This is a genomic window from Lentzea sp. NPDC054927 (assembly GCF_053610285.1).
The window spans coordinates 399,017-502,956 of record NZ_JBSGXZ010000002.1 but is presented as its reverse complement, the minus strand read 5'-3'; the positions used below and the strand labels follow the sequence as shown (position 1 = coordinate 502,956).

Sequence of the window (103,940 nt, the reverse complement as noted above, 5' to 3'; positions counted from 1 at the left end):
CTCTGGGGGGGGCCCCCCCCTCCGCCTTGTTGGGGGTGGTGGGGGGGGGGGGGGGCGGCGCCGCGAGGTGCCCTGCTGAACGTGGATTCCCTCGCCAACGTTCCGCGTCACGCCACTAGATACGCTGGAAGCCATGGAGCACAGCGTTGTCGAACCGTTGGAACACGGCATGCTCGACGTCGGCGACGGCAACCAGGTCTACTGGGAGGTCGTCGGGAATCCGGACGGCAAGCCTGCCGTGTTCCTGCACGGCGGGCCGGGCGGTCCGGCCAACGGCGCGCGCAGGTCGCTCGACGCCGAGAAGTACCGGGTGGTGATCTTCCACCAGCGCGGCTGCGGCAAGAGCACGCCGCACGCCAGCGACCCGGCCGCGGACATGAGCGTCAACACGACCGACCACCTGATCGCCGACATGGAGCTGCTCCGCGAGCACCTCGGCATCGAGAAGTGGCTGGTGCACGGCGGATCCTGGGGCACCACGCTCGGTGTCGCCTACGCGCTCCGTCATCCCCACCGCGTCTCCGAGATGATCCTGATCGCCGTCACCCTCTCGTCCGCCCGTGAGCTGGATTGGCTCTACAAGGGCGTTTCCCGGTTCTTCCCGGAGGCCTGGGAGCGGTTCAGCGCACACGTCGGCAACGCGCCGGACGTCGTGCGCGCGTACGCCGAGGTGATGGAGAGCGCGGATCGCGCGGTGCGGGAGCAGGCCGCGATCGAGTGGTGCCGGTGGGAGGACACCGTGCTGTCACTGGAGAACTTCGGCAAGGCGAACGTGTTCGGCGACCGGGCGTCGGACGACGTGATCGCGCTCGTGCGGATCATCGCGCACTACTACGCGAACCTCGGCTTCGTCGACGACCTGCTGCGCGACGCCGGCAAGCTCGCGGGCATTCCGGCCGCGTTGATCCACGGCCGCCGGGACTTGAGCTGTCCCGCGGACACCGCCTACGCGCTGGCGAAGGCGTGGCCGGACGCCGAACTGACCCTCGTGGACGACAGTGGCCACAAGGGCAGCCCCGCGTTCGCGGAGGCGATGCAGTCCGCGGTCAGGAGGTTTGCCCCATGACACAACGGAAGCCGCCGGGCATGGGCTTCGAGTCGTGGATCGACAAGCAGATCCGCGAAGCCCAGGAACGCGGTGAGTTCGACGACCTGCCCAGCGCCGGGAAACCGTTGCCCGGCGCGGGTGAGCCTCTCGAAGAGGACTGGTGGATCAGGAGGAAGGTGCGGGAGGAAGAGGGCACGACAGGGTTGCCCCCTTCCCTGGTCCTGCGCAGGCAGGCCGAGACCGCCAAGGCCCGTGCCCTGGCGGCCCTGACCGACGACGAGGCGCGCGCGATCATCGGGGAGATGAACGCGAAGATCCTCGACGCCTTGCGGAAACCGTTGTCCGGTCCGCCGTTGAACCTCATGCCGTTCGACGTCGAGCAGGTGGTGCTTGAGCGGAAGGGGAACTCAAGCGCCGGTTAGAGCTCAGCTCGCGTTGACGTCGATGCAGGAGTAGAACGCGTTCGAGGTGTCGCCGATGTTCCAGATGGCGAGCACCTTGTGACGTCCGGCCGACCCCAGGTTGACGCTGTGCTGCACGGTCGCCGGCGGCTGCTGGTTGTTGCCGCTGAACGTCGCGACCTTGCGGCCGTCGACGAAGTACTCGTAGTCACGAGTGCGGTGCCGCGCGGTGAACGTCCAGTTGAACGTGGCCGTGCGGCCCACGTTCGAGACCTTCCAGCCCTTGTTGTCGTTGCTGAGCACGGAGAACTGCGACAGGTTGGCGTGGCAGCTGCGCAGGTTCTTCGGGCCCTCCACCGACTGCGGCTCCCACTGGATGGCCCCGCACTCCTTCACCGTGCCGTTGGCACATTGCGCCTGACGGCTGGCCGGTGACGAGATGTAGCCGTGGGCGAACGCCGTGCCGGTCGGGAGAGCCACGACGAGCAACGGTGCAGCGAGAACGCCGGCCATGGCAGCCGCAACCCTGCGTCCAATTTTCATGTGACTTCCTTTGCCTTGATGTGCTTGTGCGTGCTGGACATCGCGGCGGCGGTTGAAGGTCTAGACCATACCGCGCGTAATCGTGAGGCCACAAGACGTGTCTGACAGATCAGTCAGGTAAGCGACGTTCGCTCAGCTTTGTACAGCACCGAAATTCGGCTCTCCGTTGAGCGAAGACGGTGGGTTCTGGGAGGTTTTGGGCGGCTTCGAGCCTTCTTGGGATCACCGAGCGTGGTCGATCATGGGTGTGCCGCAGGCGGCGGCGTACCGAGACGCGGACCGGAACCTGATGAACGCAGAGTGACCGCCGACGGCCACCACCTGTTGACACTCGTCTCAACCCGCGGCCGAATTTGCTCCGGTCAGACGTCTCAAAACGCTCATTCGTGCTGTTCGAACCGGTTTCGTGAGCAGTGCTGCGGTTGTGAAAGCGCGCTGTCAATCGCGATTGAATGACATTTCATCGCGGTGCATTCGCTCATAGAATCGCGACCATGTGGTCGTCGGTGAGCGCGCGGACTCGTCTGGTGGGACGGGAACGCGAGCTGACCGCCGTGCGACGACTGTTGCGCAAGCACCGGCTGGTGGCGCTGGTCGGCCCTGGCGGGTCCGGGAAGTCGCGGCTGGCGGCCGAACTCTGCCCGGTGGAGCCTGGCACCGCCGTCGTCGAGCTGGAGTCCGTGCACCGGCCGGACCTGCTGTGGCACGTGGTCGCGTTCTCACTGAACGTCTGGGAGGAGCCGGGTTCGCCGCTGCACGCCACCGTCGTCCGCGCGCTGTCGCACCATCGTGTGCTGGTGCTGGACAACTGCGAACACCTGATCCGCGAGGCCGCCGCCGCCGTCACCGAACTGCTGGCGCACTGCCCGCGGCTGCGCGTGCTGGTGACGAGCCGCGAACCCCTCGACCTGGCCGGCGAGATGTGCGTCGACGTCGGCCCGCTCCCTCCCGCCGACGCCCGCGCGCTGTTCGTGGAATGCGGTGGTTCCCCGGAATTGGCCGACTCGGTGGCCGACCACCTGCCGCTGGCGATCGAGCTCGCGGCGGCCAGGACGGACGTGCCCGCGCGCCACCGCGACCTGGACGCGGTGATCAGGTGGAGCTACGACCTGCTCGGCCCGGCGGAGCAGGCCGCGTTGCGCCGGCTGTCCGTGCTGATCGGCGATTTCGACCTCGACCTGGCCACCGCGGTCTGCGCCGGTTCCGACGACGTGGTGCAGCTGATGGCAACGTTGCGCGCCAAGTCGTTGGTGGTCCGGTCGCAGTCGTCCTCGCCGAGCGCGCGGTTCCGCCTGCTCGAGTCGATCCGCCTGTTCGGTCTGGCGCGGCTCGCGGAGTGTGGCGAGACGGACGCGACCCTCGACCGGCTCGCCACCGCGCTGACCCGCATGATCCGCACGGTCGCCGCGGCCCCGTCGATCACCGACGAGACGAACACCTGGCTGGGCGGGCACGAACACCAGCTGCTGCACGTGATCGCCCGCCTCCCGCACACCGACCCGCGGCACACCTGGCTGGTCGCGGCCGTCGTGCACGTCTGGCACCTGCGCGGGTCCTACGTCGAGGCCATGCGCCTGGCCTCGGCCACGCTGGCGTCCGGCCCGCTGTCAGCGCACTCGGAGGTCCTGCTGTTCCGCGCGTCCTGGCTCGCGGGCATGACCGGCGACGGCGCGGAGGCGGTCCGGCTGGCCGAGGCACTGGTGGCGCACCCGTCGACCCGGCACCCCATCTGGGAGGCGCGGGCGTGGAACACCCTGGGCCACGCCCGCTCCAAGATCGGCGACCTCGACGGCGCCCGCTCGGCCACCGAACGCGCTGTCGTGGCCGCACGCGCACAGGGCGACGAACGGTTGTTGATGACGTTCCTCAACAACTACGCCTGGTTGCTCATGCGGATCGGCGACCTCGACGCCGCGTCGGCGGTCATCGACGAGTCGCTGCTGTGGGGCGCGCTGGACGGTCACCGCTGGATGTTCGCCAAGCACACGGCGGGCGCGATCGCCTTGCGGCGCGGCGCACTCGACCTGGCGGAGCAGCACTTCGTGGTCGCGCTGCTGGAGGGATCGTCCTCGTGCGGGGCGCTGTCCGGTGTGCTGGAAGGCCTCGGCATCGTCGCCGCGCACCGGCAGCAGCCGGAGCGAGCAGTTGTCCTGATGGCCGCGGCGGCCGCCACCCGCCGTTCGCGCGGCGCGCACTCAGAACCTCCGTGGACGCGTTTGGTCGCGTCGGCCCGCGAAGTGGCGGAGCTGGAGGCGGGGGAGCGGCGTGCGGCGCGGGCCCGGCAGCTGGGTGAGCGGCTGGATTTCGCGGGGCTGCAGGAGTACGTGAGCTCCGTGCGGCGCGACGAACCGCTGACGTCCCGGCAGCAGCAGATCGCGGACCTGGTCGTGGACGGGCTGACCAACCAGGAGATCGGGGCGCGACTGGGGATCTCGACCGGGACCGTGCGCTCGCACGTGACGCAGATGCTGACCAGGCTGGGGCTGACCTCGCGCACCCAGCTGGCGGCGCGGACGGCGCGCGTGCGATGACGTGTGAGGACTGCGGCGCCCCACTCACCGCACCCGGCAAGTACTGCTCAGGAGCCTGCCGCCAGCGCGCCTACCGCCGCCGCGCCCGCGAGGTCGTCCACACCTCGCCGCGACTCGACACCTTCGTCGGCCGCCACGCCGAGCTGGCCGACCTCACGAAGCTGCTGGCGCGCCACCGGATCGTCACCGTGATCGGACCGCCCGGCGTCGGCAAGTCGCGGCTCGTGCAGGAAGCCGTCGCCCACCGCCAGCACGTCATGCTGATCGAACTCGCGGACGTCACCAGGGTTCCCGACCTGCTCGTGGCCGCGCCGAAGCCCGGGCTGCTCGTCCTGGACGGCTGCGAGCACGTCCTCGAGGACTGCGCCGACCTCATCGCGCGCCATCCGGGGTTGCGCGTGCTGGCCACGAGCCGGGAGCCGCTCGACGTCCCCGGCGAGCAGGCGTACCGGCTCTCCCCGCTCGGCCCGCACGATGCGAAGCGGCTGTTCCGCGACCGGGCACTGGCGTTCGACAGCGGGTTCGACGAGAGCGCCGGCCTGCTGGACGCCGTGTGCGAGCGGCTCGACCGGTTGCCGCTCGCGCTCGAACTCGCCGCGCGGCTCGTCCGCGTGCTGACGCTGGAGGAGATCGAGGCCAGGCTGGACAACCGGTTCGCCGTCCTCACCGCCGGGCCGCGCGACGCCTCACCGCACCACCGGTCGCTGCACGCGGCGATCGACCGCAGCTACCAGCTGCTCACCGAGGCCGAGCAGACCGCGCTGCAGACGTTCGCGATGTTCCCCGAAGGCATGACCGAGGAGCTCGCCGACGCGCTCGTGCCGGACGGGTGGGCGATCGCGAAGCGTCTGCGGGCACGGTCACTGCTCGAGAACGGCGAGCGGCTCACGATGCTCGAATCGGTGCGGCAGTTCGCTTTGCCGCAGGGCTCGGCGAATCTCGAGGCCAGGCCAGAGGAGCGGGACGAGCCGGAGCCGGAACCGTTGTCGTGGCGCGACGAACGGTTGCTGAAAGTCGCCGCGATGGTCGCGGAAGGCTTGACCAACCGGCAGATCGCCGACGGACTGCACGTGTCGCTGCGAACGGTCGAGGCGGACGTGCGCGACCTCAAGGCCGTGCTGGGAGTGCGGTCGTGCGCGCAGATCGCCGCGTGGACTACGCAGTCCTGACTTCCTCGGCCGGCTCGGCCGGTTCCTCCAGCTTCTCCGCCGCCTTCGCGAGCCGCCGCTTCACGATGAAGACGCCGGCCACGCCCGCCACCACGGCGATCGCCAGGCCCGCGTAGGAGAAGCCCTTCAGCCACTTCTCGGCCACCACGCCGAGGTAGTAGACGGCCGCCGCGGTGCCGCCCGCCCACACCACGCCGCCGAGAGCGTTGGCCACCAGGAACTTGCCGTAGTTCATGTGCAGCGAACCGGCCAGAGGTCCGGCGAGAATGCGCAGCAATGCCACGAAACGGCCGAAGAAGACCGCCCACGCCCCGCGTTTCTGGAACACCGTGCGGGCGTGGTTCAGCTGCGTTTCGCCGAAGTGCTTGGGGAATTTCCGGCCCATCCACGCGAACAGCCGAGGCCCGCCGCGCCTGCCGATGAGGTAGCCGAAGTTGTCGCCGATGATGGCGCCCGCGCTCGCCCACACACCGATCCACAACGGGCTCAGCTCAGCGTGCTGCGACGCCAGCAGCGAGGCCGTGACCAGCACGATCTCGCCAGGCAACGGGATGCCGAGCGACTCGAAGCCGATCACCAGGCCGACGATCACGTACACGAGCAGAGGAGGAATGGCTTCGAGCCACTGTTCGATCGGCACGTCGCAACACTACCGTCGCCTTCGTGAACGAGCTCGCACTCGCGGTCGTCGCGGGAATGGTGGCCACGGTCAACCCGTGTGGATTCGCGATGCTGCCCGCCTATCTGGCTCTGGTGGCCCGCGACAATCTGACACGAGCCTTTATGTCCGGTTTGGTGATGACAGCCGGATTTGTCACGTTCTTCGGGCTGTTCGGACTTCTCGTCACCCCGCTGGCGGGCACGCTCAAGCGCTACCTGCCGTTCGTGACGGTCGTGATCGGCGCGGTGATGATCGTCGTCGGCGTGCTGCTGGTGATCGGCAAGGACCTCTACCTGAGGCTGCCGAAGCTGCAGGCCGCGCCGAACAGCCTCTGGTCCATGTACGGCTACGGCATCGCGTTCGCCATCGCCTCTCTCTCGTGCGCGATCGGGCCGTTCCTCGCCGTGGTCGGTGCATCGCTGCAGACCGGCGGAGTCGCGTTCCTCGCCTACGCACTCGGTATGGGACTTGTGGTCACCGCACTGGCCGTCGCGGGCTCGGTGCTCGCACCGCAGATCCGCAAGCTCCTCCCACACGTCGGTCGCATCGGCGGTGTGGTGCTCGTGATGGTGGGTGCGTACGTGACCTACTACGGCATCTACGAGCTGCGGCTGTTCCTCGCCGGCGGCAGCGCGATCGACCCGGTGGTGCAGGCCGCCGGACGGTTCCAGAACACGCTCGTGCAGATCGTCGCGGCGCTCGGGCCGTGGCCGTTCGTGGTGGTGCTGGCCATCGCGGGGGCGTGGTGGCTGAACCGGAGGAGGCGCAAGGCCGTACGCCAGGGCAGGAGGTGAGGAGCCGATGCGCTTCCTCGGAGTGCTGCTGGGAGTCGTGCTGCTGCTCGCGGGATGTGGCGAGAAAGCGCCGCCCCCGGAGAAGTTCCAGTTCACCGCCAAGACCCTGGAGGGTGCGGAGTTCCGCGGCGACAAGCTCGTCGGCCAGCCGGCGGTGCTGTGGTTCTGGACGCCCTGGTGCCCGTCCTGCAACGCCGAGGCGAAGACCGTCGCCGAGATGGCCAAGCGCCACGACAAGGTCCAGTTCGTCGGCGTCGCGGCCGAGGACCAGCTGGACGCGATGAAGAAGTTCGTGAGCGACCACGAGATGAACGGCTTCCCGCATCTGGCGGACCTCGACGGGTCCGTGTGGAAGAGGTTCGGCGTGACCGCTCAGCCCACGTTCGCGTTCGTCAAAACCGATGGCTCGGTGGAACTTCTCACCGGCGCGCCCACTGAGGAGCAGCTCGACCAGCGAGTATCCGCTTTGATGCCAAAAGCTTGATCCAGTGACATCCCTAGGTTCCCCGGCCGCACCATCTTCTCAGTAGAAAGACCCTGCGCTGTCGGGACCAACGCCTGGTTCGGCGTTGCGATCGAATTCGTATCGTCGAACTGGCCACGTGGCGGTGCCGCGCGGCCTTGAGGAGGCAGGTGTCGATGGACTACATCCAGGTCTCGCTCGCGGACACCATTCCCGAGCAGGCCAGGGACTACGCGTCGGCGAGGATCGGCTCGCTGGACCGGTACGCGCCGGACCGGGTCGACTTCGCCTGGGTCAACCTGACCTCGGACAAGTCCGTGATCCACGCGCACGCCCGGCTCGACCTGAAGTGGGTCGAGGTGCAGGCGTACGCGGAGGCCGACACGGTCACCGAGGTGATCGACCTGTTGCGGGAACGCATGCGGCGTCAGCTCGTCGCGATGCACAGCCGCGTTCCCGTGCACAACTGACCTCGGTGAACTGAACCCACCACTCGGCGGCGGACGGGTGGTGGGTTCACCGCACCCGTTTCACCGTTCCCCTGGCCCCGTCCACCTGGATCCGGTCTCCCGTGGCGATCCGGGTCGTCGCGTTCCCACAGCCCACGACGGCCGGAATCCCGAGCTCCCGCGCCACGATCGCCGCGTGCGACAGGGGCGCGCCGACGTCGGTCACGACCGCGGCGGCACGGGTGAACAGCGGCGTCCATCCGATGTTCATCACCGTGGTCACGAGAATCTCGCCCTGCCGCAACGACTCGCCGTCCTCGACCCGTGCCAGCACGCGGGCGACACCCTCGACGACACCCGCCGAGCCGGGGAAACCGGTGACGTCCGCCGGCATCGGCACGTCGGTGGTCGCGTCGTGGAGATCGGCTCGCCGGTTCGGTGAGGCCGCCCAGGACTCCGGGTCGAACCGTCCGCGAATCACTGCCGGATAGGGCGGAAGTGCGCGATAACGCTCGTACGTGGCCCGTTGCGCGGGCACCCGGTCCAGCAACGTCGTCTCGCCGTCCAGCACGCGCAGCACGTCGTCGATCGGCAGGAAGAACAGGGCGTCACCGGACGACGTCAGCTCGCCGGCCCGCAGCACGAACGCGCGCATCACCCAGAACGCCCGCACCATCTCCGACCGGGCCTGCTCACGTGCCCGCGCGCTGTCGCCGATGCGGTCGAGCTGCTTGCGGATCTTCGGGGCCGCCGAGGGGTGCTTCGCCACCAACCGGTCCCAGGCTTCGGCTCGGGCCTCACGCTGACGGGCCAGCAAAGCCTCCGGATCCGCCAGCGTCTCCAGCTGCCGGGAGATCCACTCCGGATCCTCGGCCGGGCGTGGTGCGTAGACCTCGAAGTCGTTGGCGCACCGATGTCCCCAGCTCTGGGCGAAGGTGCCCCGATCGATCTCGCCCGACCGCAGCCGCGCGAGCCCGACCAGCGGTCCCAGGCTGGCGAGCCCGGCGCCGTCGTGGAACCCGGTCAGCAACGTGGCCGCGTCCTCTTCACCGATCAGCGCGACGAGCCTGCGCCGCAACGCCGCCGGCCCGCCCGCGATCATCCGCGCACCCGCGTCCAGGATCGGGCAGACGAACCGCAGCAGCTGGTCGAGATCGTGCCGCCACAGGCCGAGCAACGCGCCGGGTGTCGTGCAGGCGGCGATGGCCTTGTGTGCGGCGGCGCACCGGCCGGGGTTGTCGCGAACCAGCTGGGGCAGCCGCGTCCGGTAGAGGATCTGCTGCTTGATCGGCCCGCCCGCGCCGCGCAGCACCGCGCGGAGGATCGCGAGCCGCGACATCGGCAGCGGCGGCACCGTCACGCCGTCCGGGATGCGCCCGAACGTCTCCTCGCCGGAGCGCCGCATCTCGTCGGCCTTGCCGATCACCGTGCCCAGCGCGGTGTACGTGCTGATGTTGAGGTAGAAGCGGCCGCCGATGTTGCCGGAGATCCGGTGCGGTCCGATCGCGACACTCGACAGCAGTTCGACCAGCGACCACGTCACCGGCGTCATCACCTCGGGGACGGCCTCGCCGACGTTTCCGTTGGACCACAGGTAGTCGCCGTCGAGCGAGTCGTTCCACTCGACCCGCAGCGACGTGATCGGCCGCGCCTGCAGGATCCAGAACCTCTTGCCCTCCAACGCCCACTCGACGTCCACCGGCATCCCGTAGAGCGCCTCGATCCGCTTGCCGAGCCCGACCAGTTCGCTCTTCTGGGCGTCGTCGAGCAACTCCGCCGAGTCCGCCTCACCGCTCACCAGCGCCTCACCGAGCCCGCGCACCGCGTTGATCACCGGCTCGGCCCGCCCGGTCACCGGATCCGCGGTGAACAGCACGCCGGACACGTCCGCGGGCACCATCCGTTGCACCACAACGGCCATCTCGGCCGACTCGATCCCGTTCCGCGCGCGGTAGGCGACGGCCCGCTCGGACCGCAACGAGTCCCAGCACCGCAGGACCGCGTCGAAAAGCCGGCTCTCATCAACGTTCAGCACGGTGTCGTGCTGGCCCGCGAACGACAGGTCCGGCAGGTCCTCCGCGGTGGCCGACGACCGCACGGCCACCGGCCCGCCCAGCTCCCGGAACGCGTCCAGCACTCCGTCCATCGACCGCTCGCGGTAGGCGCAGGTCGTCAGGTGGAACCCGGCGGGCACCGGCAGCCCGGCCCGCGTGAGCCGGGCGAGTGAGGCGCCCTTGCCTCCGACCGCCGCCAGGTCGGCGGCCGGGTCGTCGAGCGGAAGGATCAACGGGATCATGTCGTCATAGTTGTCGAAACCGGCTGCCCGCGTTCGTACAAAGGGTGAAGGAGACCGCCATGACGCAGCAGTACCTGTTGAGCATCTACCAGCCCGACGGCGAGGCTCCTCCGCCCGAGGTGCTCGGCCCGATCATGGAGAACCTCACCGCGCTGAACGAGGAGATGCAGGCCAAGGGCGCGTGGGTGTTCGCCGTGGGCCTGCACCCGCCGTCGACCGCGACCGTGCTCAACGCGAAAGACGACGACGTGCTGATGACCGACGGGCCGTTCGTCGAGGGCAAGGAGCACATCGGCGGGTTCACCGTCATCCGGGCCGCCGACCTGGACGAGGCGCTGGCGTGGGGACGCCGGCTCGCGACCGTGCTCAGCCCGTTGTCGATCGAGGTCAGGCCGATCCAGTCCTGATGACCGAGGAGACCTTCGAGCAGATCTTCCGGGCGGAGTACGGCCGCGCGGTGTCCGTGCTGACCCGTGTCCTCGGCGACATCGACCTCGCCGAGGAGGCGGTGCAGGACGCCTTCACCACGGCCGCCGAGCAGTGGCCGGTCAAGGGTGTCCCGCCCGCGCCCGCCGGTTGGATCATCACGACCGCGCGCAACCGGGCGATCGACAAGCTGCGCCGCGAGACCAAGGGCCACGAGAAGCACGCGCAGGCCGCGTTGCTCCAGCACGAACCGGAAGCGGAGGAGGTGGGGGACGTGCCCGACGACCGGCTGCGACTGATCTTCACCTGCTGCCACCCGTCGCTGGCGTTGCAGGCCCAGGTCGCGCTCACCCTGAAGCTCCTCGGCGGCCTCACCACGGGGGAGATCGCCAGGGCGTTCCTGGTGCCGGAACCCACGATGGCGCAACGAATCGTGCGCGCGAAGGGCAAGATCCGCGCGGCCCGCATCCCGTACCGGGTGCCGCGCGACGCCGACCTGCCCGAACGCCTCAAAGCCGTGCTCGCCGTCGTCTACCTGATCTTCAACGAGGGCTACCTGGACAAGGCGGAGCTGGCGGACGAGGCGATCCGGCTCGGACGGGTGCTGGCGCAGCTCATGCCGGACGAACCCGAGGTGTGGGGGCTGCTGGCGTTGATGCTGCTCGTCGCGTCACGCAGGGAGGCCCGGCTGCGCGACGGCGAGATCGTCCTGCTCGCCGACCAGGACCTCGAGAAGTGGGACGCGGGCCTCGTCGCGGAGGGCCAGGACATCGTGCGGCGCTGCCTGCGCTGGAACCGGCCCGGTTCGTACCAGGTCCAGGCCGCCATCAACGCCGTGCACAGCGATCCACCGACCGACTGGCATCAGGTCGTGGCGCTCTACGACCAGTTGCTGGCCTTCACCCCAAGCCCGGTCGTGGCGCTGCATCGCGCCGTTGCGGTCGCCGAGACAGAAGGCCCGGAGAAGGCGCTGCGCCAAGTCGAGGCGTTGGACCTCGACCGCTATCACCTGTTCCACGCCGTGCGCGCGGATCTGTTGAAGAGGCTCGGTCAGGACCCGACAGCGGCGCTGGAGGCCGCGCTCGACCGGGCGGAACACCCGGCCGAACGCGACCTCCTGCGGTCACGGCTGGGGTTTGCGGCGGCGGACCAGCAGGATCACGCCGACGAGCACGATCAGCACGACCACGATCCACAACCAGGCCGGGACGCCACCGGACTCTGACGGCGCGGTCGACGGGGGAGCGTTGGACACCGGCGCGCTCATCGTCACCGACGAGGGCGGTGCCTCCGACGACGTCTGCGCGGCGACGTTCATGGTGAAGGTGAACGTGCCCTGGACGACGTCACCGTCCTCGGACTGCGCCTTCCACGCAAGCGTGTGCGCGCCCGCCTTCGCGGCCGCGGTGTCGAACTTCGCCGTGATCGTCTTGTCCACGACGTTCGACTGGGTGATCGGCCACTTGGCACCGTCCGGTCCCGTGATGGTGACCGCGTCGCCGTCGGGCAGGCTGATGACGTCGCTGAACGTCAGCTCGACCTGCTCTGGCAGGGCGTCGAGGGCCGCGCCGGACGCCGGATTGCTGCTTTTGAGCTCGGCGTGGGCCTGCGCGGGGACGGCTACGGCCGTCGCGGCGAACAGTGCCAGCACGAGCGCGCTGAAGAAACGCCTCACCAGCCGCAGCGTAGTGGTACGGGGTTCCTTATCGGATTAGACAGTTTCGTTGTCAGTCAACAGTGCGCTGGTTTCACTGGCCGGCATGCACGACTTCCTCCGCGTGCTCTACCAGGATCATCACCACTGCGTGCTCAACTACGCGACCCGGCTGACCGGAGACCGCGGTATCGCAGAGGACGTCGTGCAGGAGACCTTCCTGCGGGCGTGGCGGCATCCCGAATCGTTTGCCGAAGGGACCTCCGCCCGCGGCTGGCTGATCACGGTGGCGCGCAACGTGGTCATCGACCGGGCGCGGGCGGGGAAGATCCGCCCGCACGAGATCGGCGAGCACGAACCGGAACCGATGCCGGATCACGCGCAGCACGTCGTGGACGCGTTGGTGATGGAGGCCGTGCTCGCATCACTGTCCTATGAACACCGACGCGTGCTCACCGAGCTCTACTACAACGGCCGTACGTACACCGAGGCTGCTGTGTGTCTGGGAGTGCCGGCCGGGACGGTGAAGTCACGCACGCACTACGCGTTGTGCGAGCTACGCCGGGCGTTCCAGCTCGAACCGGGCGAGGTCCTCGAACCGCGGCCTGCCCGGTGAGCTCCGATCGGCCACCAGCGCGATCCGGTCCGCGATCCACGACGCGTCGATCTCCTGACCTGGCAGCCCCGCGGGCACCCGGCCGCGCGCGAGCACCACGAAGGCCTGGAACGGCTGTGGATGGGTTACCGGCACGATCGGCGCCGTCGCCTCGAACACGACGGATCCCAGCTCGTCCAGTCCGGACACCGGCACGCTGATCCATCCCGAGCGCGGCCGCGTCCTGGGCCCGAGGACGCACCGGGTCGCCGGGGCACCGTCCAGCTCCTCGGTCAGCGCCTCGACCAGGTCCGGCACCACCCGCTCGGACACCGTGCCCAGCGGCCGCACCTTGATCAGCCACTGGGCGGGCGCGGACCACTGGATGCCCGGTGCCCGGTCGAGCGCACCGAGCACCTCGACGATCTCCGGCGGTGGCCAGATCGCGATGGACAGCCTCACGCCACCGATTGTGGGACACGCGGCGTGAGTTGGGGCAGCGCCAGCACGCACGCCAGCGCGGCGGCGGCTCCGGCGGTGATCACCGGCGCGACCGGTGTCACGTCGTAGAGCAGGCCGCTCAGCATCGGCCCGACGAGGAACGCCAGCCCGCTCGTGGCGCAGACCAGCCCGGCTATCAGGCCCTGGTGCCGCGGCCCGACGCCGAGCGAGGCCGCCGCGGCGAACCCGGTGACCGCGAGCCCGAGCCCGACCGCCACCACCAGGTACGCCACTGCCACCAGCCACAGCGACTGCACGACCGCCAGCACCGCGTAACCCGCCAGCGCTATCGGCGCACCGGCGCGCATCAACCGGCCGGCAGGCCACTTCAGCAGCGGTACGGCCACGCCCTGCGTCACGACGAGCCCGAGAGCGGAAGCGGCCACCACGGCGCTGACCGCGAGTGAGGAGGTGCTGTACATCAGTTGTTGCTTGGCGAGCAACGTCACGACGACCTGCGAGAGCGCGAACGACAGGTACATGAGGAACCCGACGCCGAATGCGGGCAACATCGCCCACGGCTGGGTCTGGACCACCTGCTGTGGACGTTCGACCGGCTTGACGGCGACCAGAACGAAGATCGTGACCAGCAGCGCGAGCACGGGCGCGATGGTGAGCGGCAGCATCAGCGAGATGGCGGCGAGCACGCCACCGACCGGAGGCCCGATCAGGGCCGACAGTCCTTGTGCCGCACCGACGAGACCGACAGCCCTGGTGCGGTCGCCTTCCTCCGCGGTGAAGGTGCCCGCCACGGCGAGCGCGGCGACGGGCAGCACGGCGAGCCCGGCACCCAGCAGTACGCTGCGGAACACCAGCACGGACGTGAACGCCAGGTCGGGCGTCAGCGTCTCGTCGAGCCCGAACGTGACGGCGGCGGCGAACCCGGCGAACCCGGCCACGGACAGGCCGAGGCCGACCAGCAGTACGCTGCGCAGCCCGATGGCGTCCAGCGCCCACCCCCAGAAGGGGCTCGTGAGCGCGACCGCCACGGAGGCGATCGTGATCACCAGACCCAGCTGGGTCGCGGTGAGGTCCAACTCGAGGGACAACGGAGAAAGGGCCGGAACGAGCAGCTGTTGCGTGAAGGACATCGCCAGCAGTCCGGCAAGTAACGGCAGCAAGGATCTGGGCACGTGGTTCCCCCTGAGGTGCGACGGCGCAGTGAGGGTAATTCACCTACCTGAACGATTGGTTTGGCGACCGATGCAGTCGGGTAACCCGCGCCCGAACTGATCAACTGACCGAGGAGCGGTTTGGCGCACGATCAGGCAGCGACGACGGGTGACGCGGCAGATCTGCCACTGGGCAGGCAGCGGCCCTCTCTCGCGGCGGTCAGGCGCTGGGTGCGGCTGGAGCTGATGAGGGAGGACGCCGACAGCGTGGCCGACGTGCTGTTGGTGGTGAACGAACTCGTCAGCAACGCTTACCGGTACACGTCCGAACCATCTTTCCTGCGCGTGCTCGTGGAGAAGTCCAGGATCCGCGTCGAGATCGTGCACGACTCCCGTGCCCATCCGCCGCTGCGCAAGGTCTCGCGGCCGCAGCGCGGATATGGCCTGGTCCTGGTGGCCCGGCTGTCCGACCGGTGGGGTGTGGACCGGGCGCAGGGCGACACCGTGGTGTGGGCCGACCTTCCGAGGTTCCCTTGATTCCAGTTCGGCGGGTTTCGATCTGCGCGTCACGGGGTACGGATCCCTCTGCCTTGAACCAACAGGGCGCGGAGGAATGCTGATGGGTATTGCAGGACGGTCCAGCGAACGACTGGACCTCGTCCTACCGGAGGGGAACATGCCGCTCGCGACCGTGCGAGCGGAGGTACGACGCCTTCTGCTGGGGATGCACGAGAACGTCGTGGTCGACGTGATGGTGGTGGCCACTGAGCTCGTCAGCAACGCCTACCACCACGGCGCTCCACCTCGTCACGCCCGGATTCTTCGCCTGCCGGAACGCGAGGTGGTGCGGGTGGAGGTCGACGACGGAACACCCGGCCGGTTCCCGCAGCTAGGGCGAATGGGGTTCCTGGGGAGACGGCAGCGTGGGTTGTTGCTGGTGAACGGCTTGGCGCAGGTGTGGGGGCATTATCGGTACCCCGACCTGAAGACGGTGTGGGCGGACGTGTCGTCGGTCCGCTGAGGAGTCAGATGAGGGTCTTCACGACGTAGGCGGCCGCCTCGGCGATGAGCGCCTCGTCGTACTTCGCGCCGGCAGAAGCCTTGCTCGACATGATCGCGATCAGGATCGGCTCGCGACCGGGCGGCCACACGACGGCGATGTCGTTGGCCGTGCCGTAGTCGCCGGTGCCGGTCTTGTTCGCGACCCTGCTGCCCTGCGGCACGCCTGCCCGGATCCGCCTGGCCCCGGTGGTCGAGCGCTCCAGCAGGTCCTTGAGGAAGTCGCGCTTCTCGGGTGCGAGGGCGTCACCGAGCACGAGCCGCTGGTAGTCCGTGCCGAGCGCACGCGGCGTGGCGGTGTCGCGCGGGTCGCCGGGCGTGGCCGAGGTGAGGTCGGGCTCGATCCGGTCCATCCGGGTCTCGTTGTCGCCGAGCTCGCGCAGGTACCTGGTGAGCTCCGCGGGGCCGCCGGCGTCGCGCAGCAGCAGGTTGCCGGCCGTGCCGTCGCTGTGGCGGACCGCGGCGTCGCACAGGTCGCGGAGCTTCATGCCGGTCCGGACGTGATCTTTGGTGATGGTCGAGCTCTTCATCAGGTCGGCTTCGGTGTAGGTGACGACGTCGTCGAGGTGCGTCATCGGGTTGCGGTGCAGGATCGCGGCCGTGGCGAGCCCCTTGAACGTCGAGCAGAAGGCGAACCGCTCGTCCGCCCGGTGCTCGATCGTGTTGACGCCGGCCGCGTAGACGCCCAGCCGTGCGTCGTACTTCTTCTCCAGCTCGAACAGCGCGTCGTGCCTGATCGGCGCCGCGCTCGTCGTGGTTGTCGTCGGAGGTGGTGGGGTGCTCGTCGGTGCGGCGGGTGTGGCCGCGCAGCCGGCGAGGGGGAGCAGGGCGAACGTCTTGAGCACGGTGCGTCGAGCGGTCACGCCCTCACGCTATTTGATCTCGGAAGTCCGCACTGGCCGCATGCATCGTGAGGTGCGTGCGATCGCCCCGCAGGACGACCCACGACCGTTCGACCGGCACGCCGCGGATGTCGTGGGCCATCCACGCGATCGACAGAACCGGGGTGGCGGGACGGACTTCCAGCATCCCGGCGAGGCGCGGGGTGGCGAGAGCGGTGGTGCACCACGGGTGCAGCTCGCCGAACCGGATCCGGTACCTGTCCGACAGGAACTTCCGCAGCGGTGCGCCGCGGTCGTAGAGCTCGGCGAAGCCGGGGAACTGGGAGGCGCGCAGGTACGTCGATCGCACGCCGATCGGTTCGTCCCCGCGGACCAGGACCGACTCGACGTTGATCACGTCCTGCGCGCCGATCGTCCGCACCACGACGGACTCGCGGGTGGCGAGGTCCTGCACGAGGGCGTCGAGGCTCAGCCGGTGGACCTGCTTGCGCGGCGCGACGGCGGTGCCCTGCCGGCCCGCCCGGCGGATGAGCTTGCCTTCCAGCACGAGCTCGTCCAGCGCCTTGCGGATCGTGGTGCGGGACATGCCGAACAGCTCGGCGAGCTCGCGTTCCGGTGGGAACGGGGTGTGGTCGGGCAGCTCGCTCAGCAGGTCGAGCAGCCTGGTCTTGGCCTGGTAGTAGCGCGGGATGGCGGGCACACCCGGACGCTATTTCCGTCCGATAACCAGCGACTCATCGTGCCTCGTCAGCGTCGGGAACCGAACCGATCTCGCGGTAGATCCGGACGGCTTCCTCCCTGTTTCCCGCCAGGTGGGCGGTCGCCGCGTCCCGCCAGCGCGACCACGACACCTCGGCCAGGCATTCCGGTCCGTGCCCGGCGGCCGCGAGCACGATCGGCAGGCTGACACCGATCGGTCCGGTGATCTGTCGTCCTGGCAACAGGGGGAGCAGTTCGTCGACCCACACGTCCACGGGCTCATCGCGGGTGAGAACGACCCTGGCCCGCAAGACCAGCGGGTGCTGGAGTTCGCCGGGATGGCCTTTGCGGCGGGCGAGGTCGAGTGCGATGTCCGCGTCTGCGGCGGCTCCGGCGAGATCACCGGTCAGCAGCCGGACGCGGCCGCGGATGGCGTGGAAGTACGACTGGCCGGGGGAACCGGCGATCGACTCGTCGAGGTTCGCCAGCGCCTCGGCGTAGGAGCCGTCCCAGAACAGCTCGACGTACCGGGACGAGTCGAGCCACGAAATGGTGTAGCTGTCGCCGTGCCGCAGCGCCGCCACCCGCGCCTCCGCTCGCACGGTCAGGCGGGCGCGGGCGTCGCCGAGCATGGCGTGGGCGGTGCCCATGTTGAACAGGCACAGGCTCGGCGAGACACCGGCTTCGCGCCGTTCGGTGACGGCCTGGCGCATGTCGTCGAGGCCGGCCGGGTCGCCCTGCTTGACCCGCGCGAGCCCGAGCGTCTCCAGTGCGATCGCCCGTTCGGTGCCGGTCGCACCCGTCAGGGCCGCCCGTGCCGCCGTGATCGCGTCGTCCAGCCTGCCCACCAGCGTCAACGAGTGCGCGAGATGGGCCTGGACGGTGAACACCCGCTCGCCGGGCTCGGCCAGCGCCAGGAACTCGATCGTGCGGTCCAGGTGCCGTCCGGCCTCCGCGTGATCGCCGTGGTGCCAGCAGGCCCGCCACGACGCCCTGGAGGCCTCCGCGGCGCCCGCGAAGTCGTTCCGGTTCAGGTGCAGCGTGACGGCTTCGGTCAGTTCGTCGATGCCGCCGCCGTTCCAGGCCAGGCTCGATCCCAGCAACGTCAACAGCTCGACCCGGTCCGCGTGGCCGGGCGGGCACACCGCCAGTGCGGCCTGGTAGCACCGGATCGCGGTGTCCCTGGCGGCCAGGGCGGTGGCCTTGCGTCCGGCCTCGGTGAGTGCCGAGCGCGCCTTCTGGCCCATGATGTCGCACGGGCGTCCGGCGGCTTCCGCGAGCCACACCGCTTCCTGGAAGTGGTACGCCAGCAGCGGAACGTGCTCCAGCGGCAGCGCCTGCACCCACTCCGCCGCGTGGTAGTGCTTCATCGCCTTGGTGGTGCGCGGAACCCGGTCGTAGGCGACGTCGCGCACCAGCACGTGGCTGAACGCGTACTCGACCTCACCGACCACGTTGCTGGTCGGCCTGCGCTTGAGGAAGTCCCGCTGCCGCAACACTTCGAGGCAGCGGGCGATCTCGGCGACGTCCCGTTCCGCGACCGCCGCCACCGCGCCCGGCCACACCGTCCGGCCGATCACCGCCGCGTCCTGCAGCACGACCTTCTCCAACGGCGGCAACGAATCCAGCCGGGCACCGATCACCGTCTGCACGGTCTCCGGGAGAGCGTCCGGTGCGCCGTCGCGCAACATCCGCACGTACTCGCCGGCGAACAACGGGTTGCCCGCCGAGCGTTGCAGCAGCGCGGACAGGTCGGCTGCCACGTCGTGCCGGGTCATCAGCATCTTCAGCAGCAGGCTGGTGTCCTCTTCGGACAGTGCGTCGAGCGTGACGACCCCGCTCCAGGACGGACGGCGTTCCAGCAGCTCCGGCCGTGCCGTCACGAGGATCAGCAACGGCACGTCGTCCGCGGTCTCGGCCAGGCCGCGCAGGAAGTCGAGCAGCAGGTCGTCCGCCCAGTGCACGTCCTCGATGATCACGGTGAGCGGTTCGGTGGCGAGCTGTTCGACCAGACGGCGCCACGCCATCAGCACGTCGCTGCCCTGCGGACTGACGCCGACCAGCGCGGACAGCTGCGTCACCAGCCACGGGTCGTCGCTGATCGCCTGGATCTTCGCGGTGACGACCTCGGCGGAGTCCGTGTCGAAGATCCGCGCGTGCGCCCGGACGATCTCCGCCAGCGGGGCGAAGACGTCGTTGCGCCCGAACGCCGGCGTGCGGCCGGTGAGCGTCCGGCGCCCCGCGGCGAACTCCCGCACCAACCTGCTCTTGCCCGCGCCGGGCTCGCCGACCAGCGTGACCAGCCTCGGCCGGTTCGTGCGTCCGACCTGCTCGAAGGCCTCCCATAGCTGCGCCATCTCGGTCGACCGGCCGACGAACGGCGCGTCGTCCCCGGTGGGCGCGAGCACGCGGTCGGTCGTCGAACAGGTCCTGACCTCGCCCTCGGTCGCCGTGGCGACCAGCCGCAGGCACGCGTCGAGCACCGTGCCGCTGACCTCGAGCCGGTCGCCGGACGTGACGAGCGCCGGACCGGTGGACACCGCCGCCGCGGCCGGACGACCGCCCACGACCTCGAACGCCGCGCGCACCGCCCGTGCCGCGTCGTCCTCCCGGTTGACCGGCGCGCCGAACGCCGCGCAGACCGTCGAACCGAGCGTCGTGACGACGACTCCGCCGAGATCCTCGATCTGCCGGCGCACCGAAGCGACCGAAGCCTCCAGTTGCTCGTCGGCTGCCTCGTCCGCGCCGGTCAGCTCCAGCCGGACGACGAGCACGCTGACCTTCTTGCGCTCCAACAGGGTCATCGCCTGCGCGCCGGTCGCCGCGAGCGCCGGGTCCTGCGTGAGGATCGCCTGTTCCAGCGCCACGAGCTCGCGGGCGGGGTCGATGCCCAGCTCGGCGGCGAACCGTTCGCGGGCCGTGCGGAATGCCGCGAGCGCGTCGGCTTGGCGTCCACTGCGGTAGAGCGCGAGCATCAGCTGGCCCTGCAAACGTTCCCTGAGCGGGTGATCGTGCACCAGCGCTTCGAGTTCCGCGATCACCTCGCGATGCCGCCCGCACGCCAGCTCGGCCTCGAACCTGTCCTCCACGGCCACGTCCCGCAGGTGCGTGATCTCCACCAGTGCGGGCCACGTGACGCCGTCCGCCACGAGGTCCGCGAGCACCGGCCCCCGCCACAACGCCAGCGCGTCACGCAGGACGACGGCCCGTTGCTCAGGCCCCGGAGCCGTCGCGGCCCTGGCCAGACCCGCGCGGAACCGGTGCAGGTCAACGCGATCCGGTTCCACCCGCAGCAGGTAGCCGGGCCTGCGGGTGACGAGGTCGATCCCGGCCTTCCGCAACGCGGACACGACGTTCAGCAGGATCCCGCGCGCCGTCGGCGGATGTCCGTCCGGCCACAACGCCTCGGTCAGCTCGCTGATCGACACCACCCGGCCCGCGTTGAGCAGCAGGAACCCCAGCGCGGCCCGGCGGGTGAACCCGCCGATCCGCAGTTCCCCGCCGTCCACACGGACCTGCAGGGGACCGAGGACGCTGAACTCGACAGCCATTGGTTCGGACCATACCGCTGATCAGCTCACCAGGCGGATCCCCGGATGCCGCGCCTGGTCGAACAGCGTGGTGCCGCGGTGCTTCAGGTGGAGGTCGAAGAACGCGCCCACGTAGTCGCGCTGGGCCTTCAGCGCGTCCCTCGGGTTGATCGTCCCGATGAGACCGGCGCGACGTTCTGGCGACACCGCGCCGATCTGCGGCACCGACCACTGCAGGTCGCTGAACCCGTAATGCGCGCCGTTGTCCAGGTGCACGTCCCGCTTCCACCCGCGCTGGTTCGGCCAGAAGTCGGCCCACGACCTGGTGAGGCTCGTGTCGACGTGCGACAGCTCCCGTTCGCCGAGGTCGCCGCCGAACAACAGGAACGGCCGGTCCAAGCCCTGCTTGACCACTTCACCGGGCGCGTAGGTGCCACCGTCGCCGGTGTGTTCCATCGCGCCGTCGATGTTGATGCCCGCTTCGAACCGGCGATCGCGCGCCATCGTCTCGCCCGCCGTGTACCCGCCGAACGAGTGCCCGGCGATCCCGGCCCGGCTCGTGTCGGCCCACCTGTGCAGGCCCGGCAACTGGTCGAGCACGAACCGCATGTCGGCGACCCGCGTGTCGATGACCTTCTTCGTCGTCTCCGGGCTGCCGTCGATCGCGCCGTACTCGATGCGGTTGCCGGGAAACTCCACGGCCAGCGCCTCGTGCGTGTGGCTCACGGTCACCACGACGTACCCACGGCTGGCCAGGTCGTCGGCCGCTGTCGCGTAGAACTCGCGCGGACCCTGAAGCCCCGGCGAGAACAGCACAACCGGCCACTTGGCCTTGATCGGTGGAGCGTCCACTCGGGCCTGTCGCAGCGTCCCGGACCAGTCGACCGTCCCAGCCGGAACGTCCAGGAACGCGGGGCTGGAGATGATCGGGTCGGCGGCCGCGGCGAGGCCCGGGGCGAGCCACGGCGCCTGCCGGCCCTTGCGCTGGGCCGGGTAGCTGACGGTGACCATCAGTTCCCGGTTCTTCTGCGGCCCGAACGGGTCGAGCCGGGTGGAATCGACGAGGTGAGCGTCGAACGTGCCGACCGGTAGCGGGCCGGTGAGCTGCGGAGACACCAGTGTGGAGGCGGTCAGGACGGCCGCCATCAAGAGCTGCATAGTTGATCTACCCCCTTCGCGCGGCAGCCTTCCAGCCGCCCACTGAGAGGGCGCTGAGAGCTTGTGGCGGGGGTGATCCAGTGCCATGTTGAGAGCTGACGTACCAGCTGGTCCTCTGGGTGGGGAGATCACGGATGCGGCGAACGAGGATGTTCGGGTTGCTGGCGGTGTGCGGTCTGCTCGCGGGCTGTCTGGGTCAGACGCAGGAGGGTGACAAGGCGCAGAACGCCGACGCCAAGGAGTTCACGCTGACGATCGTCGCCAACGCGGCGGCGGGCGGGAAGAACGCGCGCGGGGCGAACTGGATCCAGAACTGGGTGATCCCGAAGTTCACCGAACAGCAGAAGGCCAAGGGCGTCACGGCGACGATCAAGTTCGAGCAGAACGGCGCCGGTGACGAGGACTTCAAGACCAAGGTCGCGCTGGACCTCAAGACCGGCGGTGGTGGCGACATCATCGAGATCGACGGGATCTGGCTCGGCGAATTCGCGCAGGCCGGGCAGATCAAGCCCCTCGGTGACGTGGTCGGCAACACCGACTGGGACGGCTGGAACCAGATTCCCAAGGCCGTGCAGGGGCTCGGCGAGTTCGACGGCAAGCGGTACGGCGTGCCGATGGGCACCGACGGGCGCGTGCTGTTCTTCAACAAGAAGCTGTTCGCGCAGGCCGGACTGCCCGCGGACTGGCAGCCCAAGTCGTGGCAGGACGTGCTGGACGCGGGCGCGAAGCTGAAGGCGTTGCCGGGTGTGACGCCGATCCAGCTCAACGCCGGGACCGCGATGGGCGAGGCCACGACGATGCAGGGCGTGCTGCCCGCGCTCGTCGGCACCGGCAAGCCCATCTACGAGAACGGGAAGTGGCAAGGGGATTCGGCTCAGCTGAAGGACGTTCTGGGGCTGTACCAGAAGGTCTACGGCGGCGGGCTCGGTGATCCCGTGTTGCAACAGGAGGCCAAGGGGCGCGATCGGTCGTTCACGCTGTTCGGTGAGAACAAGATCGGCATCCTGTTGGAGAGCGACTACTTCTGGCGTTCGGTGGTGGAGCCCCGCAACGGCGTGGCGAAGATGGCCGACCGCGACACCGCGGTGGGCTGGGCGCTGGTGCCTGCCAAGCAGGCCAAGGCCGGTGTGGGCGGGCAGGACTTCGTGAGCATGTCGGGCGGTGGCGTGCGGGTGATCAACCCGAACACCAAGTACCCGCGGCAGGCGTGGGAGTTCATGCAGTTCCTCAACTCCGCGGAGGCCGTGAAGGAGTCGCTGGCGGGTGCCGCGCAGCTCACCCAGCGCCAGGACGTCAACGACGAGGTGCTCAAGGGCGACCCGATGCTGACGTTCATCTCGGAGAAGGTCCTGCCGATCACCCGGTACCGGCCGGGCCTCGCCGACTACCCGAAGGTGTCGGCGGCGCTGCAGCAGGCGACCGCGGACGTCGTGGCGGGCAAGAGTCCGGACGAGGTGGCGACGGCCTATCGCGCGGCGCTGGTGAAGGCCGTCGGCGAGGGCAACGTTGGCTAGTGGCGTGTGCAAGTACCACCAACTCGCAGTTGGTAGTACTTGCACACGCCTGAACAGCAGGCGGGGGTGAGATGGACAGTTCTGGTCTGGGTGTCCGGCGCGCGGTCACCTTCGTCGCGCCGGCGTTGGTGCTGATCGGGGTCTTCCTGGTCTTCCCCGCGCTCTGGACGCTCTACATCGGCATCACGAACTACCAGCTCACCGGGCCCGCGGCGGCCAACCCGCGGATCGTCGGGCTGGACAACGTCGTCGAGGCCGTGCGCGACCCGTTGTTCACGAACTCGGTGTGGCTGACGGCGATGTTCGTGCTGTTCTCGGCGGTGCTCGGGCAGAACGCGCTGGGCTTCGGCCTGGCGTGGCTGTTGCGCAACGTCCGGCCGTGGCTGCGCCGGACCGTCGAAGGTTTCGTTCTGTTGTCGTGGATCCTGCCCGGCACGGTCGTGGCGTACCTGTGGTTCGCGGTGCTGAGCCGCGACACCGGCACGCTGGGCCTGCTGCTCGGCTCGCCGGAGACAGCCTGGCTGGTGCAGTACCCGATGACGAGCCTGATCATCTTCAACGTGTGGCGCGGCACGGCGTTCTCGATGCTGCTCTACACCTCGGCGCTGGCCGCGGTGCCGCCGTCGCAGATCGAGACCGCGCGGCTGATGGGTGCGTCGGGGTGGCAGACCGTGCGGGACGTGGTGTTCCCGCACATCCGCGGGCACGTGCTGACCAACACGTTGCTGATCAGCCTGTGGACGGCCAACGACTTCACGCCGTTCCTGCTGACCGCGGGAGGGCCGAACCACCAGTCCGAGGTGCTGCCGGTGCTGATCTACCGGCAGGCGCTGGAGGGCGGGCAGCTCGGGTACGCGTCCGCGATGTCGATGCTGTTGCTGGTGGGCAACCTGGCGATCGCCCTGGTGTACCTGAGGCTGCTGCGGAGGCGAGCGTGAGTCCTCTGTGGATGGTCCGGCGGATCGGCTTCTACGTGCTGATCACGCTGGTGCTGGCGTTCTTCGCGGTACCGATGCTGTGGCTGGCCTCGGCGCCGTTCGACTCGAAGCCCGGTCTCGGGTTGCGGTGGCCGGACTGGACGTTCGCCAACGTCGCCGCGACCTTCGAGCACCCGTACGCGCTGACGTCGTTGGTGAACTCGTTGGTGCTGTGCGTGGTCGCGACTGTGGTGACGACGGTTCTCGCTGCCCTGGCTGCGTACGCGTTGTCGCGGGTGCGGATCCCTGGCCGCGATCTGCTGCTCTACCTGCTCTTGCTGCTGTCGTCGGTGGTGACGGGCACGGCCGCGATGGTGCCGATCTTCGTGATGATGCTGCAGCTCGGCCTGATCAACTCGCAGTTCGGCACGGCGCTGGTGATCGCGGGCGGCATGTTGCCCGCGGCCATCTTCATCCTGAAGGACTTCATGGATGCCGTGCCGCGCTCGTACGAGGAGTCGGCGCGGGTGTTCGGCGCCTCGCCGTGGCAGGTGCTCGGCCACGTCGTGCTGCCGGTCGCACGGCCCGGTGTGGCGACCATCTTCGTGTGGGCGTTCGTCAACGCCTGGGGCAACTTCCTGCTGCCGTTCCTGCTGATGCGCGACGTCGGCCAGCAGCCGGCGGCGGTGCTGCTGCGCACCCTGTACGACGAGGGCGGCAGCGCCAACCTGACGGTGATCCCGGTGTTCTCGCTGCTGTACTCGATCCCGGTGGTCGTGCTGTACCTGTTCGTGAGCAAGCGGTACGGGTTCCGATTCCACGGAGGCATCAAGAGCTGATGGCGGGCATCACGATCGAGGAGCTGTCCACCGTCTACCCCAACGGGGTGCGGGCGGTGGACGCGCTGGACCTCGAGATCTCCGACGGCGAGCTGTTCGCCCTGCTCGGCCCGTCGGGCTGTGGCAAGACCACGCTGCTGCGCACGATCGCCGGGCTGGAGGCCGCCACCGACGGCGCGGTGGCGATCGGGGAGCGGGACGTCACGCGGTTGCAACCCGGTGACCGCCGGGTCGCGATGGTGTTCCAGGACTACGCGTTGTTCCCGCACATGACCGTTGCGGAGAACATCGCCTATCCGTTGCGGGTGCGGGGTGCCGCGAAGTCGGTGCAGCACGAGACCGCGGTGCGCACGGCCGGCGGGCTGAGTCTCGGGGCGTTGCTGGATCGCCGCCCCGGACAGCTTTCCGGTGGGCAGCAGCAACGGGCGGCGCTGGCGCGTGCGGTGGCGGCGTCGGCCGAGGTGCTGCTGCTGGACGAGCCGCTGTCCAATCTGGACGCCCGGTTGCGGTTGGAGGCGCGGACGTTCCTCAAGAAACTGCAGCGCGAGCTGGAGCTGACGACCGTGTTCGTGACGCACGACCAGGCCGAGGCTCTGGCGTTGGCCGATCGGATCGCGGTCATGGACGCGGGCAAGATCCGGCAGCTCGGGACGCCGCGGGAAGTGTTCCAGCGGCCGGCGGACACGTTCGTCGCGAACTTCATCGGATCGACGCCGATGAACCTGGTGCCGCGCGGGGATGTCATCGTGGGCGTTCGGCCCGAGTACCTGTCGCCTGCCGCGGACGGATTGTTCACCGGATCGGTGTCCATTGTGGAGAACCTCGGCGTCACGTCGCTGGTGACGTTGGACTGCGGCGAGGACCAGATCGGGTACATCGTGCCGGAGGACGACGAACCCGAGGTCGGCACCACGGTGACCGTGGACGCCCCGCCCGCACGTGTTCTGCGCTATGACAAGGAGACCGGCCTACTCGTGAGGTGATCCCCGATGTTCCAGACCGACGGCTACGAGACGCACTCGAGCGTGCTGGCTCCGGCCAAGTTCGAGGCGCTGGCAGCACATTTCGAGGCCAAGCTGGCGGCGTTGCCCGAAGGGCGGCGGCCCGAGCACATGGACGTGCCGCACCAGACCGACCCGGCGCTGTTCGAGTGGCTGCTGGACCCGGACGTGCTGGACCTCGTCGAGTCGCTGATCGGCCCGGACATCGCGCTGTTCTCGTCGCACTTCATCTGCAAACCCGCCGGTGACGGCAAACCCGTGCCATGGCACCAGGACGCACACTTCTGGCGCGACACCATCTCACCGGCGGGTGACGCGATCACCGTCTGGCTGGCCATCGACCCGTCGACGGTCGAGAACGGCTGCCTGCGCGTGATTCCCGGCAGCCACCTCGCGCCCGTGGCTCATCAGGGCAACGACGACTCGTTCTTCAACCAGGAGACTGAGGTCGACGAGTCGCGGGCTGTTGACGTGGAACTGGAACGCGGTGCGTGCAGTGTCCACTCGGCCATGCTGGTGCACGGCAGTCCGCCGAACCGCAGCACGTTGCGGCGCTGCGGTTACACCATGCGGTACCTGCCCACCACGGTCCGGTTCCTGAAGTCCGGCGAGCACAAGATCTACCTGGCGCGTGGCCGTGACCACGCCGGCAACACCTACAGCTCGATCGAGAGCTCCTGAACGGCCGCCTCGTCCACCTCGTCCACCTCGTCCACCTCGATCGCCAGCCTGGGTCCGGTGGGCACCTTCGCCACGGCGACATCGATCGCGTCCAGTTTGACGAAGGTCGCGAGATCGCTGGTGCCAGATAACCGGTGATGGTCGGGAAAATCGATTCAGCCGTCTCATCTGTCCAGGCGGGGATCGGAGTTGCCTCGCCCCGCCCGTGCACGCGGTCGATGGTCTGGTCCAGCTTCATCACTCCTCCGTCTTGACCGGTCAGTGGACCGGACATAGCGTACGGGAAAGCGCTTTCCTACCCGAGGGAGCTTCGTGAACACGGTTCCGGCGGACCGCTGGCGCGGCCTCGTAGAGCGAACGTGGCGTCCGGCCGCGCTGCTGGCCGCGTGCCTTGCGATCTGGCACCTCATCACCGTCACCGGCCTGGTCGAGGCCTACCTGGTGCCGTCGCCGGGCAAGACCTTCGACCTGTTGATCGACAAGTGGTCGTACCTCTGGGGCCACACCTGGGTGACCACCTACGAGACGATCCTGGGGTTCGTCATCGCGGGCGTCCTCGGCGTGCTGGTCGCCGTCGCGATGGTCTATTCACGGACGATCGAGAGCACGGCCTACCCGCTGCTGTTGTTCGCGCAGGTCATCCCCAAGATCGCCATCGCGCCGCTGTTCGTGGTGTGGCTCGGTTTCGGCTTCGAGCCCAAGGTCATCGTGGCCGTGCTGATGGCGTTCTTCCCCGTTGTCATCTCGACCGTCACCGGTCTCAAATCGGTCGACACCGAGATGCTCGAGCTCGCGTCCACGATGGGCGGCGGGCCGGTCAAGACGTTCGTGAAGATCCGTTTCCCGGCGGCGTTGCCGCATCTGTTCGCCGGACTCAAGGTCGCCGTGACGCTCGCCGTGACCGGTGCCGTCGTCGGTGAGTTCGTCGGTTCCAACGAGGGCCTCGGCTACGTGATCCTGCAGGCCAACGGCAACATGGACACGCCGATGCTGTTCGCGGGCCTGATCGTCACGTCGTTCGTCGGCGTTCTGCTCTTCCTCCTGCTCGACCTCGCCGAGAAGCTGATGCTGCCCTGGCACGCCAGCCGGCGAGGCGCCGCCGTCACAACCCTTCTAGCGAAAGGCGGATCATGAAGAAACTGCTCGCAGGCCTTCTCCCCGCGATGCTGGTGGTTGCCGCCTGCGGTGGAGGCGGTGGCAGTTCGACGCAGGGCGGCGGTGAGACCAAAGACGTCACGCTGACCCTCAACTGGTACCCGTACGGCGAGCACGCGCCGTTCTACTACGGGGTCAAGCAGGGCATCTACGAGAAGCACGGCATCAAGCTCAAGATCCAGGCGGGCCAGGGTTCCGGCAAGACGGTGACCGCGACCGGCGCAGGGCAGACGGACTTCGGCTGGGCGGACACGTCCGCGCTCGCCACGGCCGTCGAGCAGGGCGTGCCGGCCAAGAGCATCGGGGTGTTCCTGCAGACCACGCCCGCGTCCGTGCAGTTCTTCACGGAGAAGAACATCAAGAAGCCCGCTGACCTCAAGGGCAAGTCGGTCGCGACGACCGCGGGTGACGCGCTGACGAAGACGTTCCCCGCGTTCCTCAAGCAGAACGGCATGTCGGAGGCCGACGTCTCGATCCAGAACATCGACCCGGCGGGCAAGATGGCCGCGGTCATCTCCAACCGCACCGACGTGTTGCTGGGCTTCGCCTCCGACCAGGGACCGACGATCAAGGAGAAGTCCGGCAAGGACGTGTCGTACCTGCGGTTCTCCGAGTTCGGGTTGAACTACTTCAGCAACGGCCTGCTCACCTCGAAGACCATGCTGCAGAAGGATCCCGACCTGGTGAAGAAGATGGTCGCGGCGACGCAGGAGGCGTGGGCGGAGGCCGAGAAGTCACCGGAGGCCGCGGCAGAGTCGATGAAGGGCGCCGCCGAGCAGCTGCCGTCGCCGACGGTCGTGCTGGAGCAGTTCAAGACGACGCTGACGTTGCTGCACACGGACGCCACGAAGGGCAAGGCGCCGGGCGTCAACACCCTGGACGACTGGAAGAAGACCATCGACACGTTCAAGCAGACCGGCATCATCAAGGAAGCGTCCGAGCCCTCGGCGTACTGGGAAGAAAGCGTGGCCCCGAAGGGATGAGCGTGACTCTGGGAACCACCACCTCCGCCGTCGCGATCGACGACGTCTCCGTGCGCTTCCAGTCGAAGCGCACGGAGGTGACCGCCATCCAGCAGGTCTCGCTCGACGTCGCGCCGGGCGAGTTCGTGTCCATCGTCGGCCCGTCCGGCTGCGGCAAGTCGACGCTGCTGAAACTGGTGTCCGGCTTGCTGAAGCCGTCCTCCGGCTCGGTCACCTTGCTGGGCGAGGAGGTGCGCGGACCGCGGCACGACATCGGGTTCGTGTTCCAGCGGGCCGCGTTGCTGGAGTGGCGTTCCGCGCGGCGCAACATCCTGCTGCAGGCCGAGATGCGGGGCATGAACTCGGCGGAGGCGGGCAAGCGGGCCGACGAACTCATTGAGATGACTGGACTCTCGGGGTTCGAGAACGCCCTGCCGCACGAGCTGTCCGGCGGCATGCAGCAGCGCGTGGCGTTGTGCCGCGCGCTGCTGCACGAGCCGCGGGTGCTGCTGATGGACGAACCGTTCGGCGCGCTGGACGCGTTGACGCGCGAGCAGATGAACGTCGAGCTGCACCGGGTGTGGCGGGAGACCGGCACGACGGTGCTGCTGGTGACGCACTCGATCGCGGAGTCGGTGTACCTGGCGAACCGGGTGATCGTGCTGACGCAACGGCCCGCGGTGGTCAAGGAGGTCATCGAGGTCGACCTGCCTTCCGAGCGCGACTACTCCGCGACGATGGCCCGTCCGGAGTTCTCCACGGCCACCGCTCACATTCGAGACCTGCTGGGGGCGGTAACCGGGCACGATTGATCTCGCCCCCATGGCGTCTGCAAGTACCACCAACTCAAGATCATCCAGCACTTTCCTACCGCCAACTCGCCGGCCGGGTTCTAGGGCGGTTGGGTGTAGTTGGCGGCGATTCGATCAAGAGTTGGTGGTACTTGCAGACGCCAACAGTGCCATCCCGTTGGTGTCCCTCGTGCTGGCGACGGCTTCTCCTCGTTGACAGGGGCATGACACCCTTGTGACCGGGGTCACCCGTGGGTAGAGTCTGGCTCGCCGCCGCGTGGTAAGCGCTTTCCAAGCCGATCCACGAGGTGGTGTGCGATGTCCAGACGATCGCTCTCGATCTTTGCCGCGCTGGCTGTCGCCGCGGCCACCCTGGTGCCACCGGCGGCCGCCCAGGCCGGCCCGGTCTCCGATCCACTGCCGACGCCCGCGGCGTCCGGTGTCGGCGTGAAGCTGCAGGAGATCGCGCGGCTGCCGCAGTCCTCTACCACGCCCACCGCCGGTGACAGCAGGCTCAAGCAGTACAACCGGGTCAACTACCTCGGCGAAATTCCGGACGGCTCCGGACGGTTCTACGTGCCGGACATGAACGGCAAGCTGTACACGCTGAACCGGGACGGCAGCGGACAGCGCACATTCCTCGACGTCCGCGCCACGATCGGCGGGAACTTCCACAACCACCAGGGACTCGGCAGCGGGTTCGGGTTCGTGGCGTTCCACCCGCAGTTCGCGGCGAACGGCAAGTTCTACACCGCGCACACGGAAGCGAAGGACGCGTTGAAGAACCGCAAGCCGGATCTTCCGTCGGCGTCGAACGCGGTGGTGCACGGCGTCATCACCGAGTGGACCGCGACGAACCCGAAAGCGGCGACGTTCGCGGGCACCCGGCGCGAACTGTTGCGCATCGGGTTCGAGATGTACCTGCACGGGTTCCAGGAGATCGGCTTCGGCCCGGACGGCCTGCTGTACCTGGCCGTCGGTGACGGTGGCATCGGGTACCGCTCGGACGTGCCGCAGGACGTGAAGGTGCCGCAGGGAAAGATCCTGCGCATCGACCCGGCCGGAACCAACAGCGGCAACAAGAAGTACGGCATCCCGCCGTCGAACCCGTTCCTGGGCAGGCCGGGCGCGCTGGCCGAGCTGTACGCGATCGGCATGCGCGACCCTTACCGGTTCAGCTGGGACTCCGGTGGCACGCGCAAGATGTTCCTGGGGCACATCGGTGAGAAGGTCGTCGAGTCGGTCTACGAGGTCACGCCCGGCGCGAACCTCGGCTGGGGGCAGCGGGAAGGCCATCTGACCTACCGCCGCAACGACTCCAAGTGCCAGCTCTACCCGTTGCCCGCCGACGACGCGAAGTTCGGCTACACCTATCCGGTCGCGGGCTTCGACCACAACCGTCCCAACGGCGGTTGCGGGGACAGCGGCAACGCGTTGATCGGCGGTTTCGTCTATCGCGGCACGGCGATCCCTCAGTTGCAGGGCAAGTACGTCTACGGCGAAGGCGTGAAGGGCCTGCTGTACTACGCCGACGAGAAGGACATGCGGGCCGGCGCGCCGATCGCGAAGACGTTCGAGCTCGCGGTGTACGACTCGGCGGGCAAGCGCACGACGATGAAGACGCTGGCCGGCAAGAGCCGCGTCGACCTGCGGCTCGGCACCGACGCGGCCGGTGAGCTCTACGTGCTGGCCAAGGCCAACGGCAAGATCTGGAAGGTCACCGGCACGATCCAGACGACGGAAGCCTGTGAGTCCGGCAGCGACGTGGTTTCCGGCGTCAACTCGGCCGCCGACTGGAAGCCCGTCACGCCGTCGCGCTGGCGGTTCCCCGGCAACGAGGTGGTGCTGTCCAAGGCCGGTGCGGCGCGGCCGGGTCCGCGGCGGCCCAACGAGTACGCGGTCGTCAGCAAGGGACCGGCGTTCGGCAACGTGACCGTCGACGCGCAGGTGCGGCTGGACACGCCGGTCTCGCAGAAGGACCGCGACGTGGTGATCGTGTTCGGTCACCAGTCGGACAACCGCTTCTACTACGTGCACCTGTCGTCGGACAACAAGATCTACCCGCACAACGGGATCTTCCTCGTCGACAACGCCGACCGGCTGCGCATCGACGACCAGTGGAACGGTTCCGTCGGCGCCCCGCCCGCCATCACGGACATGAAGTGGCACCGCGTCCGCATCACACATTGCGTGGACACAGGCGTGATCGCGGTCTACGTCGATGGTTCCTCACAACCGTTGATGACGGCGACGAACACGGTGCTGAAGTCCGGACGCGTCGGGTTTGGTTCGTTCGACAACATCGGCCGCGTCGCCGACCTCAGGATCAGCGGGAAGGCCGCGAACTCCGCGCTGTCCTCCCCGGACGACGTGTCTCCCGGCATCGCCTCCGCGGTGGTGAACCACTACGACTTCGAGCACCCGCTGGCGAGTGACCCCAAGAAGGAGGACGACATCGGCCGGGCCGACTCGCGCACGCCGATCTCGTTGATCAACGGTGGTACGGCGATGCGCACGGCCGACGGCGCGTTCCCGGGTTCGACGACGTCGTTGCAGCTCAAGCAGGTGCGGCCGAACAACAAGAGCAACGACGACTGGAAATCCGGCGTCTACAGCTCCGGCGGGGTCGCGTCGATGAAGGCGTTCAGCAAGGCGCGTTCCATGTCGATCATGACGTGGGTGAAGGTGACCGGGGAGGCGCCTGCCCGCAACTCGAACAGCTCCGGCACCGGCGACTTCTACGGCGCGATCGGGTTCGCGGGGATCCTCGCCGGTGACTCGGACGGCCACGCCGCGCGGGCGTTGCTGGAGACCGAGAACCACGACGGCGCGATGCGGCTGATCGCGCTCGGGCGCAGGGTGGACGGCAGCGACAAGCAGTACTGGGTGTCCAGTGCCGACTGGAAGACGTTGATACCGCCGGGGAAGTGGGTGTTCCTCGCGGGCACGTTCGACTTCGACAACGGCACGATCGGCCTCTACGTCGACGGCAAGCCCGTTCCCGGCTCCTACGCGGTGAAGGGTGATCCGTGGAAGATCATCGGTGCGCCCGAGCCGGACGTGACGTCGTCGGCGAACCCGCGCGGGATCAAGATCGGCGGCAGTCACCCGCAGAACAACCGCGAGGTCAACGCCTGCAACTGCCGGTTGGACAGCCTGATGCTGCTGGACCGTGCGCTGACGGCCGACGAGGTGCGCGGCCAGTACGAGTGGGTCACCAAGGGCCGGGGGTGAAGGGGTTGTAACCACCTTATTAGCTAGGTAGATTCCGGTGGGCCGCTGCTTGGAAAGCGCTTTCCGCTGCCGTGCTGCACGGCCTGGCCCACAGGGTGGTGGGGGATGTACAGACGGTTTTCTCGTTTGGCTGTCACAACATTCGTGCTCTCAGCGTTGTTCGTGCCCATCGCATCGGCGCAGTCCGATGCGCCGATCGCCGATCCGCTGCCGACGCCCGGTGCCTCCGGCATCGGCCTGGAGCTGACCGAGGTCACGCAGCTGCCCGCGTCGCAGCCCGTGCCCCCGCCGACCGACGCGCGCCTGCGCCGGTACAACCGCATCAACTACCTCGGCGAGCTGCCCGACGGCTCCGGCCGGATGTTCGTGCCGGACATGAACGGCAAGCTCTACCTGCTGGACAACGGGGTTCAGCACGCGTACCTGGACCTGGGCGCGATCGTCGGCCCCGACTTCCACAACCACCGCGGCCTCGGCAGCGGCTTCGGGTTCGCGGCGTTCCACCCGAACTTCAAGCGCAACGGCAAGTTCTACACCGTGCACACCGAAACCGGTTCCGCGCTGACGACGAAGAAGCCGGATTGGGCTTCCCCTGGCGACAACCAGGTGCACGGCGTGATCACCGAGTGGACCGCGTCGGATCCGCGCGCCGACCTGTTCTCCGGTACGCACCGCGAGATCATGCGCGTCGGCTACGCGTCGTTCATCCACGGCTTCCAGGAGATCGGCTTCAACCCGAACGCGCGCTGGTGGGACGAGGACTACGGCCTGCTCTACCTCGCTTCCGGCGACGGCGGCATCGGCGTCTCGACGACGTTGCCGCAGGACCTGGCGCTGCCGCAGGGAAAGATCCTGCGCATCGACCCGGCCGGCAAGAACGGGATCAACGGCCAGTACGGCATCCCGCGCGCGAACCCGTTCGTGCGCACGGCGGGTGCGCTGGGTGAGATCTACGCATACGGCATGCGCGACCCGTACCGCTTCAGCTGGGACTCCAAGGGCTCGCACAAGATGTTCCTCGGCCACATCGGCGAGAAGGCCGTCGACTCGGTGTACGAGGTGCGCAAGGGCGCCAACCTGGGCTGGAGCGAACGCGAGGGCATCTGGTCGTACCACCGCGGCGACCCGTCGTGCGGCGTGTTCCCGCTGCCCGCCGACGACGCCAAGTACGGTTTCACCTATCCCGTCACGGCGTTCGACCACAACCGGCTCGCCTCCCAGCGGCCGTGCGCCGACAGCGGCAACGCGTTGATGGGCGGCTTCGTCTACCGCGGCTCGAAGATCCCTTCGTTGCGTGGCAAGTACATCTACGGCGAGGGCGTGAAGGGCCTCATCTACTACGCCGAGGAACGCGAGATGCGCGCGGGCAAGCCGATGGCCACGACGCGCGAGATGATGGTCTACGCCGGTGGACAGCTGACCACCATGAAGGCGTTGGTGAACGACCCGAACCGCGTCGACCTGAGGTTCGGTCAGGACGCCGCCGGTGAGCTTTACGTGCTGGCCAAGGCCAACGGCAAGATCTGGAAGGTGACGGGTGCTCGCACCTTCGCCTCCTGCCGCTCCGGCCACGACTATGTTTCCGGTGCTTCGTCGGCTCGTTCGTGGGAGCCGGTGACGCCGTCGTTGTGGCAGTTCCCCGGTCGTGAAGTCGTGCTGGCACAGGCTGGTGTCGCACGTCCCGGGCCGCGCCGGCCGTTCGAGTACGCGGTGCTGAAGAAGGGCCCGGCGTTCGGTTCGGTGCAGGTGGAGGCCCAGGTGCGGCTGGACACGCCGGTGGCGGAGTCGAACCGGGACGTGATCATCGTGTTCGGGTACAAATCGGACACCGAGTTCTACTACGCGCATCTGTCGTCAGACAACAGGATCTATCCGCACAACGGGATCTTCGTCGTGAACAACGCGGACCGGCTTCGCCTTGACCACCAATGGGATGCGGCCCGTTCCGTCGGCGCCGCACCGGCGATCTCCGACACGGCCTGGCATCGCGTGCGGGTCAAGCACTGCGCCGATTCGGGAGAGATTGCGGTCTACGTGGACGGTTCGCCGCATCCGCTGATGACCGCCGTGGACAAGACCTTCTCGTCCGGCCGGGTCGGGTTCGGCTCGTTCGACAACATCGGCCGGCTGCGCGACCTGCGCGTGCGGGGCAAGGGAGTTCGGTGATGAGACGACTGCTGGTGCTGGGCCTGGTCGCGGTGTTCAGCGTCGGCCTGGCCGTTCCTGCCCAGGCCACGTTCGGCACGGTGCTGCCCACCCTGACCCGCAACCTGGTGTCCTACTACGACTTCGAACACCCGGTGCGCGGCAACAAGGCTCTCGAACAGGACAGCGGCCGCTCCGGCACCACGCTGTCGCTGATCAACGGCGGCACCGACATGCGGGTGCGCGACGGAGCCTTCCGCAGGAGCCGCAACGCGTTGCAGCTCAAGCAGATCAACCCGGCGGTAGCCGGCAACGACGACTGGAAGGCGGGCCTGTACAGCGACACCGGCGTGCCCACCATGCGTGCCTTCAACGGCGCCCGCCAGGCGTCGATCATGGGCTGGGTGAAGATGACGGGCCAGAACCCCGCCCCGAACTCGAACTCGGCCAACCCCAACGACTTCTACGGCGCGATCGGCTTGGCCGGCGTGCTGACCGGTGACTCCAACGGCCACGCGGTGCGCGCGCTGCTGGAGCTGATCCAGGTCGATGGCGAGCTCAAGCTGGTCGCGCTGGCCAGGCGGATCGACGGCGGCGACTCGCAGACGTTCGCCGCCACCGAGGACTGGCAGACGTTGCTGCCGCAGAACCAATGGGTGTTCCTGGCGGCCACGTTCGACTTCGACACCGGCGCGATGGTGCTGTACCGCAACGGAAAACCTTTGGCCGGCAAGTACGTCGTCGCGGGTGACCCGTGGAAGCTCGAGGGCGAACCGGAACCGGACGTGGCGTCGGCGACCGATCCGCGCGGCATCAAGATCGGCGGCAGCTACCCGCAGAACAACCGCGAGGGCAACGCCTGCAACTGCCGGATGGACAGCCTGATGTTCCTCGACCGCGTCGCGAAGCCGTGGGAGGTGGCGGCGCAGTACTACTGGATGAAGAGCTGACCTCGACTGTTCGTCATCGAGTGGAATCGCTGTAATGCCAATGCATTGCGGCACGAAGTGCAGAAGGCCTCGTGGCCCTCGCCCGCCGGTGGTGAGGGCCACGAAGGTCGTTGGCCGGCTCGCGTTCCGTGGGCCGAGTGGGAAAACCTTTCGAGGACGCCACCCCTGACCTGCCACCCTGGTGTGATGCTGCTCAAACTGACCGGCTCCAGCTGTTCAGGCAAGACCACGCTCGCTCGCTCCGCAGGCGACCGGCTGGAGCGGGTCGCCGTGCACGACTTCGACGAGGTCGGCGTCCCCGAAGATGCCGATCGCCACTGGCGCCACCGCATGAACGAGATGTGGGTGCGCCGTGCGTTGGAGTACCAGGACCGCGGAGTCGACCTCTTGCTGACCGGGCAATCCCCGCTCGGAGAGGTCCTGGCCACGCCCTCCGCCCCGTTGCTGGACGGAATCGCGGTGTGTCTGGTCGACGTGTCCGACGAGGTCCGGCGCAGCAGGCTCACCATGCGCGACGCGGGCCGGTGGGACGCTCGGGCGGTTGACGCCTTCCTCGGCTGGGCGGCCTGGCACCGCGAGCACGCCAGGAATCCCCGGCATCGACCCGACGCCATCATCGGCGACAGCTGGCCTCGGATGGCCTGGCACCGTTGGACCGGGTGGACTGCCGGCGATCGGCGATGGTGCACCGATCTGGTCGACACCACGGACCAGCCCGTCGCGGAATCCGCAGATCAGGTCGAGCAGTGGGTGACCCGGCAACGCGACGCGCTCCTGTCCGGCCGTCTCGCCCTCTCGCGGGGCTGGTCAGATCCTGCCTAGTCGAACACCAGCACACCCTGGGTCACGGGCTGCATCGTGCCCACCTTGGCCTCGCTCACCTTCATCTTGCTGACGTCGGCGATCGGCTGGCCGTCGGTACCGATGAACGTGACCTTCGCGGGCCCCATGCCCGGCAGCTCGGCGGTCATCGTGTTGATGGCGAACGCGTTCGTGTCGTCGTCGACGTCGAGCTGCACACCCGCGAACGCGGTCTGACCCGGCTGGAGCGTGATCGACGGGCCCTCGCCGGGCACGAGCTTCTGTTCCACCGGGATCGCCGCCGGCTGGTTCGCCAGGTTGGTGAAGGCGAGCTTCGGCCAGCCCTGGAAGGTGATCGGCGCCGACCCCTGGTTGGTCGCGGCGAGCAGACCCAGGCCGGGCTTGCCCTGCATGGTCAGGTCGACCTTCACCGTGGGCTCCTGCTTGTCGCTCGCGGAGGTGGCGCTGGTCGTGGGTGCCTGGCTCTGTGACGCCGAATCCTGGGGCGCTGAGCTCGGCGTCGACGCCCCGCAGGCCGTGGCGCTGACCGTGAGAACAAGAGCGAGGATCGTGACACGCATTCGCTCAACCCCTTGGAGCTCGGTGCTAGTTGATCTCCATCGAATAGCCCTGCCCCGGGGTGTGGCAAACCTCGACCGCCCGATCGGGTGTCATAACGTGGCGATCTTCACCGCCTTCGCCATCGCCTCGAACCCCTTGTCACCGGGGTGCAGGTGGTCGCCCTGGTCGTAGGCGGGCCTGATCCGCTGCGGGTCCGCCGGGTCGCGGATCACCTGGTCGAAGTCCACGACGGCGTCGAAGTCCTTGCTGGTGCGGATGTACGAGTTCACGGCCTGCCGCACGGCTTCGAGCTCGTCGGTGTAGCTGTTCCAGCCCTTGAACGGCGTGATGGTCGCGCCGATCACCCGCAGGCCGCGGTCGTGGGAGCGCTGGGCGATCTGCTTCAGCGCGGCGATGATCTTCGCGGGGTCGGTCTCGTGCGGGGTCTGCTGGATGTCGTTGATGCCCTCGAACACGATGACCGACCGGACGCCGGACTGCGTCAGCACGTCGCGGTTCAGCCGGGCCTGCGCGTTCGGGCCTGCCGAGCCGCCGTCGAGCAGCAGCCGGTTGCCGCTGATGCCCGCGTTGAGCACGCCCATGCGGGTGTTGATCCGGTCGGCGAGCTGGTCGGGCCAGCGCAGGTTCGCGCCCCAGGTCGAGTTCGCGCCGTCGGTGATCGAGTCGCCCAGCGCGACGACGCTGCCCTGCAACGACGACGAGCGCACGTCGACGCCCGAGACGTAGTGCCAGACGCTGGTGCGCTCACGGAAGGCCGCGGCGGACTCGTCGGCCGTGTGGTTGCCGTCGCGGGTGAAGTACGAGTTCTGCATGGACAGCTGGTGGTGCGTGACCGGGCCGCCCGGCGACGGCGTGTAGACGGTCACCAGGAGGTCGGAGTCGGCGGGGACGGTCAGCGCCACGCCGTCGCTGACCACGTCGGCTCCGGGCGCGGCCGTGATCGACTGCGCGCCGCCGAACGTCAGCGTGCGCATCGTGCCCGGCACCGCGAGCGGTGTGTCCGGACCGGCCGCGCGAGCCACGGTGACCTGGCCGAACACCGTCGGCGTGCGGCCGTAGGCGTTGGAGAGCCGGACGCGGATCTCCTTGCCGCCCGCGCTGACGTGCACGATGTTGCGGATCGAGAAGTTCGGGTAGCCGTTGTCGGTGCCGGGCACGGCCGAGGACGGCGCGGTGGCCCAGGTGCCGACCCATCTGGCCGGTGCGGCCTGCGCCGGGGAGGCCACCGCTACGAGCAACGCCACTGCCAGCAGAAAGCGCGTCATGCACTTGACCTTGGCAGCGCTCCCACAGCTCCGGTATCCGCCGATCTTCGGGTCTACGCTGGCATCGTGTGGAATGGAGCTGACTACCAGCGCAGGTTCGACTCGCTCGCCGAGTCGGGTATGGACGTGCACGGCGAGGCAACGTTCGTGCGCGCGTACGAGCCGAAGACCGTGCTGGACGCCGGGTGCGGCACCGGCAGGGTCGCGATCGAACTGGCGAAGCACGGCATCGAGGTCGTCGGCGCGGACCGCGACGAGTCGATGCTCGCGCACGCGGCCGAACTCGCCCCCGGCATCACCTGGGTGCGCTCCGACCTGGCCGAACTCGATCTCCACCGCACCTTCGACGTCGTCGTCATGGCGGGCAACGTGCCGCTGTTCACCGAGCCCGGCACCCAGGACAAGCTCGTCGCGGGCGTTGCCAAGCACGTCGGGAAAGTGCTGATCGCGGGCTTCAGCCTGAACCGCGGGTACACCGTCGAGGAGTACGACGAGCACTGCGCGCGGGCCGGGCTGAAGCTGGTCGAGCGGTTCGCCACCTGGGACCGGGAGGAGTTCCGCGGCGGCGACTACGCGGTGTCGGTACATCTGTCTTGATTGGGCCAGAACTCTGGTCTTGCGTCCGCCCCACGGTGTAGGTCTGGTTGATCTACTACCAGGGGGATTCATGCGCTTGCTGGGAGCGATCGCCGTCACCGCGCTCGTGTTGAGCGGGCAGACAGCCGTGGCAGCACCGGCGCCGGTTCAACCGGACCCGTTGCTGGCCTTCCTCGCGGATCCGGGCAAGACGGACCTGGCCAGGGCGGAGAAAGCGCGCGAGGCCCGGACCAGGGCACGAGTCCTGCAGGCTCAAGCTCCCGGGTACACCTACGCCGAACGGGAACCGGTGTCGGCGCGCGGCCGCAACGACAACCCGTGGCTCGCGGAGTCCACGGACTTCCGCAAGCACCGCGGCGCGTTGTTCACCGGCTCGCTGCTCGCGGATCCGACCATGCCGGCGGTCGCCGAGTTCGCCGAACCCAACGACACGCGGGCGACCGCGAGCGACACGGGCGTCGGCACCGCTCACCGCGCGATCCGCACGACCGGCAAGATCACCGGTGCGGACCAGGACTTCTACCGGCTGCGCGGTGCGGGCCACACGACCGTCGACACCCGCACCGAGGGCAGCGACCTCGACACCGTGCTGACCGTGTTCGACGCGGCGGGCAAGGAGATCGCGTCGAACGACACGGTCGGCGTCAGCACCGACGCGCGCCTCGAGACCGAACTCGCCGCGGGTGCCGACTACTTCGTCCGCGTCACCGGCGCATTGGCCACGTCCGGTGCCTACGAACTCACGCTCGGGGCCGGCGAAGGCAAGGGGGACAAGGACTTCTTCGCCATCGACCTCAAGGCGGGCGACGTGATCGGCGCGTCCGTCACGGGTGCCGCGCGCAAGGTCGCCGTGCACGACACCAGGGGCCGCGAGGTGATGGGCTCGCGGCAGGACTTCTCCGGCGTCTACCCCAAGGAGAACCCGCTGCCCGGCGGCGGCAACGCGGTCGCGGACTACCTGGCGCCGCGCGACGGCCGCTACTACGTCGGTGTCGAGGACGGCACCGGCCGGTACGAGCTGACCGTGAAGGCGTTCCGGCCGGGTGCCGAAAAGGCGCCGCAGACAGTGTTCGTGGACTTCGACGGCGCGCTCGTGGACACGACCGTCTGGGGCGTGCCGGGGGAGAAGCAGCTGTCACCGCTCGCGAAGTTCCTGGCGAACTGGGGCCTGTCGGCGGCCGACGAGAACGCGGTCGTCTCCGCCGCCGTCGACACCATCCGGGAGAACCTGGCGCTGCACGGCAAGTTCGGCGTCAAGCTGCTGAACAGTCGCGACCACGCCGACCCGTGGGGTCAGCGGAACGTCAGCCGCCTGGTGATCGGCGGCACGATCGCCGAGTCGGGCGTGGAGACCGTGGCGATCGCGCAGAGCATCGACCCCGGCAACTTCGGGCACGAGGAAACCGCGATGGTGCAGCTCGACCTGCTCAGCCAGCCCGCGGGCGCCGGTGTCTCGCTCAACACCTACATCACGCCCGCCAGCGACAAGACGAAGTTCGTCGGACGCGCGCTGGGCAACATCGCGGCACACGAGCTGGGGCACCTGTCCGGTTCGTGGCACCAGCACCAGTTCAACGCGCACGACACGCTGATGGACCAGGGCGGCAACCCGAAGGCGATGTTCGCGGTCGGTGCCGACGGCATCGGTGGCAACGCCGACGACACGGACATGGACTTCGGCGAGGACGAGTTCGTGCCCAACGAGGGCTTCACTGGTGTCGAGGACGCGGCGAGCCGCACCCGGTGGGGTTACCGCCGCGGGTAGGCCGTCGCGAAAGGACCGTCTCGCCGCCGGCAGGTCACGCCGGCGGCGGGTCTATGTCACAGATCAGGTGTTCCGGAGTTTCTCGGCGTGGCGGCCCGGCGGCGGCGTTACGGTGTCCGCAGTCGGAGTGGTGTGAGGGCAGGAGCCTGGCGTGACGTCGTGGACCGAAGTGATCAACTATGTCCGGGTCAGGTACGAGGTGCTGGAGGAGACCGGTGACTGGCTGCGCTTCCGGCTCGGCACCGAGGGCGAACGGACGCAGCAGGTCTCGGTGCACCACCTGCCGGACCTCGACGGCCAGGAGTGGGTGGAGATCTCCTCGCCCGTCGGCCGCGCGGACGAGATCGACCTGCGCCGCTTCCTCGAGCTGGCCGGTGCGCCGGAGCTCGGTGGCGCGGCCGTGGTGGACGGTCTCGCGCTGCTCAAGCACGTGGCTCCGCTGGAGGACCTGAGCATCCGCGAGGAGTTCGAGCGCCCGCTCACCCTCCTGGTCGGGCGCGCCGACGCCATGGAGCACGAGCTGACCAGCGGCGACCGCTTCTGACCGAGGTCACCCGTACGCTCTGGCAGCCGCCTCGATGAACGCCCTGGTCAGCGGGTCGTCCTTGGTCCACGCGAGCACGACGGGGCTGGGCGCCAGGTCGGCCAGCGGGACGACGGTCAGCTCGTCGCCCAGGTCGTGGCCGAGCGGCGCCAGGCCGACGGATCCGTTCCACAGCACGGATTGCACGCACTCCTGGACCGCGCGGACGACCGGGCCCCGCCGGGGTTCGCCGCCGTTCCAGTAGTTCCGCCAGATCTCGTCGGTGCCTTCCGGGAACTGGAACCAGTCGCGGCCGGCGAGATCGCCGGTGGTGAGGCGGTCGCGCCGGGCGAGCGGGTCGTCCGCCCTGAGCACGGCGCCGACCGGGTCCTGGCGCAGCACAAGGGTTTTCAGGCCGGTCTCGTCGAACGGTCCGCGGGTCAGGGCGACGTCGACCTGGCCGGTGCGCAGGCCGCAGGTGGGGTCGGTCAGGTCGGTCTCGCGGATGCGGATCTCGATGTCGGGGCGCTGCCGGCGGAACGCGGCCGCGAGCCGGGCCGCGCCGTGGTCGCCGAGCATGCCGACGGTGATGGTCGTGCGTGCGAGCTTGGTGCGGACGCGGTCGGCGTGGTCGAGCAGCGCCCGTGCCTCGTCGAGCAGGGTGTGGCCGGCCTCGGTGAGCGTGACGCCGGCGGGGGAGCGGCGCAGCAGCGTGGTGCCGAGGTCGTTCTCAAGGTGTTTGATCGCCCGGCTCAGCGGTGGCTGGCTCATGTGCAACCGCTGCGCGGCCCGGCCGAAGTGCAACTCCTCGGCGACCGCGACGAAGTAGCGCAGCGTCCGCAGCTCCATGATCAGGCACGATACTCGTTCGGTATCGGGAGTGCCCAACGGGTCTTGGACGCCGGGCAGGGTCCGGCGGTGGAGTGGGAGCATGAACCTTCCAGACCCCGCCGTCCAGGTTTCCGGCGTTGTCGACATCGCCCCCGACGTCCTGGTGATCCCCAACGACCACGTCGCTCTCGTGCCCAACATCGGTGTCATCAGCGGGACCGAAGCGGTTCTCGTCGTCGACACAGGGCTTGGCGGTGTCAACGCGTCCCAGGTGCTCGAGTTCGCGTCGAAGGTGGCGCGCGGGCGGCGGATCTACCTGACGACCACGCACTTCCACCCGGAGCACGCGTTCGGGGCTTCGGTGTTCGGTGCTTCCGGGCTCGGGGGTTCGTACGTGGTGAACCGCGCGCAGGCGGATGACCTGCGCCGCAAGGGGTCCGGCTACCTGGAGATGTTCCGCGGGTTCGGCGGCGCGATCGCCGAACGGCTGGCGGACGTCACCATCCCGGTGCCGGACGTGGTGTTCGACGGCGTGCACTCGCTCGATCTCGGTGGCCGGACCGTGCTGCTGCGGCCGACCGGGCGCGGGCACACGCTGGGGGACCAGGTGATCGAGGTGCCGGACGCGGGCGTGCTGTTCACCGGCGACCTGGCCGAGACCGGGCAGTTCGCGATCTTCCCGTGGTTCCCGCCGCACGACACCGACGTGTCCGGCCTCGCGTGGATCGACGTGATGGATCGGCTGATCGCCGCGGAACCTCGCGTGGTCGTGCCCGGGCACGGCACGACGGGTGGTCGCGAGGTTCTGGAGGGTGTCCGCGACTACCTGCACGAGCTGCGGGACGAGACCTGGCTGCGGCGCGACTCCGCGATGAAGGAGGCGGACGTCGTGACCGAGGTGCGGGCGGTGCTGATCGAACGGCACCCCGGCTGGGCGGGTCAGGAGTGGATCGAGCGCGGGGTCGGGTGCCTGTGCGCCGAACGACCGCCTGGTGACGATGCGCTCAGTAACTTCAGTGTTGACTAAATGTAGTCCTCACCGAGGCGAGCGCGGATGACCTTCTTCGGCACGCACATGACCCAAGCGCCGATGACGAGCTCGGTCATCTCCTCGACGTCCAGTTCGGCCATCGACGCGTGCACCCACTGGAACCGCATGTCGGACTGGCTCGGGAACGCGAACTTGACCGGATCGCTCGCGACCAGCGCTTCGCGTTCCTCGCGCGGGTAACCGAAGCCCAGCACGGTTTCGTCGCGGGACAGGGCGGCGTAGACGATCTGGCCCACGCGGAACTTCACGCGGTCGCGGATGAGGTGCTCGGTGGTGCGCGGCAGTGTCAGTGCCACGGCGCGGATGTCGGCGACGGTGACCATCAGGCAATCCTCCACGCGGCGGAGCCGTTGTGCAGGAAGTTGGCGCGACCGAGCTCGTCGGATCCGACCAGCGACATGACGTGGTGGCCGTCGGGCTTCGGTTCGGCGGTGATGATCGTGTTCTTGCCGTGGCGGACGACCTCGACGGCGGGTTTGCCGGGGAAGCGTTCGGTGCGCGCGTGATACGTCAGGAACGCGCAGCCGTCCTCGGTGGCGAGCGTGAGGTCGTACAACGTGTTGCGGTAGGTGCCGCACATCCACTCGTCGACCGGGGCGGGGTCTGCGGGTGGTGAGGGTGGTGGTGCGCACTCGATGCCGGCCGCGGTGAAGATCTCGTGGGCCAGCGGTTCGCCGCGCGGGCTGTCGGTCAGCACGGCCACCGCCAGACCTTGTGCCGGAACGACCCGCAGGAACGACTTCTGTCCTTTTGAGACACCGGTGTGGCCGACCGTGCCGCCGGGGTACAGCATCCAGCCGAGTCCCCAGCCGGTGATGTCGCCGCCGAAGTCCGGGATGTCGTCCAGCTGGGGTTCACGCAGGGCGGCGAGTGCCGGGTCGGTCAGGTGCAGGCGGACGAACTCCAGCAGGTCGCGCGCGGTCATCTCGAGGTGCGAGCTGCCGGGCGCGATGGCGTTGGCCGAGACGGTCCGCAGGCCCAGCGGCGTGACGAGTTCGGTGTGCAGGACGTCGTCGTAAGGCTTGCCGCGCAACACTTCCACGAGTCTGCCGAGCACTCTGAACCCGCTGTTGGAGTACGAGAACACCTCGCCGGGCGGGAACCAGTGCTCCGCGTCGGCGAGGGCGGCGACGAACTCCTCCATGCTGCCGGTGTCGACGAAGTGGTTGCTGTCGAGACCGCCGGTGTGGGTGAGCAGGTGGCGGGAGGTCAGGGCATCGGCGGCGTGGTCGCGCAGCCGGAAACCGGGCAGGTAGTCGCGGACCGGCCGGTCCAGGTCGAGCGCGCCCTCGTCGACCAGGCGCTGGACCAGGGTGGCCGTCCAGATCTTGGTGATCGAGCCGATCCGGAACGCGGAGTCGGTCGTGCCCTCGGTGGTGATCTCCCCGCCGGCCAGGACGGCGACCTGCGCGTTGGGCACGTCGTACTTCGCGATGAGCTGGTCGAGACTCCCCATCAGGCGATCCTGTAGCAGGCGTTCGTGTTGTGGAACCACTTCGGGCGGCCTTCGGGGTCGCGGCCGACGAACGTGGCGACGTAGTGCGTTCCGAAGTCCGGTTCGAGGGTGATGATCGAGGTGTCGTCGAGGCGGACGACCTCGTCGCGCCGGTGTTCGCCGATGAACTCCGCGCCGAGCGCGTCTCGGGGCACATAGCTGAGGAACGCGCGGCCGTTTTCGTTGGTCAGCACGTAGTCGACCTTCGTGCCGCGGTAGGTGCCGAACATCGTGTCGTCGAGGGGTGCGGGGTTCGCGGGCGGTGTGACGCGCGGCGGGGTCTCGACGCCGGCGAGTTCGCGCAGGGTGTGTGAGAAGACCTCGTGGGCGAGCCCGGGGCCGCCGAGGCTGTTGGTCAGCACCGCGACCGCGACGCCCGCTTCCGGGACGACGCGCAGGAAGGCCTTCTGGCCCAGGGTGGTGCCGGTGTGGCCGACGACGCCGTCGCCGAGCAGCATCCAGCCCAGTCCCCACGCCGGGGCGCCGAGGTTCGGCGGCACGCTCACCTGGTGTTCGCGCAGGACGGCGAACTCGTCGGTGAGGTGCAGGCGGACGAAGGTGAGCAGGTCGCGGGCGCTCATGGCGAGCTGGGCGCCGCCGGGGGAGTTGGAGTACGCGAGCGCCCACGTCTTCACGGGTGCGCCCTGGTCGTGACCGACGGCGGCGCGGTGCAGGATCGCCTCGTAGGCGTTGGTGGAGACGGTGTTCAGGCCCAGCGGCGTGACCAGCTCGGCGCGCAGGACGTCGTGGAACGGCTTGCCGCGCAGCACCTCGACCAGCCGGCCGAGCACGGCGTACCCGGTGTTGCAGTAGGAGAACATCGCGCCGGGCGGGAAGAGCTGCTCGGCGGTGGAGAGGGTGGCGACGAACCTGGCGACCGCGGCGTCGTCCTGGCCGGTGTCGGTGAACAGGTTGCCGTCGATCCCGCTCGTGTGGGTGAGGAGGTGCCGGGCGGTCACGGACTCCGTCGCTTCGGGGTCGCTCAATTCGAATTCCGGCAAATAAGAACGAATCGGACAATCTAGATCAAGAACGCCTTCGTTCACCAATTTCTGGGTCAAAGTCGCCGTCCAGATCTTCGTGATCGAACCGATCTGGAACACCGAGTCCGGCGTTGTCTCAATTCGCGTGTGCAGGCTCAGCAGGCCTGCCGCGTGGTCCTCGATCTCACCGTTCGCGAGCACTGCGACCTGCGCACCTGGCACTTTGTGACGCTGAACCAGTTCAGCGAGATTCCACCCCATGGAAAGACTCTATAGAGGATGGCACCGTTCGCGGCCGGGACGAATTCCGGAACGGTGAGAGCGTGGCCACAGTCCATTCCACTTTTCACCCGATCGGGTGAAAAGTGGAGCAATGAACCTAAGACGGTCCCTTCCGGCTCTTCTTCCGCTCGTGCTCGCCGCGTCCTTCTTCGCGGTCGGCACGGCTGAGTCGGGGACACCGAAGCAGAGCCCCGTCAACGTCACGCCGAACGCGATCCGGTTCGACCCGCACGCGCCGAAGCTGGACGTGACCTATGGGAGCTCCGCGCTCGAACTGAAGTACGTCCGCAAGGACACGGCAGACCCGAACGGTTGCACGATCCGCAACCACGAGGAGACCGAGGAGGCGGAGGTCGAGCCCGGATCGGGCCACGTCACCGTCGCCGGCACCCGGTACGACCTGGTGCAGTTCCACTTCCACACGCCGTCCGAGCACCAGTTCGCCGGCCGCAACACCCCGCTCGAGATGCACCTCGTGCACCGCAGTGCGGAGGGCAAGCTGCTGGTGGTCGGCGTGCCGCTGGTCGTCGGCGGGCACTCCGTCGTGGACGACGTGCTGGCGAAGCTCTCGCCGGAGTGTGGTGCGCCGGTGGACATCGAGCCGATCAACCTCAACCGGTTGCTCCCGGTCGGTCATCACACGCTGCACTACACCGGGTCGCTCACCACGGCGCCGTTCACCGAGGGCGTCGAGTGGTACCTCACCGGTGAGCAGCACGTGTCGGCCGCGACGATCGCCCGGTTCCAGGGGCTGTTCACGGCGGGCAACGCCCGTGCGACGCAGCCGCTGAACGGGCGGACCATCGTCGAGGTCCCGCGGATCTGATCAGCAGTTGACGAGAGAAGGCCGGCTCCCGCCGTGGGGCCGGCCTTCTTCGCGTGTGGCGTGATGCGCTTCACCGATTCACGAGTCGCCTGCAATTGCCCGCGTATGCAACTATTGCTCACGCGGACAACCTACGACTTCAAGGATTGTGTGACATGCCTGTCGCCCTGCTCGCCCTCGCGATCAGCGCTTTCGCCATCGGTACGACCGAGTTTGTGATCATGGGTCTGCTCCCGGAGGTGGCCACTGGCCTCGGCGTTTCGATTCCCTCGGCGGGGCTGCTGATCTCCGGCTACGCGCTCGGCGTGGTGATCGGCGCGCCGCTGCTGACCGTCCTGGGTGGCCGGTTGCCCCGCAAGAAGATGCTGCTGGGCCTGATGGTGCTGTTCATCGCCGGCAACCTGGTCTCCGCCACGGCCGACACCTACGGCGTGCTGATGAGCGGACGGGTCGTCGCGGCGCTGGCGCACGGCGCGTTCTTCGGCGTCGGTTCGGTCGTCGCCGCTGATCTCGTTGCACCCCAACGCAAGGCGAGTGCCATCGCGCTCATGTTCAGCGGTCTGACGTTGGCGAACGTCCTGGGCGTACCGATGGGGACGGCGCTCGGTCAGGAACTGGGCTGGCGCTCGACGTTCTGGGCGGTGAGCGCGCTCGGTGTGATCGGCCTGCTCGGCATCCTGTTCCTGGTGCCGCAGCAGCAGGCGCAGGCCGGCAACCTGCGCGGCGAACTCGCCGTGTTCCGCAATCCGCAGGTGTGGCTCGCCCTGCTGGTGACCGCGCTCGGGTTCGGGGGCGTGTTCGCGTCGTTCACCTACATCGCGCCGATGATGACCGAGGTCGCGGGCTTCTCGCCGGGTGCGGTGACGTGGCTGCTGGTGCTGTTCGGCGTGGGGGCGTTCGCGGGCAACCTGCTGGGCGGCAAGGCTTCCGACCGTTCGGTGATGAAGAGCCTGGTGGTCATCCTGGTCGCGCTGGCCACCGTGCTCACGGCCTTCGTCTTCGCCGCGCACTCGCAGTGGACCGCCGCGATCACCATCGCGCTGCTCGGCGTGGCCGGGTTCGCCACGGTGCCGCCGTTGCAGATGCGCGTCATGCAGGCCGCGGAGGGCGCGCCGGCACTGGCGTCGGCGGCGAACATCGCGGCGTTCAACCTCGGCAACGCCGCCGGGGCGTGGCTGGGCGGTCTCGCGATCGGGAAGGGCCTTGGCTACACCGCTCCGAACTGGATCGGCGCGCTGCTCGTCGTGGGCGGTTTGGCGGTAGCGGTGGTTTCCGTGCTGCTCAGTCGGCGTGTGAGCAGGGGCACCGCGCCAGAGGCTTCTGAAGCGCGTCAGAAGGACCGTAAAATCGTTCCAGTAGCTAACTAGTCCGCAGCTAGCTCGACCGCAGCTGACCAGCCACTGAGATCTGGGGCCACTCCTTGAACACCACCCGCGCCATGACCGCGCTCGCGCTCGGCGGGTTCGGCATCGGTACGACCGAGTTCGCGACGATGGGGCTGCTGCCCCAGATCGCGGAGACCTTCAAGATCCCCGACTACGAGGCCGGCCACGCCATCAGCCTCTACGCCGCCGGTGTCGTCGTCGGCGCGCCGTTGATCGCGGTGCTCGGCGCCAAGCTGCCGCGCAAGGGCATGTTGATCGGCCTGATGCTGGCGGTGGCGCTGGGCAACGGGTTGTCGGCGGCGGCTCAGGACAAGACTCTGCTGCTGCTCGCCCGGTTCGTGGCCGGGCTGCCGCACGGCGCGTTCTTCGGCATCGCGGCGGTGGTGGCGGCAACGCTCGTTGCTCCCGAACGGCGGGGGACAGCGGTCGCGCGCGTGATGGTCGGACTGACCGTGGCGAACCTCGTGGGCGTACCGCTCGCGACGGCCGCGGGGCAGCAGATCGGCTGGCGGACCGCCTATCTCGCGGTCGCGGTGATCGCGATCATTACGGCCGGGGCGATCGCGGCCTGGGTGCCGCGGGTGCCGACGGTCGAGGGCGCGTCGATGAAGGGCGAGGTCCGCGCGTTCAAGCGGCCGACGGTGTGGTTCGCGATCTTCACCGGCATGATCGGCTTCGGCGGCATGTTCGCCGTCTACTCCTACGTCGCCCCGCTCACCACCGAGGTCGCTGGACTGCCGGCGAGCGCGGTGCCGTGGATGCTGGCGGTGTTCGGGCTCGGCATGACGCTCGGCGCGACGTTCGGCGGGCGGTTCGTGGACCGGTCCTCGATGGGCTCGGTGTTCGGCGGCCTGGTCGCGGTCTGCGTGATCCTGGTCCTGTTCGGACTGACCGCGTCCATCCCCGCGTTCATGTTCATCTTCCTGTTCCTGCTCGGGTTCGTCATCCAGATCCTGGCGGCCGCGCTGCAGATCAGGCTGATGGACGCCTCGCCGGACGCGCCGTCGCTCGCGGCCTCGTCGAACCACTCGTCGCTCAACGTCGCGAACGGCGCGGGCGCGTGGCTCGGTGGCCTGGCGATCGCCGCGGGCTGGGGTTACACGTCCACGGCGTGGGTCGGTGTCGCATTGTCGTTGGCCGGCTTGGCGATCGCGGTCGCGTCGGTGCTCTACGAACGGCGCGCCTTGACGCGGGAGACCACGAACCAGCCGATGGCGATGGCCAGCGCGGCCAGCACCGCCGTCGACACCCACCCCAGGTAGCGGTCGACGAGTTCGTAGTTCTCGCCGAGCGCGTAGCCGGCGAGGATCAGCGCGGTGTTCCACACCAGGCTGCCCGCCGCCGTGTAGAGCGTGAACCTCACGATCGGCATCCCGGACACCCCGGCCGGGATGGAGATCAGGCTCCGCACGACCGGCACCATCCGCCCGACGAACACGGCTTTGGTGCCGTGCTTGTCGAACCACGCGTCCGCTTTGTCCACATCGGACACGTTGACGAACGGCACCCTGTCCGCGATCCGGCGCAACCGCTCCAGCCCGAGCCATGTGCCCAGGCCGTACAGGACGAGCGCGCCGACGACCGACCCGGCGGTGGTCCACAGGATGGCGGCGATCAGCGAGATCTTGCCCTGGCCCGCGGTGAACCCGGCCAGCGGCAGGATCACCTCGCTCGGCACCGGCGGGAACACGTTCTCCAGCGCGACCGCCAGCCCCGCGCCGGGCGAGCCCAGCGCCTCCATCAGTCGCGTGATCCACTCCATGGTCGTCGAATTACCCGTTTTGCCCGGCCCCTCAACCCTCGGGTGGAGACGGCAGTGGTGCTGATCGCCGCGGGACCGCTCGCGGAGGCGACCGTGCAGACGCACATCAACAACCTGTTCGCCAAGGCGGACCTGCGTTCCCGCGCGGACGCGGTCAGGCTCGCCTTGGCGCTCAGGGGCTGAGCCTCAGCCGCGCGGGCCGGGACCGCACAGCACGGTGTGCAGCACGGCCTGGTCGGTCTGCACGCCCCAGCTGTCTCTGGGGTCGCCGCACCCGAACCAGACCTGGCCGACGAGGTCGCGGTGCTGGTAGTCGGTGTAGTAGCTGATCACGATCAGACGGCCCGGTGTCGGTTCCGGAAGCGTCGGGATCGCGCCAGCGGGTACCGCGGTGGTGGTCGCGATGGCGGCGGCGAAGAGCGTGGCTGCGAAGACGCGCTTGAGCATCGGTGAGTCCTTCCGATCTGGGGTGTTCCACCCGATGCGGCGTTCCATCCGGTTCCACCGCCGTTCCGCGGGACCAGGTGGGGACCGGTTATGAGGAATGATCGCGATTCCAGCCGAACTAACCCGATGAATCTTGTCAATCACCGTCAAACTCCGTCACTTTCGTTGACATCGCAGGTCGAGACCTCCTACCTTCGACGGCGTAAAGAGGCATCGCTCCGCCGCCCGATGTGCTCCCCCTGTCGTACGCCGCCAGGAAGGACGCGCCGAACGATGGAATCGCGCATCACCCGCAGGGCCGCGCTCACCGCAGCAGCCCTGATGCTCGTCACCGTGAGTCCCGCGAACGCGGCACCCGCGTGGAGCCCGAACCCCGCGACCGACGGCCTCAAGGCGTTCGAGGGCATCGAGGTCGACCGCGGCAACAAGTTCCCCGACCGCAGGGGCAAGTACATCGTCGTGGAGGGCGACCACTACCGGTTCAACATCTGGAAGAACGACCGCGACACGACCGGTGGCGGTGACCGTCAGCGCACCGAGTCCAAGGGCATGGTGAGCAACGGCAGCGCTATCAAGATGAAGAACGGCGAGACTTGGGTCATCTCGTACGAGATGTACATGCCGTCCTCGTTGCACGGCACGAGCAAGTTCACGCACATCTTCCAGACCAAGACGCCTTCGACCAACGGCGGACCGTGGACGACCCTGTCGTTGAGCCGCAGCGGTAGCACCGAAACGATCCGGGCGCGCGCGTTCAGCACGTCCGGTGCGCCGGACATCGCCTCGACCAACCTGGCGCCGTTGCGCGACAAGTGGGTCACCGTCGAGTGGACGATCACCCCGGGTTCCAGCGGCACGGTCGGTTTCGTGCTCCGCAACGGCACGGGTGCGAACGCGCCGATCGCGGTGCAGGGCAAGCGGTCCGGCGTGCGGATCCCGGACGAGGGCGACTACGTCCGCCCGAAGTGGGGCATCTACCGCTCGGTCGAGAGCGCCTCGTCGGACATCCTCGACACCTACATCAACTTCCGGAACTACACCGCGACCAAGAAGTAGAACGTGGGCCGGGTGGCCCGCTGATCGCGTACAGGTCTACCGTTGTTCGCCTTCACTTCCCCGTTGGGAAGCAGACTCGGAGGTCAACGGTGCGAGGCGCGATCGCGGCGGGCCACCCGCTCACCGCACAGGCGGGCGCGGCGATGCTGCGCGCCGGTGGGAACGCCGTGGACGCGGCCGTCGCGGCGATGCTGACGTCCTGCGTCACCGAGCCGTTGCTGACCGGGCTCGGTTCCGCCGGGTACATGATGATCGCCCCGGCCGGTGAAACCCCTGTGCTGCTGGACTTCTCGGCCGAAGCGCCCGGCAGGGACGCCACCGGAGCCAGGGCTCCGCTCGACCCGATCACCGTCCACTTCGGTGACGCGCAGCAGGAATTCCACGTGGGACCGTCGTCGGTCGCCGCGTTCGGCATGCCCGCCGGTGCCGCGAAGGCCGCTACCTACGGCCGGGCTCCGCTGCACGAACTCGTGACCGCCGCGGCGACGCACGCCCGTGAAGGCCATCGGGTGAACCGGTACCAGGCGTACGTCACCTCTTTGCTGCTGCCGCTCGCCCACAGCGCGGGCCTGAACGCGTTCGAGGAAGGTGAACTCCTCGTCCAGCCCGAGGTCGCCGACGCCCTCGAGCGGCTCGGCAACGACGGCGCGGCGCCGTTCTACACCGGCGACATCGCGGCCGCGATCGCCGACACGATCACCGCGAACGGCGGCGACCTCAGCCGCGCCGACCTGGCCGCCTATGAGGTCGTCGAGCGGGAACCCCTGCACGTCCGGCATCGCGGCCGTGACATCCACACGAACCCACCACCCGCTGCGGGCGGTGCGTTGCTCACGCAGATGCTGGAAGCGTTGCCGGACAACCCGTCGCAACAGGACCTGATCCGCGCGCTCGCCACCCCGAAGGCGCACCTGAACCGCCTCGGTTCCACCACGCACATCTCGGTGCTGGACGCCGACGGCAACGCCTGCTCGGTCACCACCACGAACGGCGCGGGCTCGGGGATCTCGATCGCCGGTGTGCACCTGAACAACATGATGGGGGAGGAGGACCTGTCGCCGGACGGGTTCTTCAGCCACGTGCCCGGCGACCGGCTGCCGTCGATGATGGCGCCGACCGTCGTCACGAACCACGGCGGCGCGGAACTCGTGCTCGGCAGCGCGGGGTCGAGCCGGATCTGCGGCGCGATCCTCCAGGTGCTCGTGAACGTCCTCGACCGCGGCATGCCCGCCCAGGACGCCGTCGACGCGCCCCGGATGCACCTCAGCGGCGACCACCTCCACGTTGAACCGGGAATTCGACCGGAAAGTGAGCTCCCGGTGACGCAATTCCGCGCTCCGAGCATGTTCTTCGGCGGCTGCCAGGTGGTCGAAATGACCGGGTCAGGCCTGCTCAGGGGTGGTGCAGATCACCGCAGGGACGGCGCAGTCCTCGTGGTGTGAGATCTTGCCCGCATAATGGGATATTTGGTTTCCTGATTGACCGCTCAACGAGCACGATGAACCGGTGACGGCACTCAGCGAGAGAAGATCCTCGCCGCTCCTGTCCCGTACGTTCCTCCAACTCTCCGCCATCAGCGTCGTGTCCGGCGTGTCGATGGCGTTCGCGCTTCCGTTCAACTCGCTGTTCCTCACCAGCGAGATCAAGGTGACGCCGTTCCAGCTCGGCTTCTTCCTGATCGTCAGCCCGCTCGCGATGGTCGCCGCCAGCACGATCATGGGCAAGCTGTCCGACGGCCGGGTGCAGCGCCGGTACATGCTCGCCGTGGGCGGTGTCGCCGGGGCGATCGGCTACAGCCTGTTCGCCGTGCTGCGCGACTACTGGTTCCTGCTCGGCGCGTCGGTGGTCTTCATCGCGATCGCGGGATGTTTGCTGCCGCAGCTCTTCGCGTACGGCCGTCAGGTCTCACAAGGGCCGTCGATGGTCGTCAGCGTCCTGCGCACGCTGCTCTCCGTCGCCTGGGTCGCCGGACCGCCGGTCGCCGCGCTCCTCGTCGCGAAGACCGGCTGGGTCGGGCTCTTCGCCTCCACCGCCGCACTCCTGCTCGGCGTCGCGGTGCTGGCCCTCACGCTTCCGGTGCCGCCCGCGGCGCCGGTGGAGGAGAAGGCCGAGGAGGTGGCCGGGCAGGCGCGCGGCAACATGTCCGTGGTCTCCGCCGCGTTCGTGTTCCTGCAGGGTGCCGTCGCGCTCGCGGTGGGCGGCCTGCCGTTGTTCATCACGACCGAACTGAGCGGCACCGCGGGCGACGCGGGGCTCACGATGGGTCTGTGCGCGGCGCTGGAGATCCCGATGATGCTGTGGTTCGGCTCGCTGGCGAACCGGATGTCGCAGCACAAGCTCGTGGTCATCGGCGCGGCGATCTCGTTGAGCTACCACGGCCTGATGGTGTTCACCGACTCCGTCTGGCAGGTGATGGGCGCGCAGCTGCTGCACGCCACCGTCATCTCGTTGGTCATGGGCGTGGGCATCACCTACTTCCAGAGCCTCGACCCCGGCCGGCCCGGTCACGCCACGACGATGTTCAGCAACACCCAGATCGTCGGCGGCATGGTCGCGGGCGCGTTGCTCGGCGTGTCCCAGCAGCTGGGGTTCCGCTGGGTCTACGGGTTCAGCTTCACGATGTGCGTGCTGGGGCTCGCGCTCCTGCTGGTCGCGGGCAGGCTCACTGGATCGTCGAGGCGGTGACCTTCGGCTTGTCCGCCACACCGAGGTAGAAGATCCCCTTGATGGTCTCGAAGCCGAGGCTGGGGTTGCGGCGCAGCGTGGAGTTCTCGACGGACATCGAGCCGGACTTGTCGTTGCTGACGAAGAACACCGCGCCGCCGCCCTCGTTGGCGGTGTTGTCCTCGATCAGCGACCCCGCGACCCGCAGCGTGAACGTGTTGCCGTCGTTGTAGATCGCGCCACCGCTGCCGCCACCCGGCGTGCCGCCGCGGGCCGGGTTGGCGCCCTTGCCGATGGCCTTGTTGCCCTTCATCAGGCTGTTGAGCACCACCCATGACGCGCCGATGCTGCTCAACGCACCGCCGTTGGAGCACACGCCACCCTCGAACGTGCTGCTGGTGATGTAGACGGGCACCTTGTCGGCCCAGTCGGTCACCCGGATCGCGGCCCCGCCGAGGTCCGGGCCGTTGGTGTCGCACTTGTTGCCGGCGAAGCGGGAGTTCACGACCTTGAGCTGACCGCCGCGCACCATGATCGCTCCGCCGCCCCCTCCGTCGGCCGTGTCGCCGGTCGAGTTGCCGTCGGCGAGGGTGATGTTCTGGACCACCAGCCTCGGCGCGTTGTGGTCGAGCACCCGGCGCTGTCCCTGGCCGCTCAACGTGATCCGGCCGCCGCCGTCGAGGACGGTCTTCGCGCGGACCTTCGCGGTCGCGGTCATCGGGATGGTGAACGGGTTCGGCCCGCAGTTGAAGGTGACGACCCCGCCGGCGGCGATCGCGTCGACCACGGCCTGCGAGGTGCAGGACGCGGGAGCGCCGGTGCCGATCACGCGGGTGGGCTTGGAGGTGTCCTCTGCGGCGGCTTCCGGTGGCACGGCGGCGCCACCGTTCGGGTTGCCGAACTTCGCGACGGGAGGAGGTGGCGGCGGCGGAGCGGGCGGCGGGGGAGCGGCGCTGCTGCTCGGCGGCGGAGTCGTCGACACGACGGTGACGGTCTGGGAGACCGACGTCGTGGGCAACTGCGGGGCGGCGACGGGATTTCCGGGGACGGCCGTGCCGCAACCCGCCACGAGGACGGCCAGCAGCACGACAACCTGTCTACCTGACATGGGTGGGCACCCTAAGCCGCGCGGGACGCCTTGGCTACCACTGCTCCGGCCAGTGGGATCGCGGCCTACGGAAGCCTGGCCACCACCGCTTTGGCGAGTTCGATCGCGCCAGGGCACAGCGTGGCGGGATCGGCGGCGTCCCTGTCCCCCAGCGACACCATCACGACCTCGAACCGGGGGTTCTTCCCCTCCACCACGACCCGGTGCTGGACCGACACCTCGCAGCCGCCGTCGTCCGGTTCGTAGACCGCCACCCGGTCACGGCCGACGTCGGCGTGGGCGCCGTCGTCCTCCTCGAACGTGCCCTGCCGGTTGAACTCGATGGACGCCGTGCGTTGCTCGTGGTCCCAGCCGCAGCCCCAGCGGCCCAGTTCGTTCAACGAGTACGGGGTCGCCTCTGCCCCGAGCTGGGTCTTGACGGTCGCGGGGTCGAGCAGGTCGCAGGCGTTGAGCGATCCGAGCGACCCCTTCGGCCACGGCTGGGTGCGGCGCGGGACCTCGCCCGGCGCCAGCACGCCGCGCGCGTGTTCGCCCGCGGTCTGGGCGAGCTCGCACAGCGGCTGGGCGGGCGCGCCACCGTCCTTGGCCTCGATCTGCAGGTGGTTGCCGTCGGCCAGCGTCACGGACTTCACGCACAGGTCCGAGGAGGAGGCGTTGTGCTCGACGGGGCCGAGTTTCCCGCCCGCCTTCGCCTGGCCGAACGGCACGGCCTGCTTGACCGAGTACTCGACGATCACGCCCTCGTCCCGGTTGTCACCGAACACGAGCCAGCTGGCGCAGCCGTTGAACCAGTACGAGCTCTCGGCCGACGTGTCGACCTCACGCACGTGCAGCTGCGCGAAGTCGGCCTGACCCGCGGCCAGGCCGCAGACGTCCATCGTGTCCGGATCGCCGACGATGCCGGCCGTGGCCTGACGCGGGGAGAACACCACCATCGCGCCGACCGCCACGGCCACCACGGCGAGTGCGGCCGTGCCGATGACGATCGCCTTGCGGTGCCGGGGGAGTCTGACGCCCTCCAGCAGCGGGCGGACGTTCTCGGTGGCCGGGCGGTCCTGCGGATCGCGCCGCAGCAGCTGGGCGAGCAGCTCACCGAACGGCCCGGCGTGCCGCGGTGGCGTGATGTCGTAGGCCTTGGCGCGGCGGAGCTGTTCGGAGGATCCGGCGTCCGGGGATCCCCACGGCGAGGTGCCCTCGACGGCGGCGAACAGCGTGGCACCCAACGCGAAGACGTCGGAGGCGGGCCGCGCCTCGTGGCCGTCCGCGACCTCGGGTGCGAGATAGGCGGCGGTACCGGCGACGTCACCGCCGCCGACGCGGGTCGCCTCCGCCCAGCGGGAGATGCCGAAGTCGCTGAGCTTCGCCACGTCGTCGTCGGTGACCAGGACGTTGCCGGGCTTCACGTCGCGGTGGACCATGCCCTTGGCGTGCATGGCGGCCAGCGCGTCCGCGAGCTGCGCGCCGATCTTCACGGCCCGTTGCGCGGGGATCGGGCCGTCCGCCTCGATGATCTCCGCCAGCGACCGCGACGGCAGGTACTCCATCACCAGCCACTGCTCGCCGCCGTCGGTCACCGTGCCGAGCACCGTGATCACGTTCGGATGGCTGAGCTCGGCGCCGATCCGCGCCTCGTGGCCGATGTCGCCCTCTCTGGGGCGTTTGAGCGCGACTGTCTCCTGGAGTTGCAGGTCCGTGGCTCGCCAGACCTCACCCATGCCGCCCGCACCGAGGTGCTCTTCGAGCCGGTACCGGTTTCCGACAGTCCGCTCAACCACGAACTGGGATCTTAGGGACGGGTCCCGGCGAGTGGGGGGACACTGCGAAGAATGTACGAAAGTTTGGCACGTCAGGTGCCACAAACGGTGCCCGGCGGAATCGTCGCGCTGGCGGTCACGGGCCGGGTGAACAGCGCTCCGCTCGACGGCCACCGGGTGTTCTTCGGCCGCAACCGGCCAGAGGTCGACATCTGTGTCGGCGAGAGCGATCTGCGGGTGTCCCGCAGGCACGGCGCGCTGACGTGCCAGGACGGGTCGTGGTGGGTCAGCAACCTCGGCCGGTTGCCGATCCGGTTGCCGAAGTCGCGCTGGCTGTTCCCGGAAGAAGACCCGGTGCCTCTCGCGAACGGCTACACGCCGTTGTTCATCCGCGGCACCCGCGACCGCGAGCACCTGCTGGAGCTGTACGTGGCCGGGCCGGACGGCGGTCAGCCCGCCGTGCCGCACGGTGCCGTGACCGAGCCTCCGCGCCGTTGGCGGCTCACCGACGACGAACGGCTGCTTCTGGTCGTGCTCGGCCAGCGCTACCTCATGCATGAGGCGAACCCACAGCCGTTGGCCCGCCAGCATGTGGCCGAGGTGTTGGCCGAACTGCGGCCGGACGAGGCCTGGAGCCACAAGAAGGTCGAACACATGGTGGCCGCCGTGCGGTCACGGCTGTCACGCGAGGGCGTGCCGGGACTCGTTCGCGAGGAGGTCGGCGAACCCGTCGGCAACGCGCTGAACGACAACCTGATGCGGGAACTCGTCCTGTCGACGACGCTGGTGCCGCCAGATCTTGCGTTGATCGACGCCCTGTCCTGAACCGGTTCCGTCGCGGTGAAACGCGGCGAGATCAACGTGTTCTGCAGGTGTTTCCCGACTGTGACCCGCGTACCGGGACAAGATCCGGATTTTCGGGTCCGGCGAGGCTGGTGTGCGCAGGTGCGGGACGGTACTTAGCCTGACTCACGAGTCAGGAATAAGGTCCGCTTGGTCTAGTGATCGTCACGGTCCGTAGACGGAACGGCCTAACCGTCGACACAGCGTGCGGTGCATTGAGTTCAAACGACCCGTTCGCGAAAGAACCACGCGTTCGGGTGACCCTGTGGTGCTGGCACACTGCGCTCCGTGCCGACCCAGTTCCCCGACGAACCGACCGAGCGCCATCTGGCGCCCGACCCAGCGTTGATGGAGGCTGCCCGCGCCAGGGGCCGCGAACGCTGGGCTTCGGCAGGCGATGTGCCGGTGCAGGAGGAGCAGCCGCCGCACCGGCCGCTCAACCGGCGCGTCGCCGTGATCGCCGCCGTCACGGCGCTCCTCGTCCTCACGGGAATCGCGGTCCTGACGTTCAGCAGTGGGTCCGGCGACGGCGGCACGGACATCGCCGCGCCCTCGCACAGCTACGTGCCCGGTCTGATCACGCCGCCGGAGGCGTTGCCGGAAGAGTCGAGCAACGTGAACTCGACGCTCGCGTCCTCGGCGCTGGGCCTGATCCCGGCGACGACCACGCCACCGGCTGCGCACCCGCCGCCGCCCGGCAACGACACCGGCAACCGCGCTCCTGCTGGTGCCAAGTCGCTGACCATGGGCCCCGGCTGCGGCGGCTACAGCAACGTGGGCCTGTACCGCGACGGCCGCAAGGGCTGGGTCGACCACGGTGACGGCAAGTGCGGCTCGACGTACGTGTCGATCCCGATGTCCGGCGACTCCCGCCGTGACGACGCCTCCGCCTACGGGCAGTGGACGTTCGCCATCTCCGGCACGTGCGACGTCTCCGTGTTCGTCCCGAACGGCAACCTCGAGGAGGTCGGGGGTAACCCGACCGTGTACTACGTGTTCGACCGCAACGGCGTCGGCGGCACCCCGATGGCGTCGTTCGCGATCAAGCAGGTCGACAAGCGCGGCCAGTGGGTCAGCGCGGGCAAGTTCAAGTCCAGCGGAAACCTCACCGTGCAGCTGCTCACCCGAGGTCAGGACTGGAACAACTCCGGACCTACCTACGCCCATCACGCCGCGAGTGCCATCAAGGCAGACTGCACGGCGTGAGAGATCTGCATCTGGTCCGGCACGGCGAGGCGACGAAGGACGAGTCCAGGCTGACCGCACGCGGCAGGAAGCAGTCCGAGCTGCTCGCGGAACGGTTGCGCGGCACGGGTTTCGCGGCGGTGCACCACGGTCCGCTGGCTCGTGCGGCCGAAACCGCGTCGATCATCGCCGAGGTGCTGAAGGTGCCCTGCCGGGTCGAGGCCGCGGCGGACGACTTCGTGCCGCACTTCGTTTCCGAGCACGACGAGTTCTTCGACCAGTTCCCCGAGTCCGAACGCACCCGCGGGCCTGCGCTGGCGCACGAGGCCGAGACGCGGTTCGCGCGCCCCGGCGACGGCCCGGTGCTGGTGGTGACGCACGCGTTCCTGATCAGCTGGCTGGTGCGGGACGCGCTGGACGCGCCGCCCGAGCGGTGGCTGACGCTGAACCACGACAACGCGGCGCTGACCGTGATCCGCTACCGGACCGGCAAGCCGCCCGCGCTGGTGCGGTTCAACGACTCAGGCCACCTCAGCTCGCTTTGAGAGTCAGCAGCGTGATCTCGCTGGGCGCGAAGACGCGCATCGGCGGGCCCCAGAAACCGGCGCCGCGGCTGGTGTAGAGCTGGGTGCGGTCGCTGTGCCTGCTCAGGCCGGCGACCACCGGCTGCTGCAACCGCACGAGGTAGTGGAACGGCCAGATCTGCCCGCCGTGCGTGTGCCCGGACAGCTGCAGGTCCACGCCCGCCTCGACGGCCTTCTTGATCTCCGACGGCTGGTGCGCGAGCAACACGACCGGCGCGGTGCTGTCGGTACCGCGCAGGGCCGTGGCGAGGTCGGCGGCGTGGCCGGGCTCGCCGGAGTGGCTGGCCGTGATGTCGTCGATGCCCGCGAAGACCAGGCGGGCGTCGCCCTGCTCCAGCGTCACGTGCTCGTTGCGCAGCGCCTTCCAGCCCAGGCGGGTCATCAGGTCGATCCAGCCCTGCGCGTTCGAGTAGTACTCGTGGTTGCCGGTGATGTAGAAGCGGTGCTTCGTGTTGACGTCGCCGAGCGGGGTGGCCTGCTCCAGGCGCTGGTCGGCGGTGCCGTCCGCGATGTCACCGACGTGCACGGCGACGTCGGCGTTGAGCTTGTTGACCGCGTCGACCATGCCGCGCGACCACTTCGCGCGGTTGATGGCGCCGTAGTGGGTGTCGGTGATGACCGCGACGGTCAGGCCGTCGAACGCCGGGTCGAGGCGCGGGATCGTCACGTCCTGACGCTTGATCCGCGGCACCCGCATGGCCTCGTAGACGCCGTAGATCGTGACGGCGGCGATGAGGACGGCGAGCAGGACCGCGATCAGGCGGGAGCGGAACGGGTTCTCGACGCCGCCGACGGCCAGGGCGAGCCGGAGCACGTCCGAGATCAGCGTCCAGACGAACGCGATCCAGACGAAGCCGAGCAGGAACTGGGAGATCCGCGCCGCGCGGTCCGAGTTCCGCTGGGTGAACAGCACGATCATGGAGATGGCGGCTCCGGCGAAGACGATCGCGGCGATCGGGCGGACCGGGTCCGGCCACTCGGCGCTGGCCGCGAACAGGCCCTCGAACGGCACGCAGAACAGCAGTGTCGTGACCGTGACAAGGACGAGCGTGAAGACCACACGCCGTACCGTGATGCGGGGGCGGGCCGCGGTGGTCGTCATTCGTCCATCCTCCAGAGTCGCTGTCTCAAACCATCTCAACGCACGGACGGCTCTCTTTGTTCGCCTGCGGTGCCGTAGATGTCCGTCACACGTGTTTTCGAGGCATTTCGCCATGTGCGACGCAACCGCCGGCGCGACTGCGAGTCCTCATATCAGCACCGATACGACCGCCTGACCGACGACATTAGAGTGGGCCACATGATCTTCTACACCGACGAGGAGAGCCGCACGCTGCGCACCGCCGTGTACGGCGCGATGCTGCTGGTCTCCCACGCCGACCCCGGCCCCGTGCTGGAGGAACGCTTCGCCGGCCTGCGTGCCCTGTCCCACCTCTCGCCCGACCTGCGCACCGTCCTGGGCGGCGCCCGCCCGTCCGTGCCCGCCGGCACCGACGAGGAGATCGAGCCGGTCATCCTGGAGGCCCTGCGCCGCACGATGAAGACCCTCACGGCCCGTTCGCCAGAGGACGCGGCGTCGTTCCCGCGCGCCGTGCTGGCGATCTGCCGCGAGGTGGCGGAGGCCGACGGCGTCGTGGTGGACGCCGAGGACGCGATGGTCGCCCGCATCGAGGGCGCGCTCGCCCTCTAGTGGCCGCTGCCGCTCCGCGGAGAGCCGGACGGGGGCGTAGCCTCCGTCCATGAGCGTGGACGTGCGGCCGGAGGTCGTCGTGCGGAGGCCGCGGGCCGAGGTCGCGGCCTACATGTTCGACCCCGCCCACGACCTCGCGTGGACGGGTGGAATCACCGCGTCTCGCCCTGATCAGCCCGGGTTGCTGGTGGCGGGCGCGACGGTCGTGCGGACGGCGAAGTTCCTGGGGCGGACGTTCGACTACGGCTACGTGGTGACGGCGCACGAACCGGACCGGCTGATCGAGATGAAGGTCGAGAAGCCGTTTCCGATGACCGTGCGGTACGAGCTCGAGGACGTGCCGGGCGGGACGAACGTCGCGATCCGGGCAACGGGGTCACCTGGCGGATTCTTCGCGGTCGCGGAACCGTTGATGCGCTGGCAGGTGCGGCGCAGCATACGCGCGGATTTGGGGCGTCTCAAAAGAAACGTCGAAGCGGCTCACTAGGCCGAACGGTCGATAGCGCGCGGCTCCTTCAGTGGCAGGCTGGATCTCGTAGGGGATCAACACTGGGGAGTGCCGCCGTCATGGAACTGTCGCGTCGTGAACTGCTGACTCGCACCGGCCAGGCCGCTGCCGTCGCCACCGCCGCGTCCACGCTGACCATCGGCACCGCCGAGGCGTCCGGCACCGGGGTCAAGCTGACGCAGGGCACCAACATCTCGGTGTCGCGGTCGCGGGACGGCAGGTGGCTGGCGATCGACCTCGTGACGGCGATCTGGGTGCTGCCGGCGGCGGGTGGGACGGCGCGGAAGCTGACCGACGAGCTGCAGGACGCCACGCTGCCGTCGTTCGGGCCCGGTAACCAGATCGCGTTCCAGTCCTATCGGGACGGCAACTACCACCTGTACGTGATGGGGCTCGACGGCGGTGGTCTGAGGCAGCTCACGAGCGGCAAGTTCGACCACCGCGAACCCGCGTTCTCGCCGGACGGCACGAAGATCGCGTTCGTCAGCGACCGCGCCGGGAGCTACGGCGTGCACGTGCTGGACGTGGCCACGAATGCGATCACGCAGCTCACCGGTGTGCCGGACGAGGCCGCGGCGCCGCAGTGGTCCGGGGACGGCACGCGGATCATCTTCACCGTCGGCAACACCGCGGTCGACGTGGTGTCGTTGGACGGCAAGCGCGAGCGGCTCGTGACAGGGCCGGCGGGCGCGCAGCTGTTCGGCGCCGCGTTCGGGCCGGGTGACCAGCCGAGCTACACGCTGATGCGGCCCGGCCAGGCCGATCTGATGCTGGGTGCCACGGCGGTCGTCACCGGGCAGGACGTGTTCGGGTTCGCGCCGATCTGGGACGGCGACAGCGTGTTGTACACCGCGGACGGTGCCATCCGGTTGCGCGCCAACGGGTCCACAAAGGACATCTCGTTCGAGGCGACGGTCCCGGTGCGCACGACGCGGCGGCCGCACCGCACGAAGAACCTCGTCGGCGGCGCGGTCAAGGGCATCGCGAGCCCGGTCGTGTCGCCGGACGGCAGGAAGATCGCCTTCCGGGCGTTGAACGCGATCTACCTGCTGAGCGACGGCAGGGCAAAGAAGATCACCAACGGCAAGTACTTCGACTCGGACCCGGACTTCTCGCCGGACGGCACGAAGCTGATCTACGCCAGCGACCGCACCGGCGTCGCGCAGTTGCGGGTCCGCGACCTGAACACGGGCGACGACAAGGTGTTCGCGCTGGCGCCGCACGCGCAGCTCATGCCGCGGTACTCACCGGACGGCACCAGGGTCGCCTACCTCGACCAGGACGGCCAGCTGTGGATCGCGGACCAGCAGGGCCGCCGGCAGGTCACGCCGACGCTGTTCCAGCCGGGCCGGCCGACCTGGTCGAAGGACGGGAACACGGTCGCGCTCGCCGCGGTGAAGCCGTTCTCGCGCCGGTTTCGCGAGGGCACCAGCCAGGTCCTGAGCGTCGACCTGGTCAGCGGCGAGCTGAAGTACACCGAGCCCATGCCGTTCCGTTCGATCGCGACGCGCGGTGACGACGGCCCGGTGTGGTCGCCGGACGGCAAGCACATCGCGTTCGTCGTGGAGAGCGTCGCGTGGGTCGTTCCGGTGGACGCCAAGGGGACCTTCCTCGGTGAACCCCGCCAGGTCACCCGCGAGTTCACCGACTCGCTGGCATGGCAGGGCAACGACGCGTTGGTGTACCTGAACAACGGCAGGCTGCGAAGGTCCACACTGGACGGCAGGCCCACGACGATCCGGCACGACCTGAGCTGGCGCAGGCCGCAGGCGCCGGAGCGCAAGGTGATCCGCGTCGGCGCCTACTGGGACGGTGAGGCGCACGAGCTCAAGCGCGACGTCGACATCGTCGTGGAGAACGGCGCGGTCAAGGAGATCCGGCCGCAGCACGGCCGCGCCGACGTCGACGCCTCTGGCCTGACCGCCATCCCCGGCCTGATCGACGCGCACAACCACTGGCACCTGCGCGGCCGGCAGTGGGGTGCGCGCCAGGGCCTGGTGTGGCTGGCCTATGGCATCACCACGGTCCGTTCGCCCGGCGACCCGGTCTACCAGATGGTCGAGACCCGCGAGGCGCTCGCCGCCGGATCCCTTGTCGGACCACGGTTCTACGCCACCGGCGAAGCCGTCGACGGTTCCCGCGTCTACTACAACTTCATGCGCCCGACGCTCAGCAGGGCCCAGCTCGACCTCGAACTGCGCCGCGCCCACGAGCTCGACTACGACATGATCAAGACCTACGTGCGCCTGCCGGTAGAACTGCAACGCGCGGCCGTGCAACGATCACAGGTCCCGCTGTCCTCGCACTACCTGTACCCGGCCGCCAACATCGGCATGGACGGCATGGAACACGTCGGCGCCACCAACCGCCTCGGCTACTCCCACACCATCACCCGCCAGGGCCGCGCGTACCAGGACGTGGTCGCGCTCTTCACCAGCTCCGGCATGTCGATGACACCGACGCTGTTCCACTCACGAGCCTTGTACGACAAGGACAAGTCGCTCGCCACCGACGAACGCACCCGCGTGCTCTACCCGCCGTGGGAGTACGAGCGGAACCTCGCCGACGCCAACAACCAGGGCACCCCGGCCGCCACTTCGTCCCGCGCCATCCTGCGCGGCTGGGTCGAGTTCGCCCTGAAGGTCCACCGCGCCGGCGGCTTCGTCATTTGCGGCACCGACGCGCCACTCGACAGCCCCGCCATCGCCACGCACATGAACCTGCGCGCACTCGTCGAATACGGCTTCACCCCACGGGAAGCGCTCATCACCGCGACCCGCAACCCGGCGAAGTGGCTGGGCCTGCCCCTCGGCACGATCCGCGCAGGAGCACCCGCGGACATCGCGTTCGTCGAGGGCGACCCGCTCACCGACATCAAGGCGGCGGCGAACGTCAAGCAGGTCATGGTCGCAGGCCGGCTCCACCGCGTCCCGGACCTGCTGGAGCCGTACCGCGGCGAGCAACCGACCTTCGGCGCCTACGCCGCGGACCTGCCGGCCCTGCCGTCAGCCGAGAACAAGCACTGGTGGCACGAACCGGAGTGGGCGGAACGCGTCTGCTGCGACCACTAGGCGAGATCTGACCTGAACGCGAAGGCCAGTTCCTGGACCAGCCAGCCGAAGCGGTGACCACGTGCGCGCTCCTGGTCGCTCATCCGGCCACGTGCACTGTTGAGCGACCAGCTTGCACGTCGTTGCAGCGTGGACCACTCGCGAACGTGTTGTCCCAGCTCGCTTTCCGGCGTCACGACGACGTGCTTGCCACGCCGGGCCGCCGCCAGCGTCTCGACCAGACCGGGCGTCCGCGCCAGGTCCAGTTCCGCGATGATCTCCTCCGCGGTGTGCTCCGAGGGGGAACCGGATGGGCTCTTGCGGCTGAACCACGGGTCGAAGTGCATGCTCGGCAACGGCGCGACGAGCTGGTCGAACGTCGGCGAGACCCCGGTGATCAGCTCGGCCAGCCGCAGCGCCCGGCCGTGGGGTTCGTCGTCGTACTCGCCATCGTCGTCCTCGTCGTCCACGGGGTCGAACCCGACCTGGCGCATCAGATCGAGCAGCCGGCCGGTGTCCTCGCCGTAGTACGCGGGCGGGTAGTGCAGGTTGAAGCCGCCGACGTTCGTGCCGTCCACGGCGTGGTCGAAACTCGACGTCGCATAGTCGTGCCGTGACAGCGAAACAGCCTCAGTACCCCGGGACAACGGCTCGGCCAGGAGCCCCAGCCAGAAACTGTTCGGCTGGACCAGCACCGTCCACTCACCGAGTGTCAGCGCGGCCACCACCTCCGGGTAGCCGTGGTCGAAGTCGTGCAGCTCGGCGATCTGGTCCGGGGTGCGCTCTGCCAAGGTGTCCGCGAGGCCGCCGACGCGGCGCATGGCTTCCAGTGGTTCGACGTCGCGGACGAACGCGAGCGAGAAGATCTCGCCCAGGAACCGTTCTTCGCCCGCGTTGGCGTCCGCCCAGGAATGGTCGTGCATGTGATCCCCCAAGATCAGTCTGATCGCGTACGAGCCTAGTGCGGCGGCCACCCGAGCACGCCGAACTGGTGGCCGTTCAGATAAGCAGCGAGATAGTCGATCACGTCGTCGGGAAGTGCGTCGAACGAGAACCACCGCACGCCGGAACACTTCTCGGGCTTGCGGTTAGCTGGCTCGCCGGTCCAGCGCCGCGCCTCGAAGAACAGCCCGAGCCGCGGTTCCGGCCCAGACCCGTTGACGTGCAGCGTGTGCACATGAACCACGGGTGGTTCGGATCGCGCCGCCGGATGAGGAACACCTGGTCGTCCCGCACGAGCAGCACGTGGACGTCGATCAGGTGGCGCGTCGGCCCACCGTAAATGATCTGCACACACCACAGGGGTCGTGACACGATCGTGCCATGACGGAATTCGCGACCCCCGAACAGCTCGCCCACCGCACCAACGCCGCCAAAGAAGCCGCGGTGGCAGCGGGTCGCGAACTAGGCCTCCACATCACCGAAGGCAAGGTCCTCTACGAACTCTTCTCCGTGGTGGTGCACCTGAGCCCGTCGCCGGTGGTGGCCCGCATCCCGACCGTCCTCCCACACACGACCACGCTGCAAGACCTCGCCAAGCGCCAGCAGCAGGAGCTGGACGTGGCGCAGTGGCTGCACGACCAGGGCACCCCGGTCATCCCGCCGAGCCCGCTGCTGGAGCGCGAACCCGTCCAGAAGAACGGCTTCTCCATGACCTTCTGGCCGTTCACCGACGAGGACAAGACCAACATCCCGGACTACGTCAAGAACTCCGAACTCACCGCGGACCTGCACAAGGCCCTGAAGAACTACCCCGGAGAGCTCGACTTCCTGTCCTCGGCGGAACCGCGGTTCGTGACAGAGGCCCTCGACAGGCTCGAGAACAGCCCGGACATCGTCGACCCGCAGGACCTCGCCAGGGCCAAGCAGGAATGGCAGGTCCTCGAACCGCTCGTCAGCGACGAAAGCGCGTTCCGGAAGGCGTTTCCGAACGTCGACCTGCAGCCCATCCACGGCGACTCGCCGCCCGCGAACATCTTCGCGGGCACGAACGGCCCGTTGTTCTCCGACTTCGAGCTCATCACGCGCGGCCCGGTCGAGTGGGACCTCGGCGGCCTCGGCCTGGAGCTCCAAGCCGCCTACGACCGCGGCGCCGCCCGCAACGACCTGAGGCCGCTCGACAAGGACGTCCTCAGGTTCGTCAACTCGGTCGGTGCGATCCGGGTGATCGCGTACCTGTCGTGCGCGGACCAGTTGCCCGCCATGGTCGAGTTCATGAAGCCGTTCATCGACCAGTGGCGGGACACCGATCCGTACTACGCGTGAGCCGCCGCGCGATCTCCCAGCCAGGCGACGATTTCCTCGGCGGGCAACGGCTCGCTGAGGAAATATCCCTGGACCACGTCACAACCGGCCTCGGCCAACGCGGTCCAGGTGTCCTGGTCCTCCACGCCCTCGGCCACGGCCTGCAAACCGAAGTTGCGGGCCAGGGCGACGAGAGCGTGCACGATCGCGCTGTCGCCGGCGTCGGTGCACATGTGCGTGACGAACGACCGGTCGAGCTTCATCTCGTGCACCCGCATGCTGCGCAGGTACGAGATCGACGAGTAGCCGGTGCCGAAGTCGTCGATGGACAGCCGCACGCCGAGTTCGGTCAGGCCGCGCAGCACCTCCACCGCGCGGTCCGGGTCCGAGATGATCGCGGACTCGGTGATCTCCAGCGTCAGCAACCGCGCGGGCAGCCCGTGGCGCTTGATCAGATCGGCCACGTCGCCGGGGAACTCCGTGTGGTGCAGGCAGGCCGCGCCCACGTTCACCGACACCGGAACCTCCCAGCCCGCGTCCGACCACGCGCGGCACTGGCGCAGCGCGGCGTCGATGACGTAACGGGTGAGCGGCTCGATGAGGCCGTTCTCCTCGGCGATCGGGATGAACTCGTCGGGACGCACGAGCCCGCGGGTCGGGTGCTGCCAGCGAGCCAGCGCCTCGACGCCGCACACCGCGCCCGTGTCGGCCAGGGCCTTGGGCTGGTAGTGCAGGAACAGCTCGCCGCGGTCGATCGCGTGCCGCAGCTCGGTCACCGCGGTCAGATGCGCCGCACCGCGTTCGTGCAGGCGTGCGTCGTACACGGCCACACCGGACTTCTCACGCTTTGCCGCGTACATCGCGATGTCCGCGTGCCGCAGCAGTTCGTGGCCGTCGCCCGAGTCGGACGGGCACAGCGCCACACCGACGCTGCCCGCGATCTCCAGCTCCAGCCCCTCCAGCGTCACCGGCATGGCCAGGGCCTGCAGGATCTTCTCCGCGACCATGCTCGCGTTCTCCGCCGAGCCGACGCCGGGCAGCAGCACGGCGAACTCGTCGCCGCCCAGCCGCGCCACCAGGTCGGTGTCGCGCACCGCCCACGACAGGCGGTTCGCCACCTGGCGCAGCAGCAGGTCGCCGGTGTGGTGCCCGAGGGAGTCGTTGACCTCCTTGAACCTGTCGAGGTCCACGATCAGCAACGCCAGCGGCTCGTCCTTCTTGCGCGCCTTCTCGACGGCCTGTTCCATCCGCCGCGCGAGCAGCGTCCGGTTGGCCAGCCCCGTCAGCGCGTCGTGGTGGGCCTCGTGCTCGTTCTTCGCGGCCTGGCGCAGGATCTTGCGGCGGTGTCCCAGCAGGACCATGCCGAACAGCCCCACCAGGAACGCGTCCAGCACGAACGCCACGATCTGGGCGACCCGCAGCTGCGCGTTCTTCTCGTCGGCCGCGCTCAGGTACTCGGTGGTGTCGAGCCGCTGGGCGCCGATCGTCGAGGAGATCTGGCGGCGCAACGACGAGTGCGCGAGCCCGGCCTGGTCGGCCTGCAACGGGTCCTGGCCGGCGATGACCTTGCGCAGGATGTCCGTGGTCTGGTCGTAGAGGGGCAACAACCGGGTCGCGACCGCCACGTCGTTCGGCTGGCCCTGCGTGCGCAGCCACTCGAGCTCATCGCGCGCGGAACCGACCGAGTTCTCCAACGGCTCGATGGTCTGCTCGGTGCGTGCGACCTGGATGTCGCGTAAAGCGTTGTCGGCGACGTTGATGTGTTCCAGCACGCGGCTCCACCGCTCACTGGAGTTGTTGAGCGCGCGGACGTGCGCGGTCGTCGCCTGCGCGCTGACGCTGCTCCACAGCGCCAGACCCGCGAGGGCGAGCAGCCCGAGCGTCAGCCCCACCGTGGCCACGCGTGCGGTGGCCCGGCCTTCCCAAAAGCTCACCGTGCCTGCTCCAACGGTCGCACCCAGCTCGCCGGATCCTCGACGAAGCTGTCGATCTGAGGCTGGAAGAAGTCCTTGCGCGCCTTCTCCGACTCCTGCCGGTGCAGGATCTGCTCGAGGTTCGCGGTGGTCACCGTCAGCCCCGGCGTCTCGACCCAGCCCTCGGGCAGTGCCGCCGCACCTGTCGCGTGCCGGGCGAGCAACCAGCCCGCCACGGCGCCCTTGAGGTAGTGCTCCGGGGAGATCGTCGCCACCATCGCGCCGTCCCGCACCGCCTGCAACGTTCTCGGGTCGACCCCGAAACCGCCCACCAGCCACTTCGCCGACCTCTCGGTCCGTATCGCGGCGAGGTTGACCCCGTCGCAGTCGCCCGTTCCAACGAACGCCAGGGCGTTCGGGTTCGCTGCCACCAATCGCTGCCACGCGTCGCGATTCGCTTCGTCATCACGTTGCGTGTCGAACGGGCCCAGCACCAATACCCTCGGTAGCTTCTCGGCGAATCGACCCCGCAGTCCGTCGGCCCGGTCGTCGAATCCGGCGAGTCCCGGCGCGGTGTTTCCCACCACCACTGTTCCGGTCGCGTCCGGGGGCAATCGGCGCATCAACTCGTCAGCCAGCTTTTCGCCGAGTTCGTAGTTGTCGTTACCGATGTGCAGTTTCACCTTGGAACTCGTGGCGAGTCGCATGTCCACACCGACGACGGCGACGTGCTGGGTCAACGCTTCACCGATCGACGGTGCCATCAGCGCCGGTTCGGACGTGGCGACGGCGATTCCACCTTTCGCCGCCATCGTCAAATCCCTGAACAACTCGACTTCCTTGTGCCCGTCCTGCCCGGGCGGGCCCGTGACGGTCGCGCTGACACCACCGATGCGGCCGACGCCTTCGTGAAAACCGCTGGTCATCTCCTGTGCGAACGAACCGCCCGTGCGCTTGACCACGAAACCCACGTGCGGCAGCGCCTCCGACTTCGCGGCACCACCACACCCGGATAACAGCACCAGACCCAGCAGGAGGGCCGCAGCTCGCATGGCGGCCGATGCTACATCGCTTGGTGCCAAATCGGGATAACGCCCACCAATACCGGGAAGCGCTTTCACGTTGTGGAAGTGTCAGGCGGGTTCGTAACCCAGGTTCGGGCGCAGCCACTGCTCGACCTCGGCCACCGGCTTGCCGTACCGGCGGGCGTAGTCCACGACCTGGTCACGGCCGAGCCTCCCGACGGTGAAGTACTTCGCCTCCGGGTGCTGGAAGATCAGGCCGCTCACGCTGGCCGCCGGGTTCATCGCGAACGACTCCGTGAGGGAGACGCCGATTTCCTCCGCGCCGAGCAGATCGAACAACTCGCGTTTCACCGCGTGGTCAGGGCAGGCCGGGTAGCCCAGCGCCGGCCGGATGCCGCGGAACTTCTCGGCGTGCAGGTCAGCGAGCTGCGGCTCGGCCTCCGGCTCGAACCAGTCGCGCCGCGCCCGCAGGTGGATCCACTCGGCGAACGCCTCGGCGAGCCGGTCTGCCAGCGCCTTCACCATGATCGCGCGGTAGTCGTCGTTCTCGGCCTCGTACTTCGCCGCCAGCTTCTCGGCGCCGAGGATCGTCACCGCGAAGCCACCGAGGTGGTCGCCCTCCGGCGCCACGTAGTCCGACAGGCACCGGTTCGGGCGCGACAGCGGCTTCTGGGTCTGCTGGCGCAGCATCGGAATCAGCACGCCGTTGTCGAGCTGGATGTCGTCACCGGAGGAATGCGCAGGCCAGTAGCCGTAGACGCCCCTGGCGGTGAACAAGTCACCTGCGACGATTTCGTCAAGCAACGCAATCGCGTCGTCATAGAGCTCGCGCGCGACCGGCTGTTCGAGGATCGCCGGGAACTTGCCTTTGAGTTCCCAGGCGAGGAACAGGAACGTCCAGTCGATGAACTCGCGCAGTTCGGCGAGCGTCGGAGTCATCACGCGAGTTCCGGTGAATGCCGGAGTCGGCAATTCGGAGAAATCAACCTTCTCCGAGTTCGCCCGCGCGGCTTCGAGCTTGAGCAACGGCACCGACTTGCGGTTCTCGTGCTGCTCACGCAGTCGTGCCTGCTCGGCGCGGTTCGCGATGTTCAGCTCGTGGCCGCGCCGGTCGTCCAGCAGGTCGGACACGACGCCGACGACCCGTGACGCGTCGAGCACGTGGATGACCGGCTCGTCGTAGACCGGTGCGATCTTCACGGCCGTGTGCTGGCGGGAGGTGGTGGCGCCACCGATCAGCAACGGCAGCTTCATGCCGCGCCGCTGCATCTCCTCGGCGACCGAGACCATCTCGTCCAGCGACGGCGTGATCAGCCCGGACAGGCCGATGACATCGGCGTGCTCGCGGATCGCGGTGTCGAGGATCTTGGCGGCCGGGACCATCACGCCGAGGTCGATCACCTCGTAGTTGTTGCAGCCCAGGACGACGCCGACGATGTTCTTGCCGATGTCGTGCACGTCGCCCTTGACCGTGGCGAGCACGACCTTGCCGTTGCCGCCGGCCGTCGCCTTCGGCTCGTTCGCCATGAACGGCTCGAGGTACGCGACCGCGCGCTTCATCACGCGGGCGCTCTTCACGACCTGGGGCAGGAACATCTTGCCCGCGCCGAACAGGTCGCCGACGATCTTCATGCCGTCCATCAGCGGGCCCTCGATCACGTCCAGCGGACGCGGCAGGGCCTGCCGGGCTTCCTCGGTGTCGTCTTCGATGAAGTCGACGACGCCGTGCAGGATCGCGTGTTCGAGGCGCTTGCCGACCGGGGCCTCGCGCCAGCTCAGGTCCACGACGCGCTTCGTGCCGGGACCCCTGACCGTCTCGGCGTGCGTGACGAGCCGGTCGGTGGCGTCCTCGCGGCGGTCGAAGATGACGTCCTCGACCAGTTCCAGCAGGTCGGAGGGGATGTCCTGGTAGACGACGAGCTGGCCCGCGTTGACGATGCCCATGTCCAGGCCGGCCTTGACGGCGTGGAACAGGAACGCCGAGTGCATGGCCTCGCGGACGACGTCGTTGCCGCGGAAGGAGAACGACAGGTTCGAGATGCCGCCGCTGATGCGGACGCCCGGACATCGCCGCTTGATCAGCGGCAGGGCGTCGATGAACGCCTTGGCGTAGCCGTTGTGCTCCTCGATGCCGGTCGCGACGGCGAGCACGTTCGGGTCGAAGATGATGTCCTCGGCCGGGAACCCCGCCTGCTGGGTCAGCAGGTCGTAGGCGCGGCCGCAGATCTCGACCTTGCGCTCGGTCGTGTCGGCCTGACCCTGCTCGTCGAACGCCATCACGACGACACCGGCGCCGTAGTCGCGGATCGTGCGGGCCTGCTCGAGGAACGGGCCCTCGCCCTCCTTGAGGCTGATCGAGTTGACCACGCCCTTGCCCTGCACGCACCGCAGCCCGGCCTGCAGCACGGTCCAGCGGGAGCTGTCGATCATCACCGGGATGCGGGCGATCTCCGGCTCGGTCGCGATCAGGTTCAGGAACGTCGTCATCGCCTGCTCGCCGTCGAGCAGGTCGGCGTCCATGTTGACGTCCAGCAGGTTCGCGCCGCCGCGGACCTGGTCCAGCGCGACCGCGAGCGCCGCCTGGTGGTCGTCTGCCTCGATCAGGCGGCGGAACTTCGCCGAACCGGTGACGTTGGTGCGCTCGCCGATCATCACGAAGCCGGTGTCCGGGCCGATCTCGAACGTCTCCAGGCCGCTGAACCTGGTGGTGTCGCGGGGTTGCACGACCGTGCGCGGTGCCGTGCCGCGGACGCTGTCGGCGATCGCCTTGATGTGCGCGGGGGTGGTGCCGCAGCAGCCGCCGACGATGTTCACGATGCCGTTGCCCGCGAAGTCCTTCAGCAGGGCAGCGGTCTCGTCCGGCGTCTCGTCGTAGCCGCCGAACGCGTTGGGCAGCCCGGCGTTGGGGTGGCAGGCGACGTAGGTGTCCGCGAGCCGCGCCAGGTCGGCGACGTGCGGGCGCATCTCCTCGGCGCCCAGCGAGCAGTTGACGCCGACGACCAGCGGCTTCGAGTGCGCGATCGAATCCCAGAACGCCTCGACGGTCTGGCCGGACAGCGTGCGGCCGGACAGGTCGACGATCGTCACCGAGATCCACAGCGGGAGGTCGGGCGCCACCTCGCGGGCCGCGGTGATGGCGGCCTTGGCGTTGAGGGTGTCGAAGATCGTCTCGATCAGGAGCAGGTCGACGCCGCCTTCGTGCAGCGCCGCGATCTGTTCCGCGTAGGAGGCCTTGACCTGCTCGAACGTGACCGCGCGGAAGGCCGGGTCCTCGACCTTGGGGGACAGGCTGAGGGTGACGTTGAGGGGGCCGACCGAGCCCGCGACGAACCGGCCGCCGAACTCGTCCGCCGCCTGGCGGGCCAGCCGGGCGCCCGCGATGTTCATGTCGCGCACGCGGTGTTCGAGGCCGTAGTCGGCCTGGCCGATCGACGTGGCGGTGAAGGTGTTGGTGGTCGTGATGTCCGCGCCCGCCGCCAGGTACTGCCGGTGCACGTCGAGCACCAGGTCCGGGCGCGTGAGGTTGAGCAGGTCCGGGTCTCCCGCGACGTCCAGGTGGTGGTCGCCGAACTCCGTGCCGTAGTAGTCGGAGGGGGCGAGCTTCGCCTGCTGGAACATCGTGCCCCAGGCGCCGTCCAGCACCGCGATCCGCTGGTTCAGCAGGGACTTGAGACCATCCACGCGCGCTCCCGAAATGTCGGAAGCGCCCTTGCACGTGGTGGAACGACGCCGAGCGTGGCAGGCGACCATGGCCCGTTGCAGCGCTTCTCGGCCTCGCCTTTCAGGTTACCAAGCCTGACCATGGACCAAGAACTCGTCTCACTCCATAGGATGGCCTTTGTGACCGGAAAACGCGCGTTGGTCCTCGGCGGTGGTGGTGTCACCGGAATCGCTTGGGAGACAGGGATTCTGCACGGACTCGCTGAACACGGCGCCGATCTGTCGGACGCGGACCTGTTCGTCGGGACGTCTGCTGGGTCCGTGGTGGCCACGCAGTTGGCGGGCGGTGTGCCGCTGACTGACCTCTACGCGGGTCAGCTGTTGCCACCCGATGGAGAGATCCCGGCGCGGCTGACCCCGTGGATGGTGATGAGGTACGTGCTCTCCTACGCGATGCCGGGGACCCCGGCGTCGAAGCGGGCCCGGCTGGGGCGCGCGGCGTTGAAGGCCCGCACACCGTCCGAATCGGAGCGGCTCGCGGTCTTCACCTCCCGACTGTCCACTCGGGACTGGCCGGAGCGGGCGCTGAAGGTGACCGCCGTGGACACCGCGGACGGGAAGTTCGTGGCGTTCGACCGGGACAGCGGGGTGCCACTGGTGAGCGCCGTGGCATCGAGTTGCGCGGTGCCGCTGGTGTGGCCGCCCGTGACGATCGACGGCCACCGGTACATGGACGGCGGCATGCGGTCGGTGGCCAACGTCGACCTCGCCGCCGGGTACTCGCGGGTCGTGGTGGTGGCTCCGCTGACCCGGTCGGCGAACCTGGCGGCGACTCCGCAGGCGCAGGCCGCGAAACTCGGCGTGCCGTCGATCGTGGTGAGCCCGGACAAGACCGCGCTGGCCGCGATCGGGACGAACCTGCTGGACCCGGCCCGCCGCAAGCCGGCCGCCGAAGCGGGGTACGTCCAGGCCGCCTCGGTGGCGGAAGCTGTTCGCCAGGTCTGGAACTGATCACTGTCCGAACGCGCAACAACTGGTCGGTACCTCTTGTCCAGGGGCTCTGACCTGCATAGCGTCGCCCACCACTCGCATTGACAGCTTTGTTAACTAATTGCTGGAGGCGGCCGTGGGCGGCAGAACGACGGCATTGGGGGCGGCCGGGCTCGTGCTCGGTCTCCTCGTGGCAGGGGTGACCAGTGCATCGGCGGCGGATCCACTGGTCTCCCGCGGCAAGGCGGTCACGGCCTCCTCGACCGAGGGACCCGGGTTCGAGGCGGCCAAGGCGGTCGACGGCAGCACGTCGACCCGCTGGGCCTCGGTGGAGGGCCACGACCCGGAGTGGCTCCGGGTCGATCTCGGTTCGGCGCACGCGATCAGCCGGGTCAAGCTGACCTGGGAGGCCGCGTACGCCAAGTCGTACCGCGTGCAGACCTCTCCCGACGGTTCGACGTGGACCGACGTGTTCTCGACCAGCACCGGTGACGGTGGCACCGACGACCTGACCCTGTCCGGTTCGGGCCGTTATGTGCGCGTCTACGGCACGGCTCGCGGCACGGCGTACGGCTACTCGTTGTGGGAGTTCGAGGTCTACGGCCTGGACGGCGGTACCAACCCGCCGACGACCACGACCCCGCCGACCACGACCACCACACCGCCGCCCTCCGGTCTCGGCTATCCGTTCGGCAGCAGGCAGACCCCGTACGCGGCGGGCATCCTGCGGCCGTCCGGCAGCACGTCCACTTTGGACGCGAAGATTGTCGATTACTACCAGAAGTGGAAGGCCGCGTTCGTCAAGCAGAACTGCGGCAACGGCTGGTACCAGATCATCTCGCCGGACGCGGAGTTCCCGTACGTGGCCGAGGCGCAGGGCTACGGCATGGTGATCACCGCGACGATGGCGGGCGCCGACCCGGACGCGAAGAAGATCTTCGACGGCCTGCTGAAGTACAAGCTCGCGCACCCGTCGGTCAACAACCCCGACCTGCTGGCCGCCGAGCAGGACCCCGCCTGCAAGAGCGTCAACGGCAGCGACAGCGCGACCGACGGCGACATGGACACCGCCTACGGCCTGCTGCTCGCCGACAAGCAGTGGGGCAGCACCGGCACCTACAACTACAAGCAGCTCGCGGTGAAGAACGTCAACGCGATCAAGAACAGCCTGATCAACCCGAACACGAACCTGCTGCTGATGGGCGACTGGTCCGGCCCGGACAACAGCAGGCAGTACTACGGCTCCAGGTCGTCCGACTGGATGGCCGACCACTTCCGCGCGTTCCGCAAGGCGACCGGCGACTCGGCCTGGGACACGATCCGCAGCAAGCACCAGGACCTGATCGCCTCGCTGCAGTCGAAGTACGCGGCGAGCACCGGCCTGCTGCCGGACTTCGTGCAGGACACCAACTCCACGGCCAAACCCGCCGTGGGGGAGATGCTCGAAGAGGCCGCCACCGACGGCAAGTACTGGTACAACGCCTGCCGCGACCCGTGGCGCATCGGCGCGGACGCGGCACTGACCGGTGACGCGAAGTCGCTGGCGGCGGCGCGCAAGCTGAACACGTGGATCAAGGGCAAGACCGGCGGCGACCCGAGCAAGATCGCAGTCGGCTACCAGCTCAACGGCACGCAGATCAACAGCGGCAGCGACTCGGCGTTCGTCGCGCCGTTCGCGGTGGCGGCCACGACGGATCCGGGCAGCCAGGCCTGGCTGGACGCGTTGTGGAACAAGATGGTCAGCACGCCGATCGCCACGGACACGTACTTCGGTGCGAGCATCCAGCTCCAGGTGATGATCACGGTGTCCGGCAACCACTGGATCCCGTGACCTGAGGTGCGTCGTGAGTGACGGGTTCTGTCCCGGGGCTGGTCCCGCTCCGGGGCAGAACCCCTGTCACCAACTCCGTTCACAACTTCTGGCGGAACCACCGGCGGATCAGTCCGATGGTGATGCCGAGCATGAGCAGGTAGGCGAAGGCCCTGATCCCATCACCGTTCACGTCGCGGCCGCCGGTGTACGCCGAAGCCCCGTAGATGAAGAAGGCTATGTCGGCGACGAGCATCACGACGATGGCCCAGCCGGTCCACGTGCGGTATTTCGCGTTGATGTGGGTGCTGTTGTCGACGGTCATGTGGCCGGGGCCCTGATTGATGTTCATCGGACCGTTGCCCTGCTGGTTGAAGATGTTGCTGCCGCCGGACGCGCTGTTGTGAGCGTTGCGTCCGAAAGGATCATTCGGGGAGTTCATCCGCCACCTCCTCCCCGGACGTCCATCCGGCCGGTGCCCTGGTTGACGTTCATCGGGCCGTTGCTGGAGAAGACGGTTCCGCCGTGGGACGCGGTGTTGTTGATCTGCATCTCCGCCTGTCCGTGATCAGCTGGCGTGTCCCGCCCGCCCTCACCCTCCAACTCCGCGATCAGCCCGCGGACGTCGGACTCGAAGGTCCGGTGCCGCACCTGCCAGTACATGGAGAGGCTGAGCAGCGCGATGTCGGCCGGGAGCAGGGCGCGGTCGGGCAACGGGGTGTCGTCCAGCAACACCGGCACCACCTGCATGTCTCGCTTGAACGCCATCCGCAGTTCCGTGCGCACCCAGTCGCGCTCGTCGTCCAGACATCGCACGCCGTTCTTGTTCTTGATGGACAGCCACGACGGCCCGATCACGGCGAGCACCACGTCCGCGCGTTCCAGCTCGCGCCGGATCCTCCGCGGGTACACAGCGCCCAACGGCAACGAGTCCCGGTCGCGGAACACGTTCTCCGTGCCGTACTGCTGGGCGAGCAGACCGAAGATCGCCGCAGTCGCGTGCACGCTGTCCTTGATCCGGTAGCTCAGGAAGATCCGGCGCACGGTTCACCTCCCTCGACGGACGTGAGCCGGCCGACCTCGACCTCGGCCGCGCGCAACACCTTGTCGCCGTGCAGGTAACCGCCACGCACCTCGCGCAGCACCACGCCGTCGTGCTCGGCGCTGTTCACTTCGGCGACGCGCACCGCCTGGTGCAGGCTCGGCTCGAACGGCGTGCCGACGCAGTTCATCCGGTTGATGCCCTGCCGCGCGAGCAGCTCCTCCAGCTCGTTCGAGATCGAGTCCACGTCACCGCACTGCGGCGCTGTCTCGATCCGATCTAGCACGAGGATCACTTGGCGCAGTACGGGTTCGAGGATCTGCCGGGCCCGGTCGTCGCCCGCCTGGTCGAGCTGCCGGCACAGCTCGTCGTACATCTGCTTCTGCAGCCGGTCGTTGAGCAGCCTGCGCTGGAACAGATCGCGCAGCTCGGCGAGTTCCTGCTCGACTGTGCCCGCGTCCATTCAGCGCCCCTTCCGCTCGACGCGGCCGAGTGCGGTGGCCGCCTTGAGCCGGTGCTTCCACATGGGCTTGTAGCGCAGGACGTAGAACAAGCCGCCGATGAGCACCATCATCAGGAAGCCCATGAACACGCTGCCGGGACTGCCGGAGCCCATCCCTCCGAGGAACGGGAAAATGCCGAAGATCAGCAGGGCCAGGAACCACTTGTGCCAGTTGACCCAGTCCCACGTCGGCTTGCGTGCCTCATTGGCCATCTCACGGAGTTCCCCGACCAGTGTCGCGATGTCGGGGTCGCCGGTCTTGAGGTTCGCGATGCTGTCTGCACGCTTCGCGACCAGCGACGCCTGCTCCTCGGACAGGACGTAGAAGCCGCCTTCATTGATCATCTGGCCGTACGCCACGAACGGCCCGAGCTTGCCCAGATGGTCCATCAGCTCGTCGTGCAGTGCGATGGCGAGGTAGTAGCGGAAGGCCGGGTTGTCCGGGTTCTCGCGCACCACCGACTGCATGATCTCCAGCGCCTTGCCGCCCATGTCGTTCTGCAGGAACACCTGGGCGATCGACGTCCGGTACTCGGGGTTGCCAGGATCGAGCCGCAGCGCCTCCTCGTACTTGCGCATCGCCTGCTGCCAGTTGCCCATCGCGGCGTAGGCCTCACCGAGCCCGTAGTGGTACAGCGAGTTCTGCGGGGACAGCCGGATCGCCTCGGAGAACTCGTACTCGGCGTCGCCGGCGTTGCCCATGAGGAACGACGAGTGCGCCCGCAAGAACCAGGCGGCGTCGTCGTTGCCCCGCAGGTTGATCGCCTCGCGGGCGGCGTAGTTGGCGGCGTTCGGGTTGTCCTGGTCGAGATAGGCGCGGGCGCGGTCGAGCCAGTCGATACCGTTGCCGCCCGCGGCCGGCCCCGCAGGTGGCCGGTAGTCGGCCAGTTCGCGGTCGAACGCCGCCCGTGCGCTCACGTCGAGCAGCACCTTCTCCGCGCGGTCGATGTCGCGGACGCGGGCCTCGGCCTCGGTTCGGCGGTCGGGATCAGCGCTGCCCTGCCGTTTGATCCACTGCCTGCGCTGCTTGGTGATGGCCTTGCGGATCTCGTCGGTCTCCGCGGTCTGGCCGACCTGGAGCACCTCGTAGAGGTTGACGAACTGGAAGGTGGTCATGGTCAGCTCACTTCCAACGTGCGGATCTTGCCGGTTGCCAGGTCCTTCTCCGCACTGTCCATGCTGGACACGTCGTGGACCTCGAACGTGCCGAGAGAACGATTCGTGGTGAGGTCGGCGACCTCGATGAAGACCGTCTGGTCGATGTCGTAGGCGAACGTCACGTCGACCGGTGCGCCCGCCGGATATGCGGGTATCGGCAGGACCTGCTCGCCGATCACCTTCACGAACGACGGATCTGCGTCATCTCCCTGGGTCACCGAGACCCTGATCTCCGTCTGGTTGTCCGAGACGGTGCGGAACGAGTCCGTGTGCTTGGCCGGAATTCTGGTGTTGGGCGCGATGATGACGGCGTTCTCCATGCCCCCGCCGTCCGCGCGGGCCAGGATGCCGAGTCCCTGCGACGTCACGTCCCTGATGGTGATGGCGGGCAGGGCCGACTTCGCGCCGGTGCGCTCCACCTCGACGATGTGGGCCTGCACGGCGGCACCGAGTGCGACGACCTCGTCCGGGTTAAATGCCCGTTCAGGCTTCTTGCCGGAGAACGACTCCATCATCTCGTGCACCATGGGCATGCGGGTCGACCCGCCGGCCAGGAGGACGGTGTCCACATCGGACCAGGACAGGTTCGCGTCCTCCAGCACGATCGCGGTCAGGTCCCGCGTGCGGCTGAGCAGGCTGGACGTGGCCTCCTCGAACTCCTCGCGCGTCACGTCGACCGTCCTGGTCACCCCGCCCGCGCTGAGCACTACCTTGGTCTTCTGGATGGTGGTCAGCGCACGTTTGGCGATCTCTGACTTCTCCCGCAGGTCGGCCTCTGAGTGGTCGTCGTCGAGCAGGTCAGGTCCGCCGTGCTCCTGGAACCGGGCGTTGAGCAGGTTCATGAGCGCGTTGTCCCAGTCGAAGCCGCCGAGGTTGCGGTCACCGTTCGTGGCGATGGTGGCGAACTCGCGGTTCTTGATCCGCATGACCGTCACGTCGAACGTGCCGCCGCCGAGGTCGTATACGAGCACCGTGCCCGCATCGGCCGTGTCCAGGCCGTACGCGAGTGCGGCGGCCGTGGGCTCGTTCAGCACTCGGTGCACGGTGAGCCCGGCGATCGCGCCCGCGTCCTTGGTCGCCCGCCGTGCGCCGTCGTCGAAGTACGCCGGCACCGTGATCACCGCCTGGTCGACGGGGCCGCCGAGGTGCAGCTCGGCGTCCTCCTTGAGCCGTTTGATGATCAGCGCGGAGATTTCCTCCGGGCGGAACGTGACGCCGTCGCTCGTCTCGAAACGCCACGTCGCATCACCCATGGCGCGCTTGACAAATTGCACGGTGTCGAGCGGCGCCATTGCTGCCGACCGCTTCGCCATGGTGCCGACGAGTGTTGTGTCGGATTGGAACAGAACCACGGAGGGCGTGATGTTCTCACCCTCTCGGTTCGGGATTATCTCCGGTCTTCCCAGCTCACCCATCACGGCGACGGCCGAGAAGGTGGTGCCCAGGTCGATGCCGATCAGGTGTCCCAACCTAGGCACCCCTTTCCTTCTACATTTCCCGCAGTGGCTCGCATTGCATTTCCTGATGGGTCGTTGCGATTCTGCGCACTACATCGTGACGTGCGATCGGGGTGTTAACGGAAATTCTGGACAAATAGTGGACATTTGATGTGGGAGTGGGCAGAAGGGTGATCGTGGTTCAGATCGCCGCGGTCTCGGGGGTTGACCTTGACCTAAGGGCAAGGTTGGAGAGTTCTCGGCATGGACAACGACTTCATCGCAGAGACCGCCACCCGCTTCGACATCCCCGGCGCCGCCGTCGGCGTCTTCCACGACGGGCAGGAGCACTTCTTCAGCCACGGCGTGACGAGCGTCGAGAACCCGTTGCCGGTCAACGAGGACACGCTCTTCCTGCTCGGCTCGGTCACGAAGACCTTCACCGCCACCGCGATCATGCGGCTGGTTTCGGACGGCAGGGTCTCGCTGGACGCGCCGGTGCGCACGTACGTGCCGGAGCTGAAGCTGCTGGACGATCGCGAGTTCACCGTCCGGCAGCTGCTCAACCACACGTCCGGGCTCGACTGGGGCACCCTGGTGGACACCGGCGAGGGCGACGACGCGCTGGCCAGGCACGTCGCCGAGCTCGCCTCGCTGACGTTGATCGCGCCGGTCGGGGAACGTCCTTCCTACAGCCAGTCCGGCTTCAACCTGGCCGGGCGGATCATCGAGAACGTCACCGGGCAGACCTACGAGCAGGCGATGACGGCGCTGCTGCTGGAGCCGCTCGGGCTGGGCAACACGCACTTCGACCGGGACGCGGTGATGACGCGCCGGTTCGCCGCCGGGCACGAGAAGGGCCAGATCGCCCGGCCGTGGCGGCACTGGCGCGCCAACAACCCCGGCGGCGGTATCGCGGCTTCGGCGTCGGATCTCCTGGCGTGGGCCCGTTTTCACCTCGGTGACGGTGACGGGATCGATCTGGCGGAGATGCGGAGGTCGACGGCGTTCCTGCGCGGCTCCAACCTCGGTGACGCCATCGGGGTCGGCTGGTTCCTGCGCGAGATCGAAGGCGTGGAGGCGATCGGGCACGGAGGTTCGTCCAACGGGCAGTTCGCCGAGCTGCTGATCGTGCCGTCGCGGAACTTCGCGGTCGTGTCGATCGCGAACCAGGGGCCGGACGGGATTCCGTTCAACCAGGCGATGGTCCGTCGCGCCTTGGAGCACTACATCGGCGTGCTCGACCGGGACCCGGAGCCGTTGCCGTACAACGCTGTCGCGGCGCAGGAGGTCGCGGGCGGCTACGACAACGACGCGATGGTGATGACCATCGACGACACCGGTTCCGGGCTGGTGCTGGAGGTGCTGATCCGGCCGGAGATCCGGGAGTCCGCGGAGATGGAGCTGCCGGCCGACCACGCGCCGTTCCCGATGGGGCTGCTGCCGCGTGACGAGTACGTGATCACGGAAGGCGCGTTCACCGGGCAGCGCGGGTTCTTCACGCGCGACGCGGAGGGCGTGATCATCGGGGTCGATCTCGCCGGTCGGATGTTCAGCCGGGTGGGATGATTGCGGCATGATCACGATCGGTCAGCTCGCCCGGTACGCGGGCGTGACGATCAAAGCGGTGCGGCACTACCACAAGGTGGGGCTGCTGGAGGAACCCGCGCGTGACGCCTCCGGCTACCGCCGCTATTCCGCGCAGGACGCGATCGACCTGGTCAAGATCCGCACGCTCGCCGAGGCCGGGGTGCCGCTCGCCCGCGTGCAGGAACTGCTCGTGGCGGGCGAGGAGGAGTTCGCCTCGTCGATCACCGAGATCGACGAGGCGCTGCGCCGGCGGGAAGAGGAGATCCGGCTCGCCCGCGAACGGGTCGTGCGTCTGCGGGCGGGCAACGCGTTGTTCTTGTCCGCCGAGGCCGCCGCGTTGCTCGACCAGCTCAGGGAAATCGGTGTGAGCGAGCGGGGTGTGCGGATGGAACGCGAGGTCTGGGTGCTGATGCAGGCCGTCGCGCCGGACGACGCGGCGGTGTGGCTCGCGGACAAGACCGAGTCGCTCGCCGATCCCGAGTTCCGGCAGATCTACCTGGACTACGACGAGGCTTTCGGCTGGTCGCCGGACGACCCGCGGCTGCCCGCGCTGGCGAGGCGGGCGGCCGCGTGGATGTCGTCCCGGCCGGAGATGCCGGTGGCGGATCAGGAGATCGCCGCGCTGGCGATGTCCGCGGCCGGAGCGTCGTCGCCGGCGTGGAACCGGATGGCCGGACTCTAGTGTCCTGAGTCGCAAGTTCGCTGCCAGTCATCCCGTCTGGCTGGGTGGCGTCTGCAAGTACCGCCAACTCTTGATCAAATCGCCTGTAACTACACCCAACAAGCAGGTCCGCGGTCCGTGACCGCCGGAGCAGACAGGTCGGTTGGGTGTAGTTACACGCCCGATGATCTTAAGTTGGTGGTACTTGCACACGCCACAAGCTGACCGTGAACCAGCGACTCAGGACACTAGAACAGGGTGCGCAGGAAGGCCGGGCCGCCTTCCTCCGCGTTGAGTCCTTTCTCGACGAACGCGATGTTGTGGTGGAACGAGATTCCGCTGATGTTGCGCTCCAGGTAGGAACCCTCGCCGCGCGGATCGCCCACCTCCGCGCGGTTCAGCCCGTCCACAAAGGACTTGAGCATGCCCATCGACGTGCCCTGGCCCGCCTCGGGGTGACCGCCCCAGTTCGGCCAGTACGCGGTCTGCAGGTCCTCGACCACGTAGAGACCGCCCGCGCGGACGTGCGGGAACAGCGCGTGGAACGAGATCCGCACGTGCTTGTTGAGGTGGCTGCCGTCGTCGATGATCACGTCGAACGGGCCGAGCTCCCTGCCCAGCCGGTCGAGGAACTCGGCGTCGGACTGGTCGCCCTGGATCGTCATCATCCGCGGGCCCGTGACGTTCTTGGCCGTGGTGTCGAGGCCGTGCACCAGCCCGCGCCGGAAGAACCGCTGCCACATCCGCAGCGAACCGCCGCCGCGGTCGGGGTCGCCGTAGCCGCCGATGCCGATCTCGAGCACCCGCACGGGTTCGGTGCGCAGCCGGGCGAAGTGGCGTTCGTAGTGCTGCGTGTACCAGTGCAGGTCGCCCCACTTGTCCGAACCGAACGCCACGGCGAGCGAACCGAGGTCCTCGCGGCCGGGCCTGAGCGCGGACAGCACCTCGCCGACCGCCGGCCCGATGCCGGTGCGGGCGCGGAACCACCCGCCGGGGTTGGCGGGATCCACTTCGCCTCGGGGCGTCTGAACCGCAAGACTCGGCCACGGCCGTTCGTCGGTGCCGTAGAGACCTCGCACGGCGTCCGCGAGGTCAAGCGCGATCACGACCTCCGCACCGGTCGTGAGATGGCTCGTGATCTTGCCGTCGAACCGCAGGTCGAGCCGGACGTCCGCCTTGACGGGTTTGATCTCGTCGGCAACGGCCCGCGCGACCGCTTCGGGCGTGAGCCGGCGAATCGTCTCGTCCAGCAGATCGCGCCCGGCCGTGGCGGCCTGCAGCAGCGGAGCGAGAACGGCCCACCGTTCGGTGTCGAACACAGAGTCCCCTTGTCTGACTTGAGTCCGGCTTGAGTGCCCCGGTCATACGATCCCAGCATGGGGATCCGACGAGTGTCATGCATGATCTTGGCCGTCCTGCTGGTTCTGGCCGCCGTGGGACCGGCGCAGGCAGGAGAGCGTCAGTTGTTGTTCTACAACCACGCTTGGGGAACGTTCGACCGCGCCACCGCCGACGCGGTCGAGCACTCCGCCTACCTCAAGAAGTTCGCTGACTTCGAGGTCCGCACCACCACCGGCGCCGACGGCAGGGTGTGGACAGGCCGCTACCTACGCGGCCGCGAGACCTACCTGGAGGTCTTCGGCATCGGCGACATCCCTGGCAAGGACGGCGAACTGGGCGCCGCCGGCCTCGGCCTCTCGACCGAACGCGACGGCGACCTCGACACGCTGAAGACCAGGCTGCGCGCCGCGGGCCAGAAGCCGATCGACTTCCTGCAGACCCGCGACTTCGGCGACGGCAAGCCGGTGCCGTGGTTCGACTCGGTGTTCCTGATCGAGCAGTACGACAGGTTCGGCGCCTGGGCCATGGAGTACCGAGACGAGTACCTGAACGACGCGCGCAGCAAGGTGGCCCCCGCCCGCTTCCCCGGCGACGTCACCCGCGAGCGCTACCTGCCCGACACGTACCAGAACCGCCTGATGCGCGACGTCACCCTGATCCACCTCGCCGTCACCGCCGCGGACCTCACCGCCACCCTGCCGCTGCTGCGTGCCGGCGGCTTCGCGGTGGTTTCGTCGCCGGGCGGAGTGGTGGCGTCGCGTGGGGGCACGACCATGCGGTTCGACTCGGTGGCGGCGGGGCAGACCGGGCTCAAACGGGTGGAGTTCTCGCTCAACCACGCGGTGGGCCGGCATGTGGAGCGGCTCGGTACTTCCACGCTGGTGGTGGGGCCGGGCGCACGGGCGGTGTGGACGTTCTGACGTTCGCGACGGGCTAGGCGTCTGGCTGTGCATGTTCCGCGGCGGGTGCGTGCGCGCTGGTGGTTGGTCGTGGCGCGTGTGTGGTGCGGGCGTTTGGCGGTGCGCGTTCCACGGCGGGTGCGTGCGTTGGTCGCGGGCGGGGGTGTTGGCCGGTCACGTTTCGAGCGGCCGGTATCCGCGCGTGGTCGGCGGGCCTGGGTGAACGGCACGTCCGCGCTGGTCGTGGGCCTGGGCGGCGGGTGGAGGTGACTTTCTGACACTCTTGGTCCATACGGATCAACGAACGGGGTGTCGGGCTGGTGTCGCTGGTCGGGCGTGAGCGGGAACGGGAACGGCTTGCCGCCGTGGTGGTGTCCGGTGGGGCGCTGCAGATCGTCGGCGAGCCCGGCGTGGGCAAGTCGGCGCTGCTGTCCTGCCTCGACGGGCACCTGGTCGTCGGTGTCGAGGCTGAGCGGGACCTGCCGTACGCCGGGCTGCATCAGGTTCTGCACCCGTTTCTGGATCTGTCCACTTTGTCCGGGGTGCGGCGCGGTGCGTTGGAGGTCGTTTTCGGACTGTCCGAGGGAGCTGCGCCGCCCGTGCATCTGGTCGGGCTGGCCGCGCTCGAGCTGTTGAGCGCGGCCGGGTCGGTCGTGCTGGTGGACGACGCGCAGTGGCTGGACCGGGCGAGTCAGGACGTGCTGGGGTTCGTGGCGCGTCGGTTGACTGGCGCTGCGCTCGTGGTGACGGCCCGGACGGCTGTGTTCGCGGGCGTGCCCACGCTCTCGTTGGAACCGCTGACCACTCACGACGCCAACGCGTTGCTCGCCGCGGTCGCGCCCGATCTGGACGCCGAACGCCGGGCGTGGGTGCTCGGGCAGGCGGCTGGGAATCCGTTGGCGCTCACCGAACTGCCCTTCGGCGGCAACTCGCTGGAGGAGGCCTTCGCGGCGCGTGCCTCGACGCTGCCTGCCGACGTGCGGGCGGCGTTGCTCAGGGCGGCCCTCGGCGGGAGTGCGGCAGACCTGGAGCCCGCGGTCGAGGCCAGGCTGGTCGATCGGGACGGCGCGTTCCGGCATCCGTTGATCAGGTCGGCGGTGGTGCGGGCGGCGAGCGCTGCCGAACTGCGGGAAGCGCACGAAGCGCTCGCGGCCGCGACGGACCAGCCGGACCGGCGGGCGTGGCACCTCGCCGGTGCGGTGCGCGGCAGCGACGAGAAGGTGGCCCGCCTGCTGGAGCAGACGGCGGACCGCGCACTCCGGCGGGGCGGCGCGGCGGCGGCGGTGAGCGCGTTGGAACGGGCGGCGCGGTTGGGCGACGGTTGCGAACGGCCCCGGCGGCTGTTGCGGGCGGCCGAACTGGCGGCGGACGCGGGCAGCCGGGACGACGTCGAGCGGATCCTGCTGGACGTGCGCGGGCTGGACCTCACGGCGCGGGAGCGGGCGTTGGTGACCTGGCTGCCGACCGCGTTCGACGACGGCGTGGGGGAGGGCGCGGCCGGGCCGGGCGAGCTGGTCGGGCTGGCCGAGGCGGTGGTCGCCGACGGCGACGTCGAGCTGGGGATGCGGATCTTCTGGAGTGTCGCGATGCGGTGCTTCTGGGTGGAGCCGGGTGCCGCAGTCCGGGAACGGATCGCCGCGGTGGCGTGCCGGCTGCCGATCGACCCGCAGGACCCGCGGATGCTGGCGATGACGGCGTACGTGTGCCCGGTCGAGCACGGCGACGCGGTGGTGGCAGGGCTGCGGGCGATCCGGGGCGACCGGGGCGCGGCGCCGGCGGGCCCGCGTGGGGCCCAGGGTGACGGGGCGGACGTGCGGGTGGGGCTGCGTGGGGTCGGCGGTGCTGACGTGTCGGGAGGGCCGCGTGGGGGCGAGGATGGTCGGGATGCTGTGCCGCCCACGGTCCAAGGCGGTCGTGTGGACGTGTTGTCGGGGCCGCTTGAGGTCGGGGACGGTCGGAGCGCCGTGCCGCCAGCGATTCGAGGTGATCGTCAACAACCGTCGACCGGGCAACACGAGGTCGGCGGTGACGACGTGGCGGCGCCGACCGCCCTCGGCGCGACACCGTCACGTGCTGGTCGGCGCGGCGAGGTCTGTTCCGGGCCGAGCGCCGACGACCCCGCCACGTTCCGGTTGCTCGGCAGTGCGGCGCTCCAGGTTGGCGCGTTCGAGGAGTCCGTCCGGTTCTCCCTTGCCGCGCAACGGGGTCTGCGTGCCCAAGGCCAGTTCGGGCTGCTGACCCGCGCGCTGGCCGTCGAGGCCTGGAGCCGGACCCGGCTGGGCGACATCGCGGCCGCCGAACCCGCCGCCGCGGAAGCGGCCAGGCTTGCGGAGGAGACCGGGCAGCCGTACATGCGTGGGCTGGCGGCGGCGGTGCAGGCTGAGATCGCGGCGCTGCGAGGTGACTACGAGCTGGCCGCCGCAAAGGCCGGAGAAGCCGAACGGATCGGGCTCGCGGCGGGTGCGCGGCCCGTCCTCGCGACCGTGCAGTTGGCCAGAAGCCTTGCCGCGCTGGGGGAGGGCAGGTACGGCGACGCGTTCGCGGCTGTTCGCCGGGTTCACGACCCCGCGGATCCGGCCTACCAGCTGGCGTTGCGCCGGTACGTGTTGCCCGAGCTGGTTGAGGCGGCCACTCGCAGCGGCAACTCCGATGACGCAGGCAAGATCGTCGAAGGGCTCGACACCGCCACCAGTTCGCCTGCGCTGGCCAGTGGGTTGAGGTACGCGCGGGCTTTGCTGGCTGAGGACGGGCAGGCCGAGGCGTTGTTCGCGGCCGCGCTGGACAACCGGAGTTCGCCGTGGGAGCGGGCGCGGACGCAGCTGGCGTTCGGGGCTTGGTTGCGCCGGCAGCGCAAGGCGGCTCAGGCGCGGCCGCATCTCAAGGCTGCGAAAGAGGCGTTCGAGGCGTTCGGCACCAAGGACTGGGCGGAGCGGGCCGGCGAGGAGTTGCGGGCCTCGGGTGAGTCGCGCAGTGGCAACGGCGAGTTGACCGAGCACGAGTTGACCATCGCGCGGATGGCGTCGGACGGGTTGACGAACAAGGAGATCGGCGAGCGGCTGCACCTGTCGCACCGGACGGTCAGCACGCACCTGCACCGGATCTTCCCGAAGCTCGGCGTGGTGGCGCGCACCGACCTCAAGCAAGCGCTGATGACGTACGACGACACCGTCACGTGACGGGCGCGAACGCGCAGCAAGACGTCCTACGGTCGAGGTCATGATCAGCAGGCGACAGTTCTCCCAGGCGCTGGCCGTGACGGGCGTGGCGGCACCCCTCGTCGCAGCGGCAGGAGCAGGAACCGCGACAGCGCAGACCAGCCAAAAGACCGTGCAGCAGTCGGGCAAGCCCGCGTGGGGACCGATCAAGCAGGTCAGGGCCGGGGTGCTGGACGTCGGCTACGCGGAGATGGGCCCCGCGGACGGCCCCGTCACGATCCTCCTGCACGGCTGGCCGTACGACATCCACAGCTTCGTGGACGTGGCACCGGCACTCGCCGCGCAGGGCCACCGCGTGCTCATCCCGTACCTCCGCGGCTACGGCCCGACGCGGTTCCTGCACGCACACACGAAGCGCAACGGGCAGCCGGCCGCCGTCGCGAGCGACCTGATCGCCTTCATGGACGCGCTCAAGATCCAGAAAGCCACCCTCGCCGGGTTCGACTGGGGTGCGCGGACGGCGTGCGTCACCGCGGCGCTGTGGCCGGAGCGGGTCGAGGCGCTGGTGTCGGTCAGCGGATACCTGATCATCAGCCTCGCCGCCAACCGGGAACCGCTGAGCCCGCAGGCCGAACTCGGCTGGTGGTACCAGTTCTACTTCTCCACCGAGCGCGGCGAGAAGGGCTACACGCAGAACACCTACGAGTTCAACAAGCTGATCTGGAAGCTCGCCTCGCCGCAGTGGAACTTCGACGAGGCCACCTACGCCCAGAGCGCCACGGCCTGGAAGAACCCGGACCACGTCGCGATCGTCATCCACAACTACCGCTGGCGGCTCGAGCTCGCGGAGGGCGAGCACCGCTACGCCGGCCTCGAACGGAAGCTGCAGGCCAGGCCGAAGATCAGCGTTCCGACGATCACGATCGCCAGCGACTTCGACGGCCCGAACAAGAGCGGCGCAGGCTACCGCGACCGGTTCACCGGACGTTACGAGCACCGGATCCTCGACGGCATCGGCCACAACGTGCCGCAGGAGGCGCCGGAGGCGTTCACCCGCGCCGTGCTCGACGCGAGCCGCTGAACGCCTCCGGCAGCGATCACACCACGGGCGGCGTCAGGATCCCGCCGGCGGAAGTGCGGATGCGGAGGGAGGAAATCTTCGCATCACGCACGATCCGGTCGACGTCGTAGGCGACCAGTCTGCCGCCGCGCTTGACGATCCGGCCGTCCGAGAACACCGTGTCCACGTTCGCAGGGGTAGCCGCCTGCACCAGCGTGGTCTCGAACAACCCGCCCGGCGCGAGGTTGATGTCGTTGGTGCGCACCAGGATCACGTCCGCGCGCTTGCCTGCCGTGATCGACCCGGTGACGTCGCCGAGCCCCAACGCGCGGGCACCGTTCAGCGTCGCCATCTCCAGCACGTCGCGGAAACCGACCTCCGGCAGACCGGCGGAAGGCGTGCCCTGCCACGGAATCCCGGTGTTCCAGACGAGCCGCATCGCCTCGAACATGTCCGACGGCGCGATGGACGTGGCGTCCGAGGACAGCGACACCGGCACACCGGCCTTGCGGAACCGCAGCAGCGTGTCGCGCGGATCGCCGGCCGTGCCCAGCCGGAACTCCGAGTGCGGCGACCACGACAGCGGCGTGCCGGTCCGCGCCATGATCTCCATGTCGCTGTCCAACGCCGTGACGTAGTGGCACAGCAACGTCTTGGGCCCGAGCCAGCCCCGCCGTTCGTAGTCCGCGGCGTCGACCGTCCGCGGCGGTGCCTGACCGGCGTGGATCGCGACCGGCAGCCCGCGCCGCAGGACCGCTTCCATGTCCGCGAAGAACGCCGGCTCGTTGCTCTGCGACAACCCGCGCACGTTGACGCCCAGGTGCACCAGCCCGTCGAACGCGCTGCCGCCCGCGAAGTACTGCTGCCGCACGCGATCCACGTCCGTGAGGTCCATCGGCGCGTCACGTGACATCTGGTCCACGTGCCCGTAGGAGAACCGGGCGCGCAACAACCCGTCGCGGTGCGCGCGGAGTTCGGCGTCGGCGTGCGCGGGGGAGCGGGTGTTGTTCGACCAGTTGTGCACGGTGGTCACGCCCGCGTTCGCCAGCTCCGCCAACCCCAGCAGCACGCTGCGATAGACGTCTGCGGCGCTGTACAACGTGGACGTGGCCCGCTTGGCCGCGAAATACGGGAAGCCGTCGGCCACGAAGTTGCGGCCCAGCGCGCTCCACATGTGGAAGTGGGTGTTGACGAAGCCAGGCATGACGATCATGTCGGTCGCGTCGACGATCTTCGCCCCGCGGGCGGGCAGATCCCTGCCGACGGCCTCGATCCTGCCGTTGCCGATCAGCACGTCCGCGCGCGGCAGCACCCCGAGCGCCTTGTCGACGGTCACGACCGCGCCGCCCCGGATCAGGTACCGGCCGCGGCGCACGTCATCGTTGTCAGCGGAGCCGTCAGCGGAGTCGGCAGCGGCGGGCACAGTGGACGTGGCCGAGATTGCTATTGCGGCACCAAGGGATTTGGTGAGTGTCCTTCGGTTGATCATGCGGCCTCCAAAGGCAGGGAGAGCCTGCATGCTCGCTCCAGATCAGCGCCGTGTCACCCGCGTGGAAGATCCATCGGGCAAACGGCTCACCGCGCCTGGTCGAGTGGGCGAATGTACTTCGTCGGATCCGCCGTGAGAGCGTCCATCTGCGGCCGGGCGGCCTCGAGCTTGCTCGTCCCGGTGGCCTGCCGGCGGATGATCTCGTCGACGTTGGACGCCTGCACCAGCAGTCCCGGCGCGACGAACCAGCCCTCCGGCATCTTCCTGCCGGACTTGGCGTGCTGGGCCAGCATGTACCCGGCCACCGCGCCCTTGAGGAAGTGCTCGGCCGACACCGACGCGAACAGGTGCCCGTCCTTGACGCCCCGCAGCGCCTTCGGATCCACGCTGAACGCCCCGGCCAGCCACTTCGCGTTCTTCTCCGCGTGCACGGCGGCGAGGTTGATCGCGTCGACGTCACCGGCGCCCAGCAGCGCGAGCGCGTCCGGGTTCGCGTCGGCGAGCCGTTGCCACGTCGCGAGGTTCGCCGGCTGGTCGCGCCCGGTGTCCAGTGGCCCGATGACCTGCAGCTTCGGCAGTCGTTCGAGCAACCGCGCCCGCATCCCCAGCGACCGCTGGTCCAGCGCGGGCATCGCGGGGGAGTTGCTGCCGATGACGATCTTGCCCGCGCTGTCCGGCGGCAACCGGTCCGCCGCGGCGTCCGCGAGCAGCTTGCCCATCTCGAAGCTGTCGTTCTCGATCATCAACGTGACCCTGCTGCCCGGCGCGACCTGGCCGCCGGCGACCGCGATCACCGGAACACCCTGCTCGATCACCTGCGCCATCGGCTCGGCCACCAGCTCGGGGGCGACGGCGGACAGCCCGATACCGCCCTTCGCCCGCGTGGCGAGGTCGCGCAGCAGTTCGACCTGCTTGAGGCCGTCGTGCGTGTCCGGCCCGGTGATCTCCGCCTTGACGCCACCGGCGATGGCCGAACCCGCCCGGAACCCCTCGCTCATCTCCTTGGAGAAGTCGCGGCTGTTGTTCTGGGCGATGAATCCGATCGTGGGAGGGTCATCGGACGTCTGTGCCGTGCCGCACCCGCTCACCCCCGCCACCGCGATCAAAAGCGCAGGTAGAGCGAGACGGGCCAGGCGAACCACGGGGGAGCCCCATCCGTTGACGGTTGGAAGCGAACGAGAGTAGTGCACGGCGCAAACGAGGTGTCGGCTTGCGTGGAATCCTTTGGCTGCGTACCAATAGCACCTTCGCCGGAAAGCGATGTCCACCGTGAGGCGTTCTGGATGCTGTCCAACTGGGTCGAGGCCCGCACCACCGCGCAGACCACTGTCGTCAGCCTGACGATCGGGCTCGCCGCGCTGGCGGGTCTCGCGCTGTGGACGAGTCTCAGCATGCAGCGCGCGGCCACGCACCTGCACGAGCTCAACGAGATCAGCGACCGCTGGGGTCTGGTCGTCCAGAACGTCGACGTCGCCGACCACGCCCTCGCCGACTACCTGCGCTCCGGCACGCCCGTGATGCGCCAGCCCGTCGCGCACGCCGCCGGTGCCGCCGACGAGAGCCTGCGCTGGCTGCGCGACAACGGTGGCACCGCGGACATCCGCGCCGCCACGATCGTCGGTGACCTCTACGGCGACTACTCGATCCTGCTGCGCGAGGCCGTCACGGCAGGCGACCGCGGTGACACCATCGGCGCCCTGCGCAAGGCGGACCAGGCCGAGCTCACGCTGGTCTCGTTGCGCAAGCAGCTCTCCACGGTCGTGCAGCTGAAACGACTGGAGACCACCGAATACCTGCGTGCCGCGGAAACCCAGAACGGCCGTCTCCGCCTCGCCGCCCTCATCGCGTTCATCATCGACCTCGGCCTGGTCGGGCTCTGCGGCGTGGTGCTCCTCGGGCACCGCCGCAAGATCCTCCGCCAGGCCGCCAGGAGCGAGCACGAGGCGATGCACGACGCGTTGACCGGCCTCGCCAACCGCACGCTGCTCACCCAGCGCACCGAGCAGGCCATCCGCCGTTCCAACCAGAACGGCGACCCGCTCGGCCTGTTCCTGATCGACCTCAACCGCTTCAAGCCGATCAACGACACCCTCGGCCACGCGTTCGGCGACCGGCTGCTGCAACACGTCGCGAACCGGCTGACCGGTGCCGTCCGCGACGTCGACACGGTGGCCAGACTCGGTGGCGACGAGTTCGCCGTCCTGCTGCCGTCGGTGAACAGCTCGGCGAACGCACTCATCGTCGCCGAGCGGGTGCACCGGGCGTTGGAGGAAGCCGTCGACCTGGACGGGTTGTCGGTCGACATCGGCTGCAGCATCGGCGTGGCGATGTACCCGAGCGACTCCTCGGACGCGCACGAGTTGTTGAAGCACGCGGACATCGCCATGTACGCGGCCAAGCGCGCCCGCCTCGGCACGTCCGTCTACGAACCCGGCCGCGACGACCACAGCGCCGCCCAGCTCACTGTCATCAGCGACCTGCGGCACGCCATCGACCACGGCGAACTCGTGCTGCACTACCAGCCCAAGGCCGACGTGCGCACCGGATCGGTCTGCGGCGCCGAGGTCCTGTGCCGCTGGCAGCACCCGCGGCTCGGCCTGCTCGGCCCCGACCGGTTCATCCCCGCCGCGGAGGAGACCGGCCTGATCGAGCCGCTGACCCAGTACGTGCTGGACCACGCGCTGGCCCAGTGCCACGCCTGGCACCTGGCCGGCTGGGACGTCCCGGTCTCGGTCAACGTCGGCGCCCAGTGCCTGCACGACCTGACGTTCCCCGACCAGGTCGCCACCGCGCTGAAACTGCACGGCCGCCCACCGGAAGTGCTGACCCTGGAGATCACCGAGAGCGCGATCATCGCCGACCCGCACCGGGCGAGCGAAGTGCTGCTGCGCCTGCGGGAACTTGGTGTGCGGCTGTCCATCGACGACTTCGGCACCGGCTACTCGTCCATCGCCTACCTGCGCACGATGCCGGTGCACGAGATGAAGATCGACCGCTCCTTCACCACCAACATGCGCACGGACGCGTCGAGCGGCGCGATCACCCGCTCGTTGCTCGGCCTCGCCCACAACCTGGAGCTCGAGGTCGTCGCCGAGGGCGTCGAGGACCAGGAGACCTGGAACGTCCTCGCCGCCCTCGGCTGCGACATCGTGCAGGGGTACTGCCTGAGCAAACCGTTGCCGGCGGACGAGTTCGCGACCTGGCTGCGGGACCGCACGCTCACCGAGCTGACCGTGCCCACCTCCACGCCGTGACGGCTGCCTACCGCTGGCAGGCCAGCCGGTAGGCCGCCGCGCCGATCAGCTCCAGCGACACCTGCAGCCGTTCCAGGCTGATGTTGTCCCGGATCGTGTCCTCCGGCGTGTGGTAGATCGGCTCCAGCAACGCCGGCCCGCCCTCGCCGCGCCAGCTGAAGTTCGCCGACGCCATGCCCTTCTCGTGGAACGGCACGTGGTCGCTCGACCCGCGTGCCACCGGACCGTGCACCCGCGGGTCGTACCCGAGGCGTTGCGCCGCCGCCCGCACCCCGGCCGTCGTCGCGTTGTCGGCGCCGTCGACGGACAGCAGCCAGTACGCGGTGGCCGGGTCGTGGCTCGTGGCGACCATGTCGTTCTGGAACACGCCCTTGATCCGCGCGATCTCCTCGGCGGGCAACTGCGAGACGTAGTGCCGCGATCCGAGCAGGCCCTGTTCCTCCGAGCCCCACAACGCGAACCGCAAAGCCTTGTGCGTCGGCAGGTACCGCAGCACCCGCGCCAGTTCCAGGCACAGCACGGTGCCGCTGCCGTCGTCGTTCGCGCCCGGCGACCCCGGCACGCTGTCGTAGTGCGCGGTGACCATCACGACCCCGTTGTCCCGCCATGGGAACGTCGCCGGCCGTTCCGCGATCACGTTGTAGGACGTCAGGTTCGGGTGGTGCGTGGTGGTGATCGTCAGCTCGCCGAAGCCCGAAGCGCGCAGCTTCTCCGTGTGCACCTGGGCCAGTCCGATGACCGGCACGGTGACGTTGCGGTCGAGGGTCGGCGAGAACGCGCTGGACTTGCTCGTGGTGGCGGAGATCCGGCCGAGGATCACGGCCACCGCACCGCGTTCGATCGCCGCGTGCACGTGCGCCGAACCGGTAGGAGCGTTGACGTAGAACGCGATCTTGCCCGTGAGGTCCGGCAACTGGCCGTTCACCACCTCGACGAACGGCGCCTTGACCGTCACACCGAGGGACCCGAACCGGGACGCGCCGGCCTGCCCGAGGCCGGGGAAGTCGGCGAGGTACTTGTCCGGCACGGTGAACGGCTGCGTCGTCACCTGGTACCGCAACGCCTTGAGCTCGCGGACGAGGTAGTCGCGGGCGCGGTGCTCGGACTCGGTGCCGCCGATGCGCGGCCCGATCTTGTTGCTCAGCACCTTCAGGTGTTCCAGCGCGTGACGCGCCCGGACCCTTGCCACCACGGGGAAATCGCCGAGATCCAGGTTCGGCAGGTGCGAGGCGCCCGGTCGTTGTTCGGTGGCCGCGAGCGCGCCCGCGGGGTTGGCCACGACGGCGGCCACCCCGGCCGCCGCCGCGAGGAAGTCACGTCTGCGCATCTCGTCCCCCATCTCACGATGTTCCAGCCCGCCGAACGTAGGCAGGACGGGAGGTGGCGGACAACCGACTAGTGGCTGGCTTTGGCCGCGGCGTGCTCGAGGACGAGGTCCTGGACCTGACGACGTGCGTCCGTTCGGGCCTTGTCCACGCACGCCATCAGATGCGTGGCGAGCACTTCCGGTTCGAGTTCGCGCACGGCAGGGCTGAGCGAGACACCCGTCGTGACGCCGTTCGAGTCCACGGTCACGGTGACGCCGCCGCGCGTTGCCTCGCCGCTGACCGCCGCGAGCAACCGGACCAGATCGACGTAACGGCGGCGCTCGCGCTCCTCCGCGGCCACCCCGCGTTCCTCCCACCACGAGAGCCGGCGGCGCAACAACGCTTGCGTGGTCGCGGGATCGGCCACCGGAACGGTCCACGAACCGGACACGGTGTGCAGCACTAGTGCGTTCGCCTCGGTGCTCACGCGGAGGATGCGGGCGAACGCGACGCCGACGTCGAGCCGGCCGCCGGTCCGCGTGGTCCAGTCGACGCGGTCGGTGCCGATCACCACGCGCGAGCCGTGATCCTCCAGCACGAGCGGGAACGCCGTCGAGCCGAGTTCCAGGATCGGCGCCGAGAGCAACGAGCGGTGGGCCAGCCGGGCGAGCCACGACGCCGAACCCGCGCCCAGCACCCCGGCCGCGCACAACGCCTTCACCGCAATCGCCGCGCCGGGACTGAGCCGCAACGCGATGCCCGAACCCGGCAGCACACCGAGCACGAGCTGCGCGCCGGTCATCAGGGTGGTCGCGGGCAACCACGAGTGCGGGTCGCTCAACCCGTTGCGGCGCAACCAGCTCAGCAACGCCCACGCGCACGCCGCCGCGGCGACGGCGGGAATCGCCGACCACCACGGCATGACCCGCTGCCCGGCGGAGGTCATCCCGGCGAGCACGATGCAGACCAGCCCGATCGCGACGGGCAGCACACCGGCGGAGAGGATCAGCAACGTCCTGGCGCGGCGCCAGCGAGCGGCCAGCGCGTGCACGACCTGGGGATCGTTGATCAGAGGAATGGCGTGGGGAAGTAACGTCATTTGCGCGCCCCTCGTCAGCTCTCCGCCGTCACGCGATGTGACGTGCGGGCCGACCAGGCTTCCCGGCGCACCTACGCGTAAATATGACGTAAATGTCCAGATCAGGCAAGCCTTGTCCACTGCGGACGGTGTGGCGCACGAGCCCGCGCGCCACACCGATCCCGTTGTGTCAGGCCGTCTTCGCCCGCCTGCCGAGCACCGCGTCGATCACCAAAAAGACCACGAGACTGACCCCGAGCAGCGGTACGAACCACCCGATGACCAGTGCGCCGACACCCAGCCCGGCCAGTGCGGCAGGCGGGGCCTTGCGCCACTGGCCACGCGGCGTGGGCCGGCCGAAGCCGCTGGTGGGCCGGCGCTTCCACCACATCCGGTAGCCGAGCACGACCAGCCAGGCGAGCCCGCCGCCGAGGAGCAACAGCAGCAACTGGTTGGGCCAGCCGAACAGCACGCCCATGTGGCCGTCGATGCCCCACCTGGCCAGCTTCGCGCCGAGCGGGTAGTCGGCGAACTTCACCGAGCTGACCACGGCCCCGTCCTGGATCGCCACCGAGTCGACCTGCGTGGGCAGGCCTGGCTGGATCTCGGCCACCTTCCAGGCTTCGTCGGGGGACTTGGGCAGGCCGATCTCGACCTTCTGAGCGTCGATGCCCGAGGCGCGGGCCGCCCAGAGCACGGTGTCGACGTCGCTGTGGCCCGAACCGGCCGACGTGTGCTCACCGTGCTCGCCGTGATCACCACCGCCGCTGCCACCGGGCATCGTCAACTTCGGCGTGGCCCAGCCGATGGCCTGGCGGAGCGACGCGACGTTCTCACCGGCGTACGCGGACCACGTGAGGCCCGTGGCGGACAGGAACAACGCACCGGCGAGCACCCAAACGCCGATCAGACCGTGCGTCCGGACGCGCTTGCTGTTGCGAGCTCGCGTGATCCACAGCACCAGGCCGCCGAGAGCGACGACCCACAGCCAGGAAGCGGCGAGTTCGCTGTACAGGCGGCCGGGTTCGCCGAGCAACAGGTTGCGGTGCAACTGATCCAGCGTCGTGCGCAACGGCAGCACGCCGCTCGTCCCGTAGACGACGAGATCACCGGTGACCTTTCCGGTGCCGGGATCGACGAACACCGCCCGGCGTTCGGACTCGCCGAGTCCCTCCTCGGAGAACAGCACGCGGGTGGTGTCGCCCGGTTCGGGAGCCGGGCGCACGGCGACCAGCGACCCCTGTGGCGAGGTCGCGATCGCGGCGTCGATCTGCTTCGAGAGCGGGAGTTGCTGGGAGGAAGCGGGAACGCGGAGCTCGTCCGAGTAGACCCAGGACTCCAGCTGAGGGGTGAGGGCGTAGAGCACGCCGGTCAGCGCGGCGATGAGGACGAACGGGCCGACGAGCACGCCGGCGTAGAAGTGCAGACGCAGGAAGAGTCCCCGCCACGCGAACGACGTGCGTGGCGGACTGGCTGTGGTGGGTGTGGTGGCTGTGTCGGTCATCCGGGCGCTCCAAATGGGCGTGAACAGGGGCAGGACCGCCCGTCAGGCGGCCCTGTGAAGGGGATTCAGACCTGTTCAGCCGGAGGACCGCGCCACGACAGCACGTCCAGGAAGGTGATCGTCGCCGGCACGCGGCGAGGCGTCGCGACGACCAGGGGTGCCGTGGCGGGCAGGGGAGTGAGCCTGCGGGGCAGCACCGCCGCGATGGCGCGGGCCAGCGAGAGCACCGTGCGTTCGGCGACGGCGAGCACGGCGACGGTCAGCACGGTCGCGACGACGTGCGAGGCGACCATGCGTGAGGGATCAGGTTCGTGCGAGTGCCGGGACACGGCGAGCGACACCATGAGGTGCATCGCCAGCTGCCCGCCGCCGACCAGCATCAGCAGCCGGCCGGGGGTGAGCTCGTGCCGGGCGAAACCGGCGCAGGCCCACGTCAGCAGCGCGACGAGGGAGAAGATCAGGCCGGCGTCGGGTAAGCGGCCGTCCGCCGACGAGTGCGCGAGCACGGCCAGTGCCCCGGTGACGATGCCAACAGCCGCACAGCGCGCACGGCGCAGCGGAACTGGTGGCAGGGTCACGACCAGCAGCTTAACTGGGAAATTGGTCGAAACCACCCTACGAATGTTTCGGTCCCACGGTTCAATGCAGCCGTGATTTCTTATCGCACAGATGTTGACGGCCTCGCCGAGGACGATCTGGCCGGTTTCTTCGTGGGATGGCCCACACCGCCGTCGCCTGCACAGCATCTCGCCGTGCTGCGCGGAAGCTATCGCGTCGTGCTCGCGCTGTCGGACGGCGAGGTCGTCGGCTTCGTGAACATGATCAGCGACGGCGTGCTGACGGCGTTCGTCCCGTGGCTGGAGGTGCGGCCGGACTTCCAGGGCCAGGGCATCGGGACCGAGCTGATGCGGCGGATACTGGCCGAGGGCGAGCACTTCTACTCGGTGGACCTGGCGTGTGACGACGAGCTGCGGCCGTACTACGAACGTCTTGGCATGATCGCGTTCACCGCGATGGGCGTGCGCAACCGCGCCGCCATCAGATTCCCTCCAGGTCCAGCGTCTGCTGGTGCGGGCCGCCCGTGAACGAGCTGGTGAGCAGGCCTGCCGACCGGCACCGCCCGCACGTCACCGGTGAGGTCGTCGCCTTGAAGCGGGTGAAGTCCCAGCTGCCCGTGCCGACGTGACAGCCGGGACCGGGCACCTCCAGCCCGAGCCAGCCCTGCAGCCGCACGGCGTGCACGACGTCGGACCCCTCGAGGTAGCCGTTGAGCCGCCCCGCGAACCGGTTGCGCGCCTCTTCCGCGGGTGCGCTGAGTGCCTCCTGCAACAACGAAATGCCGTTCATGGACCCGATTCAACCTCACGTGGGCGCGTCGAGCCGGGCACCACGCCGCTCCAGCACGGCGAGGCTGCGCGCGCACCACCGCACGTTGTCCCGCTCGAACGACAAGCCGCGCAACAAAGTCAGGTACGGCCCGACGCGGTCGGCCTCGACGAGGAACTCCTCCTCGGTGCGACCGTCGAGCAGCTTGGCCTTGAGACGTTCGTACCGCGTGATCTTCGCCTCGGCCCACTGCTTGCGTTCCCGCAGCGACGCCTTCACCGCCTCCAGATCGCCGGCGTCCGCGGCCATCACCGCGACCAGCAGCTCGTCGCGGATCGCGGTGGGCTTGTGCGGCTCGGCCGTGAACGCCGCCAACGCCTCCAGTCCCGCCGTGGTGAGCGAGAACAGCCGCTTGTTCGGGCGGCGCTCCTGCTCGACGGTCCTGGCCTCGATCAGCCCGTCGCTCTCCATCCGGTCCAGCTCGCGGTAGAGCTGCTGCGGCGTGCACATCCAGAAGTTCGCCACGGACGCGTCGAACGCCTTGGCCAGGTCGTAGCCGGACGCCGCCCCGTCGAGCAGGGCGGCCATCACGGCGTTGCGCAGTGACATACCCGCAGGTTACGGTGCGTCGACCTAGTCAACAAGTTGAGTATGCGAGGACGTGCCCGTGAACGCATTCCGCAAGGCAGTCGAAGCACGCGACACCGACGCGATGGCGGCCTGCCTCGCGGACAACGTGGTGTTCACCAGCCCGGTCGCGTTCGCGCCGTACCCCGGCAAGCCGCTGACCGCCGCGATCCTGCGCGGCGTGATGCGGGTGTTCGAGAACTTCCGCTACGAGCGCGAGATCATCGACGGCCGGAACCACGCCCTGGTGTTCCGCACCGAGGTGGGCGGCAAGGAGATCCAGGGCTGCGACTTCCTGCACCTCGACGAGAACGGGCTGATCGACGAGTTCACCGTGATGGTGCGCCCGTTGTCCGGAGCCCAGGCGTTGTGCGAGGCGATGGCCGCGCAGTTCGACCAGATCAAGGCCGAGGCGCTAGAAGCGTTCAACTCCTAAAGCAGTCAGCGCCAGGTCGAGGTTGCTCAGCCCCTGCAGGTTGCGCTTGGTCTGCGCGGCCAGCTCCACGATCGCCACGTTGCGCTGGTCGTCGGCCGACATCTTCTTGAGCGCCGCGTCATCGCGAAGCCCGTTCTCCCGCAGGAACACCATCACCGCGCCCACCCCGGCGAGTTCCGCGTCGCTGTAGGCCTGGTAGTCCTTCTGGTTGCTGAGCGAGGCCATCACCACGATCAACGTGTTGCGCATGTCGTCCCGGGACATCGTGTTGAGCTGGTGCTGGGTGCGGAACCGCCCTGCCAGCAGCACGCCGCGGCCGTAGAACGGGGTCGAGCCGGGCCGGCGCCCGCGGGTGGCGAGGTCGCTGCCGAGCGCGATCTGGGCCAGCTGCAGGTTCGTGAACCCCTGCAGCGCCTGCCCGGCGCCGGTTTGAGCGCCGAGTTCGACGATCGCCACGTTGCGCTGGTCGTCGGCGGTCATGCTCTTGAGCGCCGCGTCGTCGCGGAGTCCGTTGCGCCGCAGGAAGACCATGACAGCGCCCATGCCCGCCAGCGTGTCGTTGTCGTAGCGCTGGTAGTCGTTCTGCTTGCTCAGCGAAGCCATGCACACGATCAGGGTGTTGCGCATCTGGTCGTGCGTCATGGTGTTGAGCTGGTGCTGTGTGCGGAACCCGCCGGCCAGCAGTACACCGCGGATCGGGAACGAGACCACCGACCCCGCGCGCACCTCCACGTCGACGAAGTCGTCGGTCACGGTGGTGAGCCGCAGGGCGAAGTCGCCCGCGGAACAGGCCCAGTCGCCGAGCGCCAGGCCTGCCGCGCCGTCGTAGCGGATCCGGCCGTCGGGGTTGATGGAGTGCACGACCAGGCCTTCGTTCGTGATCCCCTGGTCGTAGGCCTTCGTGGCCGCGCGCCGCACCTCCACGCAGAACACCCGTCCATCGTGCCGTTGCGACGGGACAGCGATCATCACGGGTTTGCCCGAACCCTGTGCCGTGTAGTCGGGCTTGTACAGCCGCACTTTCGCGGGCAGGTCGCGCACGTTCACCACCGACGAGCTGTCGCGGAACCGCGCGTCCCGGTACAGGTGCGCACCCGGCACCAGCGGTCCGACGATGAGGTTCGCCGGGATGTTGTCGTACGGCGATTCCTTGTTCAGACCGCCGTCGGGCAACTCCACGACCGACTTGCGGATCCAGCTCGCCCGCGCCGAGCCGTAGGTGCGAGCGCTCATCACGGAGTACGGCGAGGTGTACGACACCCCGTTGAGGTCGAGTTCGTGGTCGAGGCCGAAGCCGTGCCCGAGCTCCTGGCACGCCGCGTCGAACGGCGTGATCGAGTCGACCACGGTCGCCCTGATCTGCTTCTGCTGGCCGTCGGGACCCGGAACCCACACCAAGCCGCCGCCCCACCAGCCGGTCGGGCGCGCGAGCCAGATCAGCAGGACGTCCGTGTGCGCCCAGTCGACCTGCGTGGCGGCCTTCACCACCGCGTCCTGCAGATCGTCCCGGTCGTCGTTGGTCACCTGACCCGGGTCGGGGATGACGACCGGGTCGTACACCTGGCTGCTCACGTCGAAGATCCCGCGCGAGCACCGCCACCAGAAGTCGCCCAGGCTGTGGGCGATGCCCGGACGCATCCAGTTCTCGAACTGTTCGCGTGACCAGACACTGTCCGTGGCCGCGTACTTCACCGGAACGACCGCGATCATGATCGCCTCCTCTGTGCCGCCTCAAGTGGACACAGAGGAACTCGACCGTGGCGCGAGAACGTTACGCGGCGACTTCGTACACGCTCACATGTCGCCTGCTGTCCGCCGTGAAGGGCTCGCCGTTCCAGCCACCCCAACGATCACGCAGCCGCAGCCCCGCGATCCGTGCCATGAGATCGAACTCGGCCGGGTAGGTCAGCCGTTGCCGGATCGGGCCGAACCGGATGCCGTTCGCGCTGATCTCCACGTGGTTCTCGTCGAGCATCTGGGTCACCGGGTCGTACCGGTTGACGTCGAACCCGACGTGGTCGACCTCCAGCGTCTCCACGTCGATGAACTGGTGGCGTGGCCGCGCGGCCCAGGTCGGCAGCCCGGACTCGATCACGAACACGCCACCCGGTTCGAGGTGGCGTGCCGCGTTCTCGAAGCAGCGGACCTGGTCGTCCTGGGTGAGGAGGTTGCAGATCGTGTTGTAGATCAGGTACACCAGCTCGTACGTGCGGCCGGTGCCGATGCGGGACATGTCGCCCATCGTCACGTCGACGGCGTCACCGCCGGGTTTCTCCCGCATCTTCGCGACCATGTCGGGGGAGAGCTCGATGCCGTCCACCGCAACGCCTTCCGCGATGAGAGGCAACGCGATGCGGCCGGTGCCGATGGCGAACTCCAGGGCGGTCTTGCCGAACCCCGCCAGGAATCTGACCGTGTCGGCCTCGTCGCCTCGGGGCGAGTTGTCGTAGGTGGCTGCTGCTTCGGGACTGAAACTCGGGTTGAATCCCTGCACAAACGCCACGCTAGCGGCGTGGCCCAGAACGTTGCGAGCGAATTCGCGGTCAGACGGGCATCCGCTCGGTCTGGGGTGCGACGGGATGGACGACAGCCCGAACATCCCGCGGGACCTCGCGGCCCGTCCGTCGCTCGAAGAGCTGTCCCGTGACCAGGTGCCTGCGCTGCATCCTCAACGAGGAGTGGCAGCACCGGCTCTTCGCCGAGCGCGACCTCGACGTGCTCACGGCACGTCCCACGTGATCGGCAGGTGCTTCACGCCGAAGATCGTCGACGTGGTGCGGACGTGCACCTCTTCGGCAGGCACGGCGAGCCTCAGACCCGGCAGGCGCCGCAGCAGTTCGCGGAAGGCAACGGACATCTCGATGCGCGCGAGTTCGTTGCCCAGACACTGATGCACGCCGTGGCCCAGCGAGAGATGCCTGGTGCGCGGGCGGTCGATGCGGAACTCGTCGGGCGCCGGGCATTCCGCCGGGTCGCGGTTGGCGGCGATCACCGAGCACATCACGGTGTCGCCCTCGGCGATCGTGACGCCACCGATTCGCACTTCCCGCAACGCGTACCGCACGATCCCGGTGTCGACAATGGACAGATAGCGCAGCATCTCCTCGACGGCGGTGTCCATCAGGCCGTCCGGATCCTCGCGCAGGGCAGCGAGTTGCCCGGGGTGGTCCAGCAACGCGAGCACGCCGAGGCCGAGCATGTTGGTCGTCGTCTCGTGGCCGGCGATCAGCAACAGGTTCGCGAGGCCGACCATCTCGTCGTCGGACATGTCGCTGG

Annotated in this window: 95 protein-coding genes and 1 riboswitch (1 of these 96 cut by a window edge); of the genes, 52 read left to right on the top strand and 43 right to left on the bottom strand. The window is 68.8% G+C overall.

Features of this window, described 5'->3' with window-relative positions; all coding sequences use genetic code 11:
* Positions 1 to 133: 133 nt before the first annotated feature.
* Positions 134 to 1,066, top strand: coding sequence for a prolyl aminopeptidase (gene pip / locus ACWGE0_RS05795; protein ID WP_452259752.1), 933 nt, complete (start codon positions 134 to 136; stop codon positions 1,064 to 1,066).
* A complete protein-coding gene (locus ACWGE0_RS05790; protein ID WP_452259751.1) occupies positions 1,063 to 1,470 on the top strand; it encodes a DnaJ family domain-containing protein in 408 nt (135 codons plus the stop codon). Before pip ends, ACWGE0_RS05790 begins: the two co-directional genes overlap by 4 nt.
* A gap of 3 nt (positions 1,471 to 1,473) precedes the next feature.
* Here the strand turns inward: ACWGE0_RS05790 and ACWGE0_RS05785 are convergent, their stop codons facing one another.
* A complete protein-coding gene (locus ACWGE0_RS05785; protein WP_452259750.1) occupies positions 1,474 to 1,992 on the bottom strand; it encodes a lytic polysaccharide monooxygenase auxiliary activity family 9 protein in 519 nt (172 codons plus the stop codon).
* A gap of 494 nt (positions 1,993 to 2,486) precedes the next feature.
* Here ACWGE0_RS05785 and ACWGE0_RS05780 point away from each other — a divergent pair, with 494 nt between their 5' ends.
* Both ACWGE0_RS05780 and ACWGE0_RS05775 read left to right on the top strand, forming a co-directional pair.
* Positions 2,487 to 4,523, top strand: a complete 2,037-nt coding sequence (locus ACWGE0_RS05780; protein WP_452259749.1) for an ATP-binding protein — start codon at positions 2,487 to 2,489, stop codon at positions 4,521 to 4,523.
* Positions 4,520 to 5,692, top strand: coding sequence for a helix-turn-helix transcriptional regulator (locus ACWGE0_RS05775; RefSeq protein ID WP_452259748.1), 1,173 nt, complete (start codon positions 4,520 to 4,522; stop codon positions 5,690 to 5,692). Before ACWGE0_RS05780 ends, ACWGE0_RS05775 begins: the two co-directional genes overlap by 4 nt.
* On the opposite strand, the gene ACWGE0_RS05770 is transcribed toward ACWGE0_RS05775, so the two are convergent.
* Positions 5,679 to 6,332, bottom strand: a complete 654-nt coding sequence (locus ACWGE0_RS05770) for a DedA family protein (RefSeq protein ID WP_452259747.1) — start codon at positions 6,330 to 6,332, stop codon at positions 5,679 to 5,681. The two genes, ACWGE0_RS05775 and ACWGE0_RS05770, sit on opposite strands and share 14 nt — an antisense overlap.
* Positions 6,333 to 6,355: 23 nt before the next feature.
* On the opposite strand from ACWGE0_RS05770, the gene ACWGE0_RS05765 reads away from it, so the two are divergent.
* The 3 genes from ACWGE0_RS05765 (at position 6,356) to ACWGE0_RS05755 (ending at position 8,080) form a co-directional block, all read left to right on the top strand.
* On the top strand, positions 6,356 to 7,147 hold the full coding sequence (locus ACWGE0_RS05765) for a cytochrome c biogenesis CcdA family protein (RefSeq protein WP_452259746.1): 792 nt from the start codon (positions 6,356 to 6,358) through the stop codon (positions 7,145 to 7,147).
* A 7-nt stretch (positions 7,148 to 7,154) separates the two neighbouring features.
* Entirely contained in the window at positions 7,155 to 7,631 is a 477-nt protein-coding gene (locus ACWGE0_RS05760) for a redoxin domain-containing protein (protein WP_452259745.1), read from the top strand.
* A 155-nt stretch (positions 7,632 to 7,786) separates the two neighbouring features.
* Positions 7,787 to 8,080 (top strand): HPF/RaiA family ribosome-associated protein, encoded by a 294-nt coding sequence (locus ACWGE0_RS05755; protein ID WP_452259744.1) that lies wholly within the window; start codon positions 7,787 to 7,789, stop codon positions 8,078 to 8,080.
* Positions 8,081 to 8,126: 46 nt separating this feature from the next.
* Here ACWGE0_RS05755 and ACWGE0_RS05750 read toward each other — a convergent pair whose 3' ends face one another.
* Positions 8,127 to 10,355: a PEP/pyruvate-binding domain-containing protein gene (locus tag ACWGE0_RS05750; RefSeq protein ID WP_452259743.1), complete on the bottom strand. Its 2,229-nt coding sequence runs from the start codon at positions 10,353 to 10,355 to the stop codon at positions 8,127 to 8,129.
* Positions 10,356 to 10,414: 59 nt separating this feature from the next.
* Here ACWGE0_RS05750 and ACWGE0_RS05745 point away from each other — a divergent pair, with 59 nt between their 5' ends.
* Both ACWGE0_RS05745 and ACWGE0_RS05740 read left to right on the top strand, forming a co-directional pair.
* Positions 10,415 to 10,762, top strand: a complete 348-nt coding sequence (locus ACWGE0_RS05745; RefSeq protein WP_452259742.1) for a YciI family protein — start codon at positions 10,415 to 10,417, stop codon at positions 10,760 to 10,762.
* The gene (locus ACWGE0_RS05740; protein WP_452259741.1) at positions 10,762 to 12,006 is read left to right on the top strand and encodes an RNA polymerase sigma factor; all 1,245 of its coding nucleotides are present in this window, start codon (positions 10,762 to 10,764) and stop codon (positions 12,004 to 12,006) included. The genes ACWGE0_RS05745 and ACWGE0_RS05740 overlap by 1 nt, the downstream gene beginning before the upstream one ends.
* Here the strand turns inward: ACWGE0_RS05740 and ACWGE0_RS05735 are convergent.
* Entirely contained in the window at positions 11,905 to 12,456 is a 552-nt protein-coding gene (locus ACWGE0_RS05735) for a copper resistance CopC family protein (protein WP_452259740.1), read from the bottom strand. The genes ACWGE0_RS05740 and ACWGE0_RS05735 overlap by 102 nt on opposite strands.
* A 49-nt stretch (positions 12,457 to 12,505) precedes the next feature.
* Between ACWGE0_RS05735 and ACWGE0_RS05730 the strand changes: the two genes are divergently transcribed.
* Positions 12,506 to 13,051, top strand: a complete 546-nt coding sequence (locus ACWGE0_RS05730; protein WP_452259739.1) for a sigma-70 family RNA polymerase sigma factor — start codon at positions 12,506 to 12,508, stop codon at positions 13,049 to 13,051.
* Here the strand turns inward: ACWGE0_RS05730 and ACWGE0_RS05725 are convergent.
* Positions 12,992 to 13,492, bottom strand: coding sequence for a 2'-5' RNA ligase family protein (locus ACWGE0_RS05725; protein WP_452259738.1), 501 nt, complete (start codon positions 13,490 to 13,492; stop codon positions 12,992 to 12,994). The two genes, ACWGE0_RS05730 and ACWGE0_RS05725, sit on opposite strands and share 60 nt — an antisense overlap.
* Positions 13,489 to 14,664: an MFS transporter gene (locus ACWGE0_RS05720; RefSeq protein ID WP_452259737.1), complete on the bottom strand. Its 1,176-nt coding sequence runs from the start codon at positions 14,662 to 14,664 to the stop codon at positions 13,489 to 13,491. Before ACWGE0_RS05720 ends, ACWGE0_RS05725 begins: the two co-directional genes overlap by 4 nt.
* A 120-nt stretch (positions 14,665 to 14,784) precedes the next feature.
* On the opposite strand from ACWGE0_RS05720, the gene ACWGE0_RS05715 reads away from it, so the two are divergent.
* Together ACWGE0_RS05715 and ACWGE0_RS05710 are read left to right on the top strand one after the other, a co-directional pair.
* Positions 14,785 to 15,180 carry an ATP-binding protein gene (locus ACWGE0_RS05715; RefSeq protein ID WP_452259736.1) on the top strand — a complete coding sequence of 132 codons (396 nt, stop codon included), beginning with the start codon at positions 14,785 to 14,787 and terminating at the stop codon, positions 15,178 to 15,180.
* Between the two features lie 82 nt (positions 15,181 to 15,262).
* Entirely contained in the window at positions 15,263 to 15,664 is a 402-nt protein-coding gene (locus tag ACWGE0_RS05710; RefSeq protein ID WP_452259735.1) for an ATP-binding protein, read from the top strand.
* A gap of 4 nt (positions 15,665 to 15,668) precedes the next feature.
* On the opposite strand, the gene bla is transcribed toward ACWGE0_RS05710, so the two are convergent.
* From bla to ACWGE0_RS05690, 4 genes are read right to left on the bottom strand one after another with little or no spacing between them, the layout of a single operon-like run.
* Entirely contained in the window at positions 15,669 to 16,565 is an 897-nt protein-coding gene (bla, locus tag ACWGE0_RS05705; RefSeq protein WP_452259734.1) for a class A beta-lactamase, read from the bottom strand.
* A gap of 4 nt (positions 16,566 to 16,569) precedes the next feature.
* A complete protein-coding gene (locus ACWGE0_RS05700) occupies positions 16,570 to 17,244 on the bottom strand; it encodes a GntR family transcriptional regulator (protein WP_452259733.1) in 675 nt (224 codons plus the stop codon).
* 34 nt (positions 17,245 to 17,278) lie between these two features.
* Positions 17,279 to 20,794, bottom strand: a complete 3,516-nt coding sequence (locus tag ACWGE0_RS05695) for a BTAD domain-containing putative transcriptional regulator (RefSeq protein ID WP_452259732.1) — start codon at positions 20,792 to 20,794, stop codon at positions 17,279 to 17,281.
* 21 nt (positions 20,795 to 20,815) lie between these two features.
* Positions 20,816 to 21,931 carry an alpha/beta hydrolase family protein gene (locus ACWGE0_RS05690; protein ID WP_452259731.1) on the bottom strand — a complete coding sequence of 372 codons (1,116 nt, stop codon included), beginning with the start codon at positions 21,929 to 21,931 and terminating at the stop codon, positions 20,816 to 20,818.
* 134 nt (positions 21,932 to 22,065) lie between these two features.
* Here ACWGE0_RS05690 and ACWGE0_RS05685 point away from each other — a divergent pair, with 134 nt between their 5' ends.
* The 12 genes from ACWGE0_RS05685 (at position 22,066) to ACWGE0_RS05630 (ending at position 36,942) form a co-directional block, all read left to right on the top strand.
* Complete coding sequence (locus ACWGE0_RS05685; RefSeq protein ID WP_452259730.1) at positions 22,066 to 23,445, top strand: extracellular solute-binding protein; 1,380 nt, start codon at positions 22,066 to 22,068, stop codon at positions 23,443 to 23,445.
* Positions 23,446 to 23,516: 71 nt separating this feature from the next.
* Positions 23,517 to 24,383, top strand: a complete 867-nt coding sequence (locus ACWGE0_RS05680) for a carbohydrate ABC transporter permease (protein WP_452259729.1) — start codon at positions 23,517 to 23,519, stop codon at positions 24,381 to 24,383.
* Entirely contained in the window at positions 24,380 to 25,201 is an 822-nt protein-coding gene (locus tag ACWGE0_RS05675) for a carbohydrate ABC transporter permease (RefSeq protein ID WP_319963841.1), read from the top strand. The genes ACWGE0_RS05680 and ACWGE0_RS05675 overlap by 4 nt, the downstream gene beginning before the upstream one ends.
* Positions 25,201 to 26,184 carry an ABC transporter ATP-binding protein gene (locus ACWGE0_RS05670; protein ID WP_452259728.1) on the top strand — a complete coding sequence of 328 codons (984 nt, stop codon included), beginning with the start codon at positions 25,201 to 25,203 and terminating at the stop codon, positions 26,182 to 26,184. Before ACWGE0_RS05675 ends, ACWGE0_RS05670 begins: the two co-directional genes overlap by 1 nt.
* A gap of 6 nt (positions 26,185 to 26,190) precedes the next feature.
* A complete protein-coding gene (locus tag ACWGE0_RS05665) occupies positions 26,191 to 26,883 on the top strand; it encodes a phytanoyl-CoA dioxygenase family protein (RefSeq protein ID WP_452259727.1) in 693 nt (230 codons plus the stop codon).
* Positions 26,884 to 27,195: 312 nt separating this feature from the next.
* Positions 27,196 to 28,017, top strand: coding sequence for an ABC transporter permease (locus tag ACWGE0_RS05660; protein WP_319963845.1), 822 nt, complete (start codon positions 27,196 to 27,198; stop codon positions 28,015 to 28,017).
* Positions 28,014 to 29,021, top strand: a complete 1,008-nt coding sequence (locus ACWGE0_RS05655; protein WP_452259726.1) for an ABC transporter substrate-binding protein — start codon at positions 28,014 to 28,016, stop codon at positions 29,019 to 29,021. The genes ACWGE0_RS05660 and ACWGE0_RS05655 overlap by 4 nt, the downstream gene beginning before the upstream one ends.
* On the top strand, positions 29,018 to 29,812 hold the full coding sequence (locus ACWGE0_RS05650; RefSeq protein ID WP_452259725.1) for an ABC transporter ATP-binding protein: 795 nt from the start codon (positions 29,018 to 29,020) through the stop codon (positions 29,810 to 29,812). Before ACWGE0_RS05655 ends, ACWGE0_RS05650 begins: the two co-directional genes overlap by 4 nt.
* A gap of 297 nt (positions 29,813 to 30,109) precedes the next feature.
* Positions 30,110 to 33,025 (top strand): PQQ-dependent sugar dehydrogenase, encoded by a 2,916-nt coding sequence (locus tag ACWGE0_RS05645; protein ID WP_452259724.1) that lies wholly within the window; start codon positions 30,110 to 30,112, stop codon positions 33,023 to 33,025.
* A 162-nt stretch (positions 33,026 to 33,187) separates the two neighbouring features.
* Positions 33,188 to 35,191 carry a PQQ-dependent sugar dehydrogenase gene (locus tag ACWGE0_RS05640; protein ID WP_452259723.1) on the top strand — a complete coding sequence of 668 codons (2,004 nt, stop codon included), beginning with the start codon at positions 33,188 to 33,190 and terminating at the stop codon, positions 35,189 to 35,191.
* Positions 35,191 to 36,120 carry a LamG-like jellyroll fold domain-containing protein gene (locus tag ACWGE0_RS05635; protein ID WP_452259722.1) on the top strand — a complete coding sequence of 310 codons (930 nt, stop codon included), beginning with the start codon at positions 35,191 to 35,193 and terminating at the stop codon, positions 36,118 to 36,120. Before ACWGE0_RS05640 ends, ACWGE0_RS05635 begins: the two co-directional genes overlap by 1 nt.
* 186 nt (positions 36,121 to 36,306) lie before the next feature.
* Positions 36,307 to 36,942: a hypothetical protein gene (locus ACWGE0_RS05630; protein ID WP_452259721.1), complete on the top strand. Its 636-nt coding sequence runs from the start codon at positions 36,307 to 36,309 to the stop codon at positions 36,940 to 36,942.
* On the opposite strand, the gene ACWGE0_RS05625 is transcribed toward ACWGE0_RS05630, so the two are convergent.
* A complete protein-coding gene (locus ACWGE0_RS05625) occupies positions 36,939 to 37,502 on the bottom strand; it encodes a DUF4232 domain-containing protein (protein ID WP_452259720.1) in 564 nt (187 codons plus the stop codon). The two genes, ACWGE0_RS05630 and ACWGE0_RS05625, sit on opposite strands and share 4 nt — an antisense overlap.
* Positions 37,503 to 37,592: 90 nt before the next feature.
* Positions 37,593 to 38,768: an SGNH/GDSL hydrolase family protein gene (locus tag ACWGE0_RS05620; RefSeq protein ID WP_452259719.1), complete on the bottom strand. Its 1,176-nt coding sequence runs from the start codon at positions 38,766 to 38,768 to the stop codon at positions 37,593 to 37,595.
* 66 nt (positions 38,769 to 38,834) lie between these two features.
* Here ACWGE0_RS05620 and ACWGE0_RS05615 point away from each other — a divergent pair, with 66 nt between their 5' ends.
* The 3 genes from ACWGE0_RS05615 to ACWGE0_RS05605 all read left to right on the top strand — a co-directional run bounded on the left by ACWGE0_RS05615 (position 38,835) and on the right by ACWGE0_RS05605 (position 41,674).
* Positions 38,835 to 39,365 carry a class I SAM-dependent methyltransferase gene (locus tag ACWGE0_RS05615; RefSeq protein WP_452259718.1) on the top strand — a complete coding sequence of 177 codons (531 nt, stop codon included), beginning with the start codon at positions 38,835 to 38,837 and terminating at the stop codon, positions 39,363 to 39,365.
* A 70-nt stretch (positions 39,366 to 39,435) separates the two neighbouring features.
* Positions 39,436 to 41,130, top strand: a complete 1,695-nt coding sequence (locus tag ACWGE0_RS05610) for a hypothetical protein (RefSeq protein ID WP_452259717.1) — start codon at positions 39,436 to 39,438, stop codon at positions 41,128 to 41,130.
* 151 nt (positions 41,131 to 41,281) lie between these two features.
* Positions 41,282 to 41,674 (top strand): hypothetical protein, encoded by a 393-nt coding sequence (locus ACWGE0_RS05605; protein ID WP_452259716.1) that lies wholly within the window; start codon positions 41,282 to 41,284, stop codon positions 41,672 to 41,674.
* A 6-nt stretch (positions 41,675 to 41,680) separates the two neighbouring features.
* On the opposite strand, the gene ACWGE0_RS05600 is transcribed toward ACWGE0_RS05605, so the two are convergent.
* On the bottom strand, positions 41,681 to 42,502 hold the full coding sequence (locus tag ACWGE0_RS05600) for a LysR family transcriptional regulator (protein WP_452259715.1): 822 nt from the start codon (positions 42,500 to 42,502) through the stop codon (positions 41,681 to 41,683).
* 82 nt (positions 42,503 to 42,584) lie between these two features.
* Between ACWGE0_RS05600 and ACWGE0_RS05595 the strand changes: the two genes are divergently transcribed.
* A complete protein-coding gene (locus tag ACWGE0_RS05595; RefSeq protein ID WP_452259714.1) occupies positions 42,585 to 43,511 on the top strand; it encodes an MBL fold metallo-hydrolase in 927 nt (308 codons plus the stop codon).
* Here ACWGE0_RS05595 and ACWGE0_RS05590 read toward each other — a convergent pair.
* The 3 genes from ACWGE0_RS05590 to ACWGE0_RS05580 are packed head-to-tail and all read right to left on the bottom strand — an operon-like array spanning position 43,508 to position 46,274.
* On the bottom strand, positions 43,508 to 43,858 hold the full coding sequence (locus ACWGE0_RS05590; RefSeq protein ID WP_319963860.1) for an MmcQ/YjbR family DNA-binding protein: 351 nt from the start codon (positions 43,856 to 43,858) through the stop codon (positions 43,508 to 43,510). The two genes, ACWGE0_RS05595 and ACWGE0_RS05590, sit on opposite strands and share 4 nt — an antisense overlap.
* Positions 43,858 to 44,991, bottom strand: a complete 1,134-nt coding sequence (locus ACWGE0_RS05585; protein WP_452259713.1) for a serine hydrolase domain-containing protein — start codon at positions 44,989 to 44,991, stop codon at positions 43,858 to 43,860. The genes ACWGE0_RS05590 and ACWGE0_RS05585 overlap by 1 nt, the downstream gene beginning before the upstream one ends.
* The gene (locus tag ACWGE0_RS05580; protein WP_452259712.1) at positions 44,991 to 46,274 is read right to left on the bottom strand and encodes a serine hydrolase domain-containing protein; all 1,284 of its coding nucleotides are present in this window, start codon (positions 46,272 to 46,274) and stop codon (positions 44,991 to 44,993) included. The genes ACWGE0_RS05585 and ACWGE0_RS05580 overlap by 1 nt, the downstream gene beginning before the upstream one ends.
* A 112-nt stretch (positions 46,275 to 46,386) precedes the next feature.
* On the opposite strand from ACWGE0_RS05580, the gene ACWGE0_RS05575 reads away from it, so the two are divergent.
* The 3 genes from ACWGE0_RS05575 (at position 46,387) to ACWGE0_RS05565 (ending at position 49,768) form a co-directional block, all read left to right on the top strand.
* Complete coding sequence (locus ACWGE0_RS05575; RefSeq protein ID WP_452259711.1) at positions 46,387 to 47,121, top strand: carbonic anhydrase family protein; 735 nt, start codon at positions 46,387 to 46,389, stop codon at positions 47,119 to 47,121.
* A gap of 155 nt (positions 47,122 to 47,276) precedes the next feature.
* The gene (locus tag ACWGE0_RS05570; protein ID WP_452259710.1) at positions 47,277 to 48,488 is read left to right on the top strand and encodes an MFS transporter; all 1,212 of its coding nucleotides are present in this window, start codon (positions 47,277 to 47,279) and stop codon (positions 48,486 to 48,488) included.
* Between the two features lie 71 nt (positions 48,489 to 48,559).
* Complete coding sequence (locus ACWGE0_RS05565; protein ID WP_452259709.1) at positions 48,560 to 49,768, top strand: MFS transporter; 1,209 nt, start codon at positions 48,560 to 48,562, stop codon at positions 49,766 to 49,768.
* On the opposite strand, the gene ACWGE0_RS05560 is transcribed toward ACWGE0_RS05565, so the two are convergent.
* Positions 49,675 to 50,268 carry a DedA family protein gene (locus ACWGE0_RS05560; protein WP_452259708.1) on the bottom strand — a complete coding sequence of 198 codons (594 nt, stop codon included), beginning with the start codon at positions 50,266 to 50,268 and terminating at the stop codon, positions 49,675 to 49,677. The genes ACWGE0_RS05565 and ACWGE0_RS05560 overlap by 94 nt on opposite strands.
* Positions 50,269 to 50,310: 42 nt before the next feature.
* Here ACWGE0_RS05560 and ACWGE0_RS05555 point away from each other — a divergent pair, with 42 nt between their 5' ends.
* Positions 50,311 to 50,451 (top strand): LuxR C-terminal-related transcriptional regulator, encoded by a 141-nt coding sequence (locus ACWGE0_RS05555; RefSeq protein ID WP_452259707.1) that lies wholly within the window; start codon positions 50,311 to 50,313, stop codon positions 50,449 to 50,451.
* 3 nt (positions 50,452 to 50,454) lie between these two features.
* On the opposite strand, the gene ACWGE0_RS05550 is transcribed toward ACWGE0_RS05555, so the two are convergent.
* Positions 50,455 to 50,715, bottom strand: a complete 261-nt coding sequence (locus ACWGE0_RS05550; RefSeq protein ID WP_452259706.1) for a DUF6289 family protein — start codon at positions 50,713 to 50,715, stop codon at positions 50,455 to 50,457.
* A gap of 273 nt (positions 50,716 to 50,988) precedes the next feature.
* Between ACWGE0_RS05550 and ACWGE0_RS05545 the strand changes: the two genes are divergently transcribed.
* The 3 genes from ACWGE0_RS05545 (at position 50,989) to ACWGE0_RS05535 (ending at position 54,456) form a co-directional block, all read left to right on the top strand.
* Entirely contained in the window at positions 50,989 to 51,771 is a 783-nt protein-coding gene (locus tag ACWGE0_RS05545; RefSeq protein ID WP_452259705.1) for a hypothetical protein, read from the top strand.
* Positions 51,772 to 51,860: 89 nt separating this feature from the next.
* Positions 51,861 to 53,213, top strand: coding sequence for a gamma-glutamyltransferase (locus tag ACWGE0_RS05540; RefSeq protein WP_452259704.1), 1,353 nt, complete (start codon positions 51,861 to 51,863; stop codon positions 53,211 to 53,213).
* A 64-nt stretch (positions 53,214 to 53,277) separates the two neighbouring features.
* The gene (locus tag ACWGE0_RS05535; protein ID WP_452259703.1) at positions 53,278 to 54,456 is read left to right on the top strand and encodes a sugar efflux transporter; all 1,179 of its coding nucleotides are present in this window, start codon (positions 53,278 to 53,280) and stop codon (positions 54,454 to 54,456) included.
* Here the strand turns inward: ACWGE0_RS05535 and ACWGE0_RS05530 are convergent.
* Both ACWGE0_RS05530 and ACWGE0_RS05525 read right to left on the bottom strand, forming a co-directional pair.
* The gene (locus ACWGE0_RS05530; protein ID WP_452259702.1) at positions 54,434 to 55,543 is read right to left on the bottom strand and encodes a hypothetical protein; all 1,110 of its coding nucleotides are present in this window, start codon (positions 55,541 to 55,543) and stop codon (positions 54,434 to 54,436) included. The genes ACWGE0_RS05535 and ACWGE0_RS05530 overlap by 23 nt on opposite strands.
* Before the next feature lie 65 nt (positions 55,544 to 55,608).
* Entirely contained in the window at positions 55,609 to 57,318 is a 1,710-nt protein-coding gene (locus tag ACWGE0_RS05525) for a serine/threonine-protein kinase (RefSeq protein ID WP_452259701.1), read from the bottom strand.
* A gap of 51 nt (positions 57,319 to 57,369) precedes the next feature.
* Between ACWGE0_RS05525 and ACWGE0_RS05520 the strand changes: the two genes are divergently transcribed.
* From ACWGE0_RS05520 to ACWGE0_RS05510, 3 genes are all read left to right on the top strand, one after another.
* Positions 57,370 to 58,122 carry an FHA domain-containing protein gene (locus ACWGE0_RS05520; protein WP_452259700.1) on the top strand — a complete coding sequence of 251 codons (753 nt, stop codon included), beginning with the start codon at positions 57,370 to 57,372 and terminating at the stop codon, positions 58,120 to 58,122.
* A gap of 306 nt (positions 58,123 to 58,428) precedes the next feature.
* Positions 58,429 to 59,346, top strand: a complete 918-nt coding sequence (locus ACWGE0_RS05515; RefSeq protein ID WP_452259699.1) for a hypothetical protein — start codon at positions 58,429 to 58,431, stop codon at positions 59,344 to 59,346.
* Positions 59,343 to 59,870, top strand: coding sequence for a histidine phosphatase family protein (locus tag ACWGE0_RS05510; RefSeq protein WP_452259698.1), 528 nt, complete (start codon positions 59,343 to 59,345; stop codon positions 59,868 to 59,870). The genes ACWGE0_RS05515 and ACWGE0_RS05510 overlap by 4 nt, the downstream gene beginning before the upstream one ends.
* Here ACWGE0_RS05510 and ACWGE0_RS05505 read toward each other — a convergent pair.
* Positions 59,857 to 61,011, bottom strand: coding sequence for a metallophosphoesterase (locus ACWGE0_RS05505; RefSeq protein ID WP_452259697.1), 1,155 nt, complete (start codon positions 61,009 to 61,011; stop codon positions 59,857 to 59,859). The genes ACWGE0_RS05510 and ACWGE0_RS05505 overlap by 14 nt on opposite strands.
* A 198-nt stretch (positions 61,012 to 61,209) precedes the next feature.
* Between ACWGE0_RS05505 and ACWGE0_RS05500 the strand changes: the two genes are divergently transcribed.
* From ACWGE0_RS05500 to ACWGE0_RS05490, 3 genes are all read left to right on the top strand, one after another.
* The gene (locus tag ACWGE0_RS05500) at positions 61,210 to 61,599 is read left to right on the top strand and encodes a hypothetical protein (protein ID WP_452259696.1); all 390 of its coding nucleotides are present in this window, start codon (positions 61,210 to 61,212) and stop codon (positions 61,597 to 61,599) included.
* 49 nt (positions 61,600 to 61,648) lie between these two features.
* A complete protein-coding gene (locus ACWGE0_RS05495; protein ID WP_452259695.1) occupies positions 61,649 to 62,086 on the top strand; it encodes an SRPBCC family protein in 438 nt (145 codons plus the stop codon).
* An 80-nt stretch (positions 62,087 to 62,166) separates the two neighbouring features.
* Complete coding sequence (locus ACWGE0_RS05490; protein WP_452259694.1) at positions 62,167 to 65,178, top strand: amidohydrolase family protein; 3,012 nt, start codon at positions 62,167 to 62,169, stop codon at positions 65,176 to 65,178.
* Here the strand turns inward: ACWGE0_RS05490 and ACWGE0_RS05485 are convergent.
* On the bottom strand, positions 65,175 to 66,080 hold the full coding sequence (locus ACWGE0_RS05485; RefSeq protein WP_452259693.1) for a DUF6461 domain-containing protein: 906 nt from the start codon (positions 66,078 to 66,080) through the stop codon (positions 65,175 to 65,177). The genes ACWGE0_RS05490 and ACWGE0_RS05485 overlap by 4 nt on opposite strands.
* Before the next feature lie 35 nt (positions 66,081 to 66,115).
* The gene (locus ACWGE0_RS05480; protein ID WP_452259692.1) at positions 66,116 to 66,343 is read right to left on the bottom strand and encodes a hypothetical protein; all 228 of its coding nucleotides are present in this window, start codon (positions 66,341 to 66,343) and stop codon (positions 66,116 to 66,118) included.
* A 137-nt stretch (positions 66,344 to 66,480) separates the two neighbouring features.
* Between ACWGE0_RS05480 and ACWGE0_RS05475 the strand changes: the two genes are divergently transcribed.
* Complete coding sequence (locus ACWGE0_RS05475) at positions 66,481 to 67,422, top strand: phosphotransferase (RefSeq protein ID WP_452259691.1); 942 nt, start codon at positions 66,481 to 66,483, stop codon at positions 67,420 to 67,422.
* On the opposite strand, the gene ACWGE0_RS05470 is transcribed toward ACWGE0_RS05475, so the two are convergent.
* From ACWGE0_RS05470 to metH, 3 genes are all read right to left on the bottom strand, one after another.
* Positions 67,413 to 69,335, bottom strand: coding sequence for a putative bifunctional diguanylate cyclase/phosphodiesterase (locus ACWGE0_RS05470; protein ID WP_452259690.1), 1,923 nt, complete (start codon positions 69,333 to 69,335; stop codon positions 67,413 to 67,415). The genes ACWGE0_RS05475 and ACWGE0_RS05470 overlap by 10 nt on opposite strands.
* The gene (locus tag ACWGE0_RS05465; protein WP_452259689.1) at positions 69,332 to 70,366 is read right to left on the bottom strand and encodes a sugar ABC transporter substrate-binding protein; all 1,035 of its coding nucleotides are present in this window, start codon (positions 70,364 to 70,366) and stop codon (positions 69,332 to 69,334) included. The genes ACWGE0_RS05470 and ACWGE0_RS05465 overlap by 4 nt, the downstream gene beginning before the upstream one ends.
* 81 nt (positions 70,367 to 70,447) lie before the next feature.
* A complete protein-coding gene (gene metH, locus ACWGE0_RS05460) occupies positions 70,448 to 74,020 on the bottom strand; it encodes a methionine synthase (RefSeq protein ID WP_452259688.1) in 3,573 nt (1,190 codons plus the stop codon).
* A gap of 13 nt (positions 74,021 to 74,033) precedes the next feature.
* A riboswitch (S-adenosyl-L-homocysteine riboswitch) is annotated at positions 74,034 to 74,115 on the bottom strand.
* A 64-nt stretch (positions 74,116 to 74,179) separates the two neighbouring features.
* Here metH and ACWGE0_RS05455 point away from each other — a divergent pair.
* Both ACWGE0_RS05455 and ACWGE0_RS05450 read left to right on the top strand, forming a co-directional pair.
* Positions 74,180 to 75,010, top strand: coding sequence for a patatin-like phospholipase family protein (locus ACWGE0_RS05455; protein ID WP_452259687.1), 831 nt, complete (start codon positions 74,180 to 74,182; stop codon positions 75,008 to 75,010).
* A 115-nt stretch (positions 75,011 to 75,125) separates the two neighbouring features.
* Positions 75,126 to 76,820, top strand: coding sequence for a glycosyl hydrolase family 8 (locus ACWGE0_RS05450; RefSeq protein WP_452259686.1), 1,695 nt, complete (start codon positions 75,126 to 75,128; stop codon positions 76,818 to 76,820).
* A 79-nt stretch (positions 76,821 to 76,899) separates the two neighbouring features.
* Here ACWGE0_RS05450 and ACWGE0_RS05445 read toward each other — a convergent pair whose 3' ends face one another.
* The 5 genes from ACWGE0_RS05445 to ACWGE0_RS05425 are packed head-to-tail and all read right to left on the bottom strand — an operon-like array spanning position 76,900 to position 80,979.
* Positions 76,900 to 77,241: a hypothetical protein gene (locus ACWGE0_RS05445; RefSeq protein ID WP_452259685.1), complete on the bottom strand. Its 342-nt coding sequence runs from the start codon at positions 77,239 to 77,241 to the stop codon at positions 76,900 to 76,902.
* Positions 77,238 to 77,843, bottom strand: a complete 606-nt coding sequence (locus tag ACWGE0_RS05440) for a toll/interleukin-1 receptor domain-containing protein (protein ID WP_452259684.1) — start codon at positions 77,841 to 77,843, stop codon at positions 77,238 to 77,240. Before ACWGE0_RS05440 ends, ACWGE0_RS05445 begins: the two co-directional genes overlap by 4 nt.
* Positions 77,825 to 78,304: a nucleotide exchange factor GrpE gene (locus ACWGE0_RS05435; protein WP_452259683.1), complete on the bottom strand. Its 480-nt coding sequence runs from the start codon at positions 78,302 to 78,304 to the stop codon at positions 77,825 to 77,827. The genes ACWGE0_RS05440 and ACWGE0_RS05435 overlap by 19 nt, the downstream gene beginning before the upstream one ends.
* Positions 78,305 to 79,459 carry a J domain-containing protein gene (locus ACWGE0_RS05430; RefSeq protein ID WP_452259682.1) on the bottom strand — a complete coding sequence of 385 codons (1,155 nt, stop codon included), beginning with the start codon at positions 79,457 to 79,459 and terminating at the stop codon, positions 78,305 to 78,307. It lies immediately after the preceding gene.
* 2 nt (positions 79,460 to 79,461) lie between these two features.
* Entirely contained in the window at positions 79,462 to 80,979 is a 1,518-nt protein-coding gene (locus ACWGE0_RS05425) for an Hsp70 family protein (protein WP_452259681.1), read from the bottom strand.
* A 222-nt stretch (positions 80,980 to 81,201) separates the two neighbouring features.
* Between ACWGE0_RS05425 and ACWGE0_RS05420 the strand changes: the two genes are divergently transcribed.
* Together ACWGE0_RS05420 and ACWGE0_RS05415 are read left to right on the top strand one after the other, a co-directional pair.
* On the top strand, positions 81,202 to 82,506 hold the full coding sequence (locus ACWGE0_RS05420; protein WP_452259680.1) for a serine hydrolase domain-containing protein: 1,305 nt from the start codon (positions 81,202 to 81,204) through the stop codon (positions 82,504 to 82,506).
* Positions 82,507 to 82,513: 7 nt separating this feature from the next.
* The gene (locus tag ACWGE0_RS05415) at positions 82,514 to 83,209 is read left to right on the top strand and encodes a MerR family transcriptional regulator (protein WP_452259679.1); all 696 of its coding nucleotides are present in this window, start codon (positions 82,514 to 82,516) and stop codon (positions 83,207 to 83,209) included.
* A 227-nt stretch (positions 83,210 to 83,436) separates the two neighbouring features.
* Here ACWGE0_RS05415 and ACWGE0_RS05410 read toward each other — a convergent pair whose 3' ends face one another.
* Positions 83,437 to 84,507, bottom strand: coding sequence for a class I SAM-dependent methyltransferase (locus ACWGE0_RS05410; RefSeq protein ID WP_452259678.1), 1,071 nt, complete (start codon positions 84,505 to 84,507; stop codon positions 83,437 to 83,439).
* A gap of 81 nt (positions 84,508 to 84,588) precedes the next feature.
* Here ACWGE0_RS05410 and ACWGE0_RS05405 point away from each other — a divergent pair, with 81 nt between their 5' ends.
* The 3 genes from ACWGE0_RS05405 to ACWGE0_RS05395 all read left to right on the top strand — a co-directional run bounded on the left by ACWGE0_RS05405 (position 84,589) and on the right by ACWGE0_RS05395 (position 89,664).
* Positions 84,589 to 85,449: a DUF5829 family protein gene (locus ACWGE0_RS05405; protein WP_452259677.1), complete on the top strand. Its 861-nt coding sequence runs from the start codon at positions 84,589 to 84,591 to the stop codon at positions 85,447 to 85,449.
* Positions 85,450 to 85,748: 299 nt separating this feature from the next.
* A complete protein-coding gene (locus ACWGE0_RS05400) occupies positions 85,749 to 88,604 on the top strand; it encodes a LuxR C-terminal-related transcriptional regulator (RefSeq protein WP_452259676.1) in 2,856 nt (951 codons plus the stop codon).
* A gap of 40 nt (positions 88,605 to 88,644) precedes the next feature.
* Complete coding sequence (locus ACWGE0_RS05395; protein ID WP_452259675.1) at positions 88,645 to 89,664, top strand: alpha/beta fold hydrolase; 1,020 nt, start codon at positions 88,645 to 88,647, stop codon at positions 89,662 to 89,664.
* 16 nt (positions 89,665 to 89,680) lie between these two features.
* Here the strand turns inward: ACWGE0_RS05395 and ACWGE0_RS05390 are convergent, their stop codons facing one another.
* Positions 89,681 to 91,132 carry an amidohydrolase family protein gene (locus ACWGE0_RS05390; RefSeq protein WP_452259674.1) on the bottom strand — a complete coding sequence of 484 codons (1,452 nt, stop codon included), beginning with the start codon at positions 91,130 to 91,132 and terminating at the stop codon, positions 89,681 to 89,683.
* An 86-nt stretch (positions 91,133 to 91,218) separates the two neighbouring features.
* Positions 91,219 to 92,220 carry a sugar ABC transporter substrate-binding protein gene (locus ACWGE0_RS05385; protein WP_452259673.1) on the bottom strand — a complete coding sequence of 334 codons (1,002 nt, stop codon included), beginning with the start codon at positions 92,218 to 92,220 and terminating at the stop codon, positions 91,219 to 91,221.
* A gap of 195 nt (positions 92,221 to 92,415) precedes the next feature.
* Between ACWGE0_RS05385 and ACWGE0_RS05380 the strand changes: the two genes are divergently transcribed.
* Positions 92,416 to 94,386, top strand: coding sequence for a putative bifunctional diguanylate cyclase/phosphodiesterase (locus tag ACWGE0_RS05380; RefSeq protein ID WP_452259672.1), 1,971 nt, complete (start codon positions 92,416 to 92,418; stop codon positions 94,384 to 94,386).
* 7 nt (positions 94,387 to 94,393) lie between these two features.
* On the opposite strand, the gene ACWGE0_RS05375 is transcribed toward ACWGE0_RS05380, so the two are convergent.
* The 4 genes from ACWGE0_RS05375 to ACWGE0_RS05360 form a co-directional block, all read right to left on the bottom strand.
* Positions 94,394 to 95,713, bottom strand: a complete 1,320-nt coding sequence (locus tag ACWGE0_RS05375; protein WP_452259671.1) for a M28 family peptidase — start codon at positions 95,711 to 95,713, stop codon at positions 94,394 to 94,396.
* A 68-nt stretch (positions 95,714 to 95,781) separates the two neighbouring features.
* On the bottom strand, positions 95,782 to 96,792 hold the full coding sequence (locus ACWGE0_RS05370; RefSeq protein ID WP_452259670.1) for a YbaB/EbfC family nucleoid-associated protein: 1,011 nt from the start codon (positions 96,790 to 96,792) through the stop codon (positions 95,782 to 95,784).
* A 169-nt stretch (positions 96,793 to 96,961) separates the two neighbouring features.
* Positions 96,962 to 98,275, bottom strand: a complete 1,314-nt coding sequence (locus tag ACWGE0_RS05365; protein ID WP_452259669.1) for a PepSY-associated TM helix domain-containing protein — start codon at positions 98,273 to 98,275, stop codon at positions 96,962 to 96,964.
* A gap of 65 nt (positions 98,276 to 98,340) precedes the next feature.
* Positions 98,341 to 98,853, bottom strand: coding sequence for a hypothetical protein (locus ACWGE0_RS05360; protein ID WP_452259668.1), 513 nt, complete (start codon positions 98,851 to 98,853; stop codon positions 98,341 to 98,343).
* 72 nt (positions 98,854 to 98,925) lie between these two features.
* Between ACWGE0_RS05360 and ACWGE0_RS05355 the strand changes: the two genes are divergently transcribed.
* Positions 98,926 to 99,360, top strand: a complete 435-nt coding sequence (locus tag ACWGE0_RS05355; RefSeq protein WP_452259667.1) for a GNAT family N-acetyltransferase — start codon at positions 98,926 to 98,928, stop codon at positions 99,358 to 99,360.
* Here ACWGE0_RS05355 and ACWGE0_RS05350 read toward each other — a convergent pair.
* Positions 99,314 to 99,622, bottom strand: a complete 309-nt coding sequence (locus ACWGE0_RS05350) for a hypothetical protein (protein WP_319963899.1) — start codon at positions 99,620 to 99,622, stop codon at positions 99,314 to 99,316. The two genes, ACWGE0_RS05355 and ACWGE0_RS05350, sit on opposite strands and share 47 nt — an antisense overlap.
* Before the next feature lie 15 nt (positions 99,623 to 99,637).
* Positions 99,638 to 100,210, bottom strand: coding sequence for a PadR family transcriptional regulator (locus tag ACWGE0_RS05345; protein ID WP_452259666.1), 573 nt, complete (start codon positions 100,208 to 100,210; stop codon positions 99,638 to 99,640).
* 58 nt (positions 100,211 to 100,268) lie between these two features.
* Between ACWGE0_RS05345 and ACWGE0_RS05340 the strand changes: the two genes are divergently transcribed.
* Positions 100,269 to 100,664, top strand: coding sequence for a nuclear transport factor 2 family protein (locus ACWGE0_RS05340; RefSeq protein WP_452259665.1), 396 nt, complete (start codon positions 100,269 to 100,271; stop codon positions 100,662 to 100,664).
* Here the strand turns inward: ACWGE0_RS05340 and ACWGE0_RS05335 are convergent.
* The 3 genes from ACWGE0_RS05335 to ACWGE0_RS05325 form a co-directional block, all read right to left on the bottom strand.
* Positions 100,644 to 102,374: a hypothetical protein gene (locus tag ACWGE0_RS05335; RefSeq protein WP_452259664.1), complete on the bottom strand. Its 1,731-nt coding sequence runs from the start codon at positions 102,372 to 102,374 to the stop codon at positions 100,644 to 100,646. The genes ACWGE0_RS05340 and ACWGE0_RS05335 overlap by 21 nt on opposite strands.
* Before the next feature lie 61 nt (positions 102,375 to 102,435).
* Positions 102,436 to 103,158 carry a class I SAM-dependent DNA methyltransferase gene (locus ACWGE0_RS05330; protein ID WP_452259663.1) on the bottom strand — a complete coding sequence of 241 codons (723 nt, stop codon included), beginning with the start codon at positions 103,156 to 103,158 and terminating at the stop codon, positions 102,436 to 102,438.
* Between the two features lie 225 nt (positions 103,159 to 103,383).
* Positions 103,384 to 103,940, bottom strand: the final stretch of a protein-coding gene (locus tag ACWGE0_RS05325) for a cytochrome P450 (protein ID WP_452259662.1). Its footprint extends 694 nt past the window's final position; 557 of the gene's 1,251 nt are visible here — the last part of the coding sequence; its start codon lies beyond the right edge, outside the window; the stop codon is at positions 103,384 to 103,386.

What these genes read in the sequence shown, in the direction of transcription:
- pip (WP_452259752.1), top strand. Translation starts at nt 134, where the DNA reads ATGGAGCACAGCGTTGTCGAACCGTTGGAACACGGCATGCTCGACGTC.
- ACWGE0_RS05790 (WP_452259751.1), top strand. Translation starts at nt 1,063, where the DNA reads ATGACACAACGGAAGCCGCCGGGCATGGGCTTCGAGTCGTGGATCGAC.
- ACWGE0_RS05785 (WP_452259750.1), bottom strand. Translation starts at nt 1,992, where the DNA reads ATGAAAATTGGACGCAGGGTTGCGGCTGCCATGGCCGGCGTTCTCGCT.
- ACWGE0_RS05780 (WP_452259749.1), top strand. Translation starts at nt 2,487, where the DNA reads ATGTGGTCGTCGGTGAGCGCGCGGACTCGTCTGGTGGGACGGGAACGC.
- ACWGE0_RS05775 (WP_452259748.1), top strand. Translation starts at nt 4,520, where the DNA reads ATGACGTGTGAGGACTGCGGCGCCCCACTCACCGCACCCGGCAAGTAC.
- ACWGE0_RS05760 (WP_452259745.1), top strand. Translation starts at nt 7,155, where the DNA reads ATGCGCTTCCTCGGAGTGCTGCTGGGAGTCGTGCTGCTGCTCGCGGGA.
- ACWGE0_RS05755 (WP_452259744.1), top strand. Translation starts at nt 7,787, where the DNA reads ATGGACTACATCCAGGTCTCGCTCGCGGACACCATTCCCGAGCAGGCC.
- ACWGE0_RS05750 (WP_452259743.1), bottom strand. Translation starts at nt 10,355, where the DNA reads ATGATCCCGTTGATCCTTCCGCTCGACGACCCGGCCGCCGACCTGGCG.
- ACWGE0_RS05745 (WP_452259742.1), top strand. Translation starts at nt 10,415, where the DNA reads ATGACGCAGCAGTACCTGTTGAGCATCTACCAGCCCGACGGCGAGGCT.
- ACWGE0_RS05740 (WP_452259741.1), top strand. Translation starts at nt 10,762, where the DNA reads ATGACCGAGGAGACCTTCGAGCAGATCTTCCGGGCGGAGTACGGCCGC.
- ACWGE0_RS05710 (WP_452259735.1), top strand. Translation starts at nt 15,263, where the DNA reads ATGGGTATTGCAGGACGGTCCAGCGAACGACTGGACCTCGTCCTACCG.
- ACWGE0_RS05695 (WP_452259732.1), bottom strand. Translation starts at nt 20,794, where the DNA reads ATGGCTGTCGAGTTCAGCGTCCTCGGTCCCCTGCAGGTCCGTGTGGAC.
- ACWGE0_RS05690 (WP_452259731.1), bottom strand. Translation starts at nt 21,931, where the DNA reads ATGCAGCTCTTGATGGCGGCCGTCCTGACCGCCTCCACACTGGTGTCT.
- ACWGE0_RS05685 (WP_452259730.1), top strand. Translation starts at nt 22,066, where the DNA reads ATGCGGCGAACGAGGATGTTCGGGTTGCTGGCGGTGTGCGGTCTGCTC.
- ACWGE0_RS05680 (WP_452259729.1), top strand. Translation starts at nt 23,517, where the DNA reads ATGGACAGTTCTGGTCTGGGTGTCCGGCGCGCGGTCACCTTCGTCGCG.
- ACWGE0_RS05670 (WP_452259728.1), top strand. Translation starts at nt 25,201, where the DNA reads ATGGCGGGCATCACGATCGAGGAGCTGTCCACCGTCTACCCCAACGGG.
- ACWGE0_RS05665 (WP_452259727.1), top strand. Translation starts at nt 26,191, where the DNA reads ATGTTCCAGACCGACGGCTACGAGACGCACTCGAGCGTGCTGGCTCCG.
- ACWGE0_RS05655 (WP_452259726.1), top strand. Translation starts at nt 28,014, where the DNA reads ATGAAGAAACTGCTCGCAGGCCTTCTCCCCGCGATGCTGGTGGTTGCC.
- ACWGE0_RS05650 (WP_452259725.1), top strand. Translation starts at nt 29,018, where the DNA reads ATGAGCGTGACTCTGGGAACCACCACCTCCGCCGTCGCGATCGACGAC.
- ACWGE0_RS05645 (WP_452259724.1), top strand. Translation starts at nt 30,110, where the DNA reads ATGTCCAGACGATCGCTCTCGATCTTTGCCGCGCTGGCTGTCGCCGCG.
- ACWGE0_RS05635 (WP_452259722.1), top strand. Translation starts at nt 35,191, where the DNA reads ATGAGACGACTGCTGGTGCTGGGCCTGGTCGCGGTGTTCAGCGTCGGC.
- ACWGE0_RS05630 (WP_452259721.1), top strand. Translation starts at nt 36,307, where the DNA reads ATGCTGCTCAAACTGACCGGCTCCAGCTGTTCAGGCAAGACCACGCTC.
- ACWGE0_RS05625 (WP_452259720.1), bottom strand. Translation starts at nt 37,502, where the DNA reads ATGCGTGTCACGATCCTCGCTCTTGTTCTCACGGTCAGCGCCACGGCC.
- ACWGE0_RS05620 (WP_452259719.1), bottom strand. Translation starts at nt 38,768, where the DNA reads ATGACGCGCTTTCTGCTGGCAGTGGCGTTGCTCGTAGCGGTGGCCTCC.
- ACWGE0_RS05610 (WP_452259717.1), top strand. Translation starts at nt 39,436, where the DNA reads ATGCGCTTGCTGGGAGCGATCGCCGTCACCGCGCTCGTGTTGAGCGGG.
- ACWGE0_RS05600 (WP_452259715.1), bottom strand. Translation starts at nt 42,502, where the DNA reads ATGGAGCTGCGGACGCTGCGCTACTTCGTCGCGGTCGCCGAGGAGTTG.
- ACWGE0_RS05595 (WP_452259714.1), top strand. Translation starts at nt 42,585, where the DNA reads ATGAACCTTCCAGACCCCGCCGTCCAGGTTTCCGGCGTTGTCGACATC.
- ACWGE0_RS05590 (WP_319963860.1), bottom strand. Translation starts at nt 43,858, where the DNA reads ATGGTCACCGTCGCCGACATCCGCGCCGTGGCACTGACACTGCCGCGC.
- ACWGE0_RS05585 (WP_452259713.1), bottom strand. Translation starts at nt 44,991, where the DNA reads ATGGGGAGTCTCGACCAGCTCATCGCGAAGTACGACGTGCCCAACGCG.
- ACWGE0_RS05580 (WP_452259712.1), bottom strand. Translation starts at nt 46,274, where the DNA reads ATGGGGTGGAATCTCGCTGAACTGGTTCAGCGTCACAAAGTGCCAGGT.
- ACWGE0_RS05575 (WP_452259711.1), top strand. Translation starts at nt 46,387, where the DNA reads ATGAACCTAAGACGGTCCCTTCCGGCTCTTCTTCCGCTCGTGCTCGCC.
- ACWGE0_RS05570 (WP_452259710.1), top strand. Translation starts at nt 47,277, where the DNA reads ATGCCTGTCGCCCTGCTCGCCCTCGCGATCAGCGCTTTCGCCATCGGT.
- ACWGE0_RS05565 (WP_452259709.1), top strand. Translation starts at nt 48,560, where the DNA reads ATGACCGCGCTCGCGCTCGGCGGGTTCGGCATCGGTACGACCGAGTTC.
- ACWGE0_RS05560 (WP_452259708.1), bottom strand. Translation starts at nt 50,268, where the DNA reads ATGGAGTGGATCACGCGACTGATGGAGGCGCTGGGCTCGCCCGGCGCG.
- ACWGE0_RS05550 (WP_452259706.1), bottom strand. Translation starts at nt 50,715, where the DNA reads ATGCTCAAGCGCGTCTTCGCAGCCACGCTCTTCGCCGCCGCCATCGCG.
- ACWGE0_RS05545 (WP_452259705.1), top strand. Translation starts at nt 50,989, where the DNA reads ATGGAATCGCGCATCACCCGCAGGGCCGCGCTCACCGCAGCAGCCCTG.
- ACWGE0_RS05530 (WP_452259702.1), bottom strand. Translation starts at nt 55,543, where the DNA reads ATGTCAGGTAGACAGGTTGTCGTGCTGCTGGCCGTCCTCGTGGCGGGT.
- ACWGE0_RS05520 (WP_452259700.1), top strand. Translation starts at nt 57,370, where the DNA reads ATGTACGAAAGTTTGGCACGTCAGGTGCCACAAACGGTGCCCGGCGGA.
- ACWGE0_RS05505 (WP_452259697.1), bottom strand. Translation starts at nt 61,011, where the DNA reads ATGACGACCACCGCGGCCCGCCCCCGCATCACGGTACGGCGTGTGGTC.
- ACWGE0_RS05500 (WP_452259696.1), top strand. Translation starts at nt 61,210, where the DNA reads ATGATCTTCTACACCGACGAGGAGAGCCGCACGCTGCGCACCGCCGTG.
- ACWGE0_RS05495 (WP_452259695.1), top strand. Translation starts at nt 61,649, where the DNA reads ATGAGCGTGGACGTGCGGCCGGAGGTCGTCGTGCGGAGGCCGCGGGCC.
- ACWGE0_RS05490 (WP_452259694.1), top strand. Translation starts at nt 62,167, where the DNA reads ATGGAACTGTCGCGTCGTGAACTGCTGACTCGCACCGGCCAGGCCGCT.
- ACWGE0_RS05485 (WP_452259693.1), bottom strand. Translation starts at nt 66,080, where the DNA reads ATGCACGACCATTCCTGGGCGGACGCCAACGCGGGCGAAGAACGGTTC.
- ACWGE0_RS05475 (WP_452259691.1), top strand. Translation starts at nt 66,481, where the DNA reads ATGACGGAATTCGCGACCCCCGAACAGCTCGCCCACCGCACCAACGCC.
- ACWGE0_RS05465 (WP_452259689.1), bottom strand. Translation starts at nt 70,366, where the DNA reads ATGCGAGCTGCGGCCCTCCTGCTGGGTCTGGTGCTGTTATCCGGGTGT.
- ACWGE0_RS05445 (WP_452259685.1), bottom strand. Translation starts at nt 77,241, where the DNA reads ATGAACTCCCCGAATGATCCTTTCGGACGCAACGCTCACAACAGCGCG.
- ACWGE0_RS05435 (WP_452259683.1), bottom strand. Translation starts at nt 78,304, where the DNA reads ATGGACGCGGGCACAGTCGAGCAGGAACTCGCCGAGCTGCGCGATCTG.
- ACWGE0_RS05430 (WP_452259682.1), bottom strand. Translation starts at nt 79,459, where the DNA reads ATGACCACCTTCCAGTTCGTCAACCTCTACGAGGTGCTCCAGGTCGGC.
- ACWGE0_RS05420 (WP_452259680.1), top strand. Translation starts at nt 81,202, where the DNA reads ATGGACAACGACTTCATCGCAGAGACCGCCACCCGCTTCGACATCCCC.
- ACWGE0_RS05415 (WP_452259679.1), top strand. Translation starts at nt 82,514, where the DNA reads ATGATCACGATCGGTCAGCTCGCCCGGTACGCGGGCGTGACGATCAAA.
- ACWGE0_RS05405 (WP_452259677.1), top strand. Translation starts at nt 84,589, where the DNA reads ATGATCTTGGCCGTCCTGCTGGTTCTGGCCGCCGTGGGACCGGCGCAG.
- ACWGE0_RS05395 (WP_452259675.1), top strand. Translation starts at nt 88,645, where the DNA reads ATGATCAGCAGGCGACAGTTCTCCCAGGCGCTGGCCGTGACGGGCGTG.
- ACWGE0_RS05390 (WP_452259674.1), bottom strand. Translation starts at nt 91,132, where the DNA reads ATGATCAACCGAAGGACACTCACCAAATCCCTTGGTGCCGCAATAGCA.
- ACWGE0_RS05380 (WP_452259672.1), top strand. Translation starts at nt 92,416, where the DNA reads ATGCTGTCCAACTGGGTCGAGGCCCGCACCACCGCGCAGACCACTGTC.
- ACWGE0_RS05375 (WP_452259671.1), bottom strand. Translation starts at nt 95,713, where the DNA reads ATGCGCAGACGTGACTTCCTCGCGGCGGCGGCCGGGGTGGCCGCCGTC.
- ACWGE0_RS05370 (WP_452259670.1), bottom strand. Translation starts at nt 96,792, where the DNA reads ATGACGTTACTTCCCCACGCCATTCCTCTGATCAACGATCCCCAGGTC.
- ACWGE0_RS05365 (WP_452259669.1), bottom strand. Translation starts at nt 98,275, where the DNA reads ATGACCGACACAGCCACCACACCCACCACAGCCAGTCCGCCACGCACG.
- ACWGE0_RS05350 (WP_319963899.1), bottom strand. Translation starts at nt 99,622, where the DNA reads ATGAACGGCATTTCGTTGTTGCAGGAGGCACTCAGCGCACCCGCGGAA.
- ACWGE0_RS05345 (WP_452259666.1), bottom strand. Translation starts at nt 100,210, where the DNA reads ATGTCACTGCGCAACGCCGTGATGGCCGCCCTGCTCGACGGGGCGGCG.
- ACWGE0_RS05335 (WP_452259664.1), bottom strand. Translation starts at nt 102,374, where the DNA reads ATGATCGCGGTCGTTCCGGTGAAGTACGCGGCCACGGACAGTGTCTGG.